Consider the following 115,343-nt stretch of genomic DNA (forward strand, 5'->3'; position numbering starts at 1 on the left):
TTGATAATGGCTTGGTTAATGGCAGTGCGAAGTTGGTTGGCGGCATTGCTGCTCAGGTTCGTAAATTTCAGACAGGCTTTATCTACACTTATGCCGCATTTATGGTATTCGGTGTGTTGGTTCTGATTGTGACCTTCTTTTGGGGTCTGTTTGTGAAGTAATGGTACGAATTCAATTTTAGAATAACAGGTTACGAATATGTTTGATAACTTACTCAGCTTGGCAATTTGGGTGCCGATAATTGCCGGTGTGCTGGTCTTGGCGACAGGATCAGACCAGCGTGCGGGCTTGGCGCGTATTCTTGCTTTGGTAGGTTCGCTGGCAGGTTTTTTGGTAACACTCCCGCTGTTCACGCAATTTGATCGGTTGAGCGGCGGTTACCAGTTTACCGAATTCCATAGTTGGATTCCTATCTTGAACATTAATTATGCCTTGGGTGTCGACGGCATTTCCGTTCTGTTTATTATCCTAAATGCTTTTATTACTTTGATGGTGGTATTGGCGGGTTGGGAAGTGATTCAGAAGCGCCCGGCACAGTATATGGCGGCATTCTTAATCATGTCAGGGCTGATTAACGGTGCTTTTGCTGCGCAAGATGCCATTCTCTTTTACGTGTTCTTTGAAGGCATGTTGATCCCTCTTTACCTGATTATCGGTATGTGGGGTGGCCCGCGTCGGGTGTATGCTTCCGTAAAGTTGTTTTTATATACTTTGCTGGGTTCGCTGCTGATGCTGGTTGCTTTGGTTTACCTGTCATATCAAGCGGGTGGCAGCTTCTTAATTGTAGAATTTCAAAATCTGAAGCATATTCCTTTGGGTATTCAGCAACTTTTGTTTATTGCTTTCTTCTTGTCGTTTGCAGTAAAAGTGCCGATGTGGCCGGTACATACATGGCTGCCTGATGCGCACGTTGAGGCGCCTACCGGCGGTTCTATGGTGTTGGCAGCGATTACCCTGAAAGTAGGTGCATACGGTTTCTTGCGCTTTATCCTGCCGATTCTGCCAGACGCTTCGCGTTATTTTGCACCGGTAATTATTGTGCTCAGCCTGATTGCGGTGATCTATATCGGTATGGTGGCTTTGGTGCAAACCGATATGAAAAAACTGGTGGCGTATTCATCCATTAGCCACATGGGCTTTGTAACATTAGGTATTTTTCTGTTCAGCGGCATGTTTTCCGGCGCTAATTTGGGTGAATTGAACGACTGGGGCCTGAAAGGTGCGATTGTGCAGATGATTTCCCACGGTTTTGTATCGGCTGCTATGTTTATGTGTATCGGTGTAATGTATGACCGTTTGCACAGCCGCAATATCGCCGATTACGGCGGTGTGGTAAACGTGATGCCTAAGTTTGCTGCTTTTATGATGCTCTTCGGCATGGCCAATGCCGGCCTGCCTGCTACTTCGGGCTTCGTAGGTGAGTTTATGGTAATCATGGGTGCTGTGGAAGTGAATTTCTGGGTGGGAGCGTTGGCTGCCATTACCTTGATTTACGGTGCATCTTATACCTTATGGATGTATAAACGGGTGATTTTCGGTGAAATCAAGAACCCGGAAGTCAAAGAGATGAAAGACATCAATTGCCGAGAGTTCGCTATTTTGGCGATTTTGGCAGTAGCCGTGCTGGGTATGGGTTTGTGGCCGCAACCTTTTATTGAAGTCGTACATCAAGCTGCGAATGATTTGATTGTACAAGTAGCGCAAAGTAAGATTTGAGGTGTGTGAATGAACTGGACTGATTTAAATTTAAATATCGCCATGCCTGAAATTGTGCTGCTTTCGGCATTATTTATCGTGTTGCTGGCGGATTTATGGATTAGTGATGCTAATCGTAAAATCACACATTATCTGAGTTTGCTGACTTTAGTATTGACTGCCGGTGCACAATATATGGTATGGTCGCCTGCAAGCACATTGGCATTCAATGGCTTTTATGTTGCAGACAGCATGTCGCAACTGGCAAAAATGGTAATGTATGCCACTGTGTTTGCAATATTTGTGTATGCAAAGCCTTATAACCAAGCGCGCGGTATTTTTAAAGGTGAATTCTATACCTTGTCGCTGTTTGCGCTTGCCGGTACCAGCATTATGGTGAGCTCGGCTCATTTCTTGACTGCTTATCTCGGTTTGGAGCTTCTTTCGCTTGCACTTTATGCTTTGATTGCTTTGCGTCGCCATTCTGCCAATGCTGCCGAGGCTGCCTTGAAATACTTTGTATTGGGTGCCTTAGGTTCGGGCTTGCTGCTTTATGGTATTTCTATGGTTTATGGTGCGACAGGTTCGCTCGCGTTTACAGATATTTTGGCGCAAACCCATATGGTGGGCGGTTCACCATGGTTGTTGAAGCTCGGCTTGGTGTTCGTCGTGGTCGCAGTTGCGTTTAAACTGGGCGCAGTTCCTTTCCATATGTGGGTGCCTGATGTTTACCAAGGTGCGCCAACTTCTGTTGCCGCGTTGGTGGGTACTGCACCAAAGATTGCAGCTGTGCTGTTTGCATTCCGTATTTTGGTGGGCGGTTTGGATACCATGTCTGCCGACTGGAGCAAAATGCTGATTATTTTGGCTGTGGCTTCGTTGGTTATTGGTAATTTGGCTGCCATTATGCAAACCAACATCAAACGCATGCTGGCTTATTCAACCGTTTCACATATGGGTTTTATCTTGCTGGCGTTTACTGCAGGAATGGTAGGATTCGCTTCCGCGCTTTATTACGCACTGGCTTATATAGTGATGAGCTTGGTAGCGTTTGGCGTGTTGATGCTGCTTTCTAACGAAGAGCATGAATGTGAGGAAATCAATGATTTGGCAGGTCTGAACCAGCGTAATGCTTGGTATGCTTTTCTGATGTTGTTGACCATGTTCTCAATGGCCGGTATCCCGCCGCTGATGGGCTTCTATGCGAAGTTCACAGTAATTAATGCCATGCTTGGTGTGGGTCATGTCTGGTTGGCTGTATTTGCTGTGGTGATGTCGCTGATTGGTGCATTCTACTATCTGCGTGTTGTGAAAGTGATGTATTTTGAGAAAGCGGAAATTGAGCGTCCTGTTGAAGGTGGTTTGTCGGTAAAAGCTTTGTTATCCGTTAATGCATTTTTATTGTTGTTGTGGGGCGTGTTGCCGGACAGCGTGATGCAATGGTGTATTGCTGCTGTTCGTCAGGCTGTGTCCATGCAGTAAAAAATAATGCCTGTCTGAAAATAAAACGGCAACCATTAGGTTGCCGTTTTTGTTAATATAACGTCTTATTTAAGATATTTCAGACAGGCATTGTATTGTTTGGGCGGTTAACTTGAACAATGCCTGCCTGAACACGCAAAGCACACGGATCTATGAACGCATCTATGTATATTCTTTTGGTATTGGCGCTGATTTTTGCCAATGCTCCGTTTTTAACCCAACGCTGGTTTGGTGTGATCAAACTGAAGCGCAAATATTTTGGCCATCACCTGTTGGAGCTCGCAGCAGGCTTTGGCCTCACTGCTTTTCTGGCATTTTTTCTGGAAAACCGTTCAGGAACGGTGCATCCACAGGGCTGGGAGTTTTACGCGGTTGTGGTGTGTTTATATCTTGTGTTTGCCTTTCCCTGTTTTGTGTGGCGCTATTTCTGGCATGCAAAAAATCAGGACTAAAAGCGCAAATACAGTTTGTTTGTGAATTGTGTCTTTCTTGAAAAGAGATAACACTATGCAAAAAATAACCCATAATCTGGCTGATGCCAAAACGATTGTTGTAAAAGCAGGTTCCAGTTTGGTTACGGCAGAAGGCCGAGGAATTGACCAGGCTGCGCTGGATAACTGGGCAGCGCAAATTGCAGCACTTCGAAATCAGGGTGTCGATGTGGTTTTTGTATCCAGCGGTGCCATTGCAGAAGGTATTAAAAGATTGGGCTGGCCTAAGCGGCCTAAAGCGGTAAACGAATTGCAAGCGGCCGCGGCAGTAGGGCAGATGGGTATTGCTCAGGCATATGAAACAGCGTTTTCACCCCATAATATACACACGGCGCAAATTCTGCTGACCCACGATGATTTGAGCAACAGAACCCGCTATCTGAATGCGCGCAGTACATTGAAAACTTTGCTGGCAAAGGGCATAGTTCCCATTATTAATGAAAACGACACTGTAACCACTGATGAAATCAAACTGGGTGATAATGATACGCTCGGTGCATTGGTTGCCAACTTAATCGAAGCAGATGCCCTGATTATTCTGACTGACCAGCAAGGGCTTTATGAGAGTGACCCGCGTAAGAATTCGCAAGCCAAGTTTATTCGGCAGATTTCTGCCGCACATCCTGATTTGGAAAGCATGGCCGGAGGTGTGGGCAGCAGCGTAGGTACCGGGGGTATGTACACCAAAGTGCTGGCTGCCAAACGTGCCGCCTTGAGCGGTGCTGCCACTGTGATCGCATCCGGCAGAGAGCAAAACGCGTTGTTGCGTTTGCTGCAAGGCGAAAGCATCGGCACATTGTTTACCAGTGAGCAAAGCCGCATTAATGCACGCAAACAATGGTTGCTCGGCCATGTGCAGATGGTAGGCAGCGTTGTGGTTGATCAAGGCGCGGAAAAGGCGGTTGCCGAGCAGCATACCAGTTTGCTGCCGGTGGGCTGCATTCGAGTAAACGGTCATTTTTACCGCGGCGAATTGGTTGCGGTGTTGAATAAAGAGGGTAAAGAAATTGCCCGCGGCTTGGTTAATTACAGCAGCGAGGAAACCGCCAAAATTTTGCAGACACCATCCAACAAAATTGCCGAACGGCTTGGTTATGCACATGAAGATGAGCTGATTCATCGAGATAATATGGCGCTTCATCGGTAATTGGAAAAACGGAAAATGCCTGTCTGAAACTTTTAGCTTCGCAGAAACTCGCGTTGCTCGTTTTCAGACAGGCATTTTCTATTCTTGCTAAAAAGATTAAGCTTTTGCAGCGCGCATATTTTCAATAAATTTATCAAACAGATAAGCTACATCATGCGGGCCGGGGCTGGCCTCGGGATGGCCTTGGAAGCTGAATACCGCGCGGTCGGTAAGCTCGATGCCCTGCAGCGAGCCGTCAAACAGTGAGCGGTGGGTCACTTTAACATGTGCAGGCAGGCTGTCTGCATCCACCTCAAAACCGTGGTTTTGACTGGTAATCGCAACTTTGCCGCTTTCCAAATCTTGCACCGGATGGTTGCCGCCGTGGTGGCCGAAAGCCATTTTTCGGGTTTTGCCGCCAACAGCCAAACCTAATAATTGATGGCCTAAGCAAATGCCAAAAACAGGTTTTTTGCTCTCCAACAATTCTCTCACAGCAGCAATTGCATAATCGCACGGTTCGGGATCGCCGGGGCCGTTGGAAAGGAATACACCATCGGGATTCATAGCTAAAACATCTTTGGCCGGTGTTTGAGCGGGCACTACAGTTAAGCGGCAACCGCGCTCGGCGAGCATGCGCAGAATGTTGATTTTTACACCGAAATCATAAGCGACCACATGATAAGGCTGCTCCTCCGGGGTCTGGAAACCTTTGCCCAATTTCCATTCGCCTTCGGTCCATTCGTAAGGTTCGGTGCAGCTTACTTCTTTTGCCAAGTCTTTGCCGACCATGCTGCCGAATGCAGCAATCAGTTCGCGTGCTTTTTCTTCAGTGGCATCTGCACCGGTCAGGATGGCGCCGGCTTGGGCGCCTTTGTCGCGCAGAATGCGGGTTAGACGGCGGGTGTCGATGTCGGCAATGGCTACGGTTTTATTGCGCACCAAATATTCCTGCAAACTTTCTTTGCTGCGGAAATTGCTGTGTAAAAGCGGTAGGTCGCGGATAATCAGGCCTGCCGCATATACGGAGCGGCTTTCCACATCCTCTTCATTGGTACCGATGTTGCCAATGTGCGGGTAGGTAAGGGTAACGATTTGTTTGCAGTAAGAAGGGTCGGTAAGGATTTCCTGATAACCGGTCATGGACGTGTTGAACACGACCTCGCCGGAAGTCGAACCCTGATGGCCGATTGAAGTACCGTGAAATACGCTGCCGTCTGCGAGAACCAAGATTGCGGGGGTTGTCATGATGGATTCCTGTTTAATCTTTAATGAATCTGATGCGGCTTGGCCGAGAAGGTTTGCCAAGCGGCTCGATAACGGCTGAAAAAAAACACGTTTCGCAACCCGTAATCAAGTTGTGTGACGTGCTTTAGCTAAAACGGTTTAAATGTTTTAGAAGCGGTTTATTTTAGAATAAATCATGCTTCCACTCAAGGCGCAAAAGTAAAATATGGGCGTGAATGCTCAAAAAATAAACGAGGTGCTGTTGAATAAACGTATGTAAATTGAATTTGAACGGTAGGAGTTTCGATATAAACAACAGAAAAAGCTTGTTGTGCTTTGGATTTGGAAACCTTTTTGCTAGAATCGGGTCGGTGTTATATAAGCTGAAGTGCCGATATAACACAAAGTAACCAGTTTCAATTAAGCCCAAATTTCATGATCGGGCAAGAATTTAATTAAAGAGAGAGAAAGTTTATGAATATGACTAAATCATTATTAGCTGTTATGACTATGGCGTTTGCATTGACCGCATGTGGTGAAAAGAAGGCGGATGCTCCTGCTGCCTCCGGTGCGGTAACTGAAAGCACGGCAAATCTGGCGCCTGAGTGCCAAGCTTATTTTGAGCGTATGGAAAAATGCTTTGCTAAAGGCGGCGCCGGAATTGAGGCTGTAAAAGCCGGTTTGGAAGAATCTAAAAAAGGCTTGCTTGAGTTGCCGGCTGACCAACAGGCTCAAGCGTGTAAAATGGGTAATGATCAGTTTGCCCAAGTTGCACAAACAGCAAAATGTGAATAGGGAATCGGGTTGATCATACTTAGAAGAGCAATATTGTGAATAAGCGAGAAACAATTATCGTATAGTTTGGTTTTTAATTATATGGTTAATGCTTTTTAACTATTGGCTTTTCGAATACTAAAATGCCTGTCTGAAAATTTTCAGACAGGCATTTTAAAATTAAGCAGTTAACATGTTTTAACGGTGTGGTTGGGTTTAGCCCCTAATTAAAGGGATCAACGAAGTTGGCATTAAGAGCGGCCAACTCCCATTTTGTTAACCGCCTTGTATGATATTCAGCGTAACGTCCTAACTGAATAAATCGATGAATTGACGGTACATTAATGAGATAAAGGGGTTTTTTCCAGAAAACAATGAAAATAATTTGCAAATAGAAATGGTTGCTATTAATATCCATTTCCTATGGAAAATGAACGAATTTTAATACCCTCAGCTTTGACGGTTATCACACTTTTACATGTGGGTTTGATTGCTGCATTATGGGAAATGGTGCCGCCTAAGCCAATGGAAATTATGGAGATCGAATTTGTCGATTTGGGCGGTTTGGGCGGTGGAGAAGGTGAAGCTGCTGTTGTGGAAAAGGTGTCGCCGGAATCTAAGCCCGTACTGCCTCCGCCGGTGCAGAAGCCTAAACCGGAACCTAAGCGGGCGGAGAAAAAAGTAGAAGCGCCCAAGCCTAAAGTTGCTACGGTGAAAACGCAAAATAACGATGCAGATTTTCAAGTGAAACCGAAGCCTGAAACAAAGCCTAAACCTCAACCGAAGTCGGAACCTAAGCAAGAGGTAAAACCAGAGCCAAAATTTGAGCCGGAAAAAACAATAGAGCCTCAGCCGAGTAAACGTGAGGTATTTAAGCCGAGTGCCAGCGAATATCAACAAAAACCGAGCGGAAGTTCTTCCGGTAGAGGGAGTAAATCTGAGGCCGGCAGCGGCTCAGGTTCCGGTTTTGGAAGCGGTCAAGGTTCGGGCAGTGGGTCGGGTAGCGGTTCAGGCTCCGGCAGTGGAAAAGGTTCCGGCAGCGGCTCCGGCTCAGGTAGTGGAAAAGGAGATGGAGGCGGTGGCGGCGGTAGCGGAGCGGGCGGCGTGAGAAACGTGGGCTCGTTCGGTGTGCCGAATTATCCGAGTATTTCGAAAGAAAACGGAGAAGAAGGAACGGTGCGCCTGAAAGCTACGGTCAGCCCGGGCGGCGGTGTAACAGTTGAAGTCGTTAAGAGCAGCGGTTATTCGCGTTTGGATAATGAAGCGAAACGCACTGTGCGCGGGAGTAGTAAATTCAGCGGTCCGGGTGTGTATATCGGTAATGTTACTTTCCGGCTGAGCCGGTAAGCAGGCATCGAACGGAGCAGGCTGAAATGCCTGTCTGAACATCCCAAATTAAGTTGAAACAGTATTTGGTTTATTTTTTAGCAACGGAAATATTATGAATTTATCTTTAGTTTTTCAATCGGGCGATGCCGTTTTGATTTCGGTGTTTATGATTCTGGTGTTGATGAGTATCGCAACGTGGACCATTATCATTGTGCGTGCCGTTAAATTGATGAAAGCGAAATCTGCGAATGCACAGATTCATGATGCGGTTTGGTCCAACAAATCGTGGCAGGATGCGGAAAACATGGCGGCGCAAAACGGCTCGCCAATGGGTGAATTGCTTCAGGATGCCGTGCGTGCGAATAAGCTTTATCACAGCGGCAATTCGCAGGATTTGTCTACCCACTTGCCGTTTAACCAATTTATGTTGCGCCAGATTCACCATAAGATGGGCATGATTATGCGCAAGTTTGAAGGCGGCATGACGGCTTTGGCTTCGATTGGTGCAACTGCACCGTTTATCGGCCTGTTTGGTACCGTTTGGGGTATTTACCATGCCTTGATTAACATCAGCCACAGCGGGCAGATGAGTATTGCTGCGGTGGCCGGCCCGATTGGCGAGGCGTTGGTGGCTACGGCGTTTGGTTTGTTTGTGGCGATTCCTGCGGTTTTGGCGTATAACTTTTTGGTTCGCAGCAATAAAAAATTGGGCCAAGACATGCACGCTTTTGCGCACGAATTGCATGTTCAGATTTTGAATAGCAAGGAGTAAACGGTGAAAGATTTTGGACACGGTTACGGCCAAGATGAATCGCCGATGGCCGATATGAACGTTACCCCGCTGGTTGACGTGATGCTGGTGCTGTTGATTGTGTTTATGATTACCATGCCGGTGTTAACCCACTCGATTCCGATTCAGTTGCCTACGGCTTCAGAAGCGGCCAAACCTAAAGATGAATCGAAAGAGCCTTTACGCTTGGCGATTGATGTGAATGGCAAGTATTTCTTGGGAGAAAAAGAAACGGCTCTTGCTGATTTGGATGATGTTTTGAAAGAAGCCAAAGCTAAAAATACCGATGTGGTTTTAGCGGTTGATGCGGATAAAGATGTGTCTTATGATGCGGTGGTTCAGGCTTTGAATGCCGCTAAAGATGCCGGTGTATCGAAGGTAGGGTTTATTACGGAAGAAAAAGCCAAATAAAAGCTTGCCTGAGAGATTAACAATGCCTGTCTGAAACTTTTCAGACAGGCATTAGTGTTGAGAGGCATAGAATCTTATTTCGATTTATCTTCCAAATAATCAACCGAATTTTTTTTCTCAGGGCCGTCGGTTACTGTGTATTCGCCTTCAATCACATCATCTTGATTACCGTGGCGGCTGTGTGCGGTATAAGTAAATCCTTCGTCCATATTGCTGTTGCTGCCGCCCAGATCGGTCACGGGCTTGCCTTTAAAAGGAAGCATCAGAATGACCGCTGCCAACATCGAAACAAAACCCGGGCTGAGCAGCAAAACCCCGGCCACGGCATAGCGAATCGGCCAAAGCAGCTGGTAAAGCGAAACTTTGCCGCCGGTGCGCATCGCAGCCGCCGCCAGCAACACGCCCGACGTGCCCATGCGGCGGAGCATGAAAATTCCGAGCGCAAAGCTGGCAACCATCAGCAAAAGGGTTATGCCGCCGCCCAGCCAATCAGCCACCCAAACGATGGACATGATTTCCAAAAACAGCATCACCAAAAATACGATACCGAAATAGTGCATGTAATATTTCCTTGTTTGCATGAACCCGTAACATAACGCCAAAACCATTTGTTTTCAAGAAACAGTTTTGCATTATTTTGCCGTAAAAAAAAGTAAAGCAAGCACCAAAAGCGACGAATTTGTTTATCCTTTGCGCACTATGAAAAAGAATGCCATTTTTATACGATTTTTGAATACCGCCTTAGCAGGCGTTGTTTTATTAACCGCAGCCTGTGTGGGCGCGCCCAATACCAAAGGCCCGGTGCCGCCCGGCTATTACCGCGTACAAAGCGGTGATAACCTTTACCGTATCGGCCTGCGTTTTGGTCAGAGCGCCGCCACTTTGGCTAAATGGAATAACCTGGTTGACCCAACCCGCATAGAAGTGGGGCAAGTGCTGAAAGTCAGCGATAAAGCCGACCAGAGTGGCAGCAGTGTGGTACCTGCCGCTAAAGAAGTGAAGCCCACCAATACGGTTATGCCCATGAAATGGCCGGTGGATAACCGCCAAATCATTGCCAACTACAACGGCACCACCAACAAAGGCATTGATTTTGCAGGCGAACGCGGCACGCCGGTGCGTGCGGCCGAAGCAGGCAAAGTATTGTTTGCAGGAGAGGGCGTGCGCGGCTACGGCAAACTGATTTTAATCAGCCACAACCGCAGCACCTTAACGGCCTATGCCCACAACGATCAGATTCTGGTTAAGAAAGACCAAACTGTAAAAGCCGGCGAGCAAATCGCCACCATGGGCGACAGCGAAACCGACCGCGTGAAGCTGCATTTTGAAGTGCGCGTGGGCGGCAAAGCCGTGAATCCTTTATCTTATCTAAATCAATAAGCAACTTTGTTTAAGCCCGAGGCTTGAGCAAATTTTAAATAATCCGATAACTGAATCACCGGATAGCTTCAGCATAAACAGCCATCCGGTGATTCAGTTATTTGGTTATATAATGCCGTTATTCTTCATATGCCTGTCTGAAACATGAAATCCACCCGCCGCCAGTTTCTCGGCTATACCACCGCGCTCACCGCCGCCGCGTCCGCTTCATGGCTGATACACCGCCGCCTCAACCCGATGCCGAGCATACAGGTCAACCGTGTCGGCCTGCCGCTGGGGCATTTGCTGCGCGACGGTGCCTTGCTTCAAACACCGGCCAAAACCTATCATTGCAACACACTGATTCTCGGCAGCGGCGCGGCGGCTTTAAGCGCCTTGTGGTATTTGGAAAAAAACGGGCACCGCAATATTTTGCTGGCCGAAGGCTTTGAGCGAAACGGCAACAACGCAGGCTATTACACCGGGCAAAAACTCGGTGCACCCACCGGCGCGCACTATCTTGCACTGCCATCCCAAGAAAGCGTTTATGTGTGCGAAATGCTGGCCGACTTGGGCATCATCGAAGGCTTCAATCAAGCCGGCAAGCCGGTTTACCGCGAAACCGATTTGGTTTACGCCCCGCAAGAGCGCTTACTTTACCAAGGCAAATGGCAGGAGCACCTGATTCCGAAAGACGATGCCGACACCCGCCGCTTTTTCGGCTTTATCCGCCAAATCAAAACCGCCCGCGGCAGCGACGGGCGCAAACTCTTCGCCATCCCCATAGCCTTGTCTTCGGCAGACGAAAACTGGCGCCAGCTCGACCGCCTCACTTTCGCCCAATGGCTGGCGCAGCAAAACTATCGCTCGCCCACGCTGCTGTGGTATCTCGATTATTGCTGCCGCGACGATTACGGGCAGGGCATCGCGCAAGTTTCCGCCTTTGCCGGATTGCACTATTTTGCCGCGCGCGGCAACGAAGATGATGCCGTGCTTACCTGGCCCGACGGCTTGGCGCACCTTTCCGAAGCCCTGCGCAAACACACCAAGCTGCAACCCTTGCCGCGTTTGCCCGATACCCCGACGATGATATTTCCCCAACCCGTTTCATTCGATGCCTCCGCAGTGAAAATCAAAGAAACCGAACACCATGCGGAAGTGTGGCTGCGGCATAACCAAAGTGGCGAAACCGTTGCCGTGTATGCCAAGCGCGTCATCAGCGCCATGCCCTTAATGGTAGCAGCCAGAATATTGGAGCGGGCGGCCGATTACGGTTTTCAGACAGGCCTGTCTGAATACGCCCCGTGGCTGGTGGCCAATTTCGTGATGCGCCGCTTCCCGCAGGAAACAGGCGGGTGCGAACTTGCTTGGGATAACGTGGTTTACGGCAGCAAAGGCTTGGGCTATGTGGTGGCGACCAATCAGTTTATCCGCACCGCCAAGCCCGAGGAAACCGTGTTCACCACTTACGATGCGCTCAACCACGAAACCCCGCAACGCATCCGCCAATGGCTGCTCGAAGCATCCGATCAAACCCTGCTCGACTATGCCGCAAAAGACTTAACCGCAGCCTACGGCAAACGCGTTTTAAACCATGTGAAGCATGCAGACATCACCGTGCGCGGCCACGGCATGAGCGTGCCCCAACCCGGCTACCTCAACCGCCCGCTGCTGCACGTCCTGCGCAGCCACCGCTCGCGGATTGTGTTTGCCCACAGCGATTTGAGCGGCTATTCGGTGTTTGAAGAAGCCGCTTACTGGGGCGTGGAAGCAGCCAAAAGCGTATTGGAAATGCCTGTCTGAAAACCTTTTCAGACAGGCATTGATGATATTCGGTTGAACTTAAAAATGCTTGGCAATTTATAGCGTTTGTGCCAATTGATGCGCAAAAAGAAAGGTTCGAGAATGCACGCCAATCAGATTCGGCAAAAAGCCGTTGTTTTACAGAGCCGTTTCCACACGGGCTTTTGCCGCCTCAGGCGCGGACTCCACACTATGCATAGTTAAACAGGCCATAGTTCCTCTCTTATTGTTCCAATTAATCAAAAGCACCATTCTAGCCAGGCCGTCTGAAAACTTGATGTACAAGCATTTTCAGACGGCCTTAATTCCCACAGATCAACTACTGTATCATGACTGGTAGGGTGTGTGGCGCAAGCCACGCACGCAGTTGCTGGAAATCCAAACAACGCGTGTGTGCCGATGGCACACACCCTACATACAGGCTACGCTGGCTATATTATAGGGATTCTTGATGTAAATCTGTAATTAGGTCTTTTGCAGAAAAATTACCAAGATTTTCTCGCCGAGTTTTGAGATTTTCTAATAAATAACCATTTATTAAATCAAATTCATCTAATAATGAATACCAATTTTTTACGTAGCACTTAAATCTATCGTCATCCGTTACCAAACCGGGCTCTAGTTTATTTTTTAAAGAATTAATGCGTCCACGAATTTCAGTATCTGAACTTGATATTTTTCTACCAATAAGAATTAATTCAAAATATAAATTTTCACTACTAAACTCAGGGTGATTTTGTAGTATCCTTTTATAGTCATCTAACTGTCTTAGATGAGTATAGTTTAAAGCAATTGAGGGACGCTTAATTTCTATAATAATACATCTAAAAAATTTTTTTCCTGTTGGCGATACAAATGGAACCTTTCGTGCTAAAAATAAATCTACTTGCCTTTGAATTCCTTCTAGTTCTTCTGTATCAAGATTTTCACCATCTAAATCCTCTTGAGTTACTTTCCTAAAAATATCTGGTACCTTATTCCTCAAAGAATAAGCATTTTTTGTAAAATTATCTTCTTCTGCCCCAATAGTTTCATAGGCATTTCCAAACAACCAGGTATTATTTTCTATAATTCCTTGAAGGTCAGGAGTTTCCAAAACTTCTTTATAATGAAGATTCATAATTTCTCTTAATTTATGAACAACATTTTCTCTACGTTGCAAAATTTCTATTGTGCTAATAATATGCTCTAGTTTAGATTTGGAAATTTGTTGCGCTAGTTTTTTAGTGTTCTCTTGATCTAAGTTTAAAACATTTTCAATAATATCAATTAATCCATCATTTTCATTTGAAATGGATAATCTATCAAGTAATTGAATAATAATTTTTTGCTGCTTTTTATTTAAATTACTGAAAATTTTAGGATCTGCCAAATATAATTCACGTACCAAATGTTTAGTGTTTTCTTTACGCCATTCTTTTTGTTCAATACTTAAAATATCTTTATAGTCGGGAAAGATACCATTCTTTTCGAATTGGGCAATTTTTTCCTCAACAATAGATTTTAGAAAATCATTGTATATTTTCCTTGTAAATTCAGTACATTCACTCTCTACTTTTTTCCATGTCTCTGACAATGGAGTGTAAATAGGTTTTTCTGATAATAAATCATTATCGTGAGTCGAGAAGTTATCAGCCCATTTTGAAATAATATATATACTGATGTAAAAGTCAGGTTTTTTATTAAAACTACTCAACTTTTTATAAACAACTTTATCGTAACTATTCAAAAGGTAAATATATGACTTCTCTGATGTAGGCTTCTTATCCCATAAAAAAAGTTTAACCTCAAATTTATGTCCATCAATTAAGATTTGATGAGTAAATAATTCATGTGAAGGCGCTTTAATTACATTAGAGCCAAGCTTTAGGGTATGTGTATCATGTAGCGCAAGGAACCAACCAAACTCAATAGACAGTTTCTCTATTAATTGTTTATTATCTATACTAATCTTCGGAAATATTTCATTTAATTCAACACATGTTCCAGTATTTTTATTTTTTAAAGATAAATGTTGAGTAGTATCTTGTAATTCAATCCAAGGACATTGGATAAGGTCGATACTATTAATGCTAATCCTAGCTTGCTTACCAAATTTATTCTTTGTGTACCAATCAGCCTTGTTTGCAAGCTTATGAAAAGCCAAGCGTCCTCTACCACGAGACCCATGTTGTTCAACATTGTCTTTTTTGGAAGAATCATTAAATTTACCAAAATTATCCTGAATGTTATCTATATCGATACCAGTCCCATCGTCAAGCACTGTTACTGCCTGTAAAGCATCCAGTTCACTTCTAGTTAAAATAATATCAACATTTTTAGCTTTGGCATCGAAACCGTTCCAAGCTAGTTCAATTATAGCTTGTTCAGGCTCTGTATTTTTGAAATGATTTTGTACTCCCGAATGAGTAATTTTCGTTTCTAACTTGTTCATGGGTGTTGTCCTAGTGATTTTAAATCTATGAGATTCTACCTTTAAAAAGTTGTCAGTGTTTATTTGACATTCTCCCACTCCTTCAATAACCTCTTCACCGACACCGGACTAGGCGTCTTCAACTCCTGTGCAAACAACGACACGCGCAGTTCTTCTATTTGCCATTTGAACATCTTCAGGCCGTCTGAAACGGGTTGGTTTTGTTTCAGCAAGCCGTCTGTTTTTTCTTGCCACATCTGTTCCAACTCTTGAATATCGGCTTCGCGTGCGGCATCTCGTGCGGGGTTGGCGCTGTATTTTTCCATGCGCAGGGTCATGGCTTTGAGGTAGACGGGTAGGCGCGGCCATTGGCTCCAGGGGGTGCTGTTGGCGAATCCGGCGGACAGCAGGGTTTGGGTGCGTTCGCGCAGTAGGTGGGTAAGCGGGTGTTTGCCGAGTTTGCCGTTGAGTTCGGCGTAGGCAGCGGCGGTGTCTTGCAGATAGCGGCTCAGTGCCTCTTTAACGGCGGGCAGGCGGCTGCGGGCGCGTTTAATTTGTTCTTTAAAGGCTTTTTCACTGCGGGGCAATTCATCATCGCCGATAAAGGCGCGGTCGCAGACGGCGGCGGTAAGGTCGTCGCGCAGGGTGTCGGCGCTGATATGTTTGAGCAGCATGGCGGCTTGGGTGAAGCCCGGTATGCCTTTGTTTAAATCTTTCATGTGCTCTTTGAGCTGGAGCTGCATGAGGGCGATCACGCCTTGGCGGTGGGCTTGTTCGGCGGCCTCGGGGGTGTCGAACAGGCGCAGGGCGATGGTGTTGTTTTTTTCTTTTTGCAGGGCGAGGTAGCCGGTGAGCTGTTGTTTGCCGCGGGCGAATTTGATGCTTTCAGGTAGCGTGCCGATGTCCCAGTTGGTGAGGTTGTCGCGCTCGAATTCTTGGGTGTTGTCGCGGAAGGTTACGGCGGCCGCTTGGCCGAGCTCTTGTTGGAGTTTGGCTAAATCGCGGCCGGTGGCAAGCTCTTGGCCGCCGTCGTCGATGATGCGCAGGTTGAAATAGCAATGTTCGGGCAGTTTGAATGCGCTCCATTCGTCTTGGTCAATTTGTTCGAGCAGGCGCATGTCGCCGGCGGTTTTGGCGATAAAGCGGGCAAGCTGGGGAATCATCGGCTCTTGGCGGTTGGGGTTGCTTTCTAGAAATTTTGTGATGAAGTCGGGCACGGGCACGCAGATGCGGCGGATTTGTTTGGGCAGGGCTTTGATGAGCAGTTGCAGTTTTTCGCGCAACATGCCGGGCACGAGCCATTCGAGCGCGGGCGCGTGGAGGCGGTTGAGCACGGTGAGCGGCAGGGTGAGGGTGACGCCGTCGAGCGGGTGGTGCGGTTCGAAGCGGTAGCTGAGTTTGAATTTGCCGTCTGCGTTTTGCCAATGGTGGGGAAACTGGGCTTCGGTGATGTGCGCGGCGGCGTGCTGCATGAGGTCTTCGCGGGTGAGGAAGAGCAGGCGCGGGTTGTCGCGCTCGGCGGTTTTGAGCCAGCTTTGGAAGGTGCGGATGTCGGCGATGGGGAGTGGTTTTTTCAGACGGCCTGTGTGCTTCGGGCTGCCTGAAAGGCCGTCTGAAACGGGGGTGGAGTTGTCGGGCTGGCATGTTCGACTTACGGTTTTGGTTTTGTCGGATACGGGAATCTGGCTTGTGTTTTCAGACAGGCCTGTATTGTCGGGCAGGGATACCCGACCTACGGTTTCCGACGGCTCGTAAAACTGTGGCAAGCGCTGGTTGTAAAACTCAAACAAGGCCTCTTCGTCCACCAACACGTCCTGCTTGCGCGATTTGTGTTCCAACTCGCTGATTTCTTTAATCAGTTTTTTGTTGTGGATAAAAAAGGCTGTCTGAAGATTGCACTCCTGCGCCACGAGTGCGCCGCGGATAAAGATTTCGCGGGCTTCTTCGGGGGCGACTTTGCCATAGGCGACGGGGCGGCGCGGCAGCACGGTGAGGCCGTAGAGGGTAACGCGCTCGCTGGCGACAACTTCGCCGCGCTTCTGCTCCCAATGCGGCTCGAAATAGTGGTAGCGCACCAGGTGCGGGGCTTCCTGCTCGATCCATTCGGGCTGGATGGCGGCCACATCGCGGGCATAAAGGCGGGTAGTTTCGGTGAGTTCGGCGGCCATCACCCATTTGGGTTTGGATTTGAACAGGGCGGAGGCGGGGAACAAATGAAAGTGCGAACCGCGCGCGCCGGTGTAGTCGTGGCCGTCGGGCGATTTCATGCCGACATTGGCAATCAGGCCGGTCAGCAGGGTGCGGTGGATTTGTTCGTAGCCTGCTTCTTTGGCTGCGCGGATATGGGCGCGGTGCTGTTTTTTATCCAGTTGTTTTTGTTTGAGTTTGGCAGATAAATCTTGGTCGCCGGTATTTTCAGACGGCCTCAGTTGCTCTTGTGCAGGAGGCCGTCTGAAAGCCTGTTCTTTGGTGGTCAAACCCATTTCCACAGCGATGTCGGCAAGCTGGTGGTGCAGCTCGCGCCACTCGCGCATCCGCAGGTGGGAGAGGAAATATTGACGGCACCATTGCACCAGTTGTTTGTTGGACAAACCTTTATCGCGCTCGCGCTGGAAGCTGTCCCAAATATTCAGGTAGGCGAGAAAGTCGGACTGTTTGTCGGTAAAGCGTTCGTGCGCCTTTTGGGCGGCTTCGCGGGCTTCGAGCGGGCGTTCGCGCGGGTCTTGGATCGACAGAGCGGACACGATAACGAGTATTTCCGCCATACAGTCGTGCTTTTGCGCCGCCAGCAGAATGCGGGCGACTTTCGGGTCGATGGGCAAACGCGCCATTTGCTCGCCGAGTTTGGTTAGGCGGTAGCGGTTGCGGGGTTCAGGCAGGCTTGGTTTATCTGAGTGGAGGGGCAGGCTGCCTGAAAGGGGTTCAGACGGCATGTTGTAGTGGATTTTGGTGTTTTGCATATACTGAAAATTTTTAGACGGCATGTTATTTTTCAGGCTGTTGAAAGTATCTCGGCTGTATATTATCCAATCGTTGTAGCAACTGTTCAGCTTGTACTGTATGGAATTGTTTTAAATGAAATACCTTGCCTTTGGCTGAATTAAACAGTTTCTCATAAGCAGTAACATGTATTTCCTTATTTTGAAAGGCCTGTTCGCATTTAAAAACTATGGCGCGAATTTCTTTTCGTTTTTCTTTTGGAAGTGTTGGCTTGCCTACTGAAACATTTATATTATTCACAGTTTGCTGATGGCCTTTATGCATAACCTTGTGCTTTTTTCGATTGGATTTTGCATCAACACTATGAAAGAGTGAATAAATTTTGCCGATAATTTTTTGTGTTTCTGCTTTGCTTAAATTCCTTTTAGCAGAAACCGTTACATCGTCAACAAACCTTGTATAAACAAGTCCTTGCTTTTGAAATTCAGTAACCAAATCTGCTTCACGCTGCCACCAAATCAAATTACATAAAAAGCCACTAACCTTACTTCCCTGTACCAAGTATCCTTGATAAGTTACCAATTCAGCTAAGCAATCGGCAACATCATGAGGAAAGTGGAAAAATCCAGTCCATACTTGATGAACTATTTTTTTGCTGATGCTTGGGAAAAAATTAGAAATGTCTTCTTTAATGAGAATGTTCATTCCGATGTGTTGTTTAGCATTAGTTATACTGCTGCGTTTGTGAATTCCGCCTTGCAAATATTCGGGGTAATCCAATATTTTGAAAAATTTTTTAGCAATTTTTTCGTGAATAATTTTTAATCTATGATGAACGTTATAGGTATCCCGAAAAGTACCATCAGCTTTTTCTTTACGCTCATGCAGGAAATAGAATGAATTAGAATATTGCCGTAAATAAAGCAACTCTTTTAATGTAATACCTAAGCAAATAGCCAGTTTTTCTAAACTGGCTATGGGTTTGTGTGGATAACAAAAAGAAACAGGTTTATTCATCATTGCCACCAATTGCAGATAAAGCCAATGCCGATAATTTTTCTGATAATTCTGTACTCATACCGGCTTTTTCATCTGCATCTGCTGCCAAAAACATTAAAACCGTTGATGGAATTTGTAAAGCTAGGCAGATTTTTTCAAGTGTAGATAAATTTGGGTCTCGCTTACCCTGTTCTAACAGTGTTAAATAAGAAACTGATAATCCAGAATTTTCTGCCAGTTTAGTTTTGGTAAATCCTTTTTGGTTGCGACATAATTTAATCGCTCTACCAATATTCATTATCTAGCTCCTTATCATAGAATAATAAAAAGCAACCTGTTGCACCCAAGCCCATTATTTATCCAGTAATTGCATAATGCCGCGAATTACTGGCAAACATTCCAAGACTGCTCCCAAAATTTGCAGCAACTTAGATTTTGTCAAATCATCATGCTGTTCCAAATCCTGAATAACTTGGTCTAGTTTTGCTTGTGTGCTGCTATCCATATCATCATGCATTTCCATTTTCAACTGTTTTAAAGTATCAATGGTATTTTTCAAAAGAATTTTCATAATAAATCTTTCATTTAACAGGGCGACATTGCCCAGTCGTCAAACAATACCGAACCGTTAAGAAATGGTATGGATAGCACAGGTTGCTTTCGTATTACTGCTTATTGCATTGCTTTCAATGCAATAAGCAGCTTCCAGTCGTTTATGTGATTTAACTAGGCTTCAGGTTGCTTAGCTTTACTTCGGCTACCCATTCCTAATCAGAACGCGGAAGTAGTTTACCTTTTAGGGTAAACGACACGAAAGTGCCACTGTCATGTTCGGTACATCAGATTATTATCTTTTGAAATGCATCGAGCCGATTGCAGCTCGTCCATAGGTTGGCATAATAGCAGATACTCTTTTAAAGTGCAATATTTTTTGACTGGAAGTTAAAAAATATTCATTTTCGAGTAAATCTTTTGAGATTTGATACAAAACCCAATACTGTCTGAGATATTTGGGTTTATCAATGCAAGCTAAGGGTTTTGCTTTTCAGACGGCTTCTTCCACCGCCCCCAGTTCCAACAACACCTGAAACCCATCATTAATATATCGCTGATCCGGCGCTTCGAGGAACGGAAACGCGGCCACATCGCCCAGTTTCAGCGCAGCCATGCGAAGGATGACGGCGGCCAGATTGCTGCGGATGATTTCGGGGTCGGTGAAGGCGGGGCGGGTGTTGAAATCGTCTTCGCTGTACAGGCGCACGGCTACGCCTGCCGACACGCGTCCGCAGCGGCCGGAACGCTGGCGTGCGGCGGCTTGGGAGATTTTTTCCACATGAAGCTGCTCCACTTTGGCGCGTGCGGAATAGCGTTTGACCCGCGCCAAGCCGGTGTCGATCACATACCGAATGCCCGGTACGGTGAGCGAGGTTTCGGCCACGTTGGTTGCCAACACGATGCGCCGTTTGTTGCCGCTGGGGTGGAAAATTTTGTGTTGTTCGGCGTTCGACAAACGGGCAAACAGCGGCAGGATTTCATCGTCGCGGCGCAGCGGCGATTTGCGCAGGGCTTCGGCGGCTTCGCGGATTTCGCGCTCGCCGGGCAGGAACACCAGAATATCGCCGTCGCCCAGCCGCGCCAGTTCGTCGGCGGCATCGACAATCGCGTCGGTCAGCTCGATTTCCGCTTCGTCTTCGTTTTGCGAATGCAGCGGGCGGTAGAGAATGTCCACGGGGAAGGTGCGTCCGCTCACTTCCAGCACGGGCGCATTGTTGAAATGCTTGGAAAAGCGTTCGGCATCAATGGTGGCCGAGGTGATGATAACTTTCAAATCGGGGCGGCGCGGCAAAAGCTGTTTCAGGTAGCCGAGCAGAAAATCAATGTTAAGGCTGCGTTCGTGGGCTTCGTCAATAATAATCGTGTCGTAGGCGGTGAGGAAGCGGTCGGTTTGCGTTTCGGCAAGCAGAATGCCGTCGGTCATCAGCTTCACATAGGCATCGCGCGAGGTGTTGTCGTTGAAGCGCACTTTATAGCCTACGGTTTGGCCGATGCTGCTGCCCAATTCTTCGGCAATCCGCTCCGCTACCGAACGCGCCGCCAACCGCCGCGGCTGCGTGTGCCCGATCAAACCGGCCGCACCGCGCCCCAACTCCAAGCAGATTTTTGGCAGTTGGGTGGTTTTGCCCGAACCGGTTTCGCCGCAAATAATGGTTACTTGGTGGTTTTGAATGGCTGCTTTGATGTCGTCCAAACGTTCGTGCACCGGCAGCGTGCCGTCATACTGCGGCTTGGGCAGCGCGGTTTGGCGTTTTAAAAACGTGTCGTGCGATTTTTGGTATTTTTTCTGCACGGCTTCGATGCCGCCGAAGCGTTTGGGGTTTTTGAAGGCGTTTTGCAGGAAATGGCGGTCGCGGGAGAGCGTTTGGGTGAAGTCGGGCTGCTGCATGGTGTGTATCAATAATGAGGGAACTAAAGGTTGTGATTATAACAAAATGCCTGTCTGAAAGTTTTCAGACAGGCATTGGTGGTGATGGTGTTTATGCTTCTAAAAGGGCGTCTGTTTTGGCGGCCATGATGAAATCATTGCGATGCAGACCTTTGATGCTGTGCGACCACCAGGTTATGGTTACTTTGCCCCATTCGGTGAAAATGCCGGGATGGTGGCCTTCGGCTTCGGCTAAGTCGGCCAGCCGGTTGCTGAAGGCCATGGCTTGTTTGAAGTTTTTGAAAGTAAATACGCGCTTCAGCTGCAATATCCCGTCGATTACAACCGGCTGCCATTCCGGAATCATGCGTATCAGTTCGGCCAGCTCTTCATTGCTGACTTTAGGTGCGTCGGCACGGCAGGCTTCGCATGGTTGTTTGGCTAGTTCGTTCATGTGGTTTCTCCTAGTTTAGTTTGGGTTTGGTGCGGTGGTTTTCAGACAGGCATGGTTTTGGCGGATGCTGATCCAGCAGGCTGGGATGCGGAGTAAACAAACCTTTTGCCATCGCCGAGCGCATGGCTTCCATGATGTTGGTTTGTGCAATGTCAAACAGTGTGTCGATGCTGTCGATTACATAATAAATCGGCTGGATACGGTCGATGCGGTAAGGGGTGCGCAACACATCGATAATATTGAATTCGCGGTATTCGGGTTGGCCGCTTAGCGCGTATTCGGTTTCGGCGGGCGAGCTGAGTATGCCGCCGCCGTAGATACGGCGTTCGGTAGGATTGCGGCCGACCAAACCGAATTCGATGGTAAACCAATACAGCCTTGCCAGAAACACGCGCTCGGTTTTGTCGGCATTTAGACCGAGCTTGCCGTAGGTTTCGTTAAAAGCGGCAAAAGCAGGGTGCGTGAGCAAAGGGCAATGTCCGACAATTTCATGAAAAATATCAGGTTCTTGAATGTAGTCGAAATCTTCCCTGCACCGGATAAATGTGGCCACCGGAAACGCTTTGTCTGCCAGCAAGCCGAAAAAACGCCTGAAAGAGATCAGTGCGGGTACGGCAGCGGTGCGCCAGCCGGTGGTTTCCTGCAAAACGGAGTCGATGTCGCCTAATTGGGGAATGTTGTGGTGCGGTAAATCCAGATTGGCTAGCCCGTTAAGATATTCCGGGCACGCGCGGTTGGGCAGGACAGCTTGCTGGCGGGCAATCAAATCCTGCCAAACAGCATGTTCTTCGGGTGGATAGTGTATAAAACCTTGTGTGTCCGGCTCGCGGGCCAGATAGCTGTGTGCATGATGCTCCATGATGTTTCTCCTGCGTTCGGGCGGTATATTTGTGGTTGATTTTTTTTGAAACGAAAATACCGTTGTTGTTTTATTTATATATTAAAAATATCAATATTTTTTTAAATTTAGGCATAAGGTTTGATATTTTTAAGTTAGTTTGGCATTTTTCTATTTTTAAAGCAAGAGGGGCGTGATGAGATTTTTCTTTGTGATTTTATGATATAGCTGCGGCTAAAATTTACTCTAGTCTTAAGCCTTTTGCATGGCTGGGTTATTTAATCTTGTTTGTTAGCGGACAAAAAATGTCATACATAGGATTTTGGAGTTGATGATCCTAATTGATTCTATTGTCAATATATGCTAATGAATCCAAAGCGAAAATTATGCATGCCTGTCTGAAACCATTTTTCAGGCAGGCATGCATACGGTTGATAATTTATGGATAGGGGTTGACAAGTTTATAGATAGGGAATATATTTACATCCTTCAGACGCGGGGTGGAGCAGCATGGTAGCTCGTCGGGCTCATAACCCGAAGGTCGTAGGTTCGAATCCTGCCCCCGCAACCAGATTTATAAAAAGCCCTGCTTAATTGCGGGGCTTTTTCTTTGGTTTTGACGCACCATCTTCAGATTTTAAAATTTGATTTAAATCAAACAAAGTTCATCTTCTTGCAAAGTTGTAGTAATGTCGGTAATTGTCGCGTAAAATGCTTACATATTCAGCAGATTGTTGCGGTATTTCCGCACATGAAAGTATCCTATACGGATACAATGATAACTAATTAAATATTGATATCCGTAGTTTCCCGCGGTACGATATTATTATTCCAACTAACAACCAAAAAGAATATTATGCCCAGCGCGATTATTGTAGAAGATGAAATTTTGGCCGCAGAGCGTTTGCGTGTGTTGCTTGAGGAATGCCAAGTTGTATTGTTGAAAACATTCCATCATGCCCAACCCGCTTTGGAATGGTTGAGTGTGCATGAGGTGGATATTGTTTTTGCAGACATCGGCTTGCCTGAGATGGACGGCTTGGAGTTTGCCGAGCGGATTAAGCGCGTTGCGAAAAAACAGCCTCATGTGATTTTCACAACGGCTTATGAAGAGCATGCGTTGCGTGCGTTTGAGCTGGCGGTGGCGGATTATCTGCTCAAGCCGATCAAACTCAGCCGCTTGCAAACGGCTTTGGCGCGTGTGAGTGAAAAAGAAGAGGAAGAGGGCGGCGGATTTACGCATTTCAAAGTGTTTAGCCGCGACCGTATGGTGGAGATTCCTTGGCAGCAGGCGCGCTATTTATTGGCTGAGCATAAAACGGTATTTTTGTTTACGGGTGACGGTAAGAGCTATGATCTGCCGAAAACGCTGGTGCACTGGGAAGAAGTGTTGGGCGACAAGGTTATCCGTGTGCACCGCAATGCGCTGGTGTTCCGCCACACGCTGGATTGCCTGATCCGCTTGGATGATGACGATGATGAGGGTAATGCAAGCTGGGGGGCGCAAGTTTTGGATATACCCGACCCGCTGCCTATCAGCCGCCGACAGCTTTCTGCGATACGCCGTATTCTGCGTGATAACGGTTGATTGAGAATGATTGGATGCCTGTCTGAAATTTTTTCAGACAGGCATTTTGTTTGAAATTGCAATGAATGATGGTTGATTAAAGGGTACAATAACAAGTTGTTGTGTGCGATTGTGTCTGCGCCTATGAATATCAGAAGTTTTTATACACGCTTATGGGACATTGCCCCGTTTTTTATCCGCCGCTATTTGAAAAAGCGGGGGCAGAAGAATGCTGCTTACTTGGCGCATTGGGGCGAGCGTTTCGGTGAACCTTATGTCAAACCTGTGAAAGGTGCAATTTGGGTGCATGCCGTGTCGGTAGGGGAAACGAGGGCGGCGGAGCCGCTTTTGCAGGTTTTGCGCAAGCATTTTCCTGATTTGCCGATTCTGATGACGCAGATGACACCCACCGGCCGGGAAACCGCGCAAAAATTGCTGCCGGATGCGCAATGTCGTTATCTGCCTTATGACAAGCCGGCTTATATCCGGCAGTTTTTGAAAGAACACAAGCCGTGTTTCGGCATTTTGATGGAAACCGAAATCTGGCCGAATTTGATGCATGAGTGCGCTAACGCCGGTGTGCCTTTGTTTTTGGCGAATGCACGCCTGTCTGAAAAATCGCAGCGGGGTTATTTGAAAATCCGCTCGCTGGTCGAGCCTGCCATGCAGACGCTCAGCGGCTGCTATGCGCAAACGGCTGCCGATGCGGAGCGGCTGCATCTAATCGGGGCATCCAATGTGCACGTGTGCGGCAATTCCAAATACGATATTGCGCCGCCGCCTTCGGCCAAGCAAACTGCGTCGGCGTTTAAGGCGCGCATTGGCGAGCGGCCGGTCGTGGTGTGCGGCAGCACCCGGGTTTATAAAGAGCAGAACGAAGCGGAAATGCTGCTCAAGGCATGGCAAGGTTATCACGGCGATGCGCTTTTGGTGTTGGTACCGCGCCATCCAGAGCGTTTCGACGAAGTGTATGAAACGGCGCGAGCATTAGGGTTTAAAACGCAAAAACGCAGCGACGGGCAGCCGGTGGCGCCGGATACGCAAGTGTGGGTGGGCGACAGTATGGGCGAGATGTTTGCTTATTATCTGTGCGCCGATGTAGCATTTGTGGGCGGCAGCTTGGTGGATGCGGGTTGCCAGAATATTATCGAACCGATTGCCTGCAAAGTGCCCACTTTGTTCGGCGCATCTATTTATAATTTTGCCGATACCTGCAAAGGCGCGGAAGCGGCGGGCGCAGCCAAACAGATATTCAGTGCGCAGGAATGGCATGCCGTGGTGAGCCGTTGGCTGCTGAATGAAGAAGAGCGCAAAAGCTACGCTGATGCGGCTGAGGCCTTCGTGGGCAGGCACAGGGGCGCCAGCAGCAAAATGGCAGACTTGATTGCCGAGTCTATCAGGCGCCAAATCAGATAGTTAATTTATAGAATGGGATAATGTCACCTCTGTCTGAAAAAGTTGAATCCGCATGAAGGGTTCGGTTGTATGTAGAGAATCAACTTAAAAATAGTACACTCGTCATACTCGGGGCAAGCCCGAGTATGACGGTGTTGTTATTATGTAAGTTGGTTGACTATAGCTCAATGTTTTCAGACAGGCATTTTGAGTGCTTATAATTTATGAGGTTAATGGTTAAAACGCCGCCGGTAAACGCCAAAGTGATTGCCACGTTGCCGGTTTTTTTGAGCGTGTGCGTCGCCGCGCTGGCAATACGTTATTTTAATCTGAGTATAGAAGCGATTCCGCTGGTACTCGGTGTGATTGCGGGCGGACTGGTGGATTTGGATAACCGGCTCACAGGCCGCATCAAAAATATTTTCATCACACTTTTGGCGTTTACCGTGTCCACGCTGGCCACGCAGCTTTCCGTGGGTAAGCCGTGGGCGCTGGTGCCGGTGATGACGCTTTTGGCGTTTTCGTTCACCTTTATCGGCGCGGCAGGTGTGCGCTATCGTACGATTGCATTCGGCACGCTGGCGGTGGCGGTTTATACCTTGCTCACTTACGAACCGGAGCAGCCGCTTTACATTAATTCGCTGATGATTTTGATCGGCACGCTGCTGTATAGCGGCATGACGCTGCTTTGCCATGTGGTGTTCCCACACCGCCCCGTGCAGGAAAATATGGCTGCCGCGTATTCTGCGCTGGCGGATTATCTGGATGGCAAAGCCGATTTTTTCGACCCCGACGAAGTGTGGCAGATCGAGCAGAAGCAAATCCGGCTGGCGATGAAAAACAGCCGCGTGATTCAGGCTTTCAACCAGTGCCGAAGCGCGTTGTTTTACCGTATGCGCGGCCAGCACCGCCATCCGCGCACCAGCCGCATGCTGCGCTATTATTTTGCCGCGCAGGATATTCACGAGCGTGCCAGCTCCAGCCATGTTCAGTATCAGGAAATGGCCGAAAAGCTGAAAAACAGCGATTTGATTTTCCGCTTCCAGCGTTTGCTCGAATTACAGGCGCAAGCGTGCCGCGATGTGGCTGCCGCCCTACGCAATAATACTGCTTATACTTACGACGAACGCTTGGCACGCTCTGCAAAAGGCCTGACTCAATCGCTGCAATATTACGCGGCAAGTCACGAGGAAAGCGAAGTGCATCCTTTGCAAAGGCTGGCGGCCAACCTCAACGGTGTGAACCTCCAGCTCGGCAATCTGGAAAACAATCCCGAGCAGGAGCAGAGCGGCGACGCCACCCGAATCGCGCACCACGAAACCAGCGGGTTGCGCAATATTCTGAAGGCTTTATCCGGTCAGTTTAATTTGGAATCGGCTACGTTCCGCCATGCCGTACGCATGGCACTGATTACGCTGGTGTGCTGCGCTTTGGTGGAAATTACTCATTTGCATTTGGGCTATTGGGTGTTGCTGACTGCCGTATTCGTGTGCCAGCCCAACTATTCGGCCACGCAAAAGCGGCTCAAGCAGCGCATTATCGGCACGCTGGCGGGCGTGCTGATAGGCTCTATTTTGCCTTATTTCACGCCTTCGCTGGAAACCAAGCTGATTGTGGTGGTGGCATCAACCACGCTGTTTTATTTCTTCCGCACCAATAAATACAGCTATTCTACGTTTTTCATCACGATACAGGCGCTTACCAGCTTTTCGATTGCCGGCTTTGATACTGTTAGCGCGATTCCCTGGCGGATGGTCGACACCATTATCGGCGCGATGCTGGCTTGGGCTGCCGTGTCCTACCTCTGGCCGGACTGGCATTATCTGGCTTTGAATAAAACCGGTGTGCAGGCGGTGAAAGGCAATGCCGGCTATTTGAAAAGCATTTTGGAGCAGTTGAAAAACGGCGGCGGCGACCATGTGCTCTACCGCACAGCCCGCCGCAACGCACACGAACGTGCGGCTGCTTTGTCGAGCACTTTGTCGGATATGTCGGGCGAGCCGGAAAAATATGGTGATTGTTTGCAACAAGGTTTCAGCCTGTTGAAAATCAATTATTCGCTGATCGGCTATATTTCTGCGCTGGGTGCCTACCGCAATCAAATTCATAAAAACGAAACCGACCAAGCGTTTCTCGGCGTTTTCTTTGAAGTAGCCGATCAGCTGGCCGACATGCTGGAGCGCATCAGCGATTTGAAGCCGGAAGACTTTGCCGAGCGTATGGCGGCCATCCGCCGGCAGTTGGATGTTTTGCATAACATCGAATACCACGATGAGCAGAGCAATGTTTTGTGGCAGCAGCTTGTGATGATTACCAACCTGCTCGAACCTTGCTATCGAGCCTTGAGCCGGGTTGAGGAGGAATTTTCCGTGCAGGCCGCTGCGTAAGTGCGCACCGGCCGGAAGCCGCCGCCGACAAACCATGCCTGTCTGAAAACAGTTTTAGCTTCGCAGAAACCCGCGTTGCCCGTTTTCAGACAGGCATTCATTATTCTGATTGCTTCCTGTCATGATTGTGTTAAAACCGAGTACGACGCTCTTGTTGCAAAACAAGTGGTTTAGCCGCATATTTTCGCCCAGTTTGCTTTCTCAGCCGAACCGCTTCCTAACCTTTCAGACAGGCATTGCCATACATCAAAATAACTAGATACTAAATACAAGGCAGCATCAACAATCTTTGCAAATCAGCATAGAATCAAACATATAGTTGATAACTAACTTTGGCGCCACGGCTGGCAAAGCCGATGTTTCCGCAGCTTCAGCTACGACCGGAGCACCAACACACCAAGCGAGCACACCATGTTAACCGACGCATTTGGCCGCACCGTAGATTACCTGCGCATATCCGTAACCGACCGTTGCGATTTGCGCTGCACCTACTGCCTACCTAAAGGTTTCAAAGGTTTCGCCGTTCCCAAAGACTGGCTGACTATCGAAGAAATCGGCCGCGTAGCCGCAGCGTTTGCCCGGCTGGGTACCAAGCGTTTCCGCTTAACCGGCGGCGAGCCGCTGCTGCGCAAAGGTTTAACCGACTTGGTGGCCGAGATTAACCGCCAAAGCGGTGTGGAAGATATCTCGCTTACCACCAACGGCACACAGCTTCACAAACACGCGCACGCGCTGCATCAAGCCGGCGTGCGCCGCCTCAATATCAGCCTCGACAGCCTGCGCCGCGACTGCGTGCAAAGCATCACCGGCACCGATTGTCTGCTGCAAGTGCTTGAAGGCATCAAAGCCGCCAAAGCAGAAGGGTTCGAGCGTATCAAAATCAACATGGTGCCGTTGCAAGGCATTAACGACCAAGATTTGGACGATATGGTTGCGTTTTGCATCAAACACGGCTTCATCCTCAACCTGATTGAGGCTATGCCCATGGGCGAAACCGGGCAGGCGCAGGCCAAAGTGAACCTCCAGCCCGTATTGGCCGATTTGCAGCAGCGATTTGACTTAATACCGTTTGAAGGCAAAATCGGCGGCGGCCCGGCCCGTTATTGGCAAAGCCGCAGCGGCGGTTTTACCCTCGGCTTGATTACGCCAATGAGCCAGCATTTTTGCGCCACCTGCAACCGTGTACGCCTTTCCGCCACCGGCAATATCCATTTGTGCTTAGGGCAGGAAGACAAAGTAGCCCTGCGCCCGATGCTGCGCGAGGGCTGCACCGATGCCGAATTGGAACAGGCGATACGCTATGCTGTGCTGAAAAAGCCGGAGAAACATGAGTTTGTAGAAAACCCCAAAAAAATCATCCGCGTGATGGCGCTGACCGGCGGCTAGCGGGTGGCGCTTCAATAAGCTAAACACAATATTGATGCCTGTCTGAAAATAATTTTCAGACAGGCATGCTTTATTTGCAATCATTTGCATGTCAGTATGAATTATTTTAATATAGGCCTTCGTTTATGCCAGTCTGAAAAGCTATGGAATCCATTATCGAATTGCGCCACCTCAAAACCCTGCTGGCTTTGGAAGAAACCGGCAGCGTGTCGCTGGCGGCCAAGCGCGTATTTTTAACGCAGTCGGCGCTGTCGCACCAAATCAGGGCGTTGGAAAATTATTACGAAACGCCGCTGTTCGAGCGCAAGTCCAGCCCGCTGCGTTTCACACCGGCGGGCGAGCGGCTGCTGAAACTGGCGCGCGACCTGCTGCCGCAAGTGGCTGCTGCAGAGCGTGATATGGCGCAGATTATCGAAGGCGAAGCGGGCGAATTGCGGCTCGCGGTGGAATGCCATACCTGTTTCGATTGGCTGATGCCCGCAATGGGCGTGTTCCGCCCCTTGTGGCCGCAGGTGGAATTGGATATTGTGTCGGGCTTTCAGGCTGATCCGGTGGGGCTTTTGCTCACGCACCGCGCCGATTTGGCCATTGTTTCCGAAGCGGTGCCGCAAACCGGCATTGCCTACCAGCCTTTGTTTGCTTACGAAATGGTGGGCATTTGCGCGCCCGATCATCCTTTGGCAGAAAAAGAAGTGTGGGAGGCGCAAGATTGGGCCGGTGAAACGTTGATTACTTACCCTGTGCCCGACGATATGCTGGATTTGTTGCGTAAAGTGCTGCTGCCGGAAGGCATCAACCCGCCGCGCCGCCACAGCGAATTAACGATTGCCATCGTGCAATTGGTGGCAAGCCGCCGCGGGATTGCCGCATTGCCTTATTGGACGGTGATGCCGTATCTGGAAAAAGGCTATGTGATTTCGCGCAAAATCACCCGCAACGGCCTGCAAAGCGAGCTTTATGCTGCGATGCGTGCGGAAGACGCGGGCAAAAGCTATCTGGAAAACTTCTGCCAGATTGTGCGCGACAAAGGTTTTGCCGACCTGCCGGGGCTCAGCGTGTTGGAAATGGCAGATTGGCCGGAGCAATCGGCTTCATGAGGCTGTGGCATCAGGATTTGATTGAAAAGCTGCCCCGCGCCCAATTGCTGGGGCAGCATAGGGAATGCGCGGCTTTGCGCGGCGGCGGCTGGCGTAAGCCGCATGCCACGGTAAATTATGTGTTTGCACATTCCCCTTATTTATTGTTTCTGTATCATCAATTGGTGATGCAGGAAATGTTGCGGCGGGGATATCGGCCCGACGAGCGCTGGTTCGACCCTTTGTATCGGGGGAAAAACGAGCCGCCCTATACCGAGTTGGCGCCTGTGCCGCAGCACACGCCGCTGTATCCGGAACATGATGATGCCTATCTGGCGGAATGTTTGGATAATCTGCGCGGCAAAAACATTATTTTGGAATGAGGTTGTTTGAGATGAAAACAGAATCGCCTGCCTTCGAGCGTGACAAAGTTGCTGAAATCGCCGTATTGGGCGGCGGGCTGGTAGGCCGTTTGGTGGCTTGGCAGCTGATGCAGCAGGGCATTAAGGCGGATGTATTCGACAAAGGTTCGCGCGAAGGCAGCGATGCTGCGGCGTTTGTGGCGGCAGCCATGCTGGCGCCTTCGGCGGAATCGGTGGAGGCCACGCCTTTGGTGGTGCAGCTGGGCAGGCAGAGCATTCCTTTATGGCGCGATATTTTAAGCCGCTTGGATAAGCCTGTGTTTATGCAGCAAAACGGCAGCCTGATTGTGTGGCACCCGCAGGATAAGCCGTTGGCGGTTCAGTTTGAGCAGCATTTGCGCCGCGGGGCGGGCGATGTGGCGCAGCATTGGCAGCGCGCGGACATTGCCGCACACGAGCCGCAGCTTGCCCCGCGTTTTCAGACAGGCATTTACCTGCCCGAAGAAGGGCAGCTCGACGGGCGTCAGGTGCTGCTGGCTTTGGCCGACTCGCTGGAGCAGCAGCTTACCTGCCATTGGCACACGGAAACCGACGTGCAGACTTTGCAGCAAACCTATCAATGGGTCATCGACTGCCGCGGCATCGGCGCGCAAAGTGTGTGGAATCGGGCTGCAGCACCTTCGCATAGCAGGCTGCGCGGCATACGCGGCGAAGTGGCGCGTGTGTATGCGCCGGAAATTTCGCTCAACCGCCCCGTGCGGCTGCTGCATCCGCGCTATCCGCTTTATATTGCGCCGAAAGAGCAGCATGTGTTTGTGATCGGCGCCACCCAGATTGAAAGCGAAAGCCGCGCGCCGGTGAGCGTGCGTTCGGGTTTGGAATTGTTATCGGCGCTGTATGCAGTGCATCCGGCGTTTGGCGAGGCGCAGGTTTTGGAAATGGCGGTAGGCTTGCGGCCGACCTTAAACCATCATAATCCCGAAATCCGTTTCAACCGCGAAACACGGGTGATGGAAGTGAACGGCCTGTTCCGCCACGGTTTTATGATTGCGCCGGCTGTAACCGGAGCGGCGGTGCGGCTGGCTTTGGCTTTGATGGCCGGTGAGAGGCCTTTGCCGCAGGATTCTGAAACCGCGTTGGCTTATATTGAAATGTCGAACCAAGCCGCAATCTATTAATTGAGCGGCAAGTGCCGGCTGAAAACCGCATGATAACAAACGGGCGACCGTGTTTCAGACAGGCATCATGCTGCTATCAGTAGTGTGTAGACGCTCCAATCAATCCCAAGAGGTGGCTATGAAGATTATATTGAACGGCGAATCTGTTGAGTTTGGCGGGCAAACGGTGGCCGATTTAATCGCGCAAACCGAGCCGGCCAAGCCGTTTGCCGTGGCGGTGAACACAGGGTTTGTGCCGAAAGGCAGTTATGTTGAAACGGTGTTGAACGAAGGCGACAAAGTCGATATCGTCAAACCCGTCGTGGGCGGTTGATGCCTGTCTGAAAAGGAGTGCGGTGATGAAAGGAAGCTGTTTGTGCGACGCGGTGCAGTATGAAGCCGACGAAGTTCAGTTTATCCAATTCTGCCATTGCCGCACCTGTCAGATTCAGCAAGGCGCGCCCTATATCGCAGGCGGCGCGGTCAAGCGCGAACATTTCCGCTGGATTCAGGGCGAAGACAAATTGTCGGCTTACGAATCCAGCCCCGGAAAACACCGCCGTTTCTGCTCGATATGCGGCACCATGCTCTTGAGCGACCGCACAAGTTTGCCGCACATCGCCCTGCGTGTAACCACATTGCATGAAGACCCGGGCGTGCGACCGTCGTACCATATCTGGACGGAACAAGACTGCCCGTGGACACAAGACAATCACGACCTGCCGCGTTATCAGGCATGGGCGCCGGAAAAGAGAACCTAATAATGAATACAACAACCGAACACACCTCCCCAAAAGGCAGCATGCTGCTGCGCAACCTCGCCATGCCGGCCGACACCAATCCCAACGGCGATATTTTCGGCGGCTGGATTATGTCGCAAATGGACATCGGCGGCGGCATTCTGGCAGCCGAAATCGCTCAGGGACGCGTCGTTACCGTGGCGGTGGAAAAAATGGCGTTTATCCGGCCGGTCAGCGTCGGAGATGTCGTGTGCTGCTACGGCTATTGTGTGAAGGTAGGGAACACTTCGCTGCAAATCAAAATCGAAGTGTGGATTAAAAAACCCATGCACGATAATGTAGACAATGCGCGCAAGCTGGTTACCGAAGCCGTGTTCACCTATGTGGCGATAGACAGTGAAGGCAACCCGCGCCCCGTGCCCAGAGAGAACAACCCCGATTTGGAAAGAGCGTTAATCAGCGGATAAACCGTTTTCAGACAGGCATCACCCTCGAAAGAATTCCCATGAAAAACTTTATCTTATACGATCAAACCTTCCCTTCGCGCCTGCTGCTGGGCACCGCCGCCTATCCCACCACCGAAGTGCTGCGCCGGTCGGTGGCCGTTGCCAAGCCCGCCATGATTACCGTGTCGCTGCGCCGTGCCGGTTCGGGCGGCGAAACATACGGGCAGAGTTTTTGGGATTTGCTTCAGGAAATGAACATTCCGATTCTGCCGAACACCGCAGGCTGCCAAAGCGTTCAGGAAGCCGTAACCACAGCCCAAATGGCGCGTGAAGTGTTTGAAACCGATTGGATTAAGCTTGAATTGATTGGCGACGACGACACACTCCAGCCCGATGTGTTCCAACTCGTCGAGGCCGCCAAAATCCTGATCGATGACGGCTTTAAAGTGCTGCCGTATTGCACGGAAGACCTGATCGCCTGCCGCCGCCTGCTGGATGCGGGCTGCCAAGCCCTAATGCCGTGGGCAGCGCCGATCGGCACCGGCTTGGGTGTGGTGCATGAATATGCGCTGAAAGTATTGCGCGAACGCCTGCCTGAAACACCGCTAATTATTGATGCGGGTTTGGGTTTGCCCTCGCAGGCGGCGCAGGTGATGGAATGGGGTTATGACGGCGTATTGCTCAATACCGCCGTATCCCGTTCAGGCTGCCCAACCGATATGGCGTGCGCGTTTGCGTTGGCAGTGGAAGCGGGGCGCTTGGCATACGAAGCCGAACCCGTGCAGCCTCGTGAACAGGCGCAGGCCAGTACACCCACCGTGGGGCAGCCGTTTTGGCATTCCGCGGAGTATTGATAAAGGCAAAATGCCTGTCTGAAAACATTTCAGACAGGCATTTTTGTTATATGGCCAATCAATTTAAAAGCAGTACATGCTTCATACTCGGGCTTGCCCCAAGTATGGCGGATATGCTGATTTTAAAGTTTATTGGCTATACGACCCGGGTATTCGGCAGTAGCAAAATCGGCAACGCGCAGTTGCAGAAAGAAGTATTTGCGTATGCTGGGAAGTTGGGCGGCGGGAAATTAACCTCTGTTTCAAATTCACAAGGGCGTTGGTATATCAAAACAGCGGAGGGAGCGACCATTAATGTACGTTCGGTATCCAGCACATTTTTGCCTGACGGCAGTCAGCCGAGATGGACGATAGAGATATTATAAAGATAAGAAACTTAACAGTATGATTAATGAAGGTAATTTAAAAAAGGGAGATAAAGTTTAAATGAACCGGCAAGAAAATATTAAGCACAAATATCAAGCACGTCTTGAAACCGACGTTCGGCGGGCATTGAATAATGCCGGTGTCGCCATGGATGTTTTATGGTGGATTATCGAAGATTTTTCCGATGATTTTGAAGAGCAGACGGAAGCCTTTTTTATACTGTTTAAAGAACTGCTCCGCCGAGGCCATCTGAAACTGCAGCGCGAGAACAAGATTATCGAACATACGCCCGAAGAGTGGGAGCAGATTTTTAGAGCCGTATGGCCGCCTGCGGCAGAATGGTGGCCTCAAGGACCGCAGTACAAAGAAACCTACTTGGGAGAAATTGATATGAGCATTTGGTTTGTTCTCGGTGATTGTCCCGCCTACGCCGTTTGGATAGACCCGGAAGACGGCACAGAATACTGGGCTTGAACGGCTTAAGTGGGATCTAGAGATGCAGAAGTAAGCGTAAGCAGGGCTGAAAGCCCGCCATGCAAGGCCGTCTAAAAACGATTGCAGGCGTTTTCAGACGGCCTTCTCTTATTCTTCCAATCTGTTGTGTAAACAATGCGACGATTTCTAACATGTACTGTGATTGGCCGTATACAGCAAAGGCGCAAAATATTTATTTAAACTGTCGCCGGCCCATATCCGAATAGCGGGAAAGTAAGTTTCTGAAAAATATCTTCATGCGCGTATAAAAATCATAGCGTATCTTCTTTGCACACTTTAAAATAATGGATTTTAAAAATTGAATAACATAGGCGTGCGCAGCAATGCGAATGCCTGTCTGAAAAGCGCAGATTGGAACACGGATATGATGAAAAACAGAGTGAAAAACATCCATTTTGTCGGTATCGGCGGCTCGGGAATGTGCGGCATTGCCGAAGTGCTGCACAACCTCGGTTTTACCGTTTCAGGCTCCGATCAGGCGCAAAGTGCCGTAACACGCCATTTGGCCGGTTTGGGCATTCAGGTTTACCCCGGCCACACGGCAGAGCATGTTAACGGCGCCGATGTGGTGGTTACTTCCACTGCGGTTAAGCGTGACAATCCTGAAGTGGTGGAAGCGCTGGCGCAGAAAATCCCCGTGATTCCGCGCGCTTTGATGTTGGCCGAGCTGATGCGCTTCCGCGAAGGCATCGCCGTTGCCGGTACGCACGGTAAAACCACCACCACCAGCCTTACCGCTTCCATTTTGGCAGCGGCAGGCTTGGATCCCACTTTTGTGATCGGCGGTAAGTTAACCGCTGCGGGTACCAATGCCCAGCTGGGGCATGGTCAATATATCGTGGCTGAGGCAGACGAATCCGATGCCTCTTTTCTGCATCTGACGCCGGTCATGTCGGTGGTAACCAATATCGACACCGACCATATGGAAACCTACGACCACAGCGTTGAAAAGCTGCATCAGGCGTTTGTGGATTTTATTCACCGCATGCCTTTTTACGGCAAAGCGTTTTTGTGTATCGACAGTGAACATGTGCACGCCATCATTCCGAAGGTCAGCAAGCCTTTTGCCACCTACGGTTTAGACGAATCGGCCGATATTTATGCAACCGATGTGCGCGCCGAAGGCGCACAGATGCACTTTACCGTGCATGCGCCGAAAAGCGGTATCGAGCCGTTTGGCGTTGTTTTGAACATGCCCGGCCGCCACAATGTGTTGAATGCGCTGGCTGCTATCGGCGTAGCGCTGGAATGTGGTGCAGGCGTGGACGCCATTCGGAAAGGCTTGGCCGGTTTTGCCGGAGTGGGCCGCCGTTTCCAAAGTTATGGCGAAATTACCTTGCCGCAAGGCAGCAAAGCTTTGGTGGTTGACGATTACGGCCACCATCCGGTTGAAATGGCGGCCACATTGGCAGCGGCGCGCGGTGCTTATCCCGATAAACGTTTGGTGTTGGCGTTCCAGCCGCACCGCTATACCCGTACCCGTGATTTGTTTGAAGATTTTGTCGGCGTATTAACTACCGTGGATAGCTTGGTGCTGACTGAAGTGTACGCAGCAGGTGAGGAGCCGATTGTTGCAGCCGACAGCCGCGCATTGGCCCGCGCCATCCGCGTGTTGGGCAAATTGGAGCCGATGTATTGCGAAGATGTGAACCAGTTGCCGCAAACCTTGCTGAATGTGCTGCAAGACGGTGATGTGGTGTTGACTATGGGTGCGGGCAGCATTAACAAAACCGCACAGGCTTTGGTGGACGCTTGCAAATAGAGAATGAATAATGCCTGTCTGAAAACTCGCCGGGCTTTTTCAGACAGGCATTCTAGAGTATATAAATTAAAGGATGGTACATGCAGGATTTCGGTAAAGTAGCCGTGTTGATGGGCGGTTTTTCCAGTGAGCGCGACGTTTCGTTAAACAGCGGCGGGGCGATTGTGGCGGCCTTGAAAAGCAAAGGCATCGACGCCCATGCGTTTGACCCGAAAGAAACGCCGCTGGGTGAATTGAAAACTCAGGGATTCGATGTTGCCTTTAATATTCTGCATGGCACTTATGGTGAAGACGGCGTGGTGCAGGGCGCTTTGGAAATGCTTGGCATACCTTACACCGGTTGCGGCGTTTTGGCTTCCGCTATCGGTATGGACAAATACCGCTGCAAGCTGCTTTGGAAAGCGCTGGATCTGCCGGTGCCTGATTATGCTGTCTTAACCGATGATACGGATTTCGACGCAGTAGAGCGCGAGCTTGGTTTGCCGCTTTTTGCCAAGCCTGCCGCAGAAGGCAGCAGCGTCGGCGTGATTAAGGTGAAAGAAGCCGGCAGCCTCAAAGCCGCTTATGAATCCATCAAGCATATGCACGGCGCAATATTGGCGGAAAAATTTATCGGCGGCGGCGAATATGCCTGCTCCGTGCTCAACGGCAAAGCCCTGCCCAGTATACGGATTATTCCGCAAAACGAGTTTTACGATAAAGAAGCCAAATACGAGCGTGATGATACGGTTTACCTTTGCCCCTCTGATTTGAGCGAGGCAGACGAAAAATTGATGGGCGAACTGGCCATCCGTGCATTTGAAGCAATAGGCGGAGAAGGTAACGGGCGTGTCGATTTTTTGAAAGACGAACAAGGCAAGCTCTATTTACTTGAGGTAAACACCCTACCGGGCATGACGGCCACCAGTTTGGTTCCGAAAGCAGCAGCGCAACAAGGCATATCGTTTGCTGATTTGTGCGTAGAAATACTAAAGAGTGCACATGTCGGATAAACTCAAACCCTTTCGCCGGTTCAGAGGCTGGCTGATTTTGCTGGCCGTTGTGCTGTGTTTGGGTGTAATTATTGCGTGGTTATATAATTCCAACTATTTCCCTATTAAACAGGTTAAAATAGAAGGCAGTTTGGCACGCACAAATAGCGCGGAATTAGAAAAAATTGCACAAAAATATATGCGTGGCAATATTTTTCAGGCAGATTTAAACGGCGCTCAGATTGCATTTGAATCCATGCCCTGGATAGATACGGTTGTAGTCAGCCGACGATTGCCCGACACGGTAGAAATCCAGTTGGCAGAGCACCAGCCGGTAGCACGTTGGAAAGACGGCAGGCTTGTCAGCAGCAGCGGAAAAATTTTCAAAGCATCCAGCGATGAAGTGTTTCCGGCATTTGAAGGCGAGCCCGGCACAGAAAAAAATATGGTGGAACATTACGAATTGTTTCAACAGCAGCTTGTTCCGCTAAATTTGAAAATCCAGAAACTGATTTATACCCCCCGTTCCGCTTGGTCGGTAGAGTTGGACAACCATATTACCGTCCACCTCGGGCGCGAAAAAGAAAAAGAGCGCCTAACCCGATTTACCGAAGTGTGGCGCAGCATATTAAAACCGCAACAAACCGTATTGGATTATGTGGATATGCGCTATAAAGACGGCTTTGCCATACGCAAAAAGGCAGCCGGCAACACGGTTGCAGCGAACGAAAACCAACAAGAAGATTAACAAATCGAATTCATCGAATGGAATATTATGATTAACAAACAATACATCAGCGCATTGGATATCGGCACATCTAAAGTGATTGCTCTGATAGGCGAGATAGGAGATGACAACGAAATCCATATCGTCGGTTTGGGGCAGGCGCCTTCGCGCGGCTTGAAAGCAGGCATGGTAACCAATATCGACGCGACTGCTCAGGCCATTAAGCAGGCAATGGAAGAAGCCGAACGGATGGCTGATAGCAAGGTTGATAGTGTAACCACCGGTATTGCAGGTAATCATATTCGCAGTATGAATTCCCAAGGTGTGGTCAAAATCAAAGACGGTGAAGTAACTCAAGCCGACATCGATCGCGCGATTGAAACTGCCAAAGCCATCAATATCCCGCCTGATCACAATATCCTACATACCGTAGTGCAGGAATACATCATTGACAACCAGCCGGGTGTCAAAGAGCCGATAGGCATGAGCGGTGTGCGCTTGGATACCCGTGTGCACATTATCACCGGTGCCATTACTGCTTTGCAGAATATTCAAAAATGTGTCAACCGCTGCGGCTTGCATATGGAGCAAATCATGCTCCAACCATTGGCGAGCGGGCAGGCGGTGTTGACTGAGGATGAAAAAGATTTGGGCGTATGCGTGATTGATATCGGTGGCGGTACCACAGATATCGCCGTTTATACCAATGGTGCCATCCGCCACACTGCTGTGATTCCGGTAGCAGGCGATTTGATTACCAGTGATATTGCTCATGCTTTGAGAACACCTTATGTGCATGCCGAATACATCAAAATCCACCATGGTTTGGCGATTGCTGATATGGACATGGAAGATGAAATGGTGGAAGTGCCCAGTGTAGGCGACCGGCCGATGCGTCAAGTGCCCCGCAGTGTGCTGGCCCAAGTGATCGGTCCGCGTGTAGAAGAAATTTTGGAACTGACGCTTAATGAATTGCGCCGTTCCGGTTTCCCGGAAGAAGTGTTGAATTCAGGCGTGGTGCTGACCGGCGGAGCATCTTTGTTGCCGGGTATGGTTGAATTGGCAGAAGAAATTTTCCAAGTGCCGGCCCGTATTGGTGTGCCGCAAGATATGGCTGGCGTGTCGGAGCGCATAAGAAATCCACGCTATGCTACGGCTATCGGTTTGTTGCAGGCGGCTCGCGGAGAGTTGGAAGGTAAGAGTGTGAGTGGTGCGGTAGCCGTTGGTAACAATAAAGAAAGTTTGTGGACTAAAATCAGAGATTGGTTAAGAAATAACTTTTAATTGAAAGTTGCGTGAAGTAGTTATAACAATCGCTCAAGATGCCGAAAAGAACGCTTTTGCCAAGTATACAAGTAATAAAGAGTTCTTTATAATAACACTTATTTGCAAAAATTTTTGTACGTCCTAACGCAGGGCGCTGAGGAGCATATTAAATGGATTTGGTTTACGACGTAGTAGAGTCTGCCGCAAGCCCTGCGGTAATTAAAGTGATCGGCATTGGCGGCGGCGGCTGCAATGCGATTAACAATATGATTAACAACACCATTGCCGGTGTTGAATTTATCAGCGCAAATACTGATGCGCAAGCTTTGGGCAAAAACCAAGCACCAAAACGTATTCAATTGGGTACTAATCTTACTCGCGGTTTGGGAGCGGGTGCCAATCCGGAAGTGGGTCGTGCAGCAGCTCAAGAAGACCGTGAAGCTATCGCCGATGCCATCCGCGGAGCCAATATGTTGTTTATCACAACAGGTATGGGCGGTGGTACAGGCACCGGTGCGGCACCTGTTGTTGCTGAAATTGCTAAAGAGCTGGGTATTTTAACAGTTGCTGTTGTTACCCGTCCGTTCGAGCATGAAGGCAAGCGCATCAATATCGCTCACCAAGGTATTGAACAGCTGAAAGGCCAAGTAGATTCATTGATCGTGATTCCGAATGATAAATTGATGACTGCTTTAGGTGAAGACGTTACTGTGCGCGAAGCGTTCCAAGCGGCAGACAATGTATTGCATGCTGCGGTTGCGGGTATTTCTGAAGTGGTAACCCGTCCCGGCTTTATTAACCTTGACTTTGCCGACGTGAAAAATGTGATGAGCATTACCGGTATGGCTATGATGGGTTCAGGTTCGGCGCAAGGTGTTGATCGTGCACGTTTAGCTACCGAGCAGGCGATTGCAAGCCCTCTGTTGGATAATGTCAGCCTTGATGGCGCGCGCGGTGTGTTGGTAAATATTACGACTGCTCCGGGCTGCTTAAAAATGTCTGAATACCGCGAGATTATGCGTGTGGTAAATGAATATGCGCACCCTGATTCGGAGCGTAAATACGGCACATCGGAAGATGAGGACATGCCGGAAGATGCAATCCGCGTTACCATTATTGCGACCGGTTTGAAAGAAAATTATACACAGCCTGCTCATCAGGGCGGTTTGCGTCAGAATGCCCGCGGTCAAGCTTTTGGCGCGAGCCATTCAGGTCGTGGCCAAGCAGCGTACTCTTCCAATGAGTTGGATGAAATGGAGGCGGCTGCAAGAATGATGGGAGAGCGTAGTTATCCAAATCTGGATAATGTGATTCGTTCGGGTCGTGGTACACGGAAAATGGATTTGTCGGCCGCTGATTTCTCCAATCAAGCCATTTTGGATGACTTAGAAATCCCGGCCATGTTACGCCGCAAGCAGAATCAAAATAATCATAACGATTAAACAGGTTAATCGGGATAAGCCGGGTGTATGCCCGGCTTATTTTTTCAGACAGGCATATATTCAATCAATAGAAAAGAGGTACATTGATCGTGATGCCTGTCTGAAAAGTGAAGCATTCGGTTATAATGCGAAGTATTCGGCCTTTCATCGGTGTATTAGTCAGAGGATTTTATAGGGCGGTTTAGAAATAGCCGCTTGCTAGTAAATCATTAATTTATTTCAGGAAACTAAATGACAGAACAAGAGTTACAAAATTTGCAACGTATGACGGATATTGCTGTAAATGCGTTGGAGGATGTTAAAGCGAAAGATATCATTGTGTTGGACACCAGTGAGAAGACTTCTTTGTTTTCACGCATGATTATTGCCAGTGGTGACAGCACCCGACAAGTAAGAGCGTTGGCTAATAATGTGTCGGTGGATTTAAAAGAAGCCGGTTTTGAAATTCTAGGCAGCGAAGGGCAGGATTCAGGTGAGTGGGCATTGGTTGATGCGGGAGACTTGCTGGTACATGTGATGCTGCCTGCGGTACGTGATTTTTACGATATCGAAGCTTTATGGGGTGGTGAGAAACCATCTTTTCATGCCGGTGCGCAGAAGCCTTGGCATGCAGCAGATAATTAACCAATAAAACAGCAGATTTATGCGATGAATATCACGGTTTTAGCAGTAGGCACCAAAATGCCGGGCTGGGTTGATGAAGCGGTGAAGGAGTATTCCAAAAGATTTGGAAGGGATATTCAATATACAATTAAAGAAATCAAGCCGGAAAAACGGGGTGCCGGTGTGAATGCCGCGCAAGGTATGTTGGCTGAAGAGCGCAGAATTTTGGAAGCAATACCGAATGGCGCTTTTGTGGTGGTACTGGATGAGCGCGGAAAAGCACCTACTTCGGTGGAGCTTGCCGGATATCTGGCTCAATGGAAGCGTGATGGGGAGCATATCTGCTTTGTGATCGGCGGTGCGGACGGTATGACTGATGCTTTGAAGCAAAAAGCCTGTTTGATGATGCGTTTGTCTAATATGACCTTGCCGCATGGAATGGTGCGTGTGTTGTTAACTGAACAGCTTTACCGTGCCGAAACCATTTTGAATAACCACCCGTATCACCGTGAGTAAACGGATGCTTGTCTGAAAAGTAATAGAGATGTGGTTAATGCTTGACAGAGTAAAATAGGCGGGTTATAATTTATTTCTATTCCCCGATAGCTCAGTCGGTAGAGCGACGGACTGTTAATCCGCAGGTCCCTGGTTCGAGCCCAGGTCGGGGAGCCAAATTCAGAGCCTGAGTTATATACTCAGGCTCATTTTGTATTCTGCTGTGAAGACCATTTAATTTGTGGTTGCATAATATGCAGCGTTGTCTCGTTTTACCGCCTTGTGTCGAAAATTCAGTTTCATAGCCGTTAAGCTCATGAAGAAAATAAATGCTTTAACCTGTTTCTAAAAATAGATGAAAGGACAAGAATGTCTGCCAAAAAACCGTCGCTTATTGGTGGCGCTTTGTTAATTGCCGGCACAGTTATTGGTGCCGGCATGTTTGCGAATCCCACGGCTACTTCCGGTATTTGGTTTATCGGCTCGTTAATAGTGCTGGTATATACATGGTTTTCCATGTTGTCGGGTGGTTTGATGATTTTGGAGGTAAACACCCATTATTCGCATGGTTCGAGCTTTGACACGATGGTGAAGGATTTGCTCGGCCAAGGCTGGAATATTGTGAACGGGTTGGCGGTGGCGTTTGTGCTTTATCTGCTCACTTACGCTTATATTTTTGTGGGGGGTAACCTTACGGCGCAAACAGTCGGTTCACTTACGGCTTCCGAGCAACCTTTATATGTGGGGCAGCTGCTGTTTACGGTGGTTTTTGCAGGATGTGTGTGGCTTTCGGCACGCTTGGTGGATCGTGTGGCGAGCGTGTTATTGGGCGGGATGATTATTGCGTTTTTCTGGGCAACCGGAGGATTGCTCGGTTCGGTGCAAATACCGGTTTTGCTGGATGCTGCTGCGCCAGCTGATACGCCTTATTGGATTTACATTGCTGCCGCACTGCCTGTTTGTTTGGCTTCGTTCGGTTTTCACGGCAATGTGTCCAGCTTGCTGAAATATTTTGATCACGATGCGCCTAAGGTAGCGAAAGCTTTGTGGCTGGGTACGCTGATTGCATTGGTTATTTATATTTTATGGCAGCTGGCGGTTCAAGGTAATTTGCCGCGTTCGGCTTTTGCGCCGGTTATTGCTGCAGATGGCGATGTGAGTGTATTGATTGAGAATCTGGCGAATTATGTGCAAGTGGGGTCGATGGCAAAGATTTTGAGTTTTTTTGCTTATATGGCGATTGCTTCTTCCTTTTTGGGCGTGACCCTGGGTTTGTTTGATTATTTGGCCGATATGTTTAAATTTGCCGACGATTTTGCGGGACGTACCAAAACTGCCGCCATCACTTTTTTACCGCCTTTACTTCTGTGTTTGTGGCTGCCCACCGGCTTTGTAACGGCAATCGGCTATGTGGGCTTGGCGGCAGCAGTGTGGACTTCTATTGTTCCGGCCATGATGTTGTATAAAGCGCGCAAGAAATTCGGCATTAACGATCATTACCATGTGTATGGCGGCGTTTGGCTGATGGTGTGGGTGTTTTTGTTCGGTGTGATTAATATTGCGGCGCAACTGTTTAGCCAGTGGGGGTGGGCGCCGGTGTTTAAAGGCTGATATGCAGTGATTCTTTAATGACAATGCCTGTCTGAAAATGTTTTTCAGACAGGCATTATTGTATTTAAATTTTTCTACACCTAAGAATCGTATGCCCCATTCCCAAGCCGTCATGAACGGCTTCGACTTTCAGACAGGCATTGTGGATGCAGCGAATCATGTCCTCGGAATGGTAGATCTTGCTGTTGCCGTTGGCCAGTGCGGTGAAATAGAGGCTGGTTTGGGTTAAGCAATAGGCTGCGGTTTCGTATTGCTGCCTATCCCAGAACGGTTCCATGATGTATAGGTCAGTGTGGCTGCTCATCGACTGTGCGGAACGGTGCAAGATGCTGGTAACTTCATCTTCGGAAAAGCAGTCGAGAAACTGGCTCATCCATATAGCATCAAAACCTTTCGGAAAGGGTACGGAAGCATCGAGCAGGTTGGCAGGGTGGCCGTGAATGCGTTCCGCGCCGGGGCTGCCTGCTACGGCTTCGCGCATTAAGCCCAGCTGTTGCGGCAGATCCATAATGGTTACTTCTACTTCAGGGTTGTATGCAACGCATTGCTGCGCCCAGCGGCCGGTGTTGCCACCGATATCAAGCAAGCGCTTGACCGGCTTGGAAAAGATGATTTTCAAAGCTTCGGGGAAGGCACTGTCGGAATAAAAATGATCGAATGCCAGCCATTTTTCCTGCGCTTGAGGCGGAAGCTGGGACAAGCCTTCGTAAATCGTCGGCCATTGGCCGAATACTTTCAGCCCTTCAGGTTTGCCGCTCAGCAGCGTGGCTTCCAAATCAAACATGCCTTGATAACAGATCTCCTGCACAAATTCCATATTGACGCGCGACATTTTGTCTTTAATCAGAAACCAGCCGGCTTTGCTGATGACATATTTATCGTTTTGAATAAGCACGGTGCCGATAGACAAAGATGCTTCAAGCAATATCTGCGCAGCATAGCGGCTCAGACCGGCGCTTTCGGCGATTTCGTCTAAAGACATGCCGTTTGCTTGCCGCTCGTTTAAGCGGTCGAGAATGCCGAATTTAACCATCAGCCGTGAAACTTGGAACACGATGGGGCCGAATGCGATTTCCTGAGCCAATCTTTGGGCGGCTCCGGCAGAGAGTTGTTCGGTGCAGTAGCGTTCTTCTAAAGCAGGGGATAATTTCATTATGGTTCCGAGTGAATGTGAATCATGCAGCCAGCATTGTAGCGTAAATCAAATGTATGGCCGAAAAACTTAATGTTTTACAACGTGGTTCGTCGCTTATACCGAGTATTCAGTTTTGCAGCAATAGCTTTAAGAAAGATAAAGCCGTTTGAACCCATTGCGTCAAACGGCTTGAGCGGCTGAGCCAAACTTAATGGAGGCTGCCTTTAAGTACCACGCGGCTGTTCCAAGTGCCGATATGGCATTCGTATTCGCTGCCGCCTTTGGTTTGCTTGTCGAAATAGCTTACTAAGCGCACGGATTTGGCATTTTGTTTAACCGCGCTGGATTGGAAACGTTTGACCGCACTCAAGAATGCGCGTTGGCAGGTTTCATCGGGTGTTTTTCTTACTGCGTTGGCCACTTGGCGTGATACCAAGGTTTGGTTGCCGGTGCTGCCGTAGCTGACTTTAATCGCCGGATTAAGCACTTCATGGGCTTCTTTGGAATTAAGCGCAGCAGAAGCAGAGCACATATAAGCTTCGTTTTTGCCTTTGTTGTTGATTTTACGGCCTTCGCCAATGCTGCGGCATGCGCCGGAAGTTTTGGGCGTGCTTTGTACTTCGGAAGGCCGGGTTTCAGGCTTTTGGCTTTCAGGCTTATTCTGCCCTGCGCATGCAGACAAAGCCAAAACCGCGCCGAGTGTCAAAAGTGTAGGGAAAGATGGTTTCATAGAAGCTCCTTTGTGATTGGGGTTTGCCGGCAAACCTAGACTACTTTATGAAAATGGAAACAGAAAATTAATGTAATGAATTGCGTGTATTCTGACACAAGTTTACAGCTTCTCACAAATATATAACTAAAAAATTTGATATCCCTCAGCATTGGCCCGCCGCTTTGAATGAAATAGGTGTTTCCCAGCCCTATAGATGCCTGTCTGAATATTTTCAGACAGGCATCACAATATCTTGCATTATATATAAATAATAATTATTATCATATATCAAACGTTGTTTACTGATATTTTAGAGAGAGGAAAATTATGGCTTATACCTTACCCGAACTCGGTTATGCTTACGATGCACTGGAACCGTATTTCGATGAAATGACCATGAATATCCACCACACCAAACATCATCAGGCTTATGTGAACAATGCCAATGTTGCATTGGAAAACCTGCCCCAATTTACCGGTTTGCCGGTGGAAGAATTGATTGCACGGTTAAGCGAATTGCCTGCCGACAAGCAAACCGTGTTGCGCAATAACGCAGGCGGACATGCCAACCATGCTTTTTTCTGGAAAAATTTGAAACAGGGCACTCAGTTGACAGGCAAATTGAAAGCAGCAATTGAGCGCGATTTCGGTTCGGTAGAAAATTTCCAAGCCGAATTTGAAAAAGCGGCGGCTAGCCGTTTCGGCTCAGGCTGGGCATGGCTGGTACTGGATGAGGGGCGTTTGAAAGTGGTGTCTACCGCCAATCAGGATTCCCCGCTGATGGGCGAAGCCGTTGCCGGTTGCAAAGGTTATCCGATTATCGGTTTGGATGTGTGGGAGCATGCCTATTATTTGAAATATCAAAACCGCCGGCCCGATTATGTAAAGGCATATTGGCATGTTGTAAATTGGGATGAGGCTGCGCGCAGGTTTGAATCGCAAACAGCGTAATATGCTATAATCGCACCATGCCTGTCTGAAAATGTTTTCAGACAGGCATGGTTTTATTTGTTTGATATAAAATAGAAAAATGCGTATGGTGTTTTGATAGAGTGAAATGGCGGCTGAATTGCTAGCGTACCCGGTTTGCGGCCGTGGGTGAAATGAAATGTTGCACAGTGATATGCCGTTTATACCGTATCTTTCACATTCAAGGAAATATCTGTCACAATTTTAGTAAATATTGGCATAATTTAATATGCAATTGGTATAATCTCTGAATATGCCAATAAACCGAGTACAACACAACACATATTATGAGTAAAAACACTTTCAAATTGCTCCGCCTCAAGCGCGCGTTGTCGTTGCTGCTGATACTGGCGGCAGCCGGTACAGTTGGTTTTTCACAAGCTTCAACCGATCCGGAAAAAATCCTTATGAATGCAGCTGCACAAAGCGTGGCGCCCAAACAAGGCGGCCTGATGCTGGACACGGCCCGCCATTTCTACCCGACCAATGTCATCAAAGACTTTATCGATACTATCGCCAAATCCGGAGGCAATTTCCTGCATCTGCATTTTTCAGATCACGAAAACTACGCGCTGGAAAGCCATATCTTAAACCAGCGTGCAGCAGACGCTACGCGCAATGCCGACGGCGTGTATATCAACCCTGTAACGGGCAAACCTTTCTTAAGTTTCGAGCAGCTTGAAGAAATCAAAGCGTATGCGAAATCAAAAAATATCGAGCTGATTCCCGAAGTGGACAGCCCCAACCACATGACCACGATTTTCACTTTGCTGGAAGCGCATCGTGGTAAAGATTTTGTTAACAAAATTAAATCCAAGTATTCCGACGAAGAAATCAACATCACCAGTCCGGAAAGCATTGCGTTTATGAAATCGCTGATTGGTGAAGTTGCCGATGCGTTTGGCGACAGCAGCCGCCACTTCCACATTGGCGGCGACGAATTCGGTTACAGCGTTGACAGCAATCATGAATTTATTGCATATGCCAATGATTTATCGTCTTTTCTCAAGCAAAAAGGTCTAACCACCCGCATATGGAACGACGGCATCATTAAAGCCACGGTAGATAAGCTTAACCCTGAAATTCAAGTCACTTATTGGAGCTATGATGGCGATGTGCAAAACAAACAAGCTTCTCAAGAGCGCCGCAAAATCCGCGCCAGCATGCCCGATCTGATTGAAAAGGGCTTTAATGTGTTGAACTACAATTCTTATTATTTGTATGTCAACCCTAAGCAGGAGTGGGGCACTTCCTACAACAGCGATTTTGCCACGCGCGATATCATCAACCGTTGGAGCCTTGGTGTATGGGATGGAGAAAACCAGCAGAATGCGGTTAAAAACACCGATAAAATCATGGGAGCCGCGCTTGCCATTTGGGGCGAAAATGCCGGTTCGATGAGCAGCAAGACCATCCAGAAATACACGGCCGGTTTGTTGGAATCAATCATCCGCAAAACCCATGCCGAAGCCGATTCCGGAGATAAACTGATGCAGAATTTGGCCGTGCTTTCAGGCAACTCGCTCAAGCAGAGCTATATGGATTGGTCGCTGATTCAGGATGGCGAAGCGTTCAATCTTCAAGATAACGGCACCGAGAGCCTGTATTTATTGCAGGAGCAGGCGCTGCAAGAGCGGAAAAACCTGAATGTTTGGGTGCGTGGTGCGGAAAATAATAAAGTGGTGTTGAACGGCAATTGGCAGAAAACCGAAGATACTACCGAAAAAGAAGGTGTGAATTACCGTGCCTATAAATATCTTGACAATACTTTGTGGATAGATAAAAAAGTGCCGATTGAATTGTTTACCGGTTAATCTTTTTACTTTGTAAGTGACACAATGCCTGTCTGAAAACATTTTTCAGACAGGCATTATTCTAATCCCCGCGCCATGACATCTTTTTTTAAATATGTTATGGTAAAAAGCCAAATATGGCCGGAAACCGAATATTCACGATAAGTTTTACCGATTGTAAGCTTTTCACATATCTATTTGCCTGAAATACTCCGTATTTCCGAGCATTTCAAGTTTAAATGTCTTTATAGCTGCCTGGCAGCTGTTCAACACAATTAATCAAAGCGGCAAGGCTCAATCAACGGGCAATGCCACATATAAATAAAAAAGGAGTACCCATGCAAACATTAACCGCATACATCAACGGCGCCTATGCCGCCGCCGATTCACAGGCCGAAACTTTTGAGAATATCAATCCGGCCAATGGCGAAGTGCTCGCAGTGGTGCAGCAAAGCAGCCCGTCGGAAATCGAAACCGCCGTTCAGACGGCCATAGCGGGCCAGAAAATCTGGGCGGCGATGACGGCTGTAGAACGCAGCCGCATCCTGCTCAAAGCCGTAGCCATTTTGCGCGAACGCAACGACGAATTGGCGCGCATCGAAACCTTGGATACCGGCAAACCCCTGTCTGAAACCTTGTATGTCGATATCGTTACCGGCGCGGATGTGATTGAATATTATGCAGGTTTGGCGCAAGCCGTCGAAGGACGCCAGATTCCGCTGCGCGACACCGCGTTTGCCTACACCCGCCAAGAGCCGTTGGGCGTGGTGGCGGGCATAGGCGCGTGGAACTATCCGATTCAGATTGCCATGTGGAAAGCCGCGCCTGCATTGGCGGCGGGTAATGCCATGATTTTCAAACCCAGCGAAGTTACGCCCACCGGCGCGCTGAAATTGGCGGAAATCTTCACCGAAGCGGGGCTGCCCGATGGCGTGTTCAACGTCGTTCAAGGCGACTGGCGCGTGGGCGAGGCGTTGAGCATCCATCCGCAGATTGCCAAAGTATCGTTTACCGGCGGCGTGGCAACAGGCAAAAAAGTGATGTCGCAGGCCGCCGCGTCTTCGCTGAAAGAAGTTACGATGGAGCTGGGCGGCAAATCGCCACTGATTATCTGCGACGATGCCGATTTAAATCTGGCCGCCGATATTGCGCTGATGGCCAATTTTTACAGCTCCGGCCAAGTTTGTACCAACGGCACGCGCGTGTTTGTGCCTGTGAACAAAAAAGAAGCGTTTGAAGCCAAAGTGCTGGAACGCGTTGCCCGCATCCGTGCCGGCGACCCGCTCGACGAAAACGTGAACTTCGGCCCGTTGGCGAGCTTCCCGCATATGGAAAAAGTGTTGGTCTATATTGAAAAAGGCAAAGCCGAAGGCGCGCGTCTTTTAGCGGGCGGAGGCCGTCTGAAAGAAAACGGCATGGCAAACGGCGCTTACGTTGCCCCCACCGTGTTCACCGACTGCACCGACGAAATGGCCATCTGCCGCGAAGAAATCTTCGGCCCCGTGATGAGCATTTTGGCCTACACCACCGAGCCGGAAGTGATCGTGCGCGCCAACAACACCGAATACGGCTTGGCCGCAGGCGTGGTGACACCCGACGTGAAACGCGCTCACCGCATCATCGGCCAGCTTCAGGCGGGCATCTGTTGGGTTAACGCTTGGGGCGAATCGCCCGCACAAATGCCCGTGGGCGGCTACAAACAATCCGGCATCGGCCGCGAAAACGGCATCCAAACGCTGATGCACTATACGCAAACCAAATCAGTGTTAGTGGAATTGGGGGATTATCAATCGGTATTTTGAGGCCGTCTGCAGTTTTTAGCTTCTCGGAAACCCGCAGCATTGCTTGTTTTCAGACAGGCATTCACGTTGAGTTTTTGAGATTATCGCAACTTCAACTGCGTCCACAATACGGATAACCATATCTAAAATCCATTCTCAAACCGCCCCATCTCAAACACAGGCCGTCTGAATCTTTGCCATAAGTTTTTAGACGGCCTTTTGCTATGATGCGCAGTTGCGATACGTTGCTTACTCATTTTTTATAAAACATCAAATAAGGGATAACTATGAATCATCCGAAAAGGCTGCATTCGCTCCAGCAAAGCCGCAGCTATCACTCGGCAAAAAAAATCAGCTATTGGCTTGATGATAACTACCTCGACGGCGTGATCGGTTTGGTGCCGGTGGTCGGCGATATCTTGTCGCAGAGTTTTCATGCAGTGTTTTTGTATTTGTCTGCGGTAAAGCTGCGTTCGGCGCGGCTAACGCTGGTCATTTTGTTCAACAGCCTGCTGGATATCCTCATCGGCCTGATTCCGTTTCTGGGCGAGGTGTTGGACTTTGTGAATAAATCCTACAAACGCAATCTGGCTTTGATTGAAGGTTTTGCGTCGGGGGATAAGGCAGTAGTCAGCCGGGTAAACCGCCAGGCGGCGATGGCGGCGGTGGGAATTGTGTTGTTGCTGGTGGGTATTGTGATGCTGGCGAAATGGACGTTCTCCTTGCTGGTGGCGCTGTATCATTGGCTGCCGGGTTTGTTTTGATCGATTGCTGTGAAATGCAGCTAAGCGATTGAAACAGGCATCGAACAATAGGGCGGGATAAAGCCGGTTAGCTTAGTGCTTCGATTATTGTATGGTTATATGAAGGTTTAGCCCGCCACTGTTGTTTTCCTTGAAATGGGTTGAAATATGTTATGATTTTATGAGGCTTGATTTAAATCAAGCTGATAATCTAATTTACGAGAGGATCAGATATGAAAAAATTTTTAGCTATCGCAATGGCTGTTGCTGCGCTAGGTGCTTGCTCGCAAGAGACCAAACAGGAAACCAAAGAAGCTGCACAGGCGGTTAAAGAAGATGTGAAAGGTGCTAAAGATCAAGCTGCATCTGCCGTTGATTCAGCAGTACACAATGCAAAAGAAGCGGGTGCGGAAGCGAGTGCAGCGGCTAAAGAGGCGGCAACCGAAGCCAAAGATATGGCCAAAGAAGCCGCACAAGCAACCAAAGAAGCAGCCCACGATGCCACTCAGGCAACCAAAGAGGCAGCTCACGATGCCACTCAGGCAACTAAAGAAGCAGTTCACGATGCTGCGCAAGCAACCAAAGAAGCTGCGCATAAAGCGAAAGATGCTGCCAAAGATGCTGTTAATGCCGCTAAGGAAGCTACCCAAGGCAAGTAAGTATTTATTTGTAAATGAGAGGTTTGATGCGAACACAGACTCGATGATTCCGGGTCTGTGTTTATTTTAAAGATTCAGTTGCATATATGACCAATCAAGTTACTTTGTGCTACGGTGTTGCTGCGTCTTGACTGAAAGAGACGGCTTGGAATTTTATAGCCGTAAGCAATGCCTGTCTGAAAACCAATGGCTGGACGTTGGGTTTGACTTGGCGTATTCTTCAATGGAACACAAAAAATAGCGAAGGTGTTCCATTTTTAATGTGTAAAAGCCCGCCGCTTCCGACTAAAAATATTCAATTTCCGCCATGCCTCCGGTTTTTTTCCCTCCCTCGGTTCAGCCGCAGCATTTAGACGATTTAATCCGCAGCCTGAACATGTTTGCACCTGTGTTGCAGGTGCTGCCCAGCACGGTGTTTTTCGTGAAAAACACGCGGGCGGAGTATGCTTTTGCCAACGATACGCTGCTGCAACGGCTGCAACTGCCCGATATGGCGGCTTTGATTGGTAAAACGTCGGAAGATTTGTTTCAATCGGAGTGGGGGCAGCATTACACGCAGCAGGACAGGGAAGTGTTGAGTGAGGGCAAAACCATCAGCAACAAGCTGGAGCTGCATACTTATGCTTCGGGCGAATTGGGCTGGTGTATCACGCATAAAATGCCCGTGCGCAATCCGCAGGGCGAGATTATCGCGATGCTTGGTGTGTCGGTGGACGTGGAAACCAACGACAGCAACCGCCCCGAGCTGAACAAAAAAATCGCGCTGATTGAAAAATACATCGCCGGCCATTTCGACCAAAGCATCAAAATGAAAGACTTGGAAGCCGTTTCCCGCCTTTCCACCGCCCAAATCGAGCGGTATTTCAAAAAGATTTTCCACATCACGCCTTCGCAATACATTCAAAAAGTGCGCATTGAAGCGGCGATGGCGATGCTGGAAACGGGCTTGTCGGTAACGGAAATTTCCGCCCGTTGCGGCTATTCCGACCACAGCGCGTTTACGCGGCAATTTAAGGCGCTGGTGGGCTTATCGCCGTCTGAATTTAAGAAATCGAGATAACGTCGGAAGTATAGAAATGCCTGTCTGAAAAATGTTTTTCAGACAGGCATTTCTGTTTTGAGTGCGCCTCAGTATGCCCATTTCTGCAAAAAAATCGGGAAATTCATCAAGACGGCGGCAGCGGCGGTTTTGTAAGGTTAGCGGAAGTTTGTTTAGCGATAGGATTTTGCCATGCCGCATACCGAATACACTTTTTCCGTGATTGATTCCCATACCGGCGGCGAGCCGACCCGCGTGGTGTACGGCGGGTTTCCCGAGCTTTCCGGCAGCAGCTTGCAGGAGCAGTGCGCCGATTTTGCCGAACGTTTCGACCATTTGCGCCGCGCGCTGATTTTGGAGCCGCGCGGTTCGGACGTTTTGGTGGGGGCCTTGTTGTGCAAGCCGCAAGACCCCGCTTCTGCCGCCGGCGTGATTTTCTTCAACAACAGCGGCTATTTGGGCATGTGCGGCCACGGCACCATCGGCCTGATTAAAACGCTGCAACATCTCAAACGCATTGATGTCGGCACGCACACCATCGAAACGCCTGTCGGCAATGTGCGCTGCACGCTGCATGAAGACGGTTCGGTCAGCGTGCGCAACGTGCCGGCCTACCGCTACCGCAAAGACGTGCCGCTCAATGTACCCGGCATAGGCAGCATCACGGGCGATATTGCGTGGGGCGGCAACTGGTTTTTCTTGGTTAACGACCACGGCTGCACCATCGCCCCCGACAATCTGGAGCAGCTCACCGACGTTTCATGGCGCATCCGCACTGCGCTGAACGAGCAGGGCATCACCGGCAAAGACGGGCAGGAAATCGACCATATCGAGCTTTTCGGCAAAACCGACACGGCCGACAGCCGCAGCTTCGTACTCTGCCCGGGCAAAGCCTACGACCGCTCGCCCTGCGGCACGGGCACCAGCGCGAAAATGGCCTGCTTGGCTGCCGACGGCGTGTGGCCGTCTGAAAAAGAATGGATACAGGAAAGCGTGATCGGCAGCCGCTTTGCCGCGTCTTACGAACTGCTTTCAGACGGCATGATAGTGCCTACCATCAAAGGCGGGGCGCACATTCATGCCGCGGCGGAGATTTTTGTGAACGCGGACGATCCGTTCCGCTACGGAATCGAAACATCATGAGCGGGCGGGTTTTTTCTGCAGCCGTGGTCGGCGGCGGCATCGTCGGTTTGAGCATTGCGCTGGAATTGCAGCGCTGCGGCGAAAGCGTGCTGCTGCTGGAGCGCGATACCGTGTGCGGCGGCGCGTCTTACGGCAATGCCGGGCATATCGCTACCGAGCAAGTGTTTCCGATTGCATCGCCCGACGTGCTCAAGCAGCTGCCGAAAATGCTGCTCGACCCGCTCGGCCCGTTGCGGCTGGACTGGAAATATCTGCCCAAAATCACGCCGTGGCTGTTCAGCCTGCTGCGTAACCTCACGCCCGAACGCTTCCAACGCAGCCACCGCGCCCTGATGGCGCTCAACAGCCGCGCTTTACCGGCATGGCAGGCGTTTGCGCGCGAATGGGGCGTAGAACGGCATATCCGCATCGAAGGCTCGCTGCTGGTGTGCGAAACCGAAAGCGGGCAGGCGGCGTTGCAGAAACACGGCAGGGCGTTGAATGAATTGGGCGTGGCCAACGAATGGCTCGACCATGCCCGCCTGCACGAGCGCGAACCGGCACTGGCCGATACACAGTGCGGCGCGCTGTTTTATCCCGATACCGGCCATGTGGTCGATTTGGCGGGCATGGCGGCCGACTTGCAGAGCGCATTCATACAGGCGGGCGGCACGGTAAGTGAACATACCGACGTTTCCGACATCCAATTGTTTTCAGACGGCCTGTTCCGCATTATCGGCGGCGGCAAGGCGTTTGACGCCAAACGGGTGGTAATTGCCGCCGGCGCGTTTTCCAAGCCGTGGCTGAAAAAGCTGTGCGGCGCCGATATTCCGCTTGACACCGAACGCGGCTACCACCTGATGCTGCCGCAAAGCCGAGATATTTTGAACGTGCCGGTAAGCAGCTTCGAGCGCAAATTCATCATGACGCCCATGAACGCGGGCTTGCGCTTGGCCGGAACGGTGGAGTTCGCCGGGCTGGACGCGCCGCCGAATATGGAACGGGCGGAGCAACTGTTCCGCTTGGCAGAGCCGATGCTCAAAGGCCGTCTGAACCGCCAAGGCGCCGTGCCGTGGATGGGTTTCCGCCCGTCGATTGCCGATTCTCTGCCGGTAATCGACCGCAAAGAGAACATTTTGCTGGCATTCGGGCACCAGCATTTGGGGCTGACCCAAGCACCGTTGACCGCGCAATTGGTAAAAGCCCTGTATTTCGGCGAACAGCCTTTAATTGATTTGAGCCCTTACCGTTTTAACCGTTTCGGCAGCTAGAAAGTCCGAGTATGACGGATGTAGTTTTTTAAGTTGATTCACTATTTATCTCAAGAGGAGAAGCATCATGAACATCGAAGGTATTTTAGTTCCCATCGTGACCCCGTTTACCGCCGACAATCAGGTCGATACCGCTTTGCTGGCCGAATTGGTGGATGCGTTTATCGCCAAAGGCGTGCGCGGCATTGTGGCTTGCGGCACTACGGGCGAGTATTACGCTTTGTCGGAAGCCGAGCGCGAAACCGTGCTGAACACCATTGTGAAAGCCGCCGCCGGCCGCTGCACGCTGATTGCGGGTGTCAGCGATATGTCGAGCGAAGTGGCCGCACAACGCGCTATCCGCGCCAAAGAGCTGGGATTCGACGGCCTGATGCTGTCGGCGCCGCCATACAGCCTGCCGTCGCAACAAGGCATCATCGAGCACTTTGAATATGTGGCTTCCAAAACCGATTTGCCGATTATTCTCTACAATTTCCCCGCGCGCATCGGTGTAGAACTCGAATTCGACACCGTGGCGCATTTGGCCAAACATCCCAACATTGTCGGCATCAAAGAAAGCACCGGCAATTTTTCCAACGCGCTGCGTATGATTCAGGCCAAATTCGATAATTTCCAAGTGGTGTGCGGCTGCGACGACCAGCCTTTGGATTTCTTCTTCTGGGGCGTGAAAAGCTGGATTGCCGGCGCGGCCAACGTGTTCCCGGGCGAGCAGGTTGCCCTGTTTAACGCCGCTCAAGCCAAAGATTGGGACAAAGCGCGCCAGATTCTCACCGACCTCTATCCCGCCCTGCATTCGATGGAATCGGGCGACTACAACCAAAAAGCCAAAATCGGCTGCTTAAACGGCACCAAACCCGCCGGCAAAGTGCGCCTGCCGCTGCACAATCTGACCGCACAAGAAGCCGCCGAATTTACGGCTTTGTTGAAATAAGTTTCGAACCGCTTGCCTTGTTACAGTTCGTCATACTCAGGCTTGACCCGAGTATCTCCTGAATTTACCGGAGCTATAGATACTCGGGTCAAGCCCGAGTATGACGAGCGTACTATGTTTAAGTTGATTCACTATAAGTGTGTTCAAAAATATCCAACCTTTCTTGAGAGAGGTTTCCGAACGAAAAGGAGTGTAGATGAAAACCGTTGAACAAATCTTCGAAGCCGCCAAAGCAGGCAGCCTGTGGGCGGGGCATTTGATTCCGAACCACGCTGATTCGGGCAAGAAGCTGGAAAACCGCACACCCATCGACAATTCCCTCATCGGCTACATCGCCGACGGCAGCGGGCAAGACATGGATGCAGCCGTGCGCGCTGCGCGTGCCGCGTTTTCAGACGGCCTCTGGGCAGACAAAAGCCCGTCTGAAAAACGCGCCGTGCTGCTGCGTTGGGCGCAACTGATTGAAGAACACGCCGAAGAGCTGGCCGCGCTGGACTGTATCGACGCGGGCAAGCCCATCAGCGAGTGCATCAACACCGATATGCCCGCCACCATCGAAACCTTTTATTTCTACGCCGAATATGTCGATAAAGCCTTCGGCCGCGTCGCCCCCACCGGCAACGACGCGCTGGGCTTGATTGTGCACGAGCCGGTCGGCGTGGTGGGCGTGGTGTTGCCGTGGAACTTCCCCGCGCAGATGTTCGCGTGGAAAGTGGCGCCCGCTTTGGCGGCAGGCAATTCGGTGATTGTGAAACCGGCCGAGCTGACTTCATTGAGCGCTTACCGCATGGTGCAGCTGGCGCATGAAGCGGGTGTGCCCGAAGCGGCGCTGACGCTGGTGTGCGGCTTGGGCGAAACGGTCGGCAAGGCTTTGGGTATGCATAAAGATGTGGACATGGTGGCCTTTACCGGATCCACCGAAGTCGGCCGCTATTTCTTGGAGTATTCGGCGCAAAGCAACCTGAAAGAAATCGTGTTGGAATGCGGCGGTAAAAGCCCCCAAATCGTGTTTGCCGATGCGGATTTAGACAAAGCCGTGCCGTCGATTTTGGCTGCCGCATTCTGGAATATGGGTGAAAACTGCAGCTGCGGTTCGCGTCTGATTGTGGAAGAAAGCATCAAAGACACCTTGCTGGCCAAACTTTCAGACGGCCTCAAGCAAGACTGGAAAGTCGGCGACCCACGCCTGTCTGAAACCAACCTCGGCCCGCTGGTGGAAGAGGCGCATTTCGATAAAGTGTGCCGCTATTTCGATACTGCGCTGAAAGAGGGCGGCAAACTGCTCACCGGCGGCAAAACCGGCGAAGGCTGGTATTTCGAACCGGCGATTATCGACGGCGTTACCGCGGATATGACCGTGTTTAAAGAAGAAATTTTCGGCCCGGTGCTGGCGGTAACCACGTTTGGCAGCGAAGAAGAAGCCGTTCGTTTGGCCAACCAATCCGATTACGGCCTGGCCGCTTCGTTCTACACCTCCAACGTGAGCCGCGCCCACCGCGTTGCACGCAAAATTCAGGCAGGCACGGTATCGGTAAACGGCTTCTCGGAAGGCAGCATCGCTACGCCGTTCGGCGGCTACAAGCAGTCGGGCTTCGGCGGCCGCGATAAAGGCGTGGAAGCGTTTGAACAGTACACTCAAGCAAAAACCATTTGGTTTGTGGAATAACAAAAAACAAAACTCAGGCCGTCTGAAACCCGTAGGTTTCTGCGAAGCCCAAAGTGTTTTTTCAGACGGCCTCCGATAACCGCACATAACCACAAAGGAGAAAGAGATGGAAAAAATCGTCAATACGCTGGTGGACTATATTTGGGGCAACGGCTTGGTATATCTGGCTTTGGCCGTGGGCCTGTATTTCACCATCGCAACCAAAGGCGTGCAGTTCCGCTATCTGCCGGAAATGATCCGCTTGTTGAAAGAGAAGCAGGAATCCGGTGCGGGCATTTCGTCGTTTCAGGCATTCTGTATGTCGCTGTCGGGGCGCATCGGTGTCGGCAACATCGCCGGCGTGGCGACCGCCATCGCAGCGGGCGGCCCGGGCGCCGTGTTTTGGATGGTGGTGATGGCGCTGTTGGGCGGCGCGAGCGCGTTTGTGGAATCGACTTTGGCGCAGGTTTACAAAACCAAAGTCGGCACGGAATACCGCGGCGGCTCGCCTTACTACATTGAGAAGGGCTTGAAGCTGAAAGCCTTTGCCGTGTTGGTGGCCGTGGTCATCTTCTTGAGCTACGGTGTGTTGGTGCCGGGCATTCAAGCCAATACCATCGCCACTTCGTTTGACAACGCCTTCGGCCTGTCTGCATGGATCACCGGCACGGCGGTTTCCGCGATGCTGGCGTTCCTGATTTTCGGCGGTACCAAACGCATCGCCCGCGCGGCCGACCGCATCATCCCGTTGATGGCTTTAGGCTATGTCGGCCTGATGCTGATTGTGTTGGTTACCCATGCCGCGAAAATTCCCGAAACCTTAAGCCTGATTATCGGCAGCGCGTTCGGCACCGACGCGGTATTCGGCGGCATTGTCGGCACCGCCATTTCCTGGGGCGTGCGCCGCGCCGTGTTCTCCAACGTGGCCGGTGCGGGCGAGGCAACCTTCAGCTCGGCCGCAGCCGAAGTGAGCCACCCTGTGAAACAAGGTTTGGTACAGGGCTTTTCGGTGTATATCGACACTGTGATTGTCTGTACCTCAACCGCCATCATGATTCTGATTACCGGCATGTATAACGTGCACCCGCCCGGCATGGAAACACCGCTGGTCGAAAACATCCCCGGCGTGGCCGCAGGCTCGGCTTACACGCAGGCGGCGTTGGGCACGGTGTTCGGCGATTTCGGCGGCGCATTTGTGGCTGTGGGCATCTTCTTCTTTGCCTTCACCTGCCTGCTGGCTTATTACTATATCGCCGAAACCGCGCTGCTTTATCTCGATCAAAAGCTGAAATATCCGATCCTCAGCATGATTTTGCGGGTGGTGTTTTTAGTGGTGGTGTTTTCAGGCAGCGTGCAGTCCGCCGGCCTGATGTGGGGCTTGGGCGACATCGGCTTCGGCAGCATGTGTTACCTCAACTTGATTGCCATCGTGTTCCTGAGCAAACCCGCCCTGCGTGCGCTGCGTGATTACGACCGCCAGAAAAAAGTCGGCCTCGATCCGGTATTCGACCCGCGGGAAGCAGGGATTGAGAATGCCGAGTTTTGGGTAGATTATATGCAGCAACATAATAAGCGTTGAGATTGTGCTGCTAGGGTGTAGCTGTAAAGAATGCCTGTCTGAAAAAGTTTTCAGACGGGCATTCCCGTTTTAAAAACAGGGATGGCAGCATACCTTTTATCTCAATTTCTGCTTCATGTGGTTTTAAGGTTGCGCTTCATGGCCGTAGTAAAGGTTTCAAATGGTGTAAGTGTACGATTTTCAGGTTAATTTACTGTATTCCGTTTCCAAGTTTCAACCCGACAGCTAGACGCTGGGTTTGACTTGCCGTATGCTTCAACAAGCTATCAACAACAAAATAAAAGGACACACCATGAAAAAACCTTTCCTAACCACATTATGTTTCTGCCTGATTGCAGGTTTGGCACACGCCGATGCGGGCGACATCAAAGCTCGCCAGCAATATATGAAAGAATGGCGCGGCCTGAATAAAAAAATGGGCGACATCCTGAAAAAACACAATGCCGCCTCTTTTCCTGCCGATTCTTTTGCCGCTTTGGCAGCGCAGTTGAACGAAACCGCGGGCGAACCGTGGCAACATTACAATGCCGGCAGCGACGGCGCAGGTTCCGACGCCTCCGCCGATGTATGGCGCAAACCGCAGGAATTCCAAGCGGCAATCAAGCGTTTCAATACTGCCGCCGCTGCTTTGGATAAAGCTGCGAAAAGCGGCAACTATGATGCAGTTAAAACCGCGTTTGATAAAGTCGGCCAAAGCTGCAAAGCCTGCCATCAAAGTTTCAAGCAGTAAATATTTTCAGACAGGCCTGTCTGAAAAAACCTATGTCAACCCATCAGGAGGAGCGCTATGAACTTTATCCACATCGTCGCCTTGCTTGCGCTGATTCAGTATTTTTTCTTCGGCTTTATGGTGGGCCGTGCCAGATCCAAATATGGTATCCACGCCCCCGCCGTTTCGGGCAACGAGCATTTCGAACGCGCCCTGCGTATCCAGCAAAACACGCTGGAGCAGCTGGTTGTGTTTCTGCCCGCGCTGTTTATCGCCGCTGTTTATTGGTCTGAAGGCATCATCGCCTTGATTGGCGTGGTGTATCTGGTGGGTCGTTTTGTTTACTGGCGTGCTTACACGGCCGACCCGCAAACCCGTGCGATCGGTTTTCTGCTAACCGTGATCCCTTCCTTCGTTTTGATAACCGCCGCCTTGATTGGCGCCGTGTTTAAGGCTTGATTGTGATTGTGAAATGCCTGTCTGAAAGGTTTTCAGACAGGCATTTTTTATGACTAACCAACTTAAAAATAGTATGTTCGTCATACTTCGGTTTTAAGTTGATTGACTATAATATTCTCGTTGTTGAAGATTGCGCTTCATGGCCGCGCGGCCACTTACTTTCTTTGCTTCGCCAAAGAAAGTAAGCAAAGAAAGGCGACCGCGGTTGCCGGTTTGCTGCGCAAACTGCCCTCACTGCGCGGAATTTTCGGGGCGGCCGCTAGTCGCTTCGCTCCGGGAGCGGCCTTGCTCCCCCGAAAATCCCGCTCCGTTCGGCGGCGCCGGCGGACAAAGCGGACGTAGTAAAGAAACCAAACAATTTAAGCGCATTCATTTTTGATTATTCCACTAAAAATGCCTGTCTGAAAACTTTTCAGACAGGCATTACTTCTCTATTTCACAGACTTGGCTTTATTTGGCAGCTAACTCGCTACGCAGTTTTTTGGTTACTTCCATCATCACTTCCAGCTGCTCGATGGTTTCTTTCCAGCCGCGGGTTTTCAGGCCGCAGTCGGGGTTGACCCACAAGCGTTCCACCGGCACCACATCCATGGCTTTGCGCAGCAAGTGTTCGATTTCTTTGGCTTGCGGAACGCGCGGGCTGTGGATGTCGTACACGCCCGGACCGATGTCGTTCGGGTATTTGAAGTCGCCGAACGCAGTCAGCAATTCCATGTCGGAGCGTGAAGTTTCAATGGTAATCACGTCGGCATCCATAGAAGCGATAGCGGGCAGGATGTCGTTAAACTCGGAGTAGCACATATGGGTGTGGATTTGGGTGCTGTCTTCCGCACCGGTTGAGGACAAGCGGAAGGCTTCGCAAGCCCAAGCGAGGTATTCGTCCCATTGTGCTTTTTTCAGCGGCATGGCTTCGCGGATAGCAGGCTCGTCGATTTGGATCACTTTGATACCGGCTTTTTCCAAATCCAACACTTCGTCGTTCAGAGCCAATGCGATTTGTTTGGCCACTTCGCTCAACGGAATGTCGTCGCGCACAAACGACCATTTGAACATGGTTACCGGGCCGGTGAGCATGCCTTTCATCGGGCGTTTGGTCAGGGTTTGGGCGTATGAAGACCAGTAAACGGTCATCGGGTTCGGGCGGGAAACGTCGCCGAAGATGATGGGCGGTTTCACGCAGCGCGAGCCGTAGCTTTGTACCCAACCGAATTGTGTGAAGCAGTAGCCGGCCAGTTGCTCGCCGAAGTATTCCACCATGTCGTTACGCTCGGCTTCGCCGTGTACCGGCACGTCCAGCTCCAATTTTTCCTGTACTTCCACGCAGTAGGCGATTTCTTTTTTCATCGCCGCATCGTAATCGGCTTCGCTCAATTCGCCTTTTTTGAAAGCGGCGCGGGCTTGGCGGATTTCGGTGGTTTGCGGGAACGAACCGATGGTGGTGGTCGGCAACACAGGCAGGTTCATCCAAGCCTGTTGCGCTTTGATGCGCTCGGCAAACGGTGATTTGCGCTGATCCGCGCCTTTAGGCAGGTTGGCGACGCGCGCTTTTACGGCATCGTTGTGGATTTTCTTGTTGGTAGCGCGGTCGGCAGCAGCGGCATCGGAAGCGGCAATCGCGTCTTTCACGCTGTCTTTGCCGTGTGCCAAGGCTTGCTTCACTACGCCCAGCTCAACCAATTTTTGTGCGGCAAACGCCATCCAAGATTTGATTTCGCTGTCCAGTTTTTCTTCCACGGCCAAATCTTGCGGGCTGTGCAGCAGCGAGCAAGAAGGTGCAATCCATAAGTTGTTGCCTAGTTTGGCTTTTACCGGCTCCAAAGTGTCAATCACTTTGCTTAAGTTGGCGCGCCATACGTTGCGGCCGTCGATCAGGCCGACAGACAATACTTTGTTTTCCGGCCATGCGTCGGCAAATATGGAGAGTTGCTCAGGCGCGCGCACGCAGTCGATGTGCACGCCGTGTACCGGCAAGGCTTTCAGCAGGTTCAGATGCTCGGCTACGGTAGCGAAGTAGGTGCCGATGATGATGCGCACGCCGGTGTTGGCAAATTCTTTGTATGAGGTTTCAACGGCTTTAATCCAGTTGGCGTCGGCATCGGCGGAGAGGATCGGCTCGTCGATTTGAATCCAATCCACACCTTCGGCAGCCAGTTCGCGCAACAATTGTGCGTAGGCGGGCAGCAGTTTCGGCAACAGGCTGATGCGTTTGAAATTATCGTCTTTGGCTTTACCCAACCACAACAGGGTAACGGGGCCGACCAAAGTAGGCTTGATATCGTAGCCTTGAGCTTTGGCTTCTTTGATTTGGGCGACCAGATTTTTCGCGTTAACCTTGAATTCGGTGTCGGCGTGCCATTCGGGTACGATGTAGTGGTAGTTGGTGTCAAACCATTTGGTCATTTCCATCGCAAACTGGGTGGCATTGCCGCGCGCCAGTTGGAAATATTCAGGCAGGCTCAGATTGGCTGCGTCAAAACCGAAACGCTTCGGAATCGCGCCCAAAGTGCAGAGCAGGTCTAAAACGTGGTCGTAGAAAGAAAAATCGCCTACAGGCAGCAAATCGGCACCGGCGGCTTTTTGGGTCGCCCAGTTCAAACGGCGGATTTCGGCGGCAACTTCTTGCAGCTCGGCTTCGCTTTTCGCGCCTTTCCAAAAGGCTTCGACGGCAAATTTCAGCTCGCGCTTCGCGCCGATGCGCGGGTAGCCTGATAGATGAAATGTGTTCATGTCCAACTCCTATATTGAATGAAATTCGGATGTTTGATGTGATGGTCGTATAGTGAACGGTTTTTGGAAAGGGTGCAAACGATTATTTTGCATGGCAACATGAATGTTTTTAATGTTTGACCGCCGGAGAATGCGGATAGGGTGGAATGGGTGAAACCGGAGTATTGCAATGCCTGTCTGAAAGCTTTTTCAGACAGGCATTTGTTGAAATGCGTATTGATCAACGCTCAAAGTGCAGAAACTGCATGTGCCGTTCGTATTGGTTCAGAATATCGATAATAATCTGCTCTTTCGTATAGCCGACGATATCGTAATCCTGGCTGCCTTCGCTCAAAAATACTTCGGCGCGGTAGTATTTTTCCTGCTCGCTTTGCGGTGCGATATTGCCGGCCTGGCCAAGAGCGAACACAGGTTTGATGGCCTCAATCAGCCGCACTTCGTAGAGGAAATCCACTTCTTCGCCGTGCAGCACTTCCAGCTTGAGCACATGGTTTTCTTTATCTTCCGACAATTTGCTTTCGATGCCTTTTTCCTGCAATTCGTGCGCCACTTCGAGCAGGGCCGGTTGAAGTTCTTTCATCATAAAGCGCAAAGCGGTTTTGGCATTGGGGAAATCCACCAAACGGCTCAGGCGGTTGCGCCAGTTGCGGCCGTCGTCGAGCACCATGGCTTTGTCGATTTGGGTGGCTTTGCGTTTATTGCCTTCCTGGCGCAGGCAGATCCACATCGAAATCATGTACACCACCAAAATCAGTGAAAACGGCAAACCGGCCACCACCGACACGGATTGCAGCGAGCTGAAGCCGCCGGCAAACAGCAAACCGAGCGTAACCAAACCTGTGGCCGCCGCCCAGAATAAACGCAACCAAATGGGCGCGTCGGCGCCGGAAGCCAGATTGCGCGAACTCAGATTGGCCAACACCAGCGCGCCCGAGTCGGCGGAAGTGACGAAGAAAATCAAACCGATAATCACCGCCAAAAATGACCACAGCGAGGAGAGCGGATAATGTTCAAACAGTGCAAACATGCCCATTGCCGGATTTTCCAAGGCGGTTTTGCCCAGTTCGACCGCGCCGTTGTTCACCAGCTCGATTGCGCTGTTGCCGAAAATCGAGAACCACGCAAAGATAAAACCGAGCGGGATAAACATCACACCGAACACAAATTCGCGCAAGGTGCGGCCGCGCGAGATGCGGGCGATAAACAGGCCGACAAACGGCGCCCACGCCACCCACCAAGCCCAGAAGAAAATCGTCCAAGCCGATTTCCACTCCGCACCTTTATCGCCGGTGTAGGCATACACTTGGAACGTTTTGCCGAGCAGGGTTTGGAAATAATCGCCGATGTTTTCAGTGAGCGCGTTCAGCAGAAATACCGACGAACCCATCACCAACAAAGCAATCAGCAAAAAGGTCGCGCCCAGCATATTGATTTCAGACAGGCGTCGCACGCCGCGTTCCACACCCGACATGGCCGACAAACCGGCGACCACCACCACCGAAATGATGATTACCGCCTGCACAAACTGGCTGCTTGCGATGCCGAACACATGGCTCAAGCCCGCATTGGCCTGCAACACGCCGATACCCAAACTGGTGGCGATACCCAACAGCGTACACACCACGCCGAACGTATCCACCGTGTTGCCCAGCCAGCCGTCGGTGCGTTTTTGGCCGAACACCGGCACCAGCGCGCTGCGCAACGCCAGCGGCATGTTTTTACGGTAGGCAAAATAAGCCAACGCCATGCCGATTAAGGCGTAAATGCCCCAGCCGTGCAAACCCCAGTGCAGAAACGTTTGCGCCAGAGCCGCGCGTGCCGCTTCGGGCGTGCCGCCTTCGCCGACGTTGGGCGTGAGATAGTGCGTTAGCGGTTCGGACGCACCGAAAAACAGCAAATCAATGCCGATGCCGGCGGAAAACAGCATCGCCGCCCACGCCAGAAAAGGAAAATCGGGTTTGTCCTGATCTTTGCCGAGCTTGATATCACCGTAGCGCGACATGCCGACAAACAGCGAAAAAATCGAATACGCCGCCACCACCAGCATGTAATACCAGCCGAAATGGTCGGATACCCAGCGCAGCGAGTTACCTAAAATATTTTCACTGAAAGCGGGGAATGCTGTGGTCAGCACAATCAGCAAAATACTGATGATAGAAGCCTCAGCAAACACGGTTTTATTCAGCAGAAAATTTGTGTTTTTATCTGCAGCAGAAGAGGGCGGGCTGTTCATGTTTTCATTCCTTTTGATGTACGTGGCGGTTAATTAAAGGCGCGTACAAATGCTTTTTGCCATTTCTTCTGCACCTGTTTCTGCACTGTCCAATTGAGTTTGCACAATCCGTTTGGGCGTGATTTCATCAATACGGAGAAAATATTGTTCATTGGGTTTGCGTTTACTCAAAATGCTAAATATTGATGCTTCATAATCGCGGATTGATTCATTTTGTTGAATCAATTGCTTGGTTTGCTTGCCATGAATACGCTGGAGTTTGTCGTCTTTTAAAGTTAAAGTCAGCAGATTATCGTTAAGCTGCCACTTGCCGTGTGATTTCGTGCTGTAAAGAAGCTCATGATTAGCAAATTTAAATTCAAAATGCCCTTGGGTACGGGCACTGCCGTTTGCGCTGTACACACTGACATAACGGGTAACAGCGTCAATTTCAGGATATTCAGTAACACACGACCATTTTCCCAGCAGTTGTCTCGGCGTGGGGCTAGCTGCTTGTGCCGAGACAGGCAAAAACGTTGCTAAAGCAAGGCTTAAAAACAGATTGGTTTTCATTGCTTCTTTCCTTGGTAAGTTGTTAATTAAGAACGCTTCGGCTCACCGCGAACAGGCGCGCCGTGGGCCACATAATAATCCGCCGTCGATTTCGGTAATGGCTGGTGGCCGCGGATTTTATCGGCGATTTTCTCTGCCAACATAATGGTGGTGGCGTTCAGATTGCCCGTGATGATATTGGGCATAATCGACGCATCCACCACGCGCAGGCCGTCGATGCCGTGTACGCGGCCTTCGCCGTCCACCACCGCATCGTTGCCCTCGCCCATCGCGCAGGTGCATGAAGGATGGTAAGCCGTTTCGGCGTGTTGGCGCACATATTCGTCGAGCTGCTCGTCGGTTTGGATATTTTCAGACGGCGTGATCACCGCGCCGCGGTAGCGGTCGAGTGCCGGCTGGTTCATGATTTCGCGCGTGATGCGGATAGCGGCGCGGAACTCTTCCCAATCCTGCTCGTGGCTCATGTAGTTGAACAAAATGCTCGGATGATCCGCCGGATTGCGCGATTTCAGCTTGATACGACCGCGGCTGGGCGAACGCATGGAGCCGACATGCGCCTGAAAGCTGTGCGACTTGCTGGCGTTGCGGCCGTCGTAGCGCACGGCAATCGGCAAGAAATGATATTGGATATTCGGCCATTCAAACTTTTCATGCGAGCGGATAAAGCCGCCGCCTTCAAAATGATTGGTCGCGCCCAAGCCCGTGCCCATCAACAGCCATTCCGCGCCGATGGCAGGCTTGTTCCACCAATTCGTCGCCGGCGCAATCGACACCGGCTCTTTACACTCATACTGCATATAAAGCTCGAGATGGTCTTGCAGATTGTTGCCCACGCCCGGCAAATCCAACACCTCGCTCACACCCGCCTCGCGCAACCATTCGCCCGGGCCGACGCCGCTGCGTTGCAGAATCTGTGGCGACGCAATCGCACCCGCACACAGCAGCACTTCGCGGCGCACTTCAATGCTATGCGTTTGGTTTTGATGGGTAAAACGCACACCGCGCGCGCGTTTGCCGTCAAACAAAATGGTGTCGGTGAGCGCGCCGGTCAGAATCGTGAGCCGCTCGCGGTGTTTCGCCATATCCAAATAACCGCGCGCGGTGGAAGAACGACGGCCGTGCGGCGTCACAAACCTGTCCATCGGGCCGAAGCCTTCCTGCTGATAGCCATTCAAATCGTCGGTGCGCGGATAGCCCGCATCTACGCCTGCCTGAATCATGGCTTCAAACAGCGGGTTTACATTCGGCTTGGCGGTGGTTACATGAATCGGGCCGCTGCCGCCGTGGTAATCGTTTTCGCCCGCATCGCGGTGTTCGGCCTTTTTGAAATAGGGCAGGCAGTCGAGATAAGTCCAATCTTCCAAGCCGGGGATTTTCGCCCAATGATCGAAATCCAGCGCATTGCCGCGGATATAGCACATGCCGTTAATCAGCGAAGAACCGCCCAAACCCTTACCGCGCCCGCAATCCATACGGCGGTTGTTCATAAACGGCTCGGGGTCGGTTTTGTAACCCCAGTTATACGTCAAGCCTTGCAGCGGCATCGCCAGTGCCGCCGGCATCTGCGTGCGGAAATCCAAACGGTAGTCGGGCAGGCCGGCTTCCAGCAGCAGCACCGACACATTTTCGTCTTCCGTCAGCCGCGCCGCCAGCACATTGCCCGCACTGCCCGCGCCGATGATGATGTAGTCGTAAGTGGATTTTAGGGTCATGGGTTTCCTTTTGTGTGTGGTTTTCAGACAGGCATTGCTTGGTGTTAAAGACAAATGCCTGTCTGAAAAGATGGGTACGGTTGATGATATTTAAACCCAATAGGCTTAAGGCAGGTGTGGCGCAACATTTTGCTCAAGAATGTTGACAAGCGCTTCATCCATATATTGGTAATCGTCAGGAATATCCAGCACCAATATGGTTTTGTGCTGTAAAGCGCGGGGAAACATGGCTTGCAGGCGGTTTTTATGTTTGTGTTCCATCACCATGATTTGGTTTGCCCACAAAATATCTTTGATGGAAACGGTGCGTTTGGCATTGGGGCTGGTGCCGGCCGAGCGAACCGAAATGCTTTGTCGGTTGCGGAACATATGTTCTGCGGTGGGGCTGCGCCATTGGTTGCGGCTGCAAACAAACAATATATTCATATTCAAGCTTTCTGCATAAAACTTCGGGCAGCCTTGAGGCTGCCCGAAATCAATCAAACCATTCTGCATCGAATGTTTCGCGGTTGAAAGGATAAATCAAACGCAACTGCTTGGCGCGGCGCATTTTTTCATCGCGGAAATACATCATACTCCAGTTTTTTTCCAAGCAGCGCAGCTCAGTGTTGCGCTTGCGGAACGGTTCGGCTTTTTTATGTGAAGGCTTTTTATTTTGCCAGCGCCTCCAAGCCCGGCTTCGTGTGCGGAAAGGTTCCAAAGCAAATGCCTGTCTGAAAACCTTTTTCAGACAGGCATGGTTATGTTATGAAGCAGGAAAGCTGCCCATAACCAAATAAACCGTGTAAGCAATATAAGCCGCCAGCAGCACCAAGCCTTTGGCGCGGCCGATTTTGCCGAAGCCGCCTTTGCCCAAGCAAAACACAAACAGCAACACCGTCAATGCCGGCATCACCACCATATCACGATTCAGAATTTCCGGCGCCACGTCCATAGGCGAAATCATGGCCGCCAAACCCACCACCGCCAAAGTGTTGAACAAGTTCGACCCCACCACATTGCCCAGCGCAATATCATGCTCGCCCTTGCGCGCCGCCACCACAGAAGAAGCCAGCTCTGGTAGGGAAGTGCCGATGGCCACCACCGTCAAGCCGATAACCAAATCGCTCACCCCCAAGCTTTGCGCCACCGTAACCGCGCCCCACACCAGCAGGCGCGAGCTCAATACCAACACCAGCAAGCCCAAAGCCAGCCAAAACAAGCCCCTTCTTAAAGACATTTGCGTGTTTTCCAATTCAACCGAAATATCTTCAATCAAGTTATCCGCACCTTTCAGATTCTGCAAAACCGTGCGCGCCATATAAACCACCAAAATCACCAGCAAAGCCGCACCATTCCACACGCTTAATCTTCCATCCAGCAGCAGCAAAGCCGACAAAGCCGTGATGCCCAGCAAAACCGGCATCTCCTTTTTCACAATCTGCGGCTGCACCAAAATCGGGCTGATCAGCGCCGTAATCCCCAAAATCAGTGCAATATTCGCAATATTCGAGCCATAAGCATTGCCCAGCGCAATGCCCGGGCTGCCGTCGAGCGCCGACATCACCGACACCACAATTTCCGGCGCCGACGTGCCGAAGCCCACAATCACCATGCCGATTAACAAAGGCGACATCCCAAAATGACGCGCCGTGGCCGCCGAACCGTCAATAAAACGGTCGGCGCTCCAAACCAGCAGCACCAAACCGATAATCACCGCTATGATCGCGTAAAGCATTATTTTCCTTAAGTTTTAAAAAATGAAAGCCGCGTATTGTAACATTGTTCAACCCTTAAGCGTATGCGGTTTTGTTTTATAGGATGGAATATGAAATGCCTGTCTGAAAAAGGTTTCAGACAGGCATCGGGTAGGTTTGGTTTTAGTATCATTAATAATGTAAGCAGTAGGTTGGATTTTTGAATCTGATAAAGGATTTCTCAAATGTCGGATACGAGTATCCGGTTTACGGTAACAGTAGGGTGTGGTCAAAGACGCGCACGCGGTTTTAGTTTAGATAGACAAACAGCGCGTGCGTGTCAAAGGCATACAAACTACATACAGGCCACAGCTTGTATAAAAATTTGTTTAGTAAATTATTTTCTTTGATTTAATAAATTAACGATATCTTGCCTAGCAATGTAAATAGAAGTTCTATCCGAAGTGGATTTCAATAAAATTTTGTGGTCTGACAAATGTTCTAAATATTTTCTTGCCGTATTATCTGTAACTCCTAATGAATTTTTGACTTCTTTTGCAGTGAATACTTTACCTGGATTTTTAATAGCTTTTTTCAATAAAATAATTTCTTTTGAATTTAAATCGTGATATACCGATGTCTTAGATAGCCAAGCTAATGTCTCTGTAAATTCTTTATGTTTTCTATCAAGGAATTTAAATAGTTCTTCAATCGATTTTTTTATTGTATACAATTGGTGTTCGATGAAATAAGTTAAATCATTATCATCGGTTTCTGTATATAAATAAGCTCTTGCATATTTAGCAGGTGCTTCTTTTAAGAGCTTACTAATAGAAATATATTCAAACTCATTGTAATTATTTTTCATCACGAACCAATAAAATAATGCCCTTGCAGTTCTACCGTTTCCATCAAAGAAGGGATGTTCATAACCTAACATAAAATGCAAAATAATTGCTTTTATTATAGGATGAATAAATTCTTTTTCTTTATGCTCATAATTGGCAAAGTCGCATAGTTTCTGTAACCTTTCTGATAAATCTTGGTGTGAAGGAGGTAGATGTAAAATTTCATTGTAATAATTACTAACATAGACATCATCCTTATTTCTTAACATTCCAGGAGATATTTTTCTATCATCTATACCTTGAGTTGCAATCAAATGAAAATTTAAAATTAAATCAATATCTAATTTACAATCTTTTTTTTCAATTACCTGTTTCATTAAAAGGTAATTATTCAAAATCATTTTTTCATCGTTACTTTGAGGAGCTCTTTCCTCTTCAAGCATTTGTAAGGCAACAGCTCTAGTAGTAGCTGCACCTTCCAATTGCGAGCTGGAAATAGATTCTTCATATTTCAAAGAACTGGACCAAAACTCATGCTTATTTGCTTTATCCATATAAAAATTTAATAACCTAGCTCTTAATTCATCAATTTGATGGAGTAACGAGTGGCAATTATTTGGTATATTAAACTTGAAATTTAATCCAGATTTATCTTTTAATCTTACACTGCGAGAAGAACCCTCTCTAACAAGTTTGAGCTTGAGCCATCTTTTTTCATTAAGATCAGTATCCTTAGATAAACGACGCAATTTATCCCAATGAATATAAGCTTCATCAGATTCAGGCATTTCAACTGACATTACCTCATGAAATTGAGCTATATATTTCTGCATTAATTCACTGATATTTTTTGGCTTTTCTACTTTTCTCATAATTCATATCTCAATAATTTATTTTTGAGATAAATTCTATACTGAAAGAATAATAGGGTCAAATAAACTCAATGTGCCTCTTCCCAATTCTCCCCCACGCCCACTTCGGCCACCAGCGGCACGCCCAGCATGCCTTCTGCCACTCCGGCCATAATCTCGGGCAGTTTTGTTTTCACTAAATCCAACTCCGATTCGGGTACTTCCAGCACCAATTCGTCGTGCACCTGCATGATGAGTTTGCTTTGGAGGCCGTCTGAAACGAGCCAGTTGCGGACGGCGATCATGGCGCGTTTGATGAGGTCGGAGGCTGTGCCTTGCATGGGGGCGTTGATGGCGGCGCGTTCGGCGCCGGCGCGGGCGTTGGCGTTTTTGTTGTGGATGTCGGGCAGGTAGAGGCGGCGGCCGAACAGGGTTTCTACGTAGCCTTGGGCGGCGGCTTGTTCTTTGGTGCGCTGCATGTAGTCGGCCACGCCGGGGTAGCGGGCGAAGTAGCGGTCAATAAAGTTTTTGGCGGAAAGGTTGTCGATGCCCAGTGATTTGGCGAGGCCGTATTGGCCCATGCCGTAGATGAGGCCGAAGTTGATGGTTTTGGCGTAGCGTCGCTGTTCGCTGCTCACGCTCTCTTGTGCGACGCCGAACACTTCGGCGGCGGTGCGGCGGTGGATGTCTTCGCCGTTTTTAAAGGCTTCGATCAGGGTTTTGTCGCCGCTCAAATGCGCCATGATACGCAACTCGATTTGGGAATAGTCGGCGGACACAATCACGCTGCCTGCGGGTGCGGTAAAGGCGCGGCGCACGCGGCGGCCTTCTTCGGTGCGGATGGGGATGTTTTGCAGGTTGGGGTTGTTGCTGGCGAGGCGGCCGGTGATGGCGACGGCTTGGGCGTAGGTGGTATGCACGCGGCCGGTGTGCGGGTTGATCATCTCGGGCAGTTTGTCGGTGTAGGTGGACTTGAGTTTGGCTAGACCACGGTTTTGTAAGATGATTTTGGGCAGCGGGTAGTCGAGCGCGAGTTGCTCGAGCACGGCTTCGTTGGTGGAAATGCCGCCGGACGCGGTTTTTTTCAACCCTTTGGTGGGAATGCCCATTTTGTCGAACAGGATTTCTTGCAGTTGTTTGGGCGAGTTGAGGTTGAAGGGCTGGCCTGCGGCTGCGTAGGCTTGCTGCTCCAGCGCCAGCAGTTGGGTACCGATTTCGTGGCTTTGTTGGGCGAGTTCGTTTTTGTCGATGAGTACGCCGTTACGCTCCATTTCAAACAGCACTTGGGCCACGGGCAGCTCCATGTTTTGATACATTTCAAGCTGTTTTTCGTCCATTTGTGCTTTCAGCCAGCCTTCGATACGCAGGGCAAAATCGGCATCTTGGGCGGCGTATTCGGTGGCTTGTTCGAGGCCGACATCGGCAAACGAAATCTGCTTCGCGCCTTTGCCGCACAGGGATTCGTAGGTAATGGTGGGCAGGCCGAGCCAGCGTTGGGAAAGCTCGTCGAGGCCGTGTCCCAAGTGGCTTTCGATGATGTAGGAAGCGAGCATGGCATCGCCGGCAATGCCGTTCAGGGCAATGCCGTAGTTAGCAAAAATGTGCTGGTCGTATTTGAGGTTTTGGCCGATTTTTTTGAGTTCCGCATTCTCCAAATGGGGTTTCAGACGGCCTAATACGTCTTGCAAATCAAGCTGTTCGGGCGCGGCGGTGGGCGTGTGGCCGAGCGGGATATACACGGCTTCTCCTGCTTTGAAAGCAATGCTGATGCCGACGAGTTGCGCTTCCATCGGATTGAGGCTGGAGGTTTCGGTATCGATGCCGATGGAGTCGGCTTGCGACAATTTGTCCAGCAGGGCGGCGAATTGGCTTTCTGTGGTAACGGCTTGATAATCCAGAGCTTCAGGGGCTTGGGCGATACCGATTTCTTTTTCAGACGGCCTCTCTGCGGCTAATGCGGCCTGTTCGCCGATATGTGCCGCGCCGAACAAATCGCCGTTGCCTTCGTGCATGCGCTCTTCGGCTTCTTTCAGCCAAGTACGGAAGTTGAGGCGTTTGAATTCCACCGCCAGTTGCGACCATTTCGGCGTGGTGCGGCGCAAGCTTTCGAGGCCGTCGTCCATATCGTTGTGCAAATCCACATCGGTTTTGATGGTAACCAGTTGGTAAGACAAGGGCAGCCTCGGCAGCGCGGCTTGCAGGTTTTCGCCGACTTTGCCTTTGATTTCAGCCGCATGGTCGATCACGTTTTGCAGCGTGCCGTATTGCTCCAGCCATTTCGCGGCGGTTTTGGGGCCGCATTTGTCCACGCCGGGCACGTTGTCCACCTTGTCGCCGATTAAGGTCAGATAATCAATGATTTGCTCGGGCCGCACGCCGAATTTGTTTTTCACGCCTTCGATATCGAGCTTTTCGTTGCTCATGGTGTTCACCAGGGTAACGTGCTCGGAAACCAATTGCGCCATGTCTTTATCGCTGGTGGAAATCACCACCTGCCAGCCCGCTTCTTCGCCTTTTTTCGCCAGCGTGCCGATGACATCGTCGGCTTCCACATCGGGCACAACCAGCACCGGCCAGCCCATCAGCCGCACCATTTCCGGCAGCATTTCAGCTTGCGGGCGCAATTCGTCGGGCATTGGCGGGCGCGTGGCTTTGTAGTCGGGATACATTTTGTGGCGGAAGTTGTCGCCCTTGGCATCGAACACCACCGCGCAATAACTGTGCACGTAATCGGCACGAAGGCGGCGCAACATGTTGAGCACGCCGTAAAGCGCGCCGGTGGGCGTGCCGTCGGGTGCGGTAAGCGGCGCCATGGCGTGAAAAGCGCGGTAGAGGTAGGAAGAGCCGTCGACGAGGAGGAGGGTGTGTTGGGTCATGGTAATGCCTGTCTGAAAAATGGATAGATGGTGGAATTATAAGGGATATGGGCGGTGAACTTTATAATCAATGTGAAATTAGAGCCGTAACAGTGCGTTCGGCATACCCGGGCTTGATCCGGGTATGACGGTAAAGCAGGATAATTAAGTATGCCTGTCTGAAAATATAGTTGCGCAGAAATCCGCATTGATCGTTTTCAGGCAGGCATATGTTAAAAAACCCGCTTGATGCGGGTTTTGCTGTGCTGGCTTGTGCCGGAGGTTAATTGCTGTTCATCCAATCGTCCAACTCTTTTTCGGCTTGCTCTTTGGTGTAGCCGTAGCGTTCTTGGATTTTACCGGCAAGCTGGTCGCGTTTGCCTTCGGCAACTTTCCAATCGTCATCGGTTAATTTGCCCCATTTTTCTTTGGCTTTTCCGACAAATTGTTCCCATTTACCTTCGATTTGATCCCAGTTCATATGGATTCCTCTCTTAATCGTTTATTAATGTTGAAAAATAACGCATTGTGCGTAATAAACAGATAGAGCAGGTTCGTTATTTTTCAATGATAATGTTTGGTTATTAACATAATTGATAGGAAAAAAGTATAGAGAACATGCTTTTATATGTGTGTCTTAATATGATTTTTACTGTAAATGCCAAACTGTTAATTTATGGATATTTAGTGATATTTTAAAAAGTTTATTGAAATCATTATGTTATTGTTTAAATGAATTTATATGCATTATATGGAAAGATGTTTATCCACAGATTATTTACATAGTTTGCTGTAAATATTGATTTAATTTGTGAAACTTTATCTAGATTGTAGATTTTTATTAATTTATGTAATTGGTGTGGGCGGGTTAGTGTGTTAGTGTAAGTAGCAATCCGCTGTGTTTGGGAGAAGATGTTGTGGCGGATTGATATAACACACTAAATTTTTTAATAAAAAAGGAAAGAATATGCTACGCTACTCTGTTATATTTTTTGTGATCGCGATTATTGCGGGTGTTTTAGGTTTCGGCGGTATTGCCGGCAGTGCTGCCAGCATTGCGAAAATTCTGTTTGTCGGCTTTTTGATTTTGGCTGTGTTGTCGCTGATTTTCGGTCGTAAGCGATAAAAAACGGTATTTCAATAAAATAATGCCTGTCTGAATCGGTTTTCAGACAGGCATTATTGTTTAGGAGGTATTACCAATGGCCGAGCATTTTCCACCAAATGCCGCCGATAAGCACAAACACGATAACGTTGACCACGCTCATGATAAAGCCCGCTTTCCACCATTCGTTTAAGGTGGTATAGCCGGAACCGAAAATCACAGGTGATGTGCCGGTGGCGTAGTGGGTGAGCGTCATCATAATGTTGGAAGCGGCCGCCATTAAGAGGGCAAACAGCATAGGCGGCGCGCCCAATGAGATACCCGCAGCGTAGAACGCGCCGAACATGGCGGTGATGTGGGCGGTGGTGCTGGCAAACATATAATGCGCATAAAGATAAGCCAGCATCAGCAGGGCGGATGCGCCGATCCAGCCTAAACCCAAATGGGAAATGCCGTCTTCCAGCGTGCCGGAAAACCAGGCGATTAAGCCGAGTTTGTTGAGGAAGGTGGCCATCATCACCAAAGCGGCAAACCAAGTGACCGTATCCCACGCGCCTTTTTCTTTCAGCACGTCATCCCAAGTAAGCACGCCGGTGAGCAGCAGCAACACCAAGCCGATAAATGCCGTGGCCGTGGCATCTACCGCGAACGCTTTGCCAAAAATCATGGCGGGAACGCCGGCCCAAAGCAGCAATACGGCAAACACGCCCAGCATGATTTTTTCCGCGCCGCTCATCGGCCCCAGTTTGGCCAATTCTTCTTTGGCAAACTGCGCTGCATTCGGCGTGTTTTTGATTTCGGGCGGGAAGATGAAATAAAGCACCAACGGCATCAACGCAATCGCAGCCAAACCGGGCAGCAGCATGGCCAGTGCCCAAGTTCCCCAAGTAAGATGGATTTCGGAGCCTGTGGCATCGGCCACCAGATTCACCACCAGCGGGTTGGGCGCAGTGGCGGTGATAAACATGGCCGAGGTAATCGGGTTGCTGTGGTAATTGACCAGCGCCAGATATTTACCCATACGGCTTTGCGTGCCTTTTTCGGGGTCGGAATCGTAGCTACTGGCAATCGCTTTCATAATCGGGTGGATAATGCCGCCGCCGCGCGCCGTGTTGCTCGGCGTAACCGGCGCAATCAGTAGCTCGGAAAATGCCAAACTATATCCGATGCCCAGCGTTTTTTTACCGAACACGGAAATAAACAGATAGCCGATGCGCGCGCCCAAACCGGTTTTCAGGATGCCGCGGGAAATCATGATCGACACGCCGATCAGCCAAATCAGGGGGCTGGCAAAGCTGCTTAATGCGTCTTTCATGGCATTGTCAGGTTTTTCCGCGGTAACGCCGGTTACCGCCACCAGCATAATCGCCAGCATGGCCAGCGCGCCGATGGGCATGGCTTTGCCGATAATTGCCGCGATGATGCCCACAAACATCGCCAGCAGATGCCAGGCTTGCGGCGCAACCCCTGCGGGTACGGGAATCAGAAACCAAATGACCAGGGCGATTGCCAGTGCAACCGCAGCAGGTATCGGCTTAAAACCCAATTTATCCATACCGGATACTCCTTGATGATTATTGTATAAAAATAAGAAACGATTCTAACGCTATTTTATTGCCGGAAAAATGATATGGCACAAATAAAATAATTCAGTTATCCTCAAACCCCTGTCTGAAAAATTAACAAAGGAGAAAAAGCATGACAATTCAAACCCGTACCCTAAGCTACACCGATTCGCAAGGCGTCACCCTCAAAAGCCATCTCTGTCTGCCCAAGCAAGCTGTAGACGGCCTTTCCGGCGTGTTGGTAGCGCCGGAATGGTGGGGCTTGAGTGAACACGTCAAACGCAGCGCCGAGCGTTTGGCCGAAGCCGGCTACGCGGCGCTGGCGATCGATTTATACGGCGATGCACTGCTCACCGACAAAGCAGACGTAGCCAACCAAAACATGACTTATCTGCTTGAACACCCCGAAATCCTTAACGATCGCACCGACCTTGCGCTGACCCAACTGCAAAACCTGCCCGAAGTGGCGCAAATAAATGTGGGCGCCGTCGGCTTCTGCTTCGGCGGCAAAGTGGTGCTGGATATGGCGCGCCGCGGCCTGCCGCTCAAGGCCGTAACCAGTTTCCACGGCATCCTCACGCCCGCCGTGCTTGCGCTTGAAGGCATGGTGAAGGGCGAAATCCTGGTGCAGCACGGCGAGGCCGACACGCTCACCACTATGGACGACGTGGCCGCGTTCCGTAAAGAAATGGATGATGCCAAAGTGGTTTACCATATCGACGTGTTCCCCGGCGTGAAACACGGTTTCACCAATCCGCAAGCCACCGAAAACGGCGAGAAAAACCATGTCGATTTTCTCGACTACAATGCCGAGGCCGCCGAAACCAGCTGGCGCAATATGCTGGGTTTTTTAGAGCGCCATTTATAAACACACCGAGTATGACGAACGTACTATTTTTTAAGTTGATTCACTATCACACAAAGGCAGGATTTCGACATGATGCAAAAAACCGTTTTCAATATCGCCAAAATGGACTGCCCCTCGGAAGAGCAGATGATCCGGATGAAATTGGCCGGGTGTCGCAGCATACATGCGTTGGATTTCGACATTCCCGGCCGGCGGCTCACGGTGTATCACGAAGGCGGCCATGAAGCCGTTTTCAAACAGCTCGACAGCCTGAAGTTCGACACCACCCTGATCGGCAGCGAAGCCGTAGACACAATAGAGCAGGGCGCCGCTGCGCAAGGGCGGGGCGAAGCGGAACGCGCATTGTTGTGGCAAGTGCTGGCGATTAACCTCTTTTTCTTTTTTCTGGAAGCCGTAAGCGGCGTGTTGGCCGGTTCGATGGGTTTGCTGGCCGACAGCTTGGACATGCTCGCCGACAGCGCCGTGTATGCGCTCGCCCTGCTGGCCGTGGGCGGCACCGTGCAGCGCAAGAAAAAAACCGCATTTTCAGCCGGCGTATTCCAGCTGGTGTTGGCGCTGTGGGGCTTTGCCGAAGTGGTGAAACGCTTTATCGGCTGGGAGCGCGTGCCCGATTTCAAAACCATGATTGCCGTTTCCCTGCTCGCGCTGGCGGGTAATGCTTTGTGCCTTTACCTGCTGCAAAAAAGCAAAAGCCGCGAAGCGCATATGCAGGCCAGCATGATTTTCACGTCGAACGACATTATCGTGAACTTGGGCGTGATAGCCGCCGGCGCGTTCACGCTGTGGACGCATTCCAAATATCCTGATTTGATAGTGGGCACAATCGTATTCGTGTTGGTGGGCTCGGGCGCGTGGAAGATTTTGAAATTGGCGCGTTAGGGTTGGATTGTTGCGATACACATGCCTGTCTGAAAGAATGTTTTCAGACAGGCATATTGGCCACCGTAGGTAGGATTCTTGAATCCGACAAATCTGCTGCGTCCGTCTCATTCTCGAATCCGATAAATTTCCAGCAACATTTCCGTCTACCGCAAGGCCGGCCATCCGTTATAAAATGCCAAGCCCTTTATCCGCAAACCCAATGCCTGTCTGAAAACCATGCTCGGCACCATCAATCTCACCACCTACATTATCGGCACGGTCGCCGTGATTTTATTGCCCGGCCCCAATTCCATGTTTTGCCTTTCCATGGCGGCGCAGCACGGCGTAAAAGCGGCTTACCGCGCCATCGCAGGCATTATTCTGGGCGATTCCTTCCTGATACTCGCCACCGTTTTGGGCGCGGGCACATTATTAAAACTCTACCCGCCGCTGTTTCACGGCCTCAAGCTGGTGGGCGGGCTGTATCTGGCCTATATCGGCTTCAACTTGCTGCGCGGCGCTGTAAGAAAATGGCAGCTTGATCCGTCTAAATTTCCAACCGGCTCCGAAGCCGCCGCCGGACCCGCGCCCCACATTTTCAAACGCGCCTTGCTGCTGAGCCTGACCAACCCGAAAGCCATATTGTTTTTCCTCTCGTTTTTCGTGCAGTTCGTCGACCCCGCTTACCCGCACCCCGCGCTTTCGTTTCTCGTGTTGGCGCTGATTTTGCAGGCCACCAGTTTTATTTATCTCAACATGCTGGTGTTCGCCGGACACAATATGACGCGCCTCTTTCGGCGGCACCATAAACTATCCGCCGCCGCCATGGGCGCCGTAGGGCTGATGTTCGCCGCGTTTGCCGTGAGAATGTGGATGGCCGCGATATAAAGCGGGCACGCGGAATGCCTGCCTGAACATTTCAAATTTAAGGAGCAAACCATGCGCGAATATGAATTTGTTTTGGTCAACGTGTTTGCCGAAACCCATTTCGGCGGCAACCCGCTGGCTGTCTTTCCCCAAGCCGAAGGACTGGACGACGAGGCCATGCAGCAGATTGCGCGCCAGTTTAATTTAAGTGAAACCGCGTTTGCCTTCCCCTCGGAATCCGCCGCCGCCGACCTGCGGATTTTCACGCCCGCACACGAGCTGCCGCTGGCCGGCCATCCCATCCTCGGCAGCGCATACGTGTTGCAGCAACGGCAAGGCCTGTCTGAAAGCTTTGTGCTCAACACCCGCGCCAAGCCCGTTTGCCTGAGCGGCTCAAACAACACGATGACCCTGAAAATCAGCGGTTACACCTGCCGCCCTTCAAGCGCTTCCCGTGTGGAATTGGCCGAAGCCGCAGGCATTCCCGAGGCGCAAATCGCCGAACACGCTTACTGGCTGGATAGCGGTTCGCCGCAACTTTTGCTGCAAGTTTCTACCGTCGCCGCGCTGGAAAACGCACGCATCGATTACGCCAAGCTTAATGCCGTTTGCCGTGCCGATTCGGGGCGCACCATGATTTACCTGTGGCACGAACAAGGCGACACCGTTCAGGCGCGGATGTTTTACGCACAAAACGGTGCCGTTTTAGAAGACAGCGGCACCGGATCAGCCTGTGCCAACCTCGGCGCCTATTATCTTTCGCGCGGCACTTTCCCGCTCAAACGCAGCGTGCGGCAGGGCGACCAAACCGGCCGTCCCAACCGCCTTAGCTTGCGTGTGGACGAAGCCGAAAATATCTATGTGGGCGGGCGTGTAGTGGAAGTCGGGCGCGGTGTGTTCACGCTGCCGCGTTGAGTGCCGGCAGAATTGGGTTGAAGTTATGCAGAAATTCATTTGTTTTATGATAAATATAAATAAACTGTCTAATTTTTGTGCAAGAAAATTTATATCTTTTCTGGAAAAACGGATAGATCGGATTAATAAACAGCAGAAAAATAATGCAAAATTTGTAAAATATCCTATTACTTTTTTCGTTGTAATATTATTTTCTTTCATTTTTTTTGTTGGGTTATTTTTAGACTTTTGGATAGGTAATATTAATAAGTCTAGGTTGGATACTTTTATTGTCGTAGCAAGCTTAATAAGTTTAGTTATAAATAATATATCCAAGTTGTATGAAACAGAGTTTTTTGATGATTATATTGTACATGTATTGAAATATATGGCAGGAGGAGTTTTGTATGGGTTTGTTGTTGGGGCAAGTATATTTTTAGTTGTTATCGCAACCCTTGCTATTGTTCAACCATCATATTTGCCACAATTTAATACTACTTTTTTTCTTTCAATTGTAATTACTGCTGGAATTTTATTTTTGGTAGCTTTTACCTTTTTGTTTTTGAGTGAAATTCTTCTTAATAAAAGAAATTTGTTTTACGCGATATGGTGGATATTTATTCTGGTTTTGTATTTGATAAAGATTTACACTTAAAGAAGCAGTCGCAGGTTGAGAAGGAATTCCAATAAATAATGGAAATCATGGAGATGTTGGGTTTGCAATCCAACCTACGCTGGCTTTATGAAAATTCAGACGGCCTGAACCAAAAATCGGTAGGTTGTATACCAACGGCACGCACGTGGCGATTGGTTTGCATAAGAAATCAACAACGCGTGCGTGGCTGCGCCACACACTCTACACGCAGGCTACGCTGGGCTGCCGCTTTAGTCGCATGAGCCCAACCCGAGTATGGCATCCGATTGATTCAACAATGCCTGTCTGAAAACAAAACACTTCACAAACATAAGGAAACCGCTTCGATGATCTCCCTGATTTTCATCCTGTTTTTCGCCATCCGCCTCGTATCCCTTTCCATTTCCATCCGCAACGAGAAGCGCCTGATCGCCGAAGGTGCCAAGCAGTTCGGCGAGAAAAATTCCAAGCTGCTCGCCGCCGCACATATCGCCTATTACTTCGCCGCTCTGGCCGAATCCCACATCCGCGGCGTGCAGTTTGATGCCGTTTCCACCGCCGGCACCGCCGTTACCGCTTTCGCCCTCGTCATGCTGTTTTACGTGATCCGCGAGCTCGGCGAAATCTGGACGCTGAAAATCTACATCCACCCACGGCACACCATCAACCGCTCCTGGCTTTTCCGCCATGTGCGCCATCCCAATTATTTTCTCAACGTCATCCCCGAACTTATCGGCATCGGTCTGCTCTGCCACGCTTGGACCACCATGACTATCGGCCTGCCCGTTTACTTCGTGATTCTCGCCATCCGCATCCGACAAGAACACGAAGCCATGCGCCATCTATGGTAAGCTGCGCATTTGAAAACATTTTTGATCCAAGCATAATCAAGTGCCGTTAAATATCGTATAATCCCGCCTGGCCGGATAAAAAACCACTCAGGCAGAAAAAAACAAGCGCATAACATAAGGCTGTCTGACAATCAGACGGCCTTTTTATAAGATAAACGCAGTGTGTGGATGTGCGAGGAAAAGCCTAGCACGATTGAGTTTTCAGACAGGCATTGATTGGTAGGGTGTGCGCCAACGGTACGCACGCGGTCGCTGAGGCCTGCGGTACAAATAAAAAACGCGTACTTCAGATTGCTCTGATGTAGGTCGGATTCTTGAATCCGACAGATAGGGAAATGTGCTGTAAGGAAAAATAGTTCAGACGGCCTCAAATGGTTTGTCGGATACGAGTATCCGACCTACGCTTGCTGAAACAATTTCAGACGGCATTGTCTGAAAACCGGTAGGGTGTGTGCCAACGGCACGCACGCGGTGGTTAACATTTTTAGTAAGAATGAAAAACGCGTGCGTGGCTATGCCATACACTCTGCACGCAGGCTGCGCTTGCTGCGTTGCTTGGTTGCCATTATTGAAGAATTTATTTGTACAAAGGAATTTAGTATGTTAATACAACAACTTCACTGGTGGGAAAAAACTGTTGAATATAAATTTATTGCATGGTCTAAATTGAAATTTGATGCTATCCCATTAGATGGGAATTTAGAGCAAGCAGGTGATGCTCTTTTTTCAAATGAAAACAATGAGTTTTTTTTAATTGAATTCAAAAAGAAGAAAGACAAAAAGCATATTGAAAAAGAATTAATTAAATTTGATGATTATAATGTCGCATTAACAAAAATTAAAAATCATAAATTCAATAGATGCCATTTTGTTGTTTATGGTGGTATTTTTACGAATATTGAAACAAAAGAAAAACTAGGTTTTGGCCTAGCATTTGAGCATTATATTGATTTTATTGCTTCAGAAAATAAGAAGATATTAGGAAGTTCATATTACGATGAATATAAATTTTTTGAAAAATATGCAATAAAGTCAAAAGATTTCTTTGAATATCTTAAATTTTTCTGTTCCCTTAAAAAAGGGAAAGATTCATATAGTTCATCTAGGTCTCCATTTGCTAATGCATTAGCTGTAACAAAAGATGGCATTGCTGTTTCATTAAATGAATTAATCAGTACATCTCCAAAGTTACAAATGGCTTTAAATGTTCCAGAGCCAACCATTCAACCCGAGAAGCCAACGATAGAAAGAACAATAGATGGCCCAAGTTGGTAAATTATTTAATCCGAATATTCTAGTGTTGTGAGTAAAAATTATGCCCAAACGTACCGACCTAAAATCCATCCTTATCATCGGCGCCGGCCCCATTGTGATCGGCCAGGCCTGCGAGTTCGACTATTCCGGCGCGCAAGCGTGTAAGGCTTTGCGCGAGGAAGGCTATAAAGTCATTCTCGTCAATTCCAACCCCGCCACGATTATGACCGACCCTGAAATGGCCGATGTTACCTATATCGAGCCGATTATGTGGCAGACGGTGGAAAAGATTATCGCCAAAGAGCGCCCCGATGCGGTGTTGCCGACCATGGGCGGCCAAACGGCGTTGAACTGCGCGCTGGATTTGGCGCGCAACGGTGTGCTGGCGAAATATAACGTTGAGCTGATCGGCGCCACCGAAGACGCGATTGATAAAGCGGAAGACCGCGGCCGCTTTAAAGAGGCGATGGAAAAAATCGGCCTGCATTGCCCGAAATCTTTTGTGTGCCACACCATGAACGAAGCGCTGGCGGCGCAGGAGCAGGTGGGCTTTCCCACGCTGATCCGTCCGTCTTTCACCATGGGCGGTTCGGGTGGCGGCATTGCCTACAATAAAGACGAGTTTTTGGCGATTTGCGAACGCGGTTTCGATGCGTCGCCCACGCATGAGTTGTTGATTGAACAGTCGGTACTCGGTTGGAAAGAGTACGAAATGGAGGTGGTGCGCGATAAAAACGACAACTGCATCATCATCTGTTCGATTGAAAACTTCGACCCGATGGGCGTGCATACCGGCGACTCGATTACGGTTGCGCCCGCGCAAACGCTTACCGACAAAGAATACCAAATCATGCGTAATGCTTCGCTGGCGGTGCTGCGCGAAATCGGCGTGGACACGGGCGGCTCGAACGTGCAGTTTGCCATCAACCCTGAAAACGGTGAGATGATTGTGATTGAGATGAACCCGCGCGTGAGCCGTTCTTCGGCGCTGGCTTCCAAGGCCACGGGCTTCCCGATTGCGAAAGTGGCCGCGAAACTGGCGGTGGGCTTCACGTTGGACGAACTGCGCAACGACATCACCGGCGGCCGCACGCCTGCGTCTTTCGAGCCTTCGATTGATTATGTGGTAACGAAAATCCCGCGTTTTGCGTTTGAAAAATTCCCCGCTGCCGACGACCGCCTGACCACGCAAATGAAATCGGTGGGCGAAGTGATGGCGATGGGCCGCACGATTCAGGAGTCGATGCAAAAAGCCCTGCGCGGTTTGGAAACCGGTTTGTGCGGCTTCAACCCGCGCACCGACGATAAAAACGTGATCCGCCGCGAGCTGGCCAACCCCGGCCCCGAGCGCATTCTGTATGTGGCCGATGCTTTCCGCGCCGGTTTCAGCAAGGAAGAAATCCACGAAATTTGCGCGATTGATCCGTGGTTCTTGGCGCAGATTGAAGACCTTATTCAGGAAGAGCAAAAGGTTTCAGACGGCCGTTTGAACGATTTGGACTTTGCCACGCTGCGCCGCTTGAAACGCAAAGGTTTTTCAGACAAGCGTTTGGCGCAATTGTTAGGCCTGTCTGAAAAAGAAGTGCGCGAACACCGCTACGGCCTGAATCTGCACCCCGTGTACAAGCGCGTGGATACTTGCGCGGCGGAGTTCCAATCCGACACGGCGTATCTCTATTCCACTTATGAAGAAGAGTGCGAAGCAAGGCCGTCTGAAAAACGCAAAGTGATGATTCTCGGCGGCGGCCCCAACCGTATCGGCCAAGGTATCGAGTTCGACTATTGCTGCGTACACGCCGCACTGGCGCTGCGCGAATCGGGTTTTGAAACCATTATGGTGAACTGCAACCCCGAAACCGTATCCACCGACTTCGACACTTCCGACCGCCTCTACTTCGAGCCGCTCACGCTGGAAGACGTGCTGGAAATCGTGCGCACCGAAAACCCGTGGGGCGTGATTGTGCATTACGGCGGCCAAACCCCGCTGAAACTCGCCAACGCGCTGGTGGAAAACGGCGTGAACATCATCGGCACGTCGGCCGATTCGATTGACGCTGCCGAAGACCGCGAACGCTTCCAAAAAGTGCTCAACGACCTCGGCCTGCGCCAACCGCCCAACCGCACCGCGCGCAACGAAGAAGAAGCACTGGTGCTGGCCGAAGAAATCGGCTATCCGCTGGTGGTGCGCCCGTCTTATGTATTGGGCGGCCGCGCCATGCAGGTGGTGCATACGCAAGAGCAGCTCAAAACCTATATGCGCGAAGCCGTGCAGGTTTCCGAAGACAGCCCCGTACTGCTCGATTTCTTCCTGAACAACGCGATTGAAGTGGACGTGGATTGCGTTTCAGACGGCAAAGACATCGTCATCGGCGGCATTATGCAGCACATCGAGCAGGCCGGTATCCACTCGGGCGACTCAGGCTGCTCGCTGCCGCCATACTCGCTCTCTGAAGAGATTCAAGAAGAAATCCGCCGCCAAACCAAAGCCATGGCTTATGCGTTGAATGTGGTCGGCCTGATGAACGTGCAGTTTGCCGTGCAAGACGGTGTGGTGTTCGTGCTGGAAGTGAACCCGCGCGCCTCGCGTACCGTGCCGTTCGTTTCCAAAGCCACTTCCGTGCCGCTGGCCAAAGTGGGCGCGCGTGCAATGGCGGGCATCAGCCTGAAAGAGCAAGGCGTTGAAAAAGAAGTGATTCCGGATTTCTACGCCGTGAAAGAGGCCGTGTTCCCGTTCATCAAATTCCCCGGCGTGGACACCATTCTCGGCCCGGAAATGCGCTCCACCGGCGAAGTGATGGGTGTGGGCGAAACCTTCTCCGAAGCCTACCTGAAAGCCCAACTGGGCGCGGGCGAACGTATGCCGGCGGTGGGCAAAGTGTTTATCGCCGTGCGCGACGAAGACAAACCGCTGGTGGTGCAAACCGCGAAAAACTTCCAATCGCTCGGCTACGGCGTGTGCGCTACCCGCGGCACCGCAGCCTACCTGAAAGAACACGGCGTAAACGTGCAGGTGGTCAACAAAGTATTGGAAGGCCGCCCGCATATTGTCGATGCCATTAAAAACGGCGAAATCGCGCTGGTGGTCAACACCGTGATCAGCGACCCGCAAGCCGTGGCCGACAGCCACAGCATCCGCCGCAGCGCGCTCACCCAGCGCGTGCCGCAATACACCACCATTGCCGGCGGCGAAGCCATGAGCGAAGGCGTGAAGAGCCTCAACGCCATGGGCGTGTACAGCGTGCAGGAGCTGCATGCGAGGCTGAAGAAATAAGCAGTTTTGAATGGAAATGCCTGTCTGAAAAAATGTTTCAGACAGGCATTTGTTATTGTAGTTATTAAAATTCAGTTTATTTGCTATATGTATCAAATTACCGCCCACTCAGCTTGAGCACGAATTTTCTGTTTTTGCCGGCCGTCTGTTTTCCCGATGGCCACTAGTAATACGGGTAACAGGTTTTCAGACAGGCCTGCGGTTTGACGCACGGCTTCGGTGTCGAAACCACTCATCGGACAGCTCGCCCAGCCTTGTTCTTGGGCAGCCAGCATCAGAGTCATAGCGGCGAGTGAGGCGCTGCGTATGGCTTCGTCTCGCTGGGCTTGCGGGTTATTGTGAAAGGCGGAATGTGCGGCGGAAACCCAGTTTTGCGCCGTGTCATTGTCGATGATGCCTGCCTGAACAGAGGCTTGCAATTTTTCGTTTAAATCCTGATGGCCTGTGAGCTTGCCGCTGATCACAATGACCGCGGCGGCCTGCATAATTTTATGCTGGCTAAAAGCAGCATGGTATAAAGCTTGTTTGGCTTTTTCTGAGCAGACGGCAGTGAAATGCCAGTTTTGCAGATGATAAGCAGAAGGCGCATGGCAGGCAGCTTTGATCAGGTAGTGCAATTCGGGTTCACTGATATGGCTGTCTGAAAAACCATAGGCCGAAACACGCTGTTGTAATAATTGAAAAAACGGGGTCATGCAGATTCCTTTGAGTTTTGGAGCGCGCGTTGTACGCCGAAGATGGAAAATAAGGCCAAGGTTAATCCGATCATGGATTGAACATTCAGGCTTTGCCCCAAAAACAGCCAGCCGAGCAGAAATGCCGCAATCGGGCTGAGCAGGCCGAGGGCGGACACCACGGCAGAGGGCAGTTTGTTGAGGCCATAGAAAAACAAAACATAAGCCAATACGGTTCCGAGCAGACAGAGGTAAACATAGCCGCCTATATTGGCTGCGCTCAATGCCGGAAGCGGTGGTTCGAGCCATAATGCCACGGGTAGGAGGCACAAGCCGCCAAGAAGCAATTGCCAGCCGGTGAAGGCCAATATGGAAAGGCCGAACCGCCAATGTTTCGAGAAAAAAATCCCGATAGCCATCGAAGCTGCGCCAAGCAGGGCGCTGGCGATGCCAATCGGGTCGAACCGGATTTGTGGGGAATATACAAGCAACATTATGCCCGCCACACCTAAAATAGCGGAAAACCAAGCGGTTTTAGGCGGTTTGCTTTTGCCGACCAGCCAAACCAGCAGCAAAACCATCAAAGTTTGCGTGGAAGTGAGAATGGCAGCCAGGCCGCCCGGCAGCCGGTAAGCGGAAACGAACAGCATGGCTTGGAAAAAGCCGATATTAAACACAGCCAGCAAAAATACTTTGCCGATTTCATGCTTTTCCGGCCATTCGCGTTTCCACAAAAGCAGCAGCAAGCCGGCCGGCAGCGTGCGCAGCAAAGCGGCGGTAAATGGCCGGTCGGGCGGCAGAAATTCGGTGGTCACTAAATAAGTGGAGCCCCAGATCAGCGGCGCGAGCGCGGTGATGAGGATAAGTGGAAAACGGTTGTGCATGAAATTACCTTGAATTCAAGATAAACGGATTGTGATGATATTTTATCTTGAAGTCAAGGTAAAATATTGGGCGTGAAATCTCAAGATGCCGTTCCGGTAATGGGGCGGCACGCAAAATTTTTTTCAGACAGGCATCAAAGGCCGGGCGGCAACAACGGCATTCTTTAAGGGTAAACGATGGATACAGACACACAGAAAACGCAGCAAGATGCGGTTCACCTGATTGTGGCGCAGTGGCAGCGGGAAATGCCTGCGCTGGCGGCGGAGAATATGGCTTTAATCGGGCGTTTGAAGCGTTGCGCCGCTTTGGTTCAGCCTGAGTTGGACGGCGTGTTTGCCGAATACGGTTTAAGCGGCGGCGGATTTGACGTGTTGGCTACGCTGCGCCGTGCGGGCAGCCCGTACAGCCTCACGCCGACCGAGCTGTTTGCCTCGCTGATGGTAACATCAGGCACCATGACCACGCGCCTGAAAAATCTGGAGGCGCAGGGTTTGATCCGGCGTCTGCCGAATCCCGAAGATGCACGTAGCATGCTGGTGCAGCTTACCGAAAGCGGTAAGGCTTTGATCGAGGAAGCGGTGGTCAAGCATGTGGAAAACGAGCAAAGATTGCTGGCTGATGTGCCGCAGCAGATACAGCGCCAACTGAACGAGGGATTGGCCGCGCTTTTGCAGGTTTGGGAAAAGCAAAAGACAAGCAGTAAATAAGCTTGGTTTGTATCAGAGCACAAGTATGCCTGTCTGAAAAGTTTTGGCTTCGCAGAAACTTTTCAGACAGGCATTGTTGCTTGGATCGGCCTAAACAATTTATGCGTAACGCAATAATCCGGATTGAATGGTTTTTTCTTTAAATGACTTAAAAAAGCTTTTTTGTTTCAGATTTGCCAAAAAGCTTGATGGATTGTTTTTTAACTAATCGTTTGATTGGAATAAAAAATTATAAAACAAATTATAAAAGTTAAAATATTTCATAAAAATGTTAAATCTATTAAAGCAGAAAAAACCGCTTTCCGCTATGATGGTTTTTCGTTTGGCTACTTTAAGATGATTGGGAGCAGCATTATGACCGTTTCTTACAAAATTTCTCTTCCTTTGAGTGTGCTGGCGGCAGCTTTATTGTCGGCTTGTTCGCCCGCAGAACAAAAAACTGCGGCTCCGGCTGCTTCCGGTGCTTCGGCTGCAAGCGGCGCGTCTGCGGTAGGGGATAAGCGCATTGCGATTACGGCGATTGTGGAGCATCCGGCGTTGGATGCTGTGCGTAAGGGAGCGTTGGAGCAGCTCAAAGCAGAGGGCTTTGAGGAAGGGAAAAACCTGAAAGTCGATTTCCAAAGCGCGCAAGGCAATCCGGCCACTGCTGCGCAGATTGCGAAAAAATTTGCCGGCGACAAGCCTGATGCGGTGATTGCGATTGCTACACCGAGCGCTCAGGCGATGGTGGCGGCTTCTAAAGATATTCCGATTGTTTATTCGGCGGTTACCGATCCTGTGGCGGCCAAATTGGTGCCGGGCTGGGAAGCTTCGGGCAGTAATGTAACGGGTGTGTCGGACGACGTGCCGCTCGGGCCGCAAATTGATTTGATGAAAAAGTTGGTACCTGAGCTGAAAAACGTGGGTTATGTGTTCAGTCCGGGCGAAGTGAATTCAACGGTGGTGCTGGATCGTTTGAAAGCCGATTTGGGCAAACAGGGCATCACGTTGTCTGCCGTGCCGGCCCAGCGCAGCACGGACGTTTTGCCTGCTGCACGCAGCTTGGGCGGCAAAACCCAGCTGATTTACACTTCGTTGGATAACAATGTGGTATCCGCTTACGAATCAATGTATAAGGCGGCCAACGAGATTAAAGTGCCGCTGATGGCTGCGGACACGGCTTCGGTGAAACGTGGGGCTGTGGCGGCTTTGGGCATTGACTATACCAGCCTCGGCAAGGAAACCGGCAAGGTTGTGGCGCGTATTCTGAAAGGTGAGGCCGCAGGCAGCATTCCTTCGCAGCGCATGGATAAGTTCGACCTGTTTTTAAGCCCCAAACATGCTGCGGAGCAGGGCATCACGCTGCCGGAAGATTTAAAAGCGCAGGCGGCTGAAATGGTTGAATAAGCAATTTGTATTGAAGCGATCCATAACCGATGTGGCCCGATAGCCTGCATCGGTTTTGGGTTTTCGGAATGCCTGTCTGAAAATTGTTTGAATATACTGTGGTGAACCAACTAAATAGTATGACGGCAGTGTTACTGTGCAAGTTGGTTTGCAATAGCTATAAAAAAGGAAATTCATGTCTTTGCTTGCTTTGTTCGGCACATTTGAAACCGGTTTGGTTTATGCGCTGGTGGCGCTGGGTGTGCTGCTTTCTTTCCGTATCCTTGATTTTCCCGATCTCACTGCCGACGGCAGCTTCCCGCTCGGCGCGTTTTCCTGCGCAGTGTGTATGGTGGCGGGCATCAATCCGCTTTTGGCGGTAGGTATAGGTTTTTTGGCGGGCGCGCTATCGGGTGTGATTACCGCGTGGCTGCATGTGAAGCTGGGTATTTTGCAGCTTTTGGCGGGAATTATCGTGATGACCGCGCTTTATTCGGTAAACCTGCGTATCGGCGGTGCGCCCAATATTCCGCTCTTGGGCAGCGATACGGTGTTTGATTTGTTTACTCCTTTTATTGGCAGTGGTATGTGGCAGAATTCTGCCGTGTTGCTGGTGTTTGTGCTGCTGGTGAAATTTGCGCTGGATTGGTTTTTCGCTACCGAAACGGGTTTGTCTATGCGCGCTACCGGTGCCAATCCGCGCATGGCGCGCGCGCAAGGTATTTCGACCGGTAATATGGTGCTGCTCGGCATGGCGCTTTCCAACGGCTTGATTGCTATGGCAGGTGCGTTGTTTGCCCAGCTTGTGGGCGGTGCCGACGTGAGCGCGGGTTTGGGCACGATAGTGTTCGGCTTGGCGGCTGTGATTTTGGGCGAAGCTTTGCTGCCGAGTAAAAATATCTGGCTGGTTACGCTTTCTGTGATTCTCGGCTCGGTGATTTACCGCCTGTTCATCATGGTGGCCATGGGCAGCGAAACCCTTTCCGGCTTGGGACTGCAAACGCAGGATTTGAACTTGGTAACGTCGGTGTTGGTGGTGTTGGTGTTGATGCTGCCTAAAACCAAAGCAAAGCTTCAGATGAAAAGGAAACAATTGTCATGATGCGCGCAGAAAATTTACGCTTAACCTTCAACCCCGGTACGCCGATTGAAAATCCGGCTTTGCGCGGCATGAGTTTGGACATCAAAGACGGCGAATTTGTGACCGTGATCGGCAGTAACGGCGCAGGCAAATCCACTTTCCTCAATGCCATCAGCGGCGACATTGCGGTGGATTCCGGCAGCATCCATATCGACGGTGCGGACGTAACGCGCCTGCCCGCCTACAAGCGTGCCAATCTGGTGGCGCGGGTGTTTCAAGACCCAATGGCCGGCACATGCGAGAAATTGAGTATTGAAGAGAACATGGCGCTGGCCTACAAACGCGGTCGCACGCGCGGCTTGAGAGGGGCTTTAAACAAAGCCAACCGCGAAATTTTCCGCGAAAAGCTCTCGATTTTGAAGCTCGGTTTGGAAAACCGCCTCACCGACCGCATGGGTTTGCTTTCCGGCGGGCAAAGGCAGGCCGTGAGCTTGCTGATGGCCAGTTTGCAACCTTCCAAAATCCTGCTGCTCGACGAACACACCGCCGCGCTCGACCCGAAAACCGCTGCTTTTGTGTTGGAGCTGACCGACCAAATCATTACCGAAAACAAACTGACGGCCATGATGGTCACCCATTCCATGCAGCAGGCGCTTGACCACGGCCACCGCACGGTGATGCTGCATCAGGGCAAGGTTGTGTTGGATGTGGCGGGCGAAAAACGAAAAGGCATGGGTGTGCGCGACTTGCTGGATATGTTTGAAAAAACGCGGGGTGAAAAAGTGAGCGATGATTCGCTGCTTTTGAGTTAGTGTTTGAGAATAATAGAGAATGCCTGTCTGAAACCGTTTTCAGACAGGCATTGTTTTTTGCCCGCGTGCTGCAAACATTAATCATCGGGCTTCAAAAAACCGGCTTCTTTCTTTTGACGCGTGCGCTCCCGCATGGATAAAGGCTTTTTAGCGTGTTCGTTTTCGGAAGCCTGTTCCCATTCGCTGCTTTGCCCGCCGATGCGGTGGCTGCCGCGGATGCAGATGTGGCTGCCTAAGTCGTTGATGGTGGTGCGGGTGTGTTTCGGGTTGCCGGAGGTTTGGATGCGCGAAACAGAAATGCCGCTTTTAACGGTGCCATAGAGTTTCACTTCGCTCCATGCGAAGGCAGGGAAGAGGGCGGCAGATAAAATAAACATTAAATTTTTCATGGCGATTTGCGGATAATGTGTTGCAAGCGGTGTATTATAAAATGTATAAACGTAAACAAGCGGCATTTTTCTAAAGGAATCATATGGATATTTTAACCCGATTGCAAAACCTGCCTCCGGGCAAGTTCCACTATAAGTTATTGGTGCTGATTGGTTTGGGCTGGCTGTTTGATGCCATGGATACCGGCATGGTATCGTTTGTGTTGGCGACTTTGGGCAAAGAATGGAATCTGGCGCCTGCCGAACTGGGCTGGATTGTCAGTGTCGGCTTTATCGGCATGGCCCTGGGCGCAGTGTTGAGCGGGCGGGTGGCAGACCGGATCGGGCGCAAAAATGTGTTTATCGCCACGATGGTGGTGTATAGCATTGCCACGGGTTTGTGCGCTTTTGCTTGGGATTTGGCGAGCCTGCTGTTTTTCCGCTTTTGGGTGGGCTTCGGCTTGGGCGGTCAGCTGCCGGTGGCGGTGTCGCTGGTGAGTGAGTATGCGCCGCCGAAAGTGCGCGGGCGTTTTATTGTGTTGCTGGAAAGTTTTTGGGGCTTGGGCTGGCTGGCGGCGGCGCTGGTGTCGTATTTCTTTATTCCGCATTACGGCTGGCAGAGTGCGTTTCTGATCGGTGCGCTGCCGGTGTTTTACGCATTTTTCGTGTGGAAACTCCTGCCTGAATCGGTACCTTATCTCATCAATAAAGGGCGTGTGCAGGAAGCACATGAGATTGTGTCCAAACTTGAAGCGCAGGCCGGTTTGCCGGTGGCGGAAACGGCTAAGGTGGCCGAGCAGCCTTCTGCCGAGCCGCCGCGTTTTGCCCAGCTCTGGCAGGCGCCGTTTGCCAAACGCACGTTGATGCTGTGGCTGATTTGGTTCGGCATCGTGTTTTCGTATTACGGCATTTTCACTTGGCTGCCGAAGCTGCTGGTAGAGCAGGGGCATACGGTGGTGAAAACGTTTGAATATGTGCTGGTGATGATTCTGGCGCAATTGCCCGGCTATTTCGCGGCGGCGGTGTTGGTGGAAAAAATCGGCCGCAAGGCTACGCTGGCGGGCTTTCTGTTTGCCTGTGCCGTGTGTGCGTATTTCTTCGGCCGCAGCGATTCGGTGGCGATGATTATGTTTTGGGGCTGCTGGATGTCGTTTTTCAACTTGGGCGCATGGGGCGTGCTTTACACTTACACGCCCGAGCTGTATCCGGTGCGTTTCCGTGCGTTTGGTTCCGGTTGGGCAGGCGCTATCGGGCGCGTCGGCGGGATTGTCGCGCCGATGGCCGTAGCGGCGATGATCAGCGGCGAAGACGGATTCGGGCGGATTTTTGTGATGTTCACAGCGGTGCTTATGGCTGTGGTGGCGGTGATTGTGGTGTTGGGCGAAGAAACCAAAGGCCGTACGCTGGAAGACATCAGCGGGTAATGATGGAACAATGCCTGTCTGAAAATATTCCGATTAGCGGCAACGTGTTGAAATTTAGGAAACGGCTATGGATATACGAAAACACCATTTGCAGCGGGCGGTGGAGCAGCAGATTATCAACGGGCAGCAGGCCGATGATTTGTGGGCGTTTTGGCAGCAGCAAAACAGTAATGTGCCGCAGTTTAGCTTCACCCATGTTTTGTATTACCTCGGCGGGTTGCTGGCAATCGGTGCGATGTCGCTGTTTATGACCCTAGGCTGGGAAACGTTTGGCGGCGCGGCGATTGTGGTGTTGTGTTTGGTTTACGGCGCGGCAGGTTTGGTGTTGACCGAATATTTCCGCAAACGCAGCCTGCATATTCCGGCCGGCATCTGCGCTACGTTTGTGGTGGTGTTGGTGCCGCTGGCCGTGTATGGCGCGCAGCAGGCATTGGGTTTCTGGCCGGATAATGAAATGGCTTACCGCGATTACCACCGCTGGATAGACTGGCGCTGGCTGATGATGGAGCTGGCCACGCTGGCTGCCGCTGCCGTGATGCTGTGGCGTTACCGCTACCCGTTTTTGGTGATGCCCGTTGCCATTACGCTGTGGTATATGTCGATGGATATTGCCGATTGGATTTTCTACGGCCACGGCGGGGTTTACGATTGGCGGCTCAAGCAGCAGGTTTCCGCCTTGTTTGGTGCGGTTATGATTCTGCTGGCGTTTTGGGTGGATTTCCGTAACCGGAGCGAGCGCGATTATCCGTTTTGGCTGTATCTTTTCGGCGTGATTACGTTTTGGGGCGGCCTCAGCCTGATGGATTCCGACAGCGAATGGAATAAATTTTGTTATTTTCTGTTGAACATGGCTATGGTGTTTACCGGCGTGTTGATCCGCCGCCGCGTGTTTGCCGTGTTCGGTGCGTTCGGTATGTTTGGTTATTGCTGGCATCTGGCCGATAAAATCTTTAAAAACAGCTGGCTGTTTCCGATTTCTCTCACGCTCATCGGCCTGTTGATTGTGTGCATCGGTGTATGGTGGCAGCGGAACGAAGCAATTTATACGCAGAAGCTGCAAAACAAAATGCCGCAAGCAGTGCGCCGTTTTTTGCAGCGTAAGTTTCAGTGATAAAACCATGCCTGTCTGAAAAAGCTTTCAGACAGGCATGGTTCATTCCGCTGCTCAAGCCACGGTATCCAGCGCTGCGGCAATGTCGCAGTAAATATCATCAATATCTTCAATGCCCACCGAAAAACGCAGCAAGCCCTTGCGGATGCCTAATTCCCGTTTTAACTCCGGCGGCATACCGCTGTGGGATTGGGAATAGCTGTGGTTGACCAGGCTTTCCACGCCGCCGAGGCTGGAGGCCATTTTGACGAGCTTCATGTTTTTAACCACGCTGTTGGCAGCTTCCACGCTGTCGTTTTTCAGGTAAACCGAAACCACGCCGCCGAAACCGCGCATTTGCCGCGCGGCCAGGTTGTGGTGTTCGTGGCTCGGCAGGCCGGGGTAGAACATTTTTTCTATGGCAGGGTGTTGCTCCAAACGGCGCGCCAATTCGAGCGCGTTATCGCAATGCTGCTGCATCCGCAGTGCAAGCGTTTTGATGCCGCGCAATACCAGCGCGCAATCCATCGGCCCGGCCACACCGCCGGTGTTGACCATCATGGTTTGCAGCGGCTCGGCCAGCCCGGGCGTTTTGGCGACTACCACGCCCATCAACACGTCGGAATGGCCGCACAGGTATTTGGTGGCGGAATGGAACACAATGTCGCAGCCCATATCGAGCGGGTTTTGCAGATAAGGCGTAGCAAAGGTGTTGTCTATGCCTACCAGTGCGCCGGCGGCTTTGGCTTTGGCGGCCAGCAGAGGAATATCCACCAGGCGCAGCAAGGGGTTGGACGGCGTTTCCAGCCAAACCAGCTTCACTTTCCCTTCGGCCAAAATGCGGTCGAGGTTTTCGGGTTGGGTGAGGTCGGCAAACACAACGTTTACGCCCCATTTGGCATAAACCTGCGTCAGCAAATCATAGCTGCCGCCGTAGATGTCGCCCACGGCTACGATGGTGTCGCCGGGTGTAAGAAATGTGCGGAACACGCAGTCGATGCCCGCCATGCCGCTGGCAAACGCAAAGCCGTGCGAGCCGTGCTCCAGCGCGGCTACGGTATCTTCCAACACTTTGCGCGTAGGGTTGGCGAGGCGGGAATAGCGGTAGGGGATTTTTTCACCGATTTCATGCATGGCAAACATGCTGTTTTGATAAATAGGCGGCATAATCGCACGGTTGTGTTCGTCGCAATCATATCCGGTGTGGATGGCTTCGGTGGAGAATTGATAATTCATGATGGTGCTTCCGATTGGGTAAAGCGTCATTTAAACATAATTTTTGCCGTGTATAGCTAAATAACTCAAAAATGGGCGTTTGAGCCTAACTTGTTGCACTTGCAACGAAGCCGGCAGTAATTTGCAGTTATAGTTATTCTCAATGGCTATTTCTTGCTTGCGGTTATATACTTACGCCCTATATTAAGGGCGTGGCCCCACATCAAAAGGAAAAATAACGCATGAACGCCATTATTGCAGACGTGCAAAGCAGCAAAGATTTACGCAATACGCCGATTAATCAGGTCGGCATCAAAGATTTACGCTTCCCTATCTTGCTCAACACAGCCGAAGGCGCGCAGCATACCATTGCGCGCCTCACGATGACAGTTTATTTGCCTGCCGATCAGAAAGGCACACATATGTCGCGCTTTGTGGCTTTGATGGAGCAGCAAACCAAAGCCTTGAGTTTCGAGCGCTTGAAAACGTTAACCGGGGAAATGGTGAAGTTGCTTGATTCGGATTCCGGCCGCATCAGCGTGTCGTTTCCGTTTTTCCGCAAAAAAACCGCACCGGTTTCCGGTATTCAATCGCTCTTGGATTATGACGTGACCCTAACGGGCGAAGTGAAAAACGGTCAATATTCCCATAGCCTGAAAGTGTTGGTGCCGGTGACCAGCTTGTGCCCATGCTCTAAAGAAATTTCAGAATATGGCGCGCACAATCAGCGTTCGCATGTGACCGTGTCGCTCGAGTGCGGCGGCGGAGAAGTGGGTATAGAAGAGGTAATCGACTGTGTGGAAGAGCAAGCTTCCTGCCAGCTTTACGGTTTGCTCAAGCGGCCGGATGAAAAATTTGTAACCGAGCGCGCTTATGAAAACCCGAAATTTGTGGAAGATATGGTACGCGACGTGGCCGCGGCCTTACGCTCCGATAAGCGGATTACCGGCTTCACGGTGGAGAGTGAAAACTTTGAGTCGATTCACAACCATTCTGCCTATGCCTGCATTGTGTATCCTTAAGAGGTAAGTATTTTAAAGATGCCTGTCTGAAAATGCTTTCAGACAGGCATTAATACTATGCGAATTTGAAAAGCCGTTGCCACGACGTTTTAACGCCCGATTTCTTACAGTTTTAGCGGGTAATAAATTGAAATTTTCAGAAAAAATTTAACTGGATGATGGCATTTTGCTGTGCTAAACAGGATAATGCCGGTGTTTTAGTTAGTAAAGTGGTTTGATATGGTATTCAAACCAGAAGAAACAGGAAACAGAATGAAAAAAATATTGGGTTTCTTAATTGCGTTTTTTGCTTTGGCACAAGCCGCTTATGCGGTGGATGCTTCCAAGCTGCTCCCTCCCGAACAGGCGTTTGTGCCGCAAGTGGAGGTGAGTGACAAAGGGGTGGATGTGCAGTTTGCCGTGGCCGACGGTTATTATTTATATCAGTCTAAAATTCAGGCCGAGGCCAGCGAGGCAAATTTGCTGGATCAGCCGCAGTTCAGCCCCGGTAAGGAAAAGGAAGACGAATTTTTCGGCAAGCAAACGGTGTATTATCAAGCCGCACAAGTGCTTTGGCCTTATAAGCAGAAAGGCGCGCAAAACTATACGCTCAAGCTTTCTTATCAGGGTTGTGCGGATGTGGGCGTGTGTTATCCGCCGGTCGAAAATACTTTTGAAATCAACGGTAACGGCTTTTACCAAGTCGAAGGCCTGCCTGCGGCAAACGGCAAAGACCGCTTTTTGCAGCCGTCTGATTCTGGCGCTGTTACTTCGCCGCCCGCAGGCAAAGGGGCAAGCCCTTTTAAAATTTCCCGCGAAACACTCGGCGCCAACTTGTTGGCGTTTTTTATCGCGGGTCTGGGCTTGAGTTTTACTGCGTGTATGTATCCTCTGTTGCCGATTGTTTCGGGTATTGTGGTGGGCGACAAGCAGGCGGGCAAAGGGCGCGCGTTTGCTTTGTCTATGATTTATGTGCAGGGCTTGGCACTCACTTACACTGTGGTCGGCGTGATTGCGGGCTTGACCGGCTCGCTGTTGACTGTTTGGCTGCAGCAGGCATGGGTAGTGCTGGCTGCGGCCGGTGTGCTGGTGTTGCTCGCGCTTTCTATGTTTGGTTTGTTTAATATCCAGCTGCCGGCTGCGCTGCAAAGCTATTTTCAAAATCAAAGCAATAAGCTCTCTAACGGCAGATTGGCTTCCGTGTTCGGCATGGGGACGCTTTCTGCACTGATTGTCGGCCCTTGTGTGGCACCGCCGCTGGTTGGTGCGCTCGGTTATATCGGCCAAACGGGCGACGGTGTGCTTGGCGGGTTGGCACTTTATGCGCTGGCGCTGGGCACGGGCGCGCCGCTGATTGTGGTGGGTACGTTTGGCGGGCATGTGTTGCCGAGGGCAGGGGTGTGGATGAATGGAATCAAATACGCTTTCGGCATCATTCTTTTGGCCGCCGCTTTGTATATCGCCAGCCCGTTTCTGCCTTATCCGGTGGTGATAACGCTATACAGTCTGCTGCTGGTGATACCGGCCGGTATGCTGCTGGCGCGAGTGATGTACACGCAAGGCGTGATGCGCAAAGTGTGTGCAATACTGGGCGGGGTGATGCTGGCGGGCGGTTTGTGGTTCGGCTTCCAAAGCTATCAAAACCAAACCACCGCGCTGCATGAGTTTCTGACCTTGCACCCACCCGTTGAAAACGGACGTGTGCATGGCGAAAAATTTACGGATATTGGAGAGCTGAAAACCGCCATGACAATGGCCTTGCAGGAAAAACCTAATGAACCGGTATTGCTGGATTTTTACGCAGATTGGTGTGTGAGCTGCAAAGAGATGGAAGCCAGAACATTAAACCAGCCCAAAGTGCACGAAGCAGTGGATATGACCCGTTTTTTTCAAGCAGATGTAACGGCCAACACGCCGGAGCATCAAGCCTTTCTGAAAGAATACGGTTTATACGGTCCGCCGGGTGTGTTTGTGCTTAAAGCCGACGGCAGCCGCAGCGAAGCGTTGCTCGGTTTTGTGAAGGCAGACGAATTTATAGAATGGGTAAACAGCAACCGCTAAATAAAAATGCCTGTCTGAAAACTTTTTCAGACAGGCATTCTGTTAGCCGAGCAGCCGGCGTTTAAATCACTCTAAAATCACTTCCACACGGCGCGCTTCAGCATCATTGCCTTGGCCGGCTTCCGTATTTTCAGGTTTCCGCAGCTCAATTTGGCTTTCAGGAACACCAAATCCCAGCAGGGCATTGCGAACGGCAAAAGCGCGCTGCTTTGATAACTGTTCGTTAATTGCGACGTTACCGGTGCTGTCGTTGTAGCCGGAGATAACCGCTTTTTTACCTTCTTTCACACCGGTCAATACATCTTTCAAAGCTTCCTCGGCATTCGGTGCCAAGTCTGCTTTACCGGTAGCAAAATAGAATTTCACCACACCGTTTTCAACCACTGCGTTTGCGCTGTCGGCTGCGGTGGCTGGAGCAGTTGCAGCAGGGGTTTCAGTCAAAACCTGTTCGGCCGGGCTGCTTGCAGATGCAGCCGCAGGCGCAGGAGTGTCCACAACCACTTCACTGGCTGCAACTTCAGAAGCAGCTGCTACTTGAACGGTTTCAGAAGCCGCTTGGCCATATTTTGGAGAACCCTCGATTTTACCGCTCTCCCAGCCATAAACCGAATAAAAAAGCACAGACAACACAGCTAAAGCCGCCGCGCCACCTGCCACCCATAAACCGATACGTTGTTCTTTGTGATCATCATTATTGTCCGCCATCAATCAGCTCCTTTGTTATAGATTGGAAAAATACAAAATAGATAAATTTTGCCGCATTATACCGAAAAACTGCCTCCGCGCTAGCCTGAAACCGGCCGAACGGCTAAAATGCAGCCTTTACTATTCATCATTTGCGTGAAATTCCGAAATGCTTACCTTCCAACAAATCATCTTCAAATTACAAAATTTTTGGGCCGAGCGCGGCTGCACCATCATCCAACCTTTCGATATGGAAGTCGGCGCCGGCACCAGCCACCCCGCTACATGCTTACGTGCCCTCGGCCCCGAGCCGTGGTATGCCGCTTATGTGCAACCCAGCCGCCGCCCCAAAGACGGCCGCTACGGCGACAACCCCAACCGCCTGCAACACTATTACCAATTTCAGGTGGCCTTAAAACCCGCTCCGGCCGACATTCAAGAGCAGTACCTTGATTCACTGCGCGAATTGGGCATCGACCCTAAAGTACACGACATCCGCTTTGTGGAAGACGACTGGGAAAACCCCACCCTCGGCGCATGGGGCTTGGGCTGGGAAGTGTGGCTCAACGGCATGGAAGTGACCCAATTCACCTATTTCCAACAAGTCGGCGGCATCGACTGCACACCCGTTTTGGGCGAAATCACTTACGGCATCGAGCGTTTGGCCATGTATCTGCAAGGCGTGGAAAATGTATACGACCTCGTGTGGTCGAAAACACCCGACGGCCAAACCATCACTTACGGCGACGTATACCATCAAAATGAAGTGGAACAATCTACTTACAATTTCGAATATTCCGATGCCGAATGGCTGCTGAAACAGTTTAACGACTACGAAGCCCAAGCTAAACGCCTGCTTGAAGTGGAAGACACCTCTCTGGCTCTGCCCGCGTATGAACTGGTGCTCAAAGCCGGCCATACTTTCAACCTGCTGGACGCGCGCGGCGCCATTTCCGTAACCGAACGCGCCACCTACATCGGCCGTATCCGCACATTGAGCCGGATTGTGGCGCAGAAGTTTGTGGAGAGTCGCGAGAAATTGAGTTTTCCGTTGATTAAGAATAAAACAGCTTAAAACAGGTATAAGACTATGGATAAATTCCTCTTTGATTTGAAACCAAATGCAATTATTAAACGTTCAGAATTACACGACAAATTTGGTGGAAGTCGTCAAAGTGGCATTTCTCCATCTTCAAAGTCTAATAACGTTTTTATTTTTACTAATCCTGAGCATGGTGAAGAGCATGGCTACTATGATAGCTGGCGTGAAGATGGCCGTGTACTTCATTACTCAGGCGAAGGTCAAAATGGCAATCAAGAAATGAAACGTGGCAATAAAGCCATTTTGCAACATAAAAATGATAACCGTGCTTTACGCGTTTTTCAGAACACCGAAAAAGCTGGCTATGTTCGTTATGTTGGAGAATTCCAAATTGATGAAAAAGCCCCTTATTCTGTGAAACAAGAGCACAGTACCAATAATGGCCCCCAAAGAAACGTATTTATATTTCATTTAAATCAACTGAAATAATTTCAGATAGCCTGAAACAAAAAATTGAACCTGAAAGTATTCCAAATGACCCAAACCTTATTAATCGAACTCCTCACCGAAGAGCTCCCTCCGAAAGCCCTCAACAACTTGGGCAACAGCCTTGCCGCTTCCATCGTCGAAGGCTTGGAAAAAGAACAATTCATCGAGGGCGCGCCCGAATACACCGCCTACGCCTCTCCCCGCCGCTTGGCCGTGCAAGTGAAAAACGTGAAAGCTGCGCAGGCCGACCGCTTGGTGGTGAAAAAAGGTCCAAGCGTCGCGGCCGGCATGAAAGACGGCGTGCCGACCAAAGCGTTGGAAGGCTTCGCCCGCTCTTGCGGCACCGATATTGCCAGTCTGAAAATCGACAACGACGGCAAACAAGATGTGTATGCTTACGAATTTACCCAACAAGGCCAGCCTTTGGCGGCCTTGATCAGCGACATTCTGGCACAGGCCGTGAAAAAGCTGCCGATTCCGAAAGTGATGCGCTGGGGCAGCAGCACGCATACCTTTGTGCGTCCAGTGCACGGTTTGGTGGTGATGCACGGTGCAGATACCGTGCCGGCTTCGGTGTTGGGTTTGGACAGCCGTAATAAAACCCTCGGCCATCGCTTTTTAAGCAGCGGCGACATCGTGTTTGCTAATGCCGACAGCTATGCTGAAAAAATGCGCAGCGAAGGCAAAGTGATTCCTTCGTTTGCCGAACGCAAAGCCGCTATTCAGACGGCCTTAAACGAACAGGCAGGCCGTCTGAATGCCACTGTAGCCGCCGATGAAGCCCTGCTCGACGAAGTGACCGCGCTAGTGGAGTGGCCGGTGGTATTGGAAGCACAGTTTGAAGAACACTTCCTCGCCGTGCCGCAAGAATGCCTGATTCTCACCATGCAGCAAAACCAAAAATACTTCCCGCTACTCGACCAAAACGGCAAGCTGATGAACCGCTTCCTGCTGGTTTCCAACCTGCAAGCTGAAGACCCGAGCCATATCATCCACGGCAACGAACGCGTATTGCGCGCCCGCTTGGCCGACGCCGAATTCTTCTACAAGCAAGACCAAAAAGCCACGCTGGAAAGCCGTTTGCCTAAATTGGAAAACGTGGTCTATCACAACAAACTGGGCAGCCAAGCCGAGCGCATCAACCGCCTGATGAGCATCAGCGGACACATCGCTAAAGCCTTGGGAGCAGACGTTGCCGTTACCGAACGCGCCGCCCGTTTGGCCAAAGCCGACCTCGTTACCGAAATGGTAGGCGAATTCCCCGAATTGCAAGGCACCATGGGCAAATACTATGCCCGTTTGGACGGCGAAAGCGAAGAAATCGCCCAAGCCATCGAAGCGCATTACCAACCGCGTTTTGCCGGCGACGACCTGCCGCAAAGCAAAACCGCCGCTGCTGTGGCACTGGCCGATAAACTGGAAACCCTCGTCGGTATTTGGGGCATCGGCCTGATTCCCACCGGCGACAAAGACCCCTACGCCCTGCGCCGCTCCGCACTTGGCGTGTTGCGCATGTTGATGCAGCACGATTTGGACATCAACGATCTGCTTCAGACGGCCTACAACAGCTTCCCACAAGGCAAGCTCGCCGACAACACCGTTGCCGAAGTAGCCGACTTCATGCAGGCGCGCTTGGCTGTATTGCTGCAAAACGACCATCCGCAAGACATCGTAGCCGCCGTATTGGCCAAACAGCCCAGCCGCCTCAACGATCTCTCTGCCAAACTGCAAGCCGTGGCCGCGTTCAAACAACTGCCCGAAGCCGCCGCCCTTGCCGCCGCCAACAAACGGGTGCAAAACCTGCTCAAAAAGGCCGATGCCGAATTGGGCGAAGTGAACGAAAGCCTATTGCAGCAAGACGAAGAAAAATCCCTGTTTAGCGCCGCACAAGCCTTGCAGCCGAAAATCGAAGCCGCCTTGGCTGCGCAAGATTTTCAGACAGGCCTGTCTGAATTAGCCAGCGTTAAACCGCAAGTGGACGCCTTCTTCGACCATGTGATGGTGATGGCCGACGATGCCGCCATAAAACAAAACCGCTTGAATCTCTTGAAACAGCTTGCGGATTTGATGAACGCGGTGGCGGATATTGCCCAGTTGGGTGAGTAAGCCAAGCGTTTTGATTTGACGTATTTGATTTGAATAGGATGCCTGTCTGAAAAATGGTTTCAGACAGGCATTTCTATTCTTACCCAGTGACATATGTGGTTTTTTTTAGTTGGCGACTATCGCTTGGCATCGTGGAACGGTCAGGTTCTTTTGCTATATAATGAGCAGCTTATCAATAATGCCTGTCTGAAATGACTTACGATCATATTGCTTTTCATTACACCAACGATTTTCCCGACGACCTTGCCCAAGAAAATGCCGTGCACCACATCGGTTTTTATTTTGCATGGGCTGTTTCGCAAGGCTTGCACAACCCTGAGTGGGCGCAAGCTACGCCGGATTTTGCCAAATTGCAAAAAGGCGAATTGTCAGGCCCGGAGTTTGTCGTAGCCCATATGGGCGGGGAGCTTTCCGAAAACGATTTCAACGAATTGGGTAACCGGTTTACCCGTTTTTATTATGAAGACGAAGAAGAAGGTTACGGGCTGTTTATTGAAGATTATTTCAATGCACTCGGGCTGGAAAGCGAGGATGATTTTTACAGAACCGAGGATACGCCGGAAAATCAGGCCAAGCTCAGCCGCGTTTTTCAGATAGGCTTCGATACTTGGCTATCACGATTGAAATGAAGGCAGATTTATGAATAAAAACATTGCCATCAGCATTAATCGTTTCAGCCGCGGCGGAGGTATGGAAAGCTACACCTTTGATCTGGTCAACCAAATCACCGGAGACGGCCACCCCGTCAAGATTTATGCAGCACGTTTTGATACCGAATTGGCAGAATATGCCAAAGTCGAAGCATGTTTAATCAATCAAAGCCGCGTACCTAAAAAGCTGCGCCCGTTTTTCTTTTCCCACCAGCTGCAAAAACAGCGGGCAAATAATGAATATTTGATTGCATGCAACCCTTCTGATAATGCGGATTTATTTGTGTGTGGCGGGACACATTTGGGGTATTTGAAAGGAATGCAGCAAAGAACCAATCTGCTGGATAAACTCATTATCCGCCGCAACCGCACAAACTATGAAACAGCCAAAAATATCATGGCTCATTCGGCCTTGATGAAACAGGAAATTACCCAGTTGTATGGTATTGATGGCCGGAAAGTTCATGTTGTTTATCCACCTGTTGATACAAAGCGCTTTCATAATGATCACAGCCAAAATGAAGCAGTGCGCCAACGTTATGGCTTCAGACCAGAAGAAACCGTGTTTCTCTTTCCTTCTACCGGCCATAAACGCAAAGGGTTGGATATGCTGGCAGAATTTTTTGAGCATACGGATTTGCCGGTTAAATTGGCAGTGGCAGGTTCCCCTTTGCCCAAACCAATGAATAATGTGGCCGAGTTGGGCTTCTGCAAAAATATGCCGGAGCTTTACCGTGCAGCGGATTACACCATAATGGCGTCTCTTTACGAACCATTCGGTTTGGTGGGCGTTGAATCAGTGTTGAGCGGTACTAAAGTTGTTTTATCTGATAATATGGCTTGCACCGAAGTAATGAAACCTGAAGCAGGTTTCTTCTTCTCGCGCAACGATCCGCAAACGTTGGCTGATGCGGTTGAACAAGCTGTGATGCTGAAGCAGCAAGGCGAGCATAAAATAGCCAATCCGCTTGAGGTTTTAAGCTATAACCCCGAATTGAGCCATCACGTTAAAGCTTTATACCAATTCTTAGATTAATATTCAGCCGCTTCCTTTTGAAAGGCCGCCATGTTACATAATTTTGTAATCAGCATATCTTCAGCCCATGATCGCCGAGACCATATTCGGCAGGAGTTTTCAGCCCAAAATATCCCTTTTGAATTTTTTGATGCAATGACGCCTTCTCCTCAATTAGAGCAGGAGATTCAACGTTTTGTACCGAATTTGGCTCAGCATCAATATCAGATATCGGGCGAGAAAGCCTGTTTTATTAGCCATATACTGCTGTTTCAAAAATGTATTGATGCAAACTTGCCTTACATTGCCGTTTTTGAAGACGATATTTTGCTGGGGAAACATGCCGACGCTTTTTTAGCACAAGATTCTTGGCTGTTGGATCGTTTTTCAACAGATAGCGCTTTTGTGATTAAAGTGGAAACACATTATTTGACCCCGGCCGGTGTGAAGTTTAATTCAGGTATTCCCGCCCACGCAGAGCGCAATTTTGCCGTATTAAGCAGCGTTCACGGCGGTTCGGCCGGTTATATTATCTCGCAACAGGCCATCCGTTTTATATTGGACAAGCTTCAAACTTTACCCGCTGATGAGATTAAGCCGATAGATATTTTATTATTTGGCAACCTGTTGAATCACGGAGATTTAAAAGTTTATCAACTTGTTCCCGCACTTTGTGTCCAAGAATCCCAGATTAACCAAGAAAACAGCCAATTCAAAAGCCAACTTCAATTAGAGCGCGCACAAAACTGGCATCAAAATCCGGAACCTAGAAAAAAGAGAACCTTCAAAGAACGCTTCATCCGCGCATTCGGTAAAGTGAACCGTATTCTAGAAAAACGCCGTCGACAGATTATCCCGTTTCAATAAATACCATCAAAAACCAATAATATGCTTGAAAACATTTTTAAAAATCTAATGCCGCAATATCGGGATTCAGACTGTGTGGTTACCGAACTTGGCGGAATGACGAATAAAAACTATTTGGTTACAGTATCGGATGAACAATATGTTTTGCGCATTCCGGGTGCAAAAACCCAAAACATGATTAACCGTGAATATGAGGCAAAAAACAGCTTAAAAATGTCTCAAGCCGGTTTTAATGTGGAAACATGTATCTTCGATCAGAAAAGCGGCCTTAAAATTACCCGGTTCTTAAAAAATTCCCTGTCTTTAGATCATAAAAGCATTAAAAGCCAAGCAATATTGCAAAATCTGGCTATCCGTTTGTTGGAACTGCATCGAAGCCAAATAAAGCTTGATAATCAATTTGATGTTTTTCAAGAATATACAAAATATTTAGGTTTGCTCCGGAATAAACAATCGTTCTACGACTATAACACCTATATTCCTGATATTTTAGCGTTTTTAGATACAGCACATACGCAATTGAACCAAACCGGCAGGAATAAAGTTGCTTGCCACAATGATTTGGTGCCGGAAAATTTATTGCTACAAAACGATACGCTCTATTTTATTGATTGGGAATATTCAGGGATGAACGATCCTGTATTTGATATCGCAGCGTTCTTTTTAGAGTCACGAATCGATGAAAACGAGCAAAATTTATTTTTGCAAACGTATTATGCAGATAGCGAAGATTTAGCGACAATCAAACGGGATATTTTATTGTACCAATTTACCCAAGACGTATTATGGTTTGTGTGGACATTGGTCAAAGCCGAAGAGAACGAACATTTTGGTGATTATGGTGAGCGACGGATTAGCCGGGCACACAATATTATGCTGGATTTAAAGAAAACATCTGGCTGAACTTTTGCAAAGCTGCCATTTTGGGTGCTTTAATGAGGGGTGTTACTTGTTTTAGTTGAGTTGATACCGGCTGTTTGCGTATTGCATGTTGGTAATGAAATAACCACAAAAACGGTAACGGTGCAGAGCGGCTCTACGTACCTAAGCGTGTGGGCTTGTAGGTAAGGGATACTCAGGCTAAGCCCGGGTATGATGAAAGTAGTCGGAATTAAGGGCATGCCTGTCTGAAAATTTATTTTTAAATAGACATTTGTTGTGCCAGTTGCAGGAATTCCATTGTATCGGAAATGAGATGAACGCTATTATTTTAGCCGCCGGTATGGGCAGCCGTTTTAAAGAAATAGGGCAGAAAACACATAAATCGCTCTTACCTGTAGAAGGGGTGCCAAACTTAGAAAGAACGGTGCTGTATTTACAGCAAGCAGGCATTCACGATATTTGTATTGTGCTTGGGCATTTGGCGGAACAATTTGATTTCTTGAAAGAAAAATACGGATGTAAACTGATTTACAACCCTAAATATCGTGAATATAACAGCATTTATTCTTTTTATTTAGCAAGCAGTTTTTTTACTGATAGCTATGTAATTGATTGTGATGTTGTACTGTTTAAAAATATTTTTCAGGAGCCTTTATCAGGCAGCCATTATTTTTTAATTCCCCGGCCCTTAAGCGAAGAAAAAGAATGGTTGGCTGAAATAAATAATAACCGGATTACGCAAATTGAAGTCAGCAACAAGCCGGGGTACAGTCTGCTCGGAATTTCTTACTGGGATAAAAAAGAGTCGCAAAAAATCTTGGAAAAACTGCCGGATTATATGAGCCTTGAAATTCTGGAAAACAGCAAGCTATATTGGGATAACATTCCATTGGAAATATTATCGACATTGGAAGTAAAACCCTATTTATTACAGCTGAAAGACGGATTTGAAATGGATAATATGGATAATTACAACTTTATTCTCAATAATCTAACGGATTAATAGGGTTTATTGTGACAATGCCTGTCTGAAAAGAATTTGAAACATTATGGATAATCTATTTACCAGTAAATTTTGGATTGCATTGCGTCATCCTTTCAGCAGCCGAAAAAGAAAAGCTGCCAGAAAAGAAATCAGTGACGCGATAGAAGCAGAACGATTCAAGTTATTCCATCAGCTTGCCCCTCAAGCATTACTGGATTTATCGGCGACAATCAAAGCCTATCAGAAGCCGGTTAATATGTGGCTGGAGTTTGGCACATTACTCGGCGCCTATCGAGAGAAAGGTATTATTGCCCATGACTCGGATCTTGATGTGGGTATAGATGAACGAGATTTTACGCCTGAATTAATTCAGCATCTTATGAAACACGGCTTTAAACCCTTACGTAACTACACGATAAAAAGCACGGATGCCGCTATCGATGGATTTTTAGCGGAATATACTTTCCAATACAAAGATGTTGTGAATATTGATTTTTTTGTTTTTAAAACAGTAGGGCAGCATAAAATCTGTTTTTCATTTGATGTTGAAGAAGGTTTATCGGTAAAAAGTACCTTGAAAAAATATCATCAGCATCTTAGGGCAATTCAGATTCAGCTGAATGATTTTGGTTTGGTTGAGAGCGAATTTCTTGGTGGAATATTTCTGATTCCGGATAATACTGCCGAGCATCTGGCAGAAGTGTACGGCACCGATTTCATGATTCCTAAAGCATATTCTTATGAAAATAGAATAAAAGATTACGAGATTTTATTAGATACCAACACGCTTGGGAAACCCAAATTTTTTTCATAAATTTGATCATTGATAGAAAGTTGCTGGCGATTTTGCTATGTCATTATTCAAACAGATTACGCTGCGTTTTTTCGGAAATAAAAAAAGCAATCCGGATTTTGACTTTCACCGAGTATCATCCGTATTAATCAGACCGATGGGGCATGCTGTGGGTGATACGGTTGCTCACATAGCTTATATCCGCCAGCTCAAAGCGATTTACCCTAACTGCAAAATCGGTATTTTTGTAACTGAGCGAAGCCGACCGATTTATGAGCACTGCCCGTTGATAGATGAATTTTTAGAAGACTCTTTTTCTGAATGTATAAAACAGCACAAAAAATGGCAAGTTTATTTAGACTTTTATGAAACTTTCAATAGCCAACACATTATCAAAACAGCTTTATTAGCTGCGGATATCAATATTATTTTTCATAAAAGTGACAAGAAATATTACCATATCGGCAATGTAAAAAATTACGACTTCCACTGCCCGCCTCTTTCAGACAGGCATATGGCGGCGCATCTTCAAACATCGGTATTTGCCAAGTTTTTCACCATTCCTGAGCCTGATGTATCTTTGGAGCCGGATTCCGCAGCACTAAATGAAGTGGCACCTTTCTGGAAAGATGAAGCAGAAAGGAAATACCGTATTTTGCTTGCGCCGCAAGGTAGTGAAGCAACGCGTCAAATTCCTCCAAGCGAGCTGGTAGCACTTATCAATCGCTGCAATCCGGCAGACTTGCAGGACGTGCGGTTTGTGTTATGTAATACAAATAATAGTGAAACATATTTTGAGCAATTGCAGGAGTTATGCAGTGATAATATTTCTTTACTGCTTTCCCCGAAAACCAGTTTGCATCAATACCTAGCTTTGGTTGCATCTGCTGATTTGATTGTTTGCGTGGATAGCGGCACAGTACATTTAGCTTGTGCGTTCAAGCGGCCACTATTGGGTTTTTATGCAAATAATCCGGCGAATATCAGTAAATGGCATCCTTTGTCTTACAAAGGTGTTCCACATATGGTGGTCATTGCGGATTTACCCCCGCCTTCAAAAGAAACCCATCATTTTCCTTTGGATAATGCAAGCGATTGGCTGAATAATTGTATTGTTAGTGGCATTGCCGCCATAAAGTCAGCAAGTCTTCGCATATAATCCGACTCTCGAGCATCACATCCGGCAGCTTTATAACATGTTGCAAACTTAAGCAACCGTATTGGAAAAGGAGAGAGCAATGTTGTTCAGCCAAGAAGCTTGGAAGCGCAATCAGGATTTATATCAAGCCACTTTAAATTTGCCTTTTAACCAAGAGCTGGCTCAAGGTATTTTGGATAAAGACACGTTTTGCCATTATGTGATTCAGGATGCGCATTATTTGGTGGCGTATGGCCGGGCTTTGGCGGTGTGTGGGGCCAAAGCTTATGATGCTGATGGGATTTTGCAGTTTACCGACGCGGCACATGGGGCAATTGTTGTTGAGCGTAGCCTTCACGAAGGATTCATGCAGTAATTCGGCATCACTAGCGAACAATTCGAGCAAACGCCGCTTACAGCTGCCAGCCATCATTACACTTCGTATTTGCTTGCTGTTGCATGGTCTGAAAGTTATCCTGTGGTGTTGGCAGCGCTGCTACCTTGTTTTTGGATTTATGCAGAAGTAGGCAAAGACATCTTTGAAAAATCTGCAACCGGAAACCCTTATCAGGCTTGGGTGGATACTTATGCGGGTGAAGAATTTAATAGCTCGGTGCGCCGAGTAATCGAAACGATAGACAAGGTGGCCGCCGGCTGTGATAACTATACGCTGGAAAAAATGCACGAAGCTTATACAATGTCGGCGAAACTGGAATGGTTATTTTGGGATAGTGCCTACCGGCAGCGCCAATGGGTAGGTTTGGAACGGTTTTGAAATTGAAAACTAAAGTGTGATTTCCTTTTGAAGCCGGAAATTGCCCGGATTTCTTATTCAGAGTGACGAAATAAAAGTTTTCAGACAGGCATTCATGAAATAATAGGGCAATTTAAATTATAAGCGTACCAACCGCCCTTAGTTTATTAGTTTACAGCTAAATATCAAACAGAAAGACAATTTGAATGAAGTTGATTATTCTCGACCGCGACGGCGTGATCAACCACGACCGCGATGATTTTGTGAAATCGGTAGACGAATGGGTGCCGTTGGAAGGCAGTATGGATGCCATAGCATTTCTCACTGAAGCCGGTTACACCATTGCTGTGGCTACCAACCAGTCGGGTATTGGGCGCAAATATTTTACTGTGCAAGAGCTGACTGAGATGCACAATAAAATGCATAAGTTGGCGCAGCAAGCCGGCGGGCAGATTGACGGTATTTGGTTTTGCCCGCATACCGCTGAGGATAATTGCACTTGCCGCAAGCCTCAGCCGGGTATGGTAAACGATATTATCGACCGTTTTGATGCTAAGCCAGAAGAAACCTACATGGTTGGCGACAGCCTGCGTGATTTGCAGGCGATAGAGAGGGCAGGGGGCAAGCCGATTCTGGTGCTTACCGGTAAAGGTAAGAAAACCCTGTCTGAACAAGGCGATCAGTTGCCTGAGCAGACTCAGATATTTGATGATTTGATGGCGTTTTCGCAATATATGATGCAACTGGAGTCAGAAAAAAGCGCATAGTATTTAAGCCATTATTCATTTGTTTGCAAAAGAAAGAACGACATGCTGCTTATCCGAAATTTAATTCACTGGCTGATATTGTGTGTCAGCGCCATCATTATGTTTATTTTGGTGCTGCCCGCTGCTTTAATTCCGCGTGGAGCCAACCAAATTGGCAAGGCTTGGGCACAAGTATTGCTTTGGTCGTTGAAGAATATCGTTGGTTTGAAGTATGAGGTGGAAGGGTTGGAGAACATTTCAGACAGGCCTTCCATTATCTGCTGCAAGCACCAAAGCGGCTGGGAAACATTGGCTTTGCAGGAAGTGTTTCCCCTGCATGTTTATGTGGCGAAAAAAGAGCTGTTTAAAATTCCCTTTTTCGGTTGGGGTTTGAAAATTGCCAAAACTATCGGTATCGACCGCAAAGCAGGTTCGAAAGCGGCAGCAGATATGATCAGGCAGGGTAGGGAACGTAAAAAAGAAGGTTTCTGGATTGCCGTTTTTCCCGAAGGCACGCGTATTAAACCGGGTGAGAGCGGTAAATATAAACAGGGCGCAGCGCGCATGGCCAAAATGCTGGAAATGGATATGGTGCCGGTTGCTGTAAATAGTGGCGAATACTGGCCGCGTGATTCTTTTCTGAAATATCCGGGCACCATTAAAATGATTATCGGCAAACCGATTCCCTATACTGCAGGCGAAGTCGATGAGTTGACGGCATTATGTGAAAATTGGATTGAAGGGCAAATGCATATGATTAGCGGGCAAGGCCCGTGTTATCCAAAGGCATAACCGAATTTTTGTGGTTTGTCTGCTGTAGCTGTTTGAACCGAGTGGAAATAGAAAAATGCCTGTCTGAAATAAACGTTCAGACAGGCATTTCTGGTATGGTAATGAATTAATTTGCCAGCCATTCCTCAATCTGCTTTTCCAAAGCGGGCTCACTCAAGCCCAGTTGGTCAAGCAGCAGGGCTGGATCGCCATGTTCGGTGACGGTGTCTTCAATTGCAGCGAGCAATACGGGTTTGTAGATTTTGTGCTTGGCCAAAAGCTCTAATACTGCGCTACCTGCGCCGCCTTGCTCTGCATTTTCTTCGGTGCAGACAAGATAATCGTGCTCACGAGCTAATTGTAAGATCAGGGATTCATCAAGCGGTTTGACGAAGCGCATATCGGCTACGGTTGCATTGAGTTTTTCTGCAACACCTAAAGAGGGGTGAACCATGCTGCCAAAAGCGAGAATGGCGGTTTTGCTTCCTTGTCTGCGGATAATGCCTTTACCGAGTGGCACGGTTTCCAGATTAGCAGCAGGAACGGCGCCGTTGCCGGAGCCTCTCGGGTAGCGCACCACAGTTGGAACATCCAGTGCATAACAAGTGGAGAGGAGTAGGCGACATTCGGCTTCATCGCTAGGTGCGGCAATCACCATATTCGGAATGCAGCGCAGAAAGCTCAAATCGTACACGCCCGCATGAGTCGGACCGTCGGCGCCGACAATGCCTGCGCGATCAACGGCGAACATTACGGGTAGGTTTTGCAATGCCACATCATGTACCAATTGGTCATAGCCGCGTTGCAGAAATGTGGAATAAATCGCCACCACGGGCTTGGCGCCTTGGCAAGCTAAGCCTGCGGCAAAGGTGACAGCATGTTGTTCGGCAATGCCGACATCAAAATAACGTTCGGGAAAGCGCTGCTCAAACTCTACCAACCCGCTGCCTTCGCGCATGGCCGGCGTAATGGCAACCAGCCTGTTATCAGCTTCCGCTTGATCAATCAGCCATTGTCCGAAAATTTGGGTGTAAGTGGGTTTGGGCGGAACAAGCGGTTTGTCTGCTTCGGATGGGGTGGGTGTTTTGCCGATAGCGTGGTATTTCACAGGATCACGTTCGGCCAGTTTGTAACCATTGCCTTTTTTAGTGATAACGTGCAAAAGCTGCGGGCCTTTTTTGCTGCGCAACTCGCGGAGTACGTCAACCAAGTGCTCAACATTGTGGCCGTCTACCGGGCCGGTATATTCAAATCCGAAGTTTTCAAACAGTGAGAGTGACTGCTTAATATGATCTCCTTCACTGGCAATGGCTTTGATTTTGTGTTCGACTTTTTGTGCAATTTCCAGCGCGCCGGGTAATTTATCCAGCACTTTACCGGTTTGGTTTTTGATGGTGCTCAATACGCCGCGCATATCGCGAACGACGTTGCTTGCTAAATATTTAGGAAGCGCGCCTACATTAGGGGAAATCGACATTTCATTGTCATTCAGAATAACCAGCAGATCAATATCCATATCGCCTGCGTTATTTAAGGCCTCGAAGGCTTGGCCGGCTGTCATCGCGCCGTCTCCGATTATGGCAACGCTGCGGTTGCTTCGACTTGCCAGCTTGTCTGCCACTGCCATGCCTAAAGCTGCACCGATAGATGTGGAAGAATGGCCTACACCGAAATCATCGTATTCACTCTCGCTGCGCTTGGGAAAACCCGCCAAGCCGCCGTATTGGCGCATAGTGTGCATCCGATGGCGGCGGCCGGTGAGGATTTTATGCGGATAGCTTTGATGGCCGACGTCCCACACCAAATGATCATTGGGTGTGTTGTAAACATAATGTAGTGCAATGGAAAGCTCTATAGCGCCAAGATTGCTTGCAAAATGACCGCCGGTTTTGCTTATACTTTCCAATAAGAATTCGCGCAATTCGCCGGCCAGACGCGGCAATTGCGTTTTTTCCAAGCAACGCAGATCGCTTGGAAAGTTTATGGTATCTAATAATGGTGTGCTCATAAGGCGGTCTTTTGGTAAGTATGGTTATAAGCGTTGATTATAACAAGTTTTGTGCCAAACTGAATATGCTTTACCGATGCCTGTCTGAAACGTTTTTTCAGACAGGCATTTTGAATCAAAACAGAATTTTCTCACACTATCCCCTTTAAATTATTGCTAAAACGGAGTACATTTCAAAGCTGATTCAATTTAATCAGGACACAGCCAAAATGGAACGTTTTTCCAAATCTCATAAGCTAGACCATGTTTGTTACGACATCCGGGGCCCGGTACACAAAGAAGCTTTGCGTCTTGAAGAGGAAGGGCATAAAATTCTGAAGCTCAATATCGGAAATCCGGCACCTTTTGGCTTTGAAGCGCCTGATGAGATTTTGGTGGATGTTATCCGCAACCTGCCTTCTTCGCAGGGATATTGTGATTCAAAAGGCCTTTATTCCGCACGAAAAGCCATTGTTCATTATTATCAAACCAAAGGCCTGCGCGATATCACAGTGAATGATGTTTATATTGGCAACGGGGTGTCTGAATTAATCACGATGGCTATGCAGGCACTTTTGGATACCGGTGATGAAATTCTTATTCCTGCGCCGGATTATCCTCTTTGGACAGCCGCCGCCACTTTGGCAGGGGGCACTGTGCGCCATTATTTGTGTGACGAAGAGAATGAATGGTTTCCTGATATTGAAGACATCAAAGCCAAAATCACGTCAAATACCAAAGCCATCGTTATTATTAACCCAAATAATCCGACTGGTGCGGTGTACAGCAAAGAAATCCTGCTTGAGATTGCGGAAATTGCCCGTGCTCATAACCTGCTGATTTTTTCAGATGAAATTTATGACAAAATCCTTTATGACGGTGCGGTACACCATCATATTGCCGCACTGGCGCCCGATTTGCTGACCATTACCTTCAACGGTCTTTCGAAATCTTACCGTGTTGCCGGTTTCCGCCAAGGTTGGATGGTGCTCAATGGGCCGAAAAGGCATGCGCAAGGCTATATTGAAGGCTTGGACATGTTGGCATCTATGCGTTTGTGCGCAACTACACCTATGCAACATGCTATTCAAACTGCATTAGGTGGCTATCAGAGCATTAATGATTTGGTGCTTCCGGGTGGTCGGCTTTTGGAGCAGCGTAATAAAGCTTATGAAATGCTGGTACAAATTCCCGGTATTTCCTGTGTGAAGCCTAAAGGCGCTATGTATCTTTTCCCTAAAATTGACACAGAAATGTATAACATTCATGATGATATGCAATTTGTGTTTGATTTGCTCAAACAGGAAAAAGTATTGCTGGTGCAAGGCACCGGTTTCAACTGGCCGAAGCCGGATCATTTCCGTGTGGTTACTTTGCCTTATGTGCACCAGATAGAGGAGGCGATGAACAAACTGGCGCGTTTCCTGAAGCACTACCATCAATAATTTGACTGTGTAACTAGAAATAACGGTGCATTATGCAGATAAAAAATGCCTGTCTGAAAACATGCTTTCAGACAGGCATTTACTTTTAAGTCCCAACCAATCACTTAATCTTTTAAGAAGGTTACACCTGCTAATTGTGATTGCAAGATAGCATTGCGAATGGTAGACAGAGCCTTAGGCCGTATGAAATTACGGCGGTAAGCCAAAATAATACGCCGTTCCGGTGCATTATCTTTAAAAGGTATGATACTGAACAGCATGTGATCGTTTTCTGTTAACGCAGTTGCCGGTAATACGCTGATTCCCAAACCGCTGGCAACCATATGGCGGATAGTGTTAATAGAGCTGCCTTGCAGGGTGTTGGTCAGCCCCATGATTTTTTGGCGCGAGGCCAGTTCGGAACAGCTATCCAGCACTTGATCACGCATACAATTACCTTCGGTAAGCAATAATACTTGCTCCTCGGAAAGTTGT

The 115,343-nt window shown here is 49.6% G+C and carries 105 protein-coding genes, 2 tRNA genes and 2 pseudogenes (2 of these 109 cut by a window edge); 78 read left to right on the forward strand and 31 right to left on the reverse strand.

Annotated features, from left to right (window positions below; genetic code table 11):
* From nuoL to proB, 5 genes are all read left to right on the forward strand, one after another.
* Window positions 1–161, forward strand: partial view of an NADH-quinone oxidoreductase subunit L gene (nuoL, locus tag AKG09_RS04235; protein ID WP_054618233.1) — the 3' portion only. Its footprint begins 1,858 nt before the window's first position; only the last 161 of its 2,019 coding nucleotides appear in the window; its start codon lies off the left edge, out of view; its stop codon occupies window positions 159–161.
* Between the two features lie 37 nt (window positions 162–198).
* A complete protein-coding gene (locus AKG09_RS04240; RefSeq protein WP_054618234.1) occupies window positions 199–1,716 on the forward strand; it encodes an NADH-quinone oxidoreductase subunit M in 1,518 nt (505 codons plus the stop codon).
* 9 nt (window positions 1,717–1,725) lie between these two features.
* Window positions 1,726–3,177: an NADH-quinone oxidoreductase subunit NuoN gene (gene nuoN, locus AKG09_RS04245; RefSeq protein ID WP_054618235.1), complete on the forward strand. Its 1,452-nt coding sequence runs from the start codon at window positions 1,726–1,728 to the stop codon at window positions 3,175–3,177.
* 152 nt (window positions 3,178–3,329) lie between these two features.
* Window positions 3,330–3,629, forward strand: a complete 300-nt coding sequence (locus AKG09_RS04250) for a DUF2818 family protein (protein WP_054618236.1) — start codon at window positions 3,330–3,332, stop codon at window positions 3,627–3,629.
* Window positions 3,630–3,684: 55 nt separating this feature from the next.
* Window positions 3,685–4,815, forward strand: a complete 1,131-nt coding sequence (gene proB / locus AKG09_RS04255) for a glutamate 5-kinase (RefSeq protein ID WP_054618237.1) — start codon at window positions 3,685–3,687, stop codon at window positions 4,813–4,815.
* Window positions 4,816–4,911: 96 nt separating this feature from the next.
* Here the strand turns inward: proB and carA are convergent, their stop codons facing one another.
* Window positions 4,912–6,042 (reverse strand): glutamine-hydrolyzing carbamoyl-phosphate synthase small subunit, encoded by a 1,131-nt coding sequence (carA, locus tag AKG09_RS04260; protein WP_054618238.1) that lies wholly within the window; start codon window positions 6,040–6,042, stop codon window positions 4,912–4,914.
* A gap of 453 nt (window positions 6,043–6,495) precedes the next feature.
* Between carA and AKG09_RS04265 the strand changes: the two genes are divergently transcribed.
* The 4 genes from AKG09_RS04265 (at window position 6,496) to AKG09_RS04280 (ending at window position 9,325) form a co-directional block, all read left to right on the forward strand.
* Window positions 6,496–6,816, forward strand: coding sequence for a DUF5339 domain-containing protein (locus AKG09_RS04265; protein WP_054618239.1), 321 nt, complete (start codon window positions 6,496–6,498; stop codon window positions 6,814–6,816).
* 402 nt (window positions 6,817–7,218) lie between these two features.
* Window positions 7,219–8,142 (forward strand): energy transducer TonB, encoded by a 924-nt coding sequence (locus tag AKG09_RS04270; RefSeq protein WP_054618240.1) that lies wholly within the window; start codon window positions 7,219–7,221, stop codon window positions 8,140–8,142.
* A 94-nt stretch (window positions 8,143–8,236) separates the two neighbouring features.
* On the forward strand, window positions 8,237–8,896 hold the full coding sequence (locus AKG09_RS04275) for a MotA/TolQ/ExbB proton channel family protein (protein ID WP_054618241.1): 660 nt from the start codon (window positions 8,237–8,239) through the stop codon (window positions 8,894–8,896).
* 45 nt (window positions 8,897–8,941) lie between these two features.
* A complete protein-coding gene (locus tag AKG09_RS04280) occupies window positions 8,942–9,325 on the forward strand; it encodes a biopolymer transporter ExbD (RefSeq protein ID WP_054618334.1) in 384 nt (127 codons plus the stop codon).
* A 74-nt stretch (window positions 9,326–9,399) separates the two neighbouring features.
* Here AKG09_RS04280 and AKG09_RS04285 read toward each other — a convergent pair whose 3' ends face one another.
* Window positions 9,400–9,885, reverse strand: a complete 486-nt coding sequence (locus AKG09_RS04285) for an FxsA family protein (protein ID WP_054618242.1) — start codon at window positions 9,883–9,885, stop codon at window positions 9,400–9,402.
* A 139-nt stretch (window positions 9,886–10,024) separates the two neighbouring features.
* On the opposite strand from AKG09_RS04285, the gene AKG09_RS04290 reads away from it, so the two are divergent.
* Window positions 10,025–10,705, forward strand: a complete 681-nt coding sequence (locus tag AKG09_RS04290) for a peptidoglycan DD-metalloendopeptidase family protein (RefSeq protein ID WP_054618335.1) — start codon at window positions 10,025–10,027, stop codon at window positions 10,703–10,705.
* 144 nt (window positions 10,706–10,849) lie between these two features.
* Window positions 10,850–12,487: an FAD/NAD(P)-binding protein gene (locus AKG09_RS04295; RefSeq protein WP_054618243.1), complete on the forward strand. Its 1,638-nt coding sequence runs from the start codon at window positions 10,850–10,852 to the stop codon at window positions 12,485–12,487.
* Window positions 12,488–12,628: 141 nt separating this feature from the next.
* Here AKG09_RS04295 and AKG09_RS11875 read toward each other — a convergent pair.
* From AKG09_RS11875 to phhA, 9 genes and pseudogenes are all read right to left on the reverse strand, one after another.
* Window positions 12,629–12,700, reverse strand: a pseudogene (locus AKG09_RS11875) (carboxymuconolactone decarboxylase family protein); the annotation flags it as partial.
* 223 nt (window positions 12,701–12,923) lie between these two features.
* Window positions 12,924–14,921 carry an ATP-binding protein gene (locus tag AKG09_RS04300; protein WP_054618244.1) on the reverse strand — a complete coding sequence of 666 codons (1,998 nt, stop codon included), beginning with the start codon at window positions 14,919–14,921 and terminating at the stop codon, window positions 12,924–12,926.
* Between the two features lie 59 nt (window positions 14,922–14,980).
* Entirely contained in the window at window positions 14,981–17,860 is a 2,880-nt protein-coding gene (locus tag AKG09_RS04305) for a DUF3418 domain-containing protein (protein ID WP_082391797.1), read from the reverse strand.
* Window positions 17,861–17,885: 25 nt separating this feature from the next.
* Window positions 17,886–18,860: a reverse transcriptase family protein gene (locus AKG09_RS04310; protein WP_231623898.1), complete on the reverse strand. Its 975-nt coding sequence runs from the start codon at window positions 18,858–18,860 to the stop codon at window positions 17,886–17,888.
* Window positions 18,850–19,137 carry a helix-turn-helix domain-containing protein gene (locus AKG09_RS04315; protein ID WP_054618245.1) on the reverse strand — a complete coding sequence of 96 codons (288 nt, stop codon included), beginning with the start codon at window positions 19,135–19,137 and terminating at the stop codon, window positions 18,850–18,852. Before AKG09_RS04315 ends, AKG09_RS04310 begins: the two co-directional genes overlap by 11 nt.
* Window positions 19,138–19,191: 54 nt before the next feature.
* Window positions 19,192–19,410, reverse strand: a complete 219-nt coding sequence (locus AKG09_RS04320) for a hypothetical protein (protein WP_054618246.1) — start codon at window positions 19,408–19,410, stop codon at window positions 19,192–19,194.
* Window positions 19,411–19,884: 474 nt separating this feature from the next.
* Window positions 19,885–21,282 carry an ATP-dependent RNA helicase HrpA gene (gene hrpA, locus AKG09_RS04325; RefSeq protein WP_082391782.1) on the reverse strand — a complete coding sequence of 466 codons (1,398 nt, stop codon included), beginning with the start codon at window positions 21,280–21,282 and terminating at the stop codon, window positions 19,885–19,887.
* Window positions 21,283–21,373: 91 nt separating this feature from the next.
* Window positions 21,374–21,715: a 4a-hydroxytetrahydrobiopterin dehydratase gene (locus tag AKG09_RS04330; RefSeq protein WP_054618247.1), complete on the reverse strand. Its 342-nt coding sequence runs from the start codon at window positions 21,713–21,715 to the stop codon at window positions 21,374–21,376.
* A 10-nt stretch (window positions 21,716–21,725) separates the two neighbouring features.
* A complete protein-coding gene (phhA, locus tag AKG09_RS04335) occupies window positions 21,726–22,652 on the reverse strand; it encodes a phenylalanine 4-monooxygenase (RefSeq protein WP_369814082.1) in 927 nt (308 codons plus the stop codon).
* Between the two features lie 395 nt (window positions 22,653–23,047).
* Here phhA and AKG09_RS04340 point away from each other — a divergent pair.
* The 23 genes from AKG09_RS04340 to AKG09_RS04450 all read left to right on the forward strand — a co-directional run bounded on the left by AKG09_RS04340 (window position 23,048) and on the right by AKG09_RS04450 (window position 43,661).
* Window positions 23,048–23,124: transfer RNA gene (locus AKG09_RS04340), tRNA-Met, on the forward strand.
* 285 nt (window positions 23,125–23,409) lie between these two features.
* Window positions 23,410–24,141 carry a LytTR family DNA-binding domain-containing protein gene (locus AKG09_RS04345; RefSeq protein ID WP_009115750.1) on the forward strand — a complete coding sequence of 244 codons (732 nt, stop codon included), beginning with the start codon at window positions 23,410–23,412 and terminating at the stop codon, window positions 24,139–24,141.
* Between the two features lie 123 nt (window positions 24,142–24,264).
* Window positions 24,265–25,536 (forward strand): lipid IV(A) 3-deoxy-D-manno-octulosonic acid transferase, encoded by a 1,272-nt coding sequence (gene waaA, locus AKG09_RS04350; RefSeq protein WP_054618338.1) that lies wholly within the window; start codon window positions 24,265–24,267, stop codon window positions 25,534–25,536.
* A gap of 203 nt (window positions 25,537–25,739) precedes the next feature.
* Window positions 25,740–27,902, forward strand: a complete 2,163-nt coding sequence (yccS, locus tag AKG09_RS04355) for a YccS family putative transporter (protein ID WP_054618249.1) — start codon at window positions 25,740–25,742, stop codon at window positions 27,900–27,902.
* Between the two features lie 411 nt (window positions 27,903–28,313).
* The gene (gene moaA, locus AKG09_RS04360) at window positions 28,314–29,288 is read left to right on the forward strand and encodes a GTP 3',8-cyclase MoaA (RefSeq protein WP_054618250.1); all 975 of its coding nucleotides are present in this window, start codon (window positions 28,314–28,316) and stop codon (window positions 29,286–29,288) included.
* A gap of 143 nt (window positions 29,289–29,431) precedes the next feature.
* On the forward strand, window positions 29,432–30,385 hold the full coding sequence (locus AKG09_RS04365; RefSeq protein WP_054618251.1) for a LysR family transcriptional regulator: 954 nt from the start codon (window positions 29,432–29,434) through the stop codon (window positions 30,383–30,385).
* Entirely contained in the window at window positions 30,382–30,747 is a 366-nt protein-coding gene (locus AKG09_RS04370; protein ID WP_054618252.1) for a TIGR02328 family protein, read from the forward strand. The genes AKG09_RS04365 and AKG09_RS04370 overlap by 4 nt, the downstream gene beginning before the upstream one ends.
* Before the next feature lie 11 nt (window positions 30,748–30,758).
* Complete coding sequence (locus AKG09_RS04375; RefSeq protein ID WP_054618253.1) at window positions 30,759–31,904, forward strand: FAD-dependent oxidoreductase; 1,146 nt, start codon at window positions 30,759–30,761, stop codon at window positions 31,902–31,904.
* A gap of 118 nt (window positions 31,905–32,022) precedes the next feature.
* Window positions 32,023–32,217, forward strand: coding sequence for a sulfur carrier protein ThiS (gene thiS / locus AKG09_RS04380; RefSeq protein WP_054618254.1), 195 nt, complete (start codon window positions 32,023–32,025; stop codon window positions 32,215–32,217).
* Window positions 32,218–32,242: 25 nt separating this feature from the next.
* Window positions 32,243–32,644 (forward strand): GFA family protein, encoded by a 402-nt coding sequence (locus tag AKG09_RS04385; RefSeq protein ID WP_054618255.1) that lies wholly within the window; start codon window positions 32,243–32,245, stop codon window positions 32,642–32,644.
* A 2-nt stretch (window positions 32,645–32,646) separates the two neighbouring features.
* Entirely contained in the window at window positions 32,647–33,090 is a 444-nt protein-coding gene (gene yciA / locus AKG09_RS04390; protein ID WP_054618256.1) for an acyl-CoA thioester hydrolase YciA, read from the forward strand.
* Between the two features lie 38 nt (window positions 33,091–33,128).
* Window positions 33,129–33,923 carry a thiazole synthase gene (locus AKG09_RS04395; protein WP_054618257.1) on the forward strand — a complete coding sequence of 265 codons (795 nt, stop codon included), beginning with the start codon at window positions 33,129–33,131 and terminating at the stop codon, window positions 33,921–33,923.
* Window positions 33,924–33,973: 50 nt separating this feature from the next.
* On the forward strand, window positions 33,974–34,288 hold the full coding sequence (locus AKG09_RS04400; RefSeq protein WP_054618258.1) for a hypothetical protein: 315 nt from the start codon (window positions 33,974–33,976) through the stop codon (window positions 34,286–34,288).
* Window positions 34,289–34,349: 61 nt separating this feature from the next.
* Window positions 34,350–34,763, forward strand: coding sequence for a DUF596 domain-containing protein (locus AKG09_RS04405; RefSeq protein WP_054618259.1), 414 nt, complete (start codon window positions 34,350–34,352; stop codon window positions 34,761–34,763).
* A 385-nt stretch (window positions 34,764–35,148) separates the two neighbouring features.
* Entirely contained in the window at window positions 35,149–36,546 is a 1,398-nt protein-coding gene (murC, locus tag AKG09_RS04410; RefSeq protein WP_054618339.1) for a UDP-N-acetylmuramate--L-alanine ligase, read from the forward strand.
* 80 nt (window positions 36,547–36,626) lie between these two features.
* Window positions 36,627–37,538 (forward strand): D-alanine--D-alanine ligase, encoded by a 912-nt coding sequence (locus AKG09_RS04415; protein ID WP_054618260.1) that lies wholly within the window; start codon window positions 36,627–36,629, stop codon window positions 37,536–37,538.
* Window positions 37,528–38,265 (forward strand): cell division protein FtsQ/DivIB, encoded by a 738-nt coding sequence (locus tag AKG09_RS04420; RefSeq protein ID WP_054618261.1) that lies wholly within the window; start codon window positions 37,528–37,530, stop codon window positions 38,263–38,265. Before AKG09_RS04415 ends, AKG09_RS04420 begins: the two co-directional genes overlap by 11 nt.
* Window positions 38,266–38,292: 27 nt before the next feature.
* Window positions 38,293–39,528, forward strand: coding sequence for a cell division protein FtsA (ftsA, locus tag AKG09_RS04425; protein WP_054618262.1), 1,236 nt, complete (start codon window positions 38,293–38,295; stop codon window positions 39,526–39,528).
* A gap of 152 nt (window positions 39,529–39,680) precedes the next feature.
* Window positions 39,681–40,952, forward strand: a complete 1,272-nt coding sequence (ftsZ, locus tag AKG09_RS04430) for a cell division protein FtsZ (protein ID WP_054618263.1) — start codon at window positions 39,681–39,683, stop codon at window positions 40,950–40,952.
* Window positions 40,953–41,183: 231 nt separating this feature from the next.
* Entirely contained in the window at window positions 41,184–41,576 is a 393-nt protein-coding gene (gene rsfS / locus AKG09_RS04435; RefSeq protein WP_054618264.1) for a ribosome silencing factor, read from the forward strand.
* Between the two features lie 24 nt (window positions 41,577–41,600).
* A complete protein-coding gene (gene rlmH / locus AKG09_RS04440; RefSeq protein ID WP_054618265.1) occupies window positions 41,601–42,071 on the forward strand; it encodes a 23S rRNA (pseudouridine(1915)-N(3))-methyltransferase RlmH in 471 nt (156 codons plus the stop codon).
* Between the two features lie 80 nt (window positions 42,072–42,151).
* Window positions 42,152–42,227 (forward strand) — tRNA-Asn (locus tag AKG09_RS04445).
* Between the two features lie 192 nt (window positions 42,228–42,419).
* A complete protein-coding gene (locus tag AKG09_RS04450; protein WP_054618266.1) occupies window positions 42,420–43,661 on the forward strand; it encodes an aromatic amino acid transporter in 1,242 nt (413 codons plus the stop codon).
* Window positions 43,662–43,725: 64 nt separating this feature from the next.
* Here AKG09_RS04450 and AKG09_RS04455 read toward each other — a convergent pair whose 3' ends face one another.
* Window positions 43,726–44,814 (reverse strand): methyltransferase, encoded by a 1,089-nt coding sequence (locus AKG09_RS04455; RefSeq protein ID WP_054618267.1) that lies wholly within the window; start codon window positions 44,812–44,814, stop codon window positions 43,726–43,728.
* 190 nt (window positions 44,815–45,004) lie between these two features.
* Window positions 45,005–45,526 (reverse strand): hypothetical protein, encoded by a 522-nt coding sequence (locus AKG09_RS04460; RefSeq protein ID WP_231623899.1) that lies wholly within the window; start codon window positions 45,524–45,526, stop codon window positions 45,005–45,007.
* Between the two features lie 309 nt (window positions 45,527–45,835).
* Here AKG09_RS04460 and sodA point away from each other — a divergent pair, with 309 nt between their 5' ends.
* The 13 genes from sodA to AKG09_RS04525 all read left to right on the forward strand — a co-directional run bounded on the left by sodA (window position 45,836) and on the right by AKG09_RS04525 (window position 60,208).
* Window positions 45,836–46,459, forward strand: coding sequence for a superoxide dismutase [Mn] (gene sodA, locus AKG09_RS04465; RefSeq protein WP_054618268.1), 624 nt, complete (start codon window positions 45,836–45,838; stop codon window positions 46,457–46,459).
* A gap of 305 nt (window positions 46,460–46,764) precedes the next feature.
* Window positions 46,765–48,291 (forward strand): family 20 glycosylhydrolase, encoded by a 1,527-nt coding sequence (locus tag AKG09_RS04470; RefSeq protein ID WP_054618269.1) that lies wholly within the window; start codon window positions 46,765–46,767, stop codon window positions 48,289–48,291.
* A gap of 317 nt (window positions 48,292–48,608) precedes the next feature.
* The gene (gene betB, locus AKG09_RS04475) at window positions 48,609–50,072 is read left to right on the forward strand and encodes a betaine-aldehyde dehydrogenase (RefSeq protein WP_054618270.1); all 1,464 of its coding nucleotides are present in this window, start codon (window positions 48,609–48,611) and stop codon (window positions 50,070–50,072) included.
* A 266-nt stretch (window positions 50,073–50,338) separates the two neighbouring features.
* Window positions 50,339–50,815, forward strand: coding sequence for a DUF4112 domain-containing protein (locus AKG09_RS04480; RefSeq protein WP_054618271.1), 477 nt, complete (start codon window positions 50,339–50,341; stop codon window positions 50,813–50,815).
* Between the two features lie 212 nt (window positions 50,816–51,027).
* The gene (locus AKG09_RS04485) at window positions 51,028–51,453 is read left to right on the forward strand and encodes a hypothetical protein (RefSeq protein ID WP_054618272.1); all 426 of its coding nucleotides are present in this window, start codon (window positions 51,028–51,030) and stop codon (window positions 51,451–51,453) included.
* Between the two features lie 307 nt (window positions 51,454–51,760).
* Window positions 51,761–52,513 (forward strand): AraC family transcriptional regulator, encoded by a 753-nt coding sequence (locus AKG09_RS04490; protein ID WP_054618273.1) that lies wholly within the window; start codon window positions 51,761–51,763, stop codon window positions 52,511–52,513.
* 171 nt (window positions 52,514–52,684) lie between these two features.
* A complete protein-coding gene (locus AKG09_RS04495; protein WP_054618274.1) occupies window positions 52,685–53,635 on the forward strand; it encodes a 4-hydroxyproline epimerase in 951 nt (316 codons plus the stop codon).
* Window positions 53,632–54,885 (forward strand): FAD-binding oxidoreductase, encoded by a 1,254-nt coding sequence (locus AKG09_RS04500; RefSeq protein WP_054618275.1) that lies wholly within the window; start codon window positions 53,632–53,634, stop codon window positions 54,883–54,885. Before AKG09_RS04495 ends, AKG09_RS04500 begins: the two co-directional genes overlap by 4 nt.
* A 67-nt stretch (window positions 54,886–54,952) precedes the next feature.
* On the forward strand, window positions 54,953–55,816 hold the full coding sequence (gene dapA / locus AKG09_RS04505; protein WP_054618276.1) for a 4-hydroxy-tetrahydrodipicolinate synthase: 864 nt from the start codon (window positions 54,953–54,955) through the stop codon (window positions 55,814–55,816).
* Between the two features lie 196 nt (window positions 55,817–56,012).
* Window positions 56,013–57,482: an aldehyde dehydrogenase gene (locus AKG09_RS04510; RefSeq protein WP_054618277.1), complete on the forward strand. Its 1,470-nt coding sequence runs from the start codon at window positions 56,013–56,015 to the stop codon at window positions 57,480–57,482.
* A gap of 106 nt (window positions 57,483–57,588) precedes the next feature.
* Window positions 57,589–59,040 carry a sodium:alanine symporter family protein gene (locus AKG09_RS04515; RefSeq protein WP_054618278.1) on the forward strand — a complete coding sequence of 484 codons (1,452 nt, stop codon included), beginning with the start codon at window positions 57,589–57,591 and terminating at the stop codon, window positions 59,038–59,040.
* A gap of 292 nt (window positions 59,041–59,332) precedes the next feature.
* Window positions 59,333–59,770: a cytochrome c gene (locus tag AKG09_RS04520; protein WP_054618279.1), complete on the forward strand. Its 438-nt coding sequence runs from the start codon at window positions 59,333–59,335 to the stop codon at window positions 59,768–59,770.
* A gap of 57 nt (window positions 59,771–59,827) precedes the next feature.
* Window positions 59,828–60,208 (forward strand): MAPEG family protein, encoded by a 381-nt coding sequence (locus AKG09_RS04525; protein ID WP_054618280.1) that lies wholly within the window; start codon window positions 59,828–59,830, stop codon window positions 60,206–60,208.
* A 450-nt stretch (window positions 60,209–60,658) separates the two neighbouring features.
* Here AKG09_RS04525 and metE read toward each other — a convergent pair whose 3' ends face one another.
* From metE to AKG09_RS04575, 10 genes are all read right to left on the reverse strand, one after another.
* Window positions 60,659–62,935, reverse strand: a complete 2,277-nt coding sequence (metE, locus tag AKG09_RS04530; RefSeq protein WP_054618281.1) for a 5-methyltetrahydropteroyltriglutamate--homocysteine S-methyltransferase — start codon at window positions 62,933–62,935, stop codon at window positions 60,659–60,661.
* A gap of 220 nt (window positions 62,936–63,155) precedes the next feature.
* Entirely contained in the window at window positions 63,156–65,168 is a 2,013-nt protein-coding gene (betT, locus tag AKG09_RS04535; protein WP_054618282.1) for a choline BCCT transporter BetT, read from the reverse strand.
* Between the two features lie 33 nt (window positions 65,169–65,201).
* Complete coding sequence (locus tag AKG09_RS04540; protein WP_054618283.1) at window positions 65,202–65,720, reverse strand: hypothetical protein; 519 nt, start codon at window positions 65,718–65,720, stop codon at window positions 65,202–65,204.
* A gap of 26 nt (window positions 65,721–65,746) precedes the next feature.
* Window positions 65,747–67,432, reverse strand: coding sequence for a choline dehydrogenase (gene betA, locus AKG09_RS04545; RefSeq protein WP_054618284.1), 1,686 nt, complete (start codon window positions 67,430–67,432; stop codon window positions 65,747–65,749).
* Between the two features lie 105 nt (window positions 67,433–67,537).
* A complete protein-coding gene (locus tag AKG09_RS04550; protein WP_369814080.1) occupies window positions 67,538–67,927 on the reverse strand; it encodes a low molecular weight protein tyrosine phosphatase family protein in 390 nt (129 codons plus the stop codon).
* Window positions 67,908–68,132, reverse strand: coding sequence for a hypothetical protein (locus AKG09_RS04555; protein ID WP_054618285.1), 225 nt, complete (start codon window positions 68,130–68,132; stop codon window positions 67,908–67,910). Before AKG09_RS04555 ends, AKG09_RS04550 begins: the two co-directional genes overlap by 20 nt.
* Window positions 68,133–68,177: 45 nt before the next feature.
* A complete protein-coding gene (locus AKG09_RS04560; protein WP_054618286.1) occupies window positions 68,178–69,149 on the reverse strand; it encodes a calcium/sodium antiporter in 972 nt (323 codons plus the stop codon).
* A gap of 356 nt (window positions 69,150–69,505) precedes the next feature.
* Entirely contained in the window at window positions 69,506–70,828 is a 1,323-nt protein-coding gene (locus tag AKG09_RS04565; RefSeq protein WP_054618287.1) for a Fic family protein, read from the reverse strand.
* A 68-nt stretch (window positions 70,829–70,896) separates the two neighbouring features.
* Complete coding sequence (polA, locus tag AKG09_RS04570; protein ID WP_082391788.1) at window positions 70,897–73,683, reverse strand: DNA polymerase I; 2,787 nt, start codon at window positions 73,681–73,683, stop codon at window positions 70,897–70,899.
* A 262-nt stretch (window positions 73,684–73,945) separates the two neighbouring features.
* Window positions 73,946–74,143: a CsbD family protein gene (locus AKG09_RS04575; RefSeq protein WP_054618288.1), complete on the reverse strand. Its 198-nt coding sequence runs from the start codon at window positions 74,141–74,143 to the stop codon at window positions 73,946–73,948.
* A gap of 486 nt (window positions 74,144–74,629) precedes the next feature.
* Between AKG09_RS04575 and AKG09_RS11610 the strand changes: the two genes are divergently transcribed.
* Window positions 74,630–74,788, forward strand: coding sequence for a DUF1328 domain-containing protein (locus AKG09_RS11610; protein ID WP_082391791.1), 159 nt, complete (start codon window positions 74,630–74,632; stop codon window positions 74,786–74,788).
* 70 nt (window positions 74,789–74,858) lie between these two features.
* On the opposite strand, the gene AKG09_RS04580 is transcribed toward AKG09_RS11610, so the two are convergent.
* Window positions 74,859–76,322 carry a DASS family sodium-coupled anion symporter gene (locus AKG09_RS04580; RefSeq protein WP_082391794.1) on the reverse strand — a complete coding sequence of 488 codons (1,464 nt, stop codon included), beginning with the start codon at window positions 76,320–76,322 and terminating at the stop codon, window positions 74,859–74,861.
* A 143-nt stretch (window positions 76,323–76,465) separates the two neighbouring features.
* On the opposite strand from AKG09_RS04580, the gene AKG09_RS04585 reads away from it, so the two are divergent.
* From AKG09_RS04585 to carB, 8 genes are all read left to right on the forward strand, one after another.
* Window positions 76,466–77,200, forward strand: coding sequence for a dienelactone hydrolase family protein (locus AKG09_RS04585; protein ID WP_054618289.1), 735 nt, complete (start codon window positions 76,466–76,468; stop codon window positions 77,198–77,200).
* Window positions 77,201–77,272: 72 nt separating this feature from the next.
* A complete protein-coding gene (locus AKG09_RS04590) occupies window positions 77,273–78,079 on the forward strand; it encodes a cation transporter (RefSeq protein WP_054618344.1) in 807 nt (268 codons plus the stop codon).
* A gap of 219 nt (window positions 78,080–78,298) precedes the next feature.
* A complete protein-coding gene (gene leuE, locus AKG09_RS04595; RefSeq protein ID WP_054618290.1) occupies window positions 78,299–78,949 on the forward strand; it encodes a leucine efflux protein LeuE in 651 nt (216 codons plus the stop codon).
* Between the two features lie 51 nt (window positions 78,950–79,000).
* Window positions 79,001–79,843, forward strand: a complete 843-nt coding sequence (locus tag AKG09_RS04600) for a PhzF family phenazine biosynthesis protein (protein ID WP_054618291.1) — start codon at window positions 79,001–79,003, stop codon at window positions 79,841–79,843.
* 25 nt (window positions 79,844–79,868) lie between these two features.
* Window positions 79,869–80,477: a hypothetical protein gene (locus AKG09_RS04605; RefSeq protein WP_054618292.1), complete on the forward strand. Its 609-nt coding sequence runs from the start codon at window positions 79,869–79,871 to the stop codon at window positions 80,475–80,477.
* 326 nt (window positions 80,478–80,803) lie between these two features.
* Complete coding sequence (locus tag AKG09_RS04610; protein WP_054618293.1) at window positions 80,804–81,307, forward strand: isoprenylcysteine carboxyl methyltransferase family protein; 504 nt, start codon at window positions 80,804–80,806, stop codon at window positions 81,305–81,307.
* A 504-nt stretch (window positions 81,308–81,811) separates the two neighbouring features.
* The gene (locus tag AKG09_RS04615; protein ID WP_156320798.1) at window positions 81,812–82,582 is read left to right on the forward strand and encodes a hypothetical protein; all 771 of its coding nucleotides are present in this window, start codon (window positions 81,812–81,814) and stop codon (window positions 82,580–82,582) included.
* Window positions 82,583–82,622: 40 nt separating this feature from the next.
* Complete coding sequence (carB, locus tag AKG09_RS04620) at window positions 82,623–85,832, forward strand: carbamoyl-phosphate synthase large subunit (protein ID WP_054618295.1); 3,210 nt, start codon at window positions 82,623–82,625, stop codon at window positions 85,830–85,832.
* 92 nt (window positions 85,833–85,924) lie between these two features.
* On the opposite strand, the gene AKG09_RS04625 is transcribed toward carB, so the two are convergent.
* Both AKG09_RS04625 and AKG09_RS04630 read right to left on the reverse strand, forming a co-directional pair.
* The gene (locus AKG09_RS04625) at window positions 85,925–86,527 is read right to left on the reverse strand and encodes a nitroreductase family protein (RefSeq protein WP_054618296.1); all 603 of its coding nucleotides are present in this window, start codon (window positions 86,525–86,527) and stop codon (window positions 85,925–85,927) included.
* Window positions 86,524–87,390: an EamA family transporter gene (locus tag AKG09_RS04630; protein ID WP_054618297.1), complete on the reverse strand. Its 867-nt coding sequence runs from the start codon at window positions 87,388–87,390 to the stop codon at window positions 86,524–86,526. The genes AKG09_RS04625 and AKG09_RS04630 overlap by 4 nt, the downstream gene beginning before the upstream one ends.
* Window positions 87,391–87,567: 177 nt before the next feature.
* On the opposite strand from AKG09_RS04630, the gene AKG09_RS04635 reads away from it, so the two are divergent.
* The 4 genes from AKG09_RS04635 (at window position 87,568) to AKG09_RS04650 (ending at window position 91,356) form a co-directional block, all read left to right on the forward strand.
* Window positions 87,568–88,098 carry a MarR family winged helix-turn-helix transcriptional regulator gene (locus AKG09_RS04635; protein ID WP_054618298.1) on the forward strand — a complete coding sequence of 177 codons (531 nt, stop codon included), beginning with the start codon at window positions 87,568–87,570 and terminating at the stop codon, window positions 88,096–88,098.
* 354 nt (window positions 88,099–88,452) lie between these two features.
* Complete coding sequence (locus AKG09_RS04640) at window positions 88,453–89,484, forward strand: ABC transporter substrate-binding protein (RefSeq protein ID WP_054618299.1); 1,032 nt, start codon at window positions 88,453–88,455, stop codon at window positions 89,482–89,484.
* A gap of 175 nt (window positions 89,485–89,659) precedes the next feature.
* Window positions 89,660–90,565, forward strand: a complete 906-nt coding sequence (locus AKG09_RS04645) for an ABC transporter permease (protein ID WP_054618300.1) — start codon at window positions 89,660–89,662, stop codon at window positions 90,563–90,565.
* Complete coding sequence (locus tag AKG09_RS04650; protein WP_054618301.1) at window positions 90,562–91,356, forward strand: ABC transporter ATP-binding protein; 795 nt, start codon at window positions 90,562–90,564, stop codon at window positions 91,354–91,356. Before AKG09_RS04645 ends, AKG09_RS04650 begins: the two co-directional genes overlap by 4 nt.
* A gap of 77 nt (window positions 91,357–91,433) precedes the next feature.
* Here the strand turns inward: AKG09_RS04650 and AKG09_RS04655 are convergent, their stop codons facing one another.
* Complete coding sequence (locus AKG09_RS04655; protein ID WP_156320799.1) at window positions 91,434–91,745, reverse strand: hypothetical protein; 312 nt, start codon at window positions 91,743–91,745, stop codon at window positions 91,434–91,436.
* Between the two features lie 83 nt (window positions 91,746–91,828).
* Here AKG09_RS04655 and AKG09_RS04660 point away from each other — a divergent pair, with 83 nt between their 5' ends.
* Window positions 91,829–93,148 (forward strand): MFS transporter, encoded by a 1,320-nt coding sequence (locus AKG09_RS04660; RefSeq protein ID WP_054618303.1) that lies wholly within the window; start codon window positions 91,829–91,831, stop codon window positions 93,146–93,148.
* Window positions 93,149–93,215: 67 nt separating this feature from the next.
* Window positions 93,216–94,259 carry a DUF2157 domain-containing protein gene (locus AKG09_RS04665; RefSeq protein ID WP_054618304.1) on the forward strand — a complete coding sequence of 348 codons (1,044 nt, stop codon included), beginning with the start codon at window positions 93,216–93,218 and terminating at the stop codon, window positions 94,257–94,259.
* Between the two features lie 54 nt (window positions 94,260–94,313).
* Here AKG09_RS04665 and AKG09_RS04670 read toward each other — a convergent pair whose 3' ends face one another.
* On the reverse strand, window positions 94,314–95,474 hold the full coding sequence (locus tag AKG09_RS04670; protein ID WP_054618305.1) for a PLP-dependent aspartate aminotransferase family protein: 1,161 nt from the start codon (window positions 95,472–95,474) through the stop codon (window positions 94,314–94,316).
* A gap of 221 nt (window positions 95,475–95,695) precedes the next feature.
* On the opposite strand from AKG09_RS04670, the gene folE2 reads away from it, so the two are divergent.
* Together folE2 and dsbD are read left to right on the forward strand one after the other, a co-directional pair.
* The gene (gene folE2 / locus AKG09_RS04675) at window positions 95,696–96,475 is read left to right on the forward strand and encodes a GTP cyclohydrolase FolE2 (RefSeq protein WP_054618306.1); all 780 of its coding nucleotides are present in this window, start codon (window positions 95,696–95,698) and stop codon (window positions 96,473–96,475) included.
* A gap of 252 nt (window positions 96,476–96,727) precedes the next feature.
* Window positions 96,728–98,515, forward strand: coding sequence for a protein-disulfide reductase DsbD (dsbD, locus tag AKG09_RS04680; RefSeq protein ID WP_054618307.1), 1,788 nt, complete (start codon window positions 96,728–96,730; stop codon window positions 98,513–98,515).
* 66 nt (window positions 98,516–98,581) lie between these two features.
* On the opposite strand, the gene AKG09_RS04685 is transcribed toward dsbD, so the two are convergent.
* Window positions 98,582–99,220, reverse strand: a complete 639-nt coding sequence (locus AKG09_RS04685) for an OmpA family protein (RefSeq protein WP_054618308.1) — start codon at window positions 99,218–99,220, stop codon at window positions 98,582–98,584.
* Window positions 99,221–99,368: 148 nt separating this feature from the next.
* Here AKG09_RS04685 and glyQ point away from each other — a divergent pair, with 148 nt between their 5' ends.
* The 13 genes and pseudogenes from glyQ to AKG09_RS04750 all read left to right on the forward strand — a co-directional run bounded on the left by glyQ (window position 99,369) and on the right by AKG09_RS04750 (window position 111,458).
* Window positions 99,369–100,274 (forward strand): glycine--tRNA ligase subunit alpha, encoded by a 906-nt coding sequence (glyQ, locus tag AKG09_RS04690; RefSeq protein WP_054618309.1) that lies wholly within the window; start codon window positions 99,369–99,371, stop codon window positions 100,272–100,274.
* 15 nt (window positions 100,275–100,289) lie between these two features.
* A complete protein-coding gene (locus AKG09_RS04695) occupies window positions 100,290–100,730 on the forward strand; it encodes a YDG/SRA domain-containing protein (protein ID WP_054618310.1) in 441 nt (146 codons plus the stop codon).
* A 45-nt stretch (window positions 100,731–100,775) separates the two neighbouring features.
* Window positions 100,776–102,836 (forward strand): glycine--tRNA ligase subunit beta, encoded by a 2,061-nt coding sequence (gene glyS, locus AKG09_RS04700; protein ID WP_054618311.1) that lies wholly within the window; start codon window positions 100,776–100,778, stop codon window positions 102,834–102,836.
* Between the two features lie 191 nt (window positions 102,837–103,027).
* Window positions 103,028–103,465 carry a hypothetical protein gene (locus AKG09_RS04705; protein WP_054618312.1) on the forward strand — a complete coding sequence of 146 codons (438 nt, stop codon included), beginning with the start codon at window positions 103,028–103,030 and terminating at the stop codon, window positions 103,463–103,465.
* A gap of 10 nt (window positions 103,466–103,475) precedes the next feature.
* Window positions 103,476–104,522: a glycosyltransferase family 4 protein gene (locus tag AKG09_RS04710; protein WP_054618313.1), complete on the forward strand. Its 1,047-nt coding sequence runs from the start codon at window positions 103,476–103,478 to the stop codon at window positions 104,520–104,522.
* Between the two features lie 30 nt (window positions 104,523–104,552).
* Window positions 104,553–105,368: a glycosyltransferase family 25 protein gene (locus AKG09_RS04715; protein WP_054618314.1), complete on the forward strand. Its 816-nt coding sequence runs from the start codon at window positions 104,553–104,555 to the stop codon at window positions 105,366–105,368.
* Between the two features lie 21 nt (window positions 105,369–105,389).
* Complete coding sequence (locus AKG09_RS04720; protein ID WP_054618315.1) at window positions 105,390–106,271, forward strand: choline kinase family protein; 882 nt, start codon at window positions 105,390–105,392, stop codon at window positions 106,269–106,271.
* Between the two features lie 292 nt (window positions 106,272–106,563).
* Window positions 106,564–107,253 (forward strand): NTP transferase domain-containing protein, encoded by a 690-nt coding sequence (locus AKG09_RS04725; RefSeq protein ID WP_054618316.1) that lies wholly within the window; start codon window positions 106,564–106,566, stop codon window positions 107,251–107,253.
* Window positions 107,254–107,299: 46 nt separating this feature from the next.
* A complete protein-coding gene (locus AKG09_RS04730; protein ID WP_054618317.1) occupies window positions 107,300–108,049 on the forward strand; it encodes a LicD family protein in 750 nt (249 codons plus the stop codon).
* A gap of 37 nt (window positions 108,050–108,086) precedes the next feature.
* On the forward strand, window positions 108,087–109,187 hold the full coding sequence (locus AKG09_RS04735; RefSeq protein ID WP_054618318.1) for a glycosyltransferase family 9 protein: 1,101 nt from the start codon (window positions 108,087–108,089) through the stop codon (window positions 109,185–109,187).
* Window positions 109,188–109,266: 79 nt separating this feature from the next.
* A pseudogene (gene tenA / locus AKG09_RS04740) lies at window positions 109,267–109,941 on the forward strand (thiaminase II).
* A 185-nt stretch (window positions 109,942–110,126) separates the two neighbouring features.
* On the forward strand, window positions 110,127–110,687 hold the full coding sequence (gene gmhB / locus AKG09_RS04745; protein WP_054618319.1) for a D-glycero-beta-D-manno-heptose 1,7-bisphosphate 7-phosphatase: 561 nt from the start codon (window positions 110,127–110,129) through the stop codon (window positions 110,685–110,687).
* Window positions 110,688–110,729: 42 nt separating this feature from the next.
* Window positions 110,730–111,458, forward strand: coding sequence for a 1-acyl-sn-glycerol-3-phosphate acyltransferase (locus tag AKG09_RS04750; protein ID WP_054618320.1), 729 nt, complete (start codon window positions 110,730–110,732; stop codon window positions 111,456–111,458).
* 106 nt (window positions 111,459–111,564) lie between these two features.
* On the opposite strand, the gene dxs is transcribed toward AKG09_RS04750, so the two are convergent.
* Entirely contained in the window at window positions 111,565–113,445 is a 1,881-nt protein-coding gene (gene dxs, locus AKG09_RS04755; RefSeq protein WP_054618321.1) for a 1-deoxy-D-xylulose-5-phosphate synthase, read from the reverse strand.
* A 209-nt stretch (window positions 113,446–113,654) separates the two neighbouring features.
* Between dxs and AKG09_RS04760 the strand changes: the two genes are divergently transcribed.
* Window positions 113,655–114,869 carry a pyridoxal phosphate-dependent aminotransferase gene (locus AKG09_RS04760; RefSeq protein ID WP_054618322.1) on the forward strand — a complete coding sequence of 405 codons (1,215 nt, stop codon included), beginning with the start codon at window positions 113,655–113,657 and terminating at the stop codon, window positions 114,867–114,869.
* Between the two features lie 104 nt (window positions 114,870–114,973).
* Here the strand turns inward: AKG09_RS04760 and AKG09_RS04765 are convergent, their stop codons facing one another.
* Window positions 114,974–115,343: the end of a LysR substrate-binding domain-containing protein gene (locus tag AKG09_RS04765; RefSeq protein ID WP_054618323.1), read on the reverse strand. The gene runs 551 nt beyond the window's last position; the window shows 370 of its 921 coding nt (coding positions 552–921); the start codon falls outside the window, past its right edge; its stop codon occupies window positions 114,974–114,976.

The sequence above is a fragment of the Neisseria sp. 83E34 genome, assembly GCF_001308015.1.
Taxonomy (GTDB): domain Bacteria; phylum Pseudomonadota; class Gammaproteobacteria; order Burkholderiales; family Neisseriaceae; genus Neisseria.

Coding starts and splice junctions, on each gene's coding strand:
- AKG09_RS04240 (WP_054618234.1), top strand. CDS start 199: ATGTTTGATAACTTACTCAGCTTGGCAATTTGGGTGCCGATAATTGCC.
- nuoN (WP_054618235.1), top strand. CDS start 1,726: ATGAACTGGACTGATTTAAATTTAAATATCGCCATGCCTGAAATTGTG.
- AKG09_RS04250 (WP_054618236.1), top strand. CDS start 3,330: ATGAACGCATCTATGTATATTCTTTTGGTATTGGCGCTGATTTTTGCC.
- proB (WP_054618237.1), top strand. CDS start 3,685: ATGCAAAAAATAACCCATAATCTGGCTGATGCCAAAACGATTGTTGTA.
- carA (WP_054618238.1), bottom strand. CDS start 6,042: ATGACAACCCCCGCAATCTTGGTTCTCGCAGACGGCAGCGTATTTCAC.
- AKG09_RS04265 (WP_054618239.1), top strand. CDS start 6,496: ATGAATATGACTAAATCATTATTAGCTGTTATGACTATGGCGTTTGCA.
- AKG09_RS04270 (WP_054618240.1), top strand. CDS start 7,219: ATGGAAAATGAACGAATTTTAATACCCTCAGCTTTGACGGTTATCACA.
- AKG09_RS04275 (WP_054618241.1), top strand. CDS start 8,237: ATGAATTTATCTTTAGTTTTTCAATCGGGCGATGCCGTTTTGATTTCG.
- AKG09_RS04280 (WP_054618334.1), top strand. CDS start 8,942: ATGGCCGATATGAACGTTACCCCGCTGGTTGACGTGATGCTGGTGCTG.
- AKG09_RS04285 (WP_054618242.1), bottom strand. CDS start 9,885: ATGCACTATTTCGGTATCGTATTTTTGGTGATGCTGTTTTTGGAAATC.
- AKG09_RS04290 (WP_054618335.1), top strand. CDS start 10,025: ATGAAAAAGAATGCCATTTTTATACGATTTTTGAATACCGCCTTAGCA.
- AKG09_RS04295 (WP_054618243.1), top strand. CDS start 10,850: ATGAAATCCACCCGCCGCCAGTTTCTCGGCTATACCACCGCGCTCACC.
- AKG09_RS04300 (WP_054618244.1), bottom strand. CDS start 14,921: ATGAACAAGTTAGAAACGAAAATTACTCATTCGGGAGTACAAAATCAT.
- AKG09_RS04305 (WP_082391797.1), bottom strand. CDS start 17,860: ATGCAAAACACCAAAATCCACTACAACATGCCGTCTGAACCCCTTTCA.
- AKG09_RS04310 (WP_231623898.1), bottom strand. CDS start 18,860: ATGATGAATAAACCTGTTTCTTTTTGTTATCCACACAAACCCATAGCC.
- AKG09_RS04315 (WP_054618245.1), bottom strand. CDS start 19,137: ATGAATATTGGTAGAGCGATTAAATTATGTCGCAACCAAAAAGGATTT.
- AKG09_RS04320 (WP_054618246.1), bottom strand. CDS start 19,410: ATGAAAATTCTTTTGAAAAATACCATTGATACTTTAAAACAGTTGAAA.
- hrpA (WP_082391782.1), bottom strand. CDS start 21,282: ATGCAGCAGCCCGACTTCACCCAAACGCTCTCCCGCGACCGCCATTTC.
- AKG09_RS04330 (WP_054618247.1), bottom strand. CDS start 21,715: ATGAACGAACTAGCCAAACAACCATGCGAAGCCTGCCGTGCCGACGCA.
- AKG09_RS04345 (WP_009115750.1), top strand. CDS start 23,410: ATGCCCAGCGCGATTATTGTAGAAGATGAAATTTTGGCCGCAGAGCGT.
- waaA (WP_054618338.1), top strand. CDS start 24,265: ATGAATATCAGAAGTTTTTATACACGCTTATGGGACATTGCCCCGTTT.
- yccS (WP_054618249.1), top strand. CDS start 25,740: ATGAGGTTAATGGTTAAAACGCCGCCGGTAAACGCCAAAGTGATTGCC.
- moaA (WP_054618250.1), top strand. CDS start 28,314: ATGTTAACCGACGCATTTGGCCGCACCGTAGATTACCTGCGCATATCC.
- AKG09_RS04365 (WP_054618251.1), top strand. CDS start 29,432: ATGGAATCCATTATCGAATTGCGCCACCTCAAAACCCTGCTGGCTTTG.
- AKG09_RS04370 (WP_054618252.1), top strand. CDS start 30,382: ATGAGGCTGTGGCATCAGGATTTGATTGAAAAGCTGCCCCGCGCCCAA.
- AKG09_RS04375 (WP_054618253.1), top strand. CDS start 30,759: ATGAAAACAGAATCGCCTGCCTTCGAGCGTGACAAAGTTGCTGAAATC.
- thiS (WP_054618254.1), top strand. CDS start 32,023: ATGAAGATTATATTGAACGGCGAATCTGTTGAGTTTGGCGGGCAAACG.
- AKG09_RS04385 (WP_054618255.1), top strand. CDS start 32,243: ATGAAAGGAAGCTGTTTGTGCGACGCGGTGCAGTATGAAGCCGACGAA.
- yciA (WP_054618256.1), top strand. CDS start 32,647: ATGAATACAACAACCGAACACACCTCCCCAAAAGGCAGCATGCTGCTG.
- AKG09_RS04395 (WP_054618257.1), top strand. CDS start 33,129: ATGAAAAACTTTATCTTATACGATCAAACCTTCCCTTCGCGCCTGCTG.
- AKG09_RS04400 (WP_054618258.1), top strand. CDS start 33,974: ATGGCCAATCAATTTAAAAGCAGTACATGCTTCATACTCGGGCTTGCC.
- AKG09_RS04405 (WP_054618259.1), top strand. CDS start 34,350: ATGAACCGGCAAGAAAATATTAAGCACAAATATCAAGCACGTCTTGAA.
- murC (WP_054618339.1), top strand. CDS start 35,149: ATGATGAAAAACAGAGTGAAAAACATCCATTTTGTCGGTATCGGCGGC.
- AKG09_RS04415 (WP_054618260.1), top strand. CDS start 36,627: ATGCAGGATTTCGGTAAAGTAGCCGTGTTGATGGGCGGTTTTTCCAGT.
- AKG09_RS04420 (WP_054618261.1), top strand. CDS start 37,528: ATGTCGGATAAACTCAAACCCTTTCGCCGGTTCAGAGGCTGGCTGATT.
- ftsA (WP_054618262.1), top strand. CDS start 38,293: ATGATTAACAAACAATACATCAGCGCATTGGATATCGGCACATCTAAA.
- ftsZ (WP_054618263.1), top strand. CDS start 39,681: ATGGATTTGGTTTACGACGTAGTAGAGTCTGCCGCAAGCCCTGCGGTA.
- rsfS (WP_054618264.1), top strand. CDS start 41,184: ATGACAGAACAAGAGTTACAAAATTTGCAACGTATGACGGATATTGCT.
- rlmH (WP_054618265.1), top strand. CDS start 41,601: ATGAATATCACGGTTTTAGCAGTAGGCACCAAAATGCCGGGCTGGGTT.
- AKG09_RS04450 (WP_054618266.1), top strand. CDS start 42,420: ATGTCTGCCAAAAAACCGTCGCTTATTGGTGGCGCTTTGTTAATTGCC.
- AKG09_RS04455 (WP_054618267.1), bottom strand. CDS start 44,814: ATGAAATTATCCCCTGCTTTAGAAGAACGCTACTGCACCGAACAACTC.
- AKG09_RS04460 (WP_231623899.1), bottom strand. CDS start 45,526: ATGAAACCATCTTTCCCTACACTTTTGACACTCGGCGCGGTTTTGGCT.
- sodA (WP_054618268.1), top strand. CDS start 45,836: ATGGCTTATACCTTACCCGAACTCGGTTATGCTTACGATGCACTGGAA.
- AKG09_RS04470 (WP_054618269.1), top strand. CDS start 46,765: ATGAGTAAAAACACTTTCAAATTGCTCCGCCTCAAGCGCGCGTTGTCG.
- betB (WP_054618270.1), top strand. CDS start 48,609: ATGCAAACATTAACCGCATACATCAACGGCGCCTATGCCGCCGCCGAT.
- AKG09_RS04480 (WP_054618271.1), top strand. CDS start 50,339: ATGAATCATCCGAAAAGGCTGCATTCGCTCCAGCAAAGCCGCAGCTAT.
- AKG09_RS04485 (WP_054618272.1), top strand. CDS start 51,028: ATGAAAAAATTTTTAGCTATCGCAATGGCTGTTGCTGCGCTAGGTGCT.
- AKG09_RS04490 (WP_054618273.1), top strand. CDS start 51,761: ATGCCTCCGGTTTTTTTCCCTCCCTCGGTTCAGCCGCAGCATTTAGAC.
- AKG09_RS04495 (WP_054618274.1), top strand. CDS start 52,685: ATGCCGCATACCGAATACACTTTTTCCGTGATTGATTCCCATACCGGC.
- AKG09_RS04500 (WP_054618275.1), top strand. CDS start 53,632: ATGAGCGGGCGGGTTTTTTCTGCAGCCGTGGTCGGCGGCGGCATCGTC.
- dapA (WP_054618276.1), top strand. CDS start 54,953: ATGAACATCGAAGGTATTTTAGTTCCCATCGTGACCCCGTTTACCGCC.
- AKG09_RS04510 (WP_054618277.1), top strand. CDS start 56,013: ATGAAAACCGTTGAACAAATCTTCGAAGCCGCCAAAGCAGGCAGCCTG.
- AKG09_RS04515 (WP_054618278.1), top strand. CDS start 57,589: ATGGAAAAAATCGTCAATACGCTGGTGGACTATATTTGGGGCAACGGC.
- AKG09_RS04520 (WP_054618279.1), top strand. CDS start 59,333: ATGAAAAAACCTTTCCTAACCACATTATGTTTCTGCCTGATTGCAGGT.
- AKG09_RS04525 (WP_054618280.1), top strand. CDS start 59,828: ATGAACTTTATCCACATCGTCGCCTTGCTTGCGCTGATTCAGTATTTT.
- metE (WP_054618281.1), bottom strand. CDS start 62,935: ATGAACACATTTCATCTATCAGGCTACCCGCGCATCGGCGCGAAGCGC.
- betT (WP_054618282.1), bottom strand. CDS start 65,168: ATGAACAGCCCGCCCTCTTCTGCTGCAGATAAAAACACAAATTTTCTG.
- AKG09_RS04540 (WP_054618283.1), bottom strand. CDS start 65,720: ATGAAAACCAATCTGTTTTTAAGCCTTGCTTTAGCAACGTTTTTGCCT.
- betA (WP_054618284.1), bottom strand. CDS start 67,432: ATGACCCTAAAATCCACTTACGACTACATCATCATCGGCGCGGGCAGT.
- AKG09_RS04550 (WP_369814080.1), bottom strand. CDS start 67,927: ATGCAGAATGGTTTGATTGATTTCGGGCAGCCTCAAGGCTGCCCGAAG.
- AKG09_RS04560 (WP_054618286.1), bottom strand. CDS start 69,149: ATGCTTTACGCGATCATAGCGGTGATTATCGGTTTGGTGCTGCTGGTT.
- AKG09_RS04565 (WP_054618287.1), bottom strand. CDS start 70,828: ATGAGAAAAGTAGAAAAGCCAAAAAATATCAGTGAATTAATGCAGAAA.
- polA (WP_082391788.1), bottom strand. CDS start 73,683: ATGACCCAACACACCCTCCTCCTCGTCGACGGCTCTTCCTACCTCTAC.
- AKG09_RS04575 (WP_054618288.1), bottom strand. CDS start 74,143: ATGAACTGGGATCAAATCGAAGGTAAATGGGAACAATTTGTCGGAAAA.
- AKG09_RS11610 (WP_082391791.1), top strand. CDS start 74,630: ATGCTACGCTACTCTGTTATATTTTTTGTGATCGCGATTATTGCGGGT.
- AKG09_RS04580 (WP_082391794.1), bottom strand. CDS start 76,322: ATGGATAAATTGGGTTTTAAGCCGATACCTGCTGCGGTTGCACTGGCA.
- AKG09_RS04585 (WP_054618289.1), top strand. CDS start 76,466: ATGACAATTCAAACCCGTACCCTAAGCTACACCGATTCGCAAGGCGTC.
- AKG09_RS04590 (WP_054618344.1), top strand. CDS start 77,273: ATGCAAAAAACCGTTTTCAATATCGCCAAAATGGACTGCCCCTCGGAA.
- leuE (WP_054618290.1), top strand. CDS start 78,299: ATGCTCGGCACCATCAATCTCACCACCTACATTATCGGCACGGTCGCC.
- AKG09_RS04600 (WP_054618291.1), top strand. CDS start 79,001: ATGCGCGAATATGAATTTGTTTTGGTCAACGTGTTTGCCGAAACCCAT.
- AKG09_RS04605 (WP_054618292.1), top strand. CDS start 79,869: ATGCAGAAATTCATTTGTTTTATGATAAATATAAATAAACTGTCTAAT.
- AKG09_RS04610 (WP_054618293.1), top strand. CDS start 80,804: ATGATCTCCCTGATTTTCATCCTGTTTTTCGCCATCCGCCTCGTATCC.
- carB (WP_054618295.1), top strand. CDS start 82,623: ATGCCCAAACGTACCGACCTAAAATCCATCCTTATCATCGGCGCCGGC.
- AKG09_RS04625 (WP_054618296.1), bottom strand. CDS start 86,527: ATGACCCCGTTTTTTCAATTATTACAACAGCGTGTTTCGGCCTATGGT.
- AKG09_RS04630 (WP_054618297.1), bottom strand. CDS start 87,390: ATGCACAACCGTTTTCCACTTATCCTCATCACCGCGCTCGCGCCGCTG.
- AKG09_RS04635 (WP_054618298.1), top strand. CDS start 87,568: ATGGATACAGACACACAGAAAACGCAGCAAGATGCGGTTCACCTGATT.
- AKG09_RS04640 (WP_054618299.1), top strand. CDS start 88,453: ATGACCGTTTCTTACAAAATTTCTCTTCCTTTGAGTGTGCTGGCGGCA.
- AKG09_RS04645 (WP_054618300.1), top strand. CDS start 89,660: ATGTCTTTGCTTGCTTTGTTCGGCACATTTGAAACCGGTTTGGTTTAT.
- AKG09_RS04650 (WP_054618301.1), top strand. CDS start 90,562: ATGATGCGCGCAGAAAATTTACGCTTAACCTTCAACCCCGGTACGCCG.
- AKG09_RS04655 (WP_156320799.1), bottom strand. CDS start 91,745: ATGAAAAATTTAATGTTTATTTTATCTGCCGCCCTCTTCCCTGCCTTC.
- AKG09_RS04660 (WP_054618303.1), top strand. CDS start 91,829: ATGGATATTTTAACCCGATTGCAAAACCTGCCTCCGGGCAAGTTCCAC.
- AKG09_RS04665 (WP_054618304.1), top strand. CDS start 93,216: ATGGATATACGAAAACACCATTTGCAGCGGGCGGTGGAGCAGCAGATT.
- AKG09_RS04670 (WP_054618305.1), bottom strand. CDS start 95,474: ATGAATTATCAATTCTCCACCGAAGCCATCCACACCGGATATGATTGC.
- folE2 (WP_054618306.1), top strand. CDS start 95,696: ATGAACGCCATTATTGCAGACGTGCAAAGCAGCAAAGATTTACGCAAT.
- dsbD (WP_054618307.1), top strand. CDS start 96,728: ATGAAAAAAATATTGGGTTTCTTAATTGCGTTTTTTGCTTTGGCACAA.
- AKG09_RS04685 (WP_054618308.1), bottom strand. CDS start 99,220: ATGGCGGACAATAATGATGATCACAAAGAACAACGTATCGGTTTATGG.
- glyQ (WP_054618309.1), top strand. CDS start 99,369: ATGCTTACCTTCCAACAAATCATCTTCAAATTACAAAATTTTTGGGCC.
- AKG09_RS04695 (WP_054618310.1), top strand. CDS start 100,290: ATGGATAAATTCCTCTTTGATTTGAAACCAAATGCAATTATTAAACGT.
- glyS (WP_054618311.1), top strand. CDS start 100,776: ATGACCCAAACCTTATTAATCGAACTCCTCACCGAAGAGCTCCCTCCG.
- AKG09_RS04705 (WP_054618312.1), top strand. CDS start 103,028: ATGACTTACGATCATATTGCTTTTCATTACACCAACGATTTTCCCGAC.
- AKG09_RS04710 (WP_054618313.1), top strand. CDS start 103,476: ATGAATAAAAACATTGCCATCAGCATTAATCGTTTCAGCCGCGGCGGA.
- AKG09_RS04715 (WP_054618314.1), top strand. CDS start 104,553: ATGTTACATAATTTTGTAATCAGCATATCTTCAGCCCATGATCGCCGA.
- AKG09_RS04720 (WP_054618315.1), top strand. CDS start 105,390: ATGCTTGAAAACATTTTTAAAAATCTAATGCCGCAATATCGGGATTCA.
- AKG09_RS04725 (WP_054618316.1), top strand. CDS start 106,564: ATGAACGCTATTATTTTAGCCGCCGGTATGGGCAGCCGTTTTAAAGAA.
- AKG09_RS04730 (WP_054618317.1), top strand. CDS start 107,300: ATGGATAATCTATTTACCAGTAAATTTTGGATTGCATTGCGTCATCCT.
- AKG09_RS04735 (WP_054618318.1), top strand. CDS start 108,087: ATGTCATTATTCAAACAGATTACGCTGCGTTTTTTCGGAAATAAAAAA.
- gmhB (WP_054618319.1), top strand. CDS start 110,127: ATGAAGTTGATTATTCTCGACCGCGACGGCGTGATCAACCACGACCGC.
- AKG09_RS04750 (WP_054618320.1), top strand. CDS start 110,730: ATGCTGCTTATCCGAAATTTAATTCACTGGCTGATATTGTGTGTCAGC.
- dxs (WP_054618321.1), bottom strand. CDS start 113,445: ATGAGCACACCATTATTAGATACCATAAACTTTCCAAGCGATCTGCGT.
- AKG09_RS04760 (WP_054618322.1), top strand. CDS start 113,655: ATGGAACGTTTTTCCAAATCTCATAAGCTAGACCATGTTTGTTACGAC.